Genomic DNA, 115,343 nt, shown 5'->3' with positions numbered 1-115,343 from the left:
TGGCCGAAACTGCTGTATTGCTTTTCCGGCATATAAGGAAGAATAAAACGCTGTGCGCCCTGGCCAATCACCGTTGTGACATTTTTTACGCCGGGGAGGGTCAGCAGTAGTTGCTCAAGCTCTGCCACCCTTGTTTCGGTAGCACGGACATCACTGCCCTCCGGCATCCAGAAATCCACAAAGAACATCGGCGTGTTGGATGGCGGGAAAAAGACATTTTTCACCGAACCAAACCCCATCATCGCCAGCACCAGCGCCAGAACCGTCAAGCTGATGGTGATGGGGCGGTGGACCAGAGAGAACCCGAGCAACTGTTTATACAGGGTGAACAGCGCTCCCTGGTAAGGATCTATGGATTCACCCGCCGCCTGTCGGGCAGCCAGCTCGTCCTTCTTGAACAGAATGTTGCAGAAGAAAGGGGTCAGGGTGATGGCTGTGATCCAGCTCAGGAGCAGGGAGATCAACAGCACCTGGAACAACGACAGACAGAATTCACCGGTGGCATCATCAGAAAGGCCGATAGGTGCGAATGCCATAATGGCAATGACGGTGGCACCCAGCAAGGGCCACTGGTTCTGGCTGACAACCTGTTTGGCGGCCTGCAACCGGGTGAGTCCCCGTTGAATACCGACCTGAATCCCTTCTGTGACGACAATGGCGTTATCCACCAGCATCCCCAGGGCAATGATCAGGGCACCCAGGGAAATCAGCTGGAGCTCAATGCCGATCACCTTCATAACAATGAACGTTCCGAGGATGGTCAACAGCAGAACAGCGCCCATCAACAGGCCTGCACGTACGCCCATGGCCAGCAGCAGTACGACAATAACAATGGCAATGGATTCCAGCAGGTTGATCAGGAAACCATTGACGGATTCCGAAACCGTTGCCGGTTGGTCGTATACTTTGGTGAGCTCAATGCCAACCGGTTGCCCGGACTGAAGCTCATCAATGCGCTGACGAATAGCGTCGCCTATATCCACCACGTTAACACCGGAAGCGAAGGAAATACCCAGTGACAGAGCCTGGCGGCCATTGGAGGAATAGAGTGTGTCCGGTGTTTCATCGAAGTCTCGACGAACGGTGGCGATATCGCCGAGTCGAACCAGCTGTGTGCTCCCCGGCGGGCTGATGATCAGCTGTTCCAGTTCATGAATGTCATTGAACTCACCGGTGGGATGAATGCGTATGGAACGCCCTTCAACCAGCATATTACCGGCATTGGAGACCACATTCTGATTCTGGATCAGGGCGAATATCCAGGCTGGATCGATACCCAGGTTAGCCAGTTTGGCCTGGGACATCTCAACCACCACCTGCTCCTGACGGGCACCGGCGATGGAGACTTTCTTGACCCCTTCAACCAGCACCAGCTCACGTTTCAGGTAATCGGCGTAGTTTTCCAGGTCCCTGGAGGTATAACCTTCTCCGGTAATGTTGAACAGCATGCCATAGACATCGCTGTAGTCGTCCACCACAACCGAGGCGTAGACGCCGGGCGGCAGACTACTCTGGGTGTCATTGACCTTACGGCGCATTTCATCCCAGATCTGGGGCAGTTGATCTTTGTCGTATTGTTCTTTCATCTCCACCATAATCTGGGAACGGCCATTGCTGCTGATGGAGTCGATATGTTTGACATACTCCATCTGCTGAATGGCTTCTTCCAATGGCAGTGTCACTTCTTCTTCCACCTGTTCCGGGGAAGCTCCCGGATAGTGGGTAATGACCATGGCCTGTTTGATGGTGAACTCAGGGAACTCCAGCTGACCCAGCCCAAAAAACGACATTGCACCACCCACCAGCAGGATAACCACAAACATCCAGCTGATCACCCGGTGGGATATGGAATATTCGGCAATATTCATGGCTTATAGTCCCCGTTCCTTGTGCAGCGGTTTGACGGTCATGCCATCGTATAGCTGACTGAGACCTGCGGTAACGATCTGGTCACCGGTATTGAGGCCTGACAGAACCTGAATTCCCGCTTCGGTAATACGTCCTGTGGTCACTTCGACAGGGGCAACCTGACTGGTATCCTGATCAAAACGCCAGACCACCGTCTTATTGTCAGTGTCAGTTTTGGATACGGCTGAAATGGGGACCAGAACGTATCCTGGTTGCCCCCGGGTATCGATGACCCGGGCCAGGTCAATAATGACCGTGGCGGTCATACCGGGAAGAATGTTCATATTGGTGGGTGCCATCCGGGTGAAAATGACTTCATAACTCTGGGTACCCGGAGTTACCCGTGTCGCATGTTCTTTATAGTTGACCGGAAACTCCTTGCCAGGAGCCCCCGGGAAGGTAGCGATGGGCTGATAGCCATTGTTGACCGCATTGGCATTGACATGGGAAACGATACTTTCAGGTACCTGGATGCTGATATCGAGCCGGTCACTGCTTTGCAGGATAAGGACCGGCTGCTGGGCCTGAACCTGCTGGTGCGCTTCGGCCAGAGTCTGGGCAACCCGGCCACTGAAAGGTGCTGTCAGTGTCGTATACGCCAGTTTGTCCCGGCTTAATTTCAGCGCTGCTTCTGCAGATTTCAGTCTGGCACTGGCCGTATCGTAGCTCGATTGTGAAATCACTCTCTTTTCTAACAGGGAGCTGGCGCGTTCAAACTCGGCCTTGGCAAGTTCATAATTCGCCTGACGATCCTGAAGCTCATTGCGGATATCCCGGTCATCCAGATAAGCCAGCACCTGTCCTTCAGTAATATCATCGCCCTGTTTGACCTCGATCTTGTCGATCTGTCCGGGTATACGAAAGGATATTTCGGCTTCTTCGGTGGCTGTTACCTTGCCTGGAAAATAACGTAACTGCTGCTGCTGGGGATCTTTTACCTGAAAGAGTTTTACTGGGCGGATGACTTCTTTATGACCGGTTTGCTCCTGATCGCAACCGGTCAGCAGGGTGAACGTCATTAACACCATCACGGCGATGGATGATCGGGATGAAGGGGTGAGATGCATTCTGAGGTAGCTCCAAAACAGTTGGGTAGAAGTATCTGGTAGACATGCTTGATGTGTACCGCGTTCCTGGAATCGATAAATTCTGGCTGGTTAACTACTTATACAGGTAGCAACAACCTGCTCAGCCTGAAGCTTGCAGTTGTCAATCATGGATGGTGAAAACGGTGCTCTCCATCCCCAGCCCTGCAGGTATTTGGCCAGGTTGGAAGTAAGCAGGCTGAAGCCTTTGTCTTTCTGCACGGAGGGTTGTTTCAGGCCAAACCCGGACATGCTGATCTGGAACAGACCTTCGCCCAGACTCCAGATGCCCATCAAAATATCAGCCAGTGCACTCTCGCGATTCTGGTCAGTGATTGCCGGGTTGTCCGCCATTAACTCAATAATCTGTGCTTTAACCATCTGGCTCATCTTATGGTAGATGTCGTCCAGTGCCTGTGCCCGTCCTGTTGATGCCCGTTGCCAGATATCCGGGGTCATTGCCAGTTGTCGTAGAAAGTAGTGATGGGGCTGTCTGGCATAAGACAACCAGATGGCAATATTAAGCGTCAGCAGACGTTCCATGGCGGGTACCGGGCTGTTGAGCACTTTATGGAATACCGTCGCCATCGTGCTGGAGATAGTGATGGCGCAACCCAGCAACAGATCTTCCTTGCTGGAGAAGTGTGAATATACGGTTCCCATTGAAAACTGGGCTTGTTTGGCAACTTCAGACATTTTCAGGTCCATAAAGCCCTTTTCCTTAAGAATGGTCAGGGTGGACTGAATAATAGTTATCTCTCTCTGTGTCCGTTTGTCGGTTGCTGGCATGGAAAATACACCGTGGTGGAGAGCAGGAGTTAAAAAGCAGGGTTATATGAATACAAGTCGAATTATATTCGAATTTTGTTTTGAATAAAATAAGTACACCGTTATCCACACTCCTGGCAAATCAGGTGCTCTTTGCCCGGTGCTTCAGTTGCACTGAATAAGCATAGAGCTGACATTAATAAAGAAGAAACGTGGTCGAAAACAATACATTACAGGCTTTTTACAGGCGGGCGGGCTTGCCCAGCTACTGGTCCCCCAATTAAACTGCCTGCTGTCTAATTGCTGTTTTTCCGGAGGTATGGATGCTCCTGGTCGTTCTTTTTGCATGCCTGATTGTCGCTGTTACTGCTTTTCTATCCCTTCTTGAATCATCATTGGTGGCGGTGGATGAGTTAAGGCTGGTCACGATCCTGTACAAAAGGCCCGACAATAAAAAGGCTATCCAGCAAGTCTTTCAGAAAAAGCGAGAGCACCTGTCAGCGATCGTTTTGTTAAGCACGCTGATCAGTATTTCTGGCAGTACTTTCCTTGGAGCGCTGGCTGCCAGGGAATTTAACGATCTCTGGATGGTTATTTTTACGGCACTGCTCGCTTATTTTATGCTGGTATTTGCCAAGGTTCTGCCCAAGCTGCTGGCAGTGCAGATTGCTGATAGGGTCGTTGCCAGATATTCACCCTTTATCCATCTTATGTATTCAGTGACCAGACCTGTCTTGCTGTTAGCCCTGGTCTGGACCCGTCTTTTACCCAAGCCCGTTGAAGAAGACAGAAGCAGTGATGAACTCCGGAGTATTATCAAGCATTACAATAAGCGTGGAGTGATTGGTAAACGTCAGCGAAAACTGGCCGATGCTGTACTAACTTCCCATCAGCGCCAGCTGACTGAGCTTGTTGAGCGCTCAATACCCGCTGTCTGTCTGTTATCCGAGGCAACCGTCGCTTCTGTCGAAACGACGATTCGCTCGTATCCCTGTAAGCGTTATGTGGTCCTGAACGATGGCAAGCCGACAGGTATTGTTCTCTATCGGCATATCGCCCGTTGTCTGGTTAATGAAGAGGCAGATATCTCAGTGGGAGAGCTTATGAGAAAAACCATTAATCTGGCACCGGAAACCTCATTGCATGAGGCAATGACAGCGCTTCAGGAGGCCAGGGCATCCATTATCCTGCTTTTGGGAGAGACGGTAGAGCAGACCCGGATTGTCACCGCGAAAAAGTTGTACCAGGCTTTATTGCGCTGACTTCACATCAGGCGACAGATATTGTTAACTGGTCTGGTCTTTATCACCGTTGAGCATGGTCAGCAGGCAGGTTGGGGTCAGCCCTTTTTGGGTGGATTGCCAGAGCGCAAAACAGGCATCTTTACCGCCACTCCAGGAGGTGCAGAAATTGCTTTTAGAGGTTACAGGCATAGTAGTATCAGGAGCCTCCTATGGTCTTACCACACTGATATTCTTTCTTCGGGAGTATGCATCCTGATGCTGGAAATAGTGAGGAAGTGTCATTTTCACCAGTTCAGAAAACCATTCAAACTCTACGCAGGGTGTATTACAGGAATCGATATTGCCTATTTTATCCATAAAAAATGAGTAGTCATAGTCAGGGCAGCTTCTTTTGATGTTCAGGAAAATACCGTGGCGGGTCATCACTTCAAGCAATTCCCGGGCAAATATTTTTTCAAAATACCCATAGCGGTAAAAAGTCTTTGGGGTGTGGCGCGTTCGATGGTTATCTGTGCGCCCGTCGGCTCCTGGCAGTGTCCAGTTATCCTGGTAGCCATAGACAGTCATTTTTGCACGCCAACAACAAAATTCCGGGTCCCTGGTGGTGGGTTCTGATTTAAAAAAGACTTTCGTCAGGTTGAACAGTACTTTTTTAGCGATTCCCTCCATTATGACGGCGGCATCAGGAATAAAGTTTGGTTCCCAGTACTGGGCATGACCACGGAGATGCTCCGGCAGCTGGTGTAGCTGGACGTCACCCAGACGGCAGTTAACGCCGCCCATGTCACGGTAGATAAAATCAATAGCGGGTAAATCGTTGTGATCCATGGTCAGCTTCAACAATACGTTCTGGCCATGGAACTCAAGATAGAAGCGCTGCCTGTAAATGTGATCAACCATTTCTTCCGCAATGGGCCTGAGTAATGCACCGGTAATAAACTGAGTAGGTGTTGTTTGACTTTGTTCAATCAGGGCATTGAGCAAAGGCCAGTTGTTTATGCCAAACAGTGCATATAGTGGAATAATGTAGTGGCCTTGAGTCGTGAATAATTCCGGAACAGGTCTATGGATCATACCGGCACCGGATAGCTGTACGGCTTCTTCTTTCGGGTCAATCAGGTGGGCATCAGGAACGAAAGACAAATTTTCTTCCAGACACGTAAACTTCTCTGTTTGTTTATTTTTTAATACCGACGAATTCGCTACGCTGGCTGCACACTCTTTTTGATAAAGCAACCTGCGAACCCCCCCTATTTCCTCATTCAGGCTGACTTTGACCATGGCAAATTCTGTTGTGCCGCCAGCGGGCAAGGCGATCAACAAGGTTCTGAATGAGCTCAATGCTAAAGCGGGAACATCAACCTGTGTATGCTGATATTTTGATATCAGGGGGGCAAACAGTGTTGCGGATTTTGGATGTACCAGATACAGGATTTGGTCCTGACCTTCGACCGTGCGCGTGATTGAACAATGGCCTTGGCGGAGCTGAAACAGTTTTCCTTCAGAACAGGGAATCCAGTAGCCTTTCATCATAAACGGCTGGAAAGTGCCAGGGTGATATTGATCATCGCTGGCTTCATACCCATGATGAAACCCGGCAACGATCTGTTGATTTTCATTAACAACGTGCCGGCTCTCTTCTGCCATCGCCAACCGGGTTTTTTCGGCGTATATATACGCCAGGAAGGTATCTGGCAGTGCTTTGAAAGTATCCCAGAGTGGACTTCTATCCATTTTTTCCCGGCAGGATTGGATTTCAGTCTGAAAAAACTGATCAACAAGAGATAAGCAGTTCCGTTCGGATAACGCACTATTGCCGGGGAGTGAACGATTTTCCGTCTCTGTCAGCGCAGTGTAAACATAGGGGGTACCTGTTGCGGCCGCTATCATCTTTCTATCCTATGATGTTTCCACTCTGTATCCAGTCTGAGCCATTCTGCTTTCTGGCTGAAAACCAAATCTACGGTCAGCTTCCAATTGATTGGTCTCCTGCGTGCCGACGGTTGCAGGCGGGCGACGTGGCTGCATGATTTTATCACTGCCTTGTGAAGCTTCCCGGTGGATATATAAGCCATCGTTCTCATTCGGACCTTTAGCGTCGATGAATTGCTCTTTAACCAGATAGCCAACAAGGTGCCTGGGCAGATCCTGCTGAAAGAGTGCGTATTGCCAGCGATTGAGTGCATTACCCCTTACCCGGTATTGTCGATCAATCTGATCTCGGTATGTCTCATTATCAGCACCTGATGATTGATCAGCCCCAAAACCGAGCAAGTGCATCAGTTGATAAATGTCATCATCATTTCTCTCGTGATTAAGACGCCAGAACTCATCGGATACAAAACGATAAACATGTTGGTAAAGCGAAACGGGGGTGTAGTGGGAGTGCAAAAGATGGCTAATGGTTTGCTGGCTTTCAGGCGTGAGGTTTTCATAGGCATCAGCCTGAGCCGACCCGGAGACGATGGACAGCCCTGTAAAGTGATTGACTTGTTCCTGACAGCGAGCCGCCATGGAGGATTCACTACTGTGTCCGATGGCACTGGCAAGAGATGCTGTAACGCTGTCTTGCAAAAATTGCTGAATACAATCCTTTATGTGGCTGTTACTGCCAGAAATCAACGGAAGTAACAGCGATTGTATCCGGCCTGAAAAACCTTCGTTGCAGCCTTCTAAATCATTGCCAGCTATAGCGACAAGATTATTCAAGGCATGGCTGATTGAGTTGTCTGTCAGGTTATAAACTTCTGCATAGAATAACTGGCTGACAAACATTTCAAAATACTCAACAGACTCGTCAACCATCCCGCGACCGCTGTAGCCATGATCCCTCATGCCTGAATAGCGATTAAGCCGCTGGATAAAGTTTCTTTCCAATGCGGCTAACGCCCCATCAATACCGGGGTTGCTGGCTTTGTATTGCTGATACGCATGGCAATCCCGGAGTGTCTGGCACAGAGCCTGGATATTCCTGTGCAGCTGCCTCCCCGCGTACATGACATCCCTCTCGCTATCGCCATAGATGGCGAAGAGTTGCTCCTCGTCAATGACCGGTTGATCCGCCGGTTTCCTGAAATAGCACACTGCGTGATGCCGTAAAAGGTCATGACAAAGTTTCAGCGATTTCTCCTCAATCCCTGAAATGTGTTGGATATTCGTCAAGTGGTTTTGAATTGAAAGTAATGCGGGATGGCTGTTGGTGCCTTTTATTTGTTGGTAAATCTCATAGAGTAAAGCGGATTTATAACTTTTTATGGAGTCCAGTTCGCTTATTCCCAGTTCCTTCAATACGTCAATGGCAGTGCGCAGGCTTTTGGTACTTGTCACCTCTTTCAGCAATTGTTGAAGCTTTAATAATTTATTGAGGTGCGGACAAATGAGACGTAACTGTGCAACATTCAGATTGGTGCTGTAGGTTCCGCGCAGAAACTGCTTGGGTTCTCCGTTAGCACCATACATCGCAAGTTCTGCGTAAATTGATTCAAACTTGTCCTTCAGGAAGTCCCTGTCATCATGATTCTCAAGATTAATGGAAAGGGTATTGAACAGCAGACAGGGTTGCGCCTGTGGTAAAGGGCTAATCAAACGTTGACACGCTGTCGTCATACGTATTGGATTTCTGAGAATTTCGGCCATTGATTTTTTTCCGATGCTGACAAAATGATCAGCGCTATCCTCTGAAATCCTGTCATCCACCCCCAGCAAATCACCCACAATACATAAAAAGTCGTCATACCATTTGTTTAATTCTTCCAGGTGCTCACTTAGTTTGATCATTTGATCTTTAGTTAATGAAAATCCGGTTTCTCCATCATAATTTGCTTCCATATCATGCAGTAGGTTCTGGCTGAAGAGCAGGTCGAAAAAGCTATAGCCAAGTGCATGATTGCCATCGGGGATTTTGATCAGGAAATGCCCCTCGGTTTCATAGGGAGTCTGTTGGTAGCCAATGTCTACCGTATACATCTCCCTGAACTCCGGTTGTACTTCAGCAAGTTCTATTAGATGAGAGAGCCTGGCCCTGACGCTATCGCCCAGGTGCTTATCACTTTTGCACTCCCGATAGGTGTCTGCCAGAGTGCTTGCGGCTAACTGATCGACTTCGTGTTGGTCCCAATGAAGCCAGTGACTGATCAGCTTTCTTTTCTCAATGGCAGCTTTTTTCTCCGCCAGTTGATCAGCATGGTTGGCAATGGCTGTTTCAATACTATTGGCATCCCCGCCATGTTCATGGAAAAAATTCCGAAGGTACTCCAGATGCCCGGCAATTTGCTGTCGCAATGGTTGAAGCTGCCTGAATGCTGATGCGTCTTCAAGAAGGGTAATAACTTTGGCCTGGATCTTTAAATCAAAACATTGAGTGAGATGTTCAATGCTTTGATGTGACCAGGTTCCTGACAGGTTTGATGTGCTGATAATTTGCTGAATAATATGACCATAATCAATATCAGGGGTTGTCTCATGGGGGGGCTGTGGTATATCCATGGCTACTGCCAATGGTTGATCAGTTTGGGAGGATGATTCGGATGGTTGCGCCCCTGCTGCGGATGTAATTTGAGGAATTGTAGGGGTAAAGGTCATTGGATGAATAGGGGGCATGGATACAACCTGATAAACGCAGAAACTGAATATATTGACCCGGGAGTTGATAGAAAGTTCACGCGAATGCCGATTTTTTCTACAAGGAGAAACACTTGTTTCGATGAGAGTCTTTTCATATCGGGACGAAGATTTATCTGTGATTATTTTGTATCATCCTTAACTTGCTCTTCAATAATACCCGGTCATGGATTGAGTTGTTCTTATTGGAATGAAGAGCAAAGCCAGAGTATTGAGCTCAGCCTTCTTCGGTCAAAAAGTAGCTCAGGCTCTTACAATTGAAAAAAATAAAAATAATAAAAGGGCTGTTTAGATGAAGCTGACAAGATTGAGTATATTTTTGCTAGCCATTATAACTTCAAGCTGGTCCGGCGCTGCTGAAGCAATTTCTTTTTCCAAATGGTACTGCATATTTTTCTATTGTGGATCAGAGCCAGAACCATTACCAGAACAAGTGCCAGAGCCAGAGTATGACTTTGTTGTTGTAGGTGCGGGTTCAGGTGGAGGAACTGTGGCATCACGACTTGCACATCTGGGGCATTCAGTATTACTCATCGATGTGGGTGGCGATCCTGCTGACAATAATCCAACCTATACTATTCCTGCTGCACATCCTTTTGCCAGTGAAAAGCCAGGAAAAGTTGGTCCTATTATGTAGAGCACTACAGTGACCCTGCGAAGGCTGCACGCAACACTAATGCGATGTGTCGTATCAATGATAATCCTGAGAGGCGCGTCAGCTGTATTGTTCAAGGCAATGGCAACTGTGATTGTCCCGACGGAACTTCTCGAGAAGGCATTTTCTATCCTCGAGGCACCGGGATAGGTGGCTCCTCAACTAACAACGCCATGATAAATGTGCTGCCAAAAAATTCAGACTGGGATTCGTTAGCTGAATTGACGGGGGATTACTCCTGGTCGGCCAGCTATATAAACAGTACCTATCTGCCTATTCTTAATGATTGGGCCTCTATTGAAAAATATGAAGCGGACTGGCTGGTTAACGATATACATGGTCAATATGTTCAAGAGATGGTTGAGTCTGCAGTATCAGTTGTGAACCCTCCCAATTTTGACAGTAATAAATCCATTGTTGAAAACCTGAATGACAATAACCTTTTAGATGCATCGCTGGCTAACGAGGAAGAGGGCATGTGGGTGTTGCCTGTGGCTCAAAAAGATGGCTTCCGGGCGAGTGTTCGTGAGCGAATCCTGGCAAGCGCCTGTTTGGCGGATCCCTTAAACCCGGACGGGTTGTCGGATAGTCAGCGCGAAAACAGGTGTAAAAATGATGGTCTCTGGGACTATGACAATGATAGTCCGTTGCTGGTTATTCAGTACAATTCTCTGGTGACAGAGGTGCTGTTTGATAGTCAGGACAGTAAACAGGCGACGGGGGTTGAGTATGTAGTGGCTGAAGGCGCGTACACCGCAGACCAGACTCATCAGGATGCTTCAGGCCAGACTCGTAATCAAGCCTATGCGGCCAAAGAGGTGATTCTGGCAGCCGGTGCGTACAATACACCGCAACTGCTGATGTTGTCCGGTATTGGTGATCCTGAAGTATTTAATCGTGCTGATATCAATATTCCCCTGCGTCATGCATTACCGGGTGTAGGAAGAAATCTTCAGGATCGGTATGAAGTAGGCATGGTATATGAAGCCCCAACCAGGCTGGGGTGGTTTGAGCGTTGTTTGTCCTTCTTTAATAACCTTCTTGGTCAAGGCTGTGTAGCGTATTTGAAGGGTGCAGCCACGCTGAATGCACAGAGTGAGAAATCGGTGTTGTCAACCAATCTGAGCTTTGCGTCAATACTGACAAAGTCTTCACCGGATAAGCCTGAGGAGGACCTGCATATCTTTGGCCTGGTGAATCAGTTTACTGGTTATTTTGATGGCTACAGTGCGGTGGGGCTTCAACCACAACGATTCACCTGGGTGGTATTGAAGGGCCATAATGAAAATCGTGGTGGAATTGTGACGCTGAAGACGGATAGCCCTTTTGACCGGCCTTCAATTAATTACCATTACTTTGAAGATGGTAATGAGAACACACTGAAGCTGGGTGGAAATCCGAATTCTGGTGAGACTGATCTGGAAGGTGTTCTCAAGGGCGTAAAGTTGGTGCGTGATATTGTTCAGAATGCAGAAACCACTTATGGAACGCAATACCAGGAAGTTTGGCCGGGGAGATCGTTGCAATCAGATGAGGAACTCAAACAGGCAATCAGAGATGGTGCCTGGGCTCATCATGCGTTCAGTACTGTGGCCATCGGCAGAGCTGATGATACTTTTTCGGTGCTGGATAGTGACTTTCGTGTACGGGGCATTGAAAACTTACGGGTTGTGGATGCATCAGTATTCCCTAGACATGTGGGGACTTTTCCGATACTTGCCATTTACCTGATGGCTGAAAAAGCTGCTCATGATATTGATCGGGTAAACTAGGAGGCTATTTCAAAGTTATATTTTTCAGGTCCATTAGACACCCTCCCTATCCTTTAACACAGGCAGGGTGTCAACCTCATTCGATCAAAGACTGTCATTCAGGGATGAGTCCGGCAGTGTTATAATGCCGCCCATTTCAGGTCATCCCAAATAGTTGAACTCTCTTATGTCTCAAACTGTAGAAGCCGATGTGGTGGTGATTGGTGGTGGTATCGCCGGTCTCTGGTTATTTCGCACCTTGAATACCCTGGGCTATCGAACCCTGTTGCTGGAGCAGAATGCTCTGGGCGGTGGTCAGACCATAAAATCCCAGGGCATTGTTCATGGCGGTACAAAATACACGTTAACTGGTCAGTTAACCAATGCTTCCCAGGCCATTGCCGGTATGCCGGAGCGCTGGCGTAATGCCCTGGCTGGCAAGGGTGGGGAGGTGGATCCGGATCTCCGTTCGGCCCGCATATTGTCTGAATACCACTATCTCTGGTCGCCAGGTGATATTGGCTCACGAATGACCTCTTTCTTTGCCAGCAAAGCGCTTCGTGGACGGGTTGATGCACTGACCAGTGAGCAGTTTCCAGCCATTTTCAAACATGATGGTTTTCGCGGAAAGGTATATCAGCTCAATGAAATCGTTCTGGATATTGCCACCGTTACCCGGGCCCTGGTCAGTGGCCTGGAAGATAAAACGCTGAAAGTAGACTGGAGCGAGCAGGGTAATGCCCGGTTGTTAACCAATGCCAACGGTGAGATTGATGCTGTTGCCTTGGCGGATAGCGATGGTCAGACCACCCTGTTGCAAGCCAAACGGTTTGTGCTGGCCGCGGGTGAAGGCGCTGAGGCGCTATTGAATACCTGGGGTGTCAGTCATCCAAAAATGCAGGTACGTCCCTTGCAGATGGTCATGGTTCGTCATTCCCATCCTGAACCTATCTACGCCCATTGTCTTGGCACAACACCACTGCCGAGAATGACCATTACCAGCCATCCGGATGCCGATGGCAAGTGGGTCTGGTATCTCGGCGGAGGCATTGCGGAAGATGGTGTCAAACAGTCTGCTGAAGAATTGATTGCTACGGCGAAAAAAGAGCTGAAAGTGCTGTTGCCCTGGGTAGACCTGAGTCTGGCTGAGTGGGACACCTTGCGGGTCAATCGTGCCGAGCCAAAACAGAGCCGCCTGCTTCGTCCGGATGCGGCTTTCTGTCAGCCGGTGGCCAACGGTATTGTCACCTGGCCGACGAAATTGGCACTGGCTCCTAATCTCTCTGATGAAGTGGTTCGTTTGCTGCAGGAGGATAATATTCGTCCAGCGACGGATGACAGTTTCGTTATGCCGGAAGGATTTTCCCGGCCGGAGATCTGTCCAAACTTCTGGCAGGGGCATTTTGTGCAAGGGAAGACATTATGAGTCAGTGTCTTGTTAACAAGCAGATCGCCGGTACTGATCTTGAAGTGTCGCCGCTGGGTTTCGGCACCGTTAAGTTTGGCCGGGATCAGGGCGTAAAGTACCCGGAACAGTTTACGATTCCTGATGACCGTGAAATGCTGGATCTGCTTACCCTGGCCCATACCCTGGGCATGAACCTGCTGGATACGGCTCCGGCCTATGGCACCAGCGAGGAACGCCTTGGACAGTTGTTTGCCAAACATAAAGGGCTGCGTGAACAGTGGGTCATCTGCAGTAAGGTTGGTGAAGAGTTTGTCACTGTTGAAAATGGTCGGGGAGAGTCTTATTTTGATTTTTCGGAGCAGCATATCCGCTTCAGTGTGGAGCGAAGCCTGCAGCGCCTGAATACCGATGTGATTGAATTGCTGCTGGTGCATTCCAATGGTGATGATGTCAATATCATTGAGCAGACAGGTTGCCTGGAAGTGCTGGCTGATCTGAAAAAAGAGGGGAAAATCCTCGCTTCGGGTATGTCCACCAAAACGGTTGCCGGTGGCATCCTGGCGCTGGAACATTCCGACGTTGCCATGGTGACCTATAACCTGAACGAACAGGGCGAAAAGCCGGTGTTGGACTATGCGCTGGAACATGGCAAAGGCATCTTTATCAAGAAGGCCCTGGCCAGTGGTCATGCCTGCCTGTCAGGACAGGACCCCGTTCTGGAAAGTATGAAACTGGTGTTTTCACACCCGGCGGTTTCTTCAGCTATTGTTGGCACCATCAATCCTGCCCATTTGCGACAGAATGTGGAGGCGTATCTGAAAGCCAGCGGGATTTAAGCTGGTTTGGGGGCTTCTAACTATCTAGCTTCTAACTATCTATAGGTGAGGCTCCCATGCATAAAGGATATGGTTTAAATAATTTTCTTTTATGATTTTTTGAAATAAAAAACAAACAAAAATTTGACGAATCCACTTTTTGGTTATTTACTGAAATAATAAGCTGTAATTTAATTTCGAAAATTTGTATCTACGCTGTAAAAATTAATCGGATGACAAGGATCGTCGTCTTATGGAAACAGCTGAGCAGGTACTCATCATTGAAGACGCGGAGCAGCGTCGGCATGACTTCAGCACTATTTTGCAGTTTATGGGCTATCACACAGTGGCTATCGGTGCAGCCTACTGGGAAGATGCTGTTAGTGCTTATCCCCCGGAAAACTTCAGTGCCTTATTTCTAGGTGATTTTTTACAGGCAGAAAGCTCCCTGCAGGGAATGCTTTCCCGAGTCCAGGGCTGGTGTGGTGGCGTTCCGGTTATCCGGATTGCGGAGTCACTGCCAGACAATCTGTCGTTAGCACTGGCCAGGCAAATCATTGCACGGGTTGACTGGCCATGTAGCAAGCCGCAACTTTTATCCAGTTTGCATTATGGTCAGGTCTACCGTGAGCAGTGGCGTCAGGCACACCAGACTGGCTACAACCAGCAGGTACAACTGTTCCGTGGGCTGGTTGGCAAGAGCGAGCGTATTCGTAAAGTTCGGGCCGCCATGGCCCAGGTGGCGGATCGGGACGTCAATGTTTTGATCACCGGTGAGTCCGGCACCGGCAAAGAAGTGGTTGCCCGCAATCTTCATGAGCATTCCTATCGCAGAAGTGCGCCATTTGTTCCGGTCAATTGCGGTGCTATCCCCACTGATCTGTTAGAAAGTGAGCTCTTTGGCCATGAAAAGGGGGCTTTCACTGGTGCTGTGACCAGTCGCAAGGGGCGGTTTGAGATGGCCCAGGGCGGAACACTGTTTCTTGACGAAATAGGCGATATGCCTCTGCACATGCAGGTCAAGTTGCTCAGGGTTTTGCAGGAGAGGACCTTCGAACGGGTTGGTGGAACAGAGCCTATTGAGGTGGATGTTCGAATTATTGCTGCAACCCATAAGAATCTTGAAAGTATGATCACTGAGGGAAGCTTCAGAGAAGATCTTTATTACCGTTTGAATGTATTTCCCATTGAGATGCCCTCGCTGAAAGAGCGGCCTGAAGATATTCCGCTGATGATTAATGAGCTGACCCACAATATGGAGAAGCAGGCCAGGGGATCAATTCGACTCAGTTCAGCGGCAATATTATCGCTTTGTCGGCATGACTGGCCGGGTAACGTCCGGGAAATGGCCAATCTTCTGGAGCGCCTGGCGATTATGTATCCCTATGGGGTTATCGGGGTTCAGGATCTGCCAGAAAGTTTCTGTCATTTCGATTTGATCAGTCAGGAAGATGATGGTGTGGCGGATTTATTTCCGGACAGTATCCAGCCTGCCGGTGCTGCTACTTCGGAAGACCTTGCAGTACTGCCGGTAGGAGGGTTGAACCTTAAGGAATATCTGACCCGACTGGAAAAGAGTTTGATTCAGCAGGCGCTGAGTGACTGCAATAGTGTTGTTGCCAGGGCAGCAGACAAGTTGCAGATACGGCGAACGACCCTGGTGGAAAAAATGCGCAAGTATGGTTTGCAGAGATATGAGGATTCTGTGAAAAACTGATATTCAGTGATGCAGAAAAAATGACTACATTTTTGTAGCCATTTTTTTTGCTAACAGATTCATTCTCAGATTTACTGCGTTAATCAATGCGTTCCGGTTTTTGTTTCTGTATTGTTCTGTTGTGCTTCGACTCCCTTCTTCTTGCTGATCCACTGTTCGATAATTGTTGCTGATTGGTTTGCAGGTAATCCTTTATTTGCATATTTAATGAATGCGCTAATCGACATCATGTCACGATCTGGTTTTTTTCTTCCCTGTTTTGTCGGTCAAATGCTGCCATTTTTGCGTCACTATAAAGTGACACTGTCAAATAACTATCTTTTTGGATAGTTCAAAAAAGTGTTCAAGATATTTTCAAAGCAACCGAAAATTAATCTATGTCAAAAAAATAGCGAAATGAAATCGGTGTTGTTTTAGAAAGTTGTGAAAAAACAGGTGGTTGTGTTTTTTTATTTTTCTTTATGTATTTTTTTGGGGTTTGGTAGCTGTTTTTATTTTTCAAATTAAAGTTGGCATGTTCATTGATATGTATATTGTGTCGTTTTTCTATATGCATTTTCTGAGCAATTGAAAAATTAAAGTGAGAACGATGGCGCAAGTAAAGAAAAGAGTGATTGCGGTTTCAGGATGTAAAGGAGGTGTCGGTAAAACCGTAGTTGCAGTAAACCTTGCCCTGGCGATGGCAAAGCTGGGTCAGCGTGTCGTTTTGATGGATGGTAATCTTTCTGTACCAGATGTTGAGTTCACCCTCGGGATGAATGAAGAAGGTTTAAAAGAACAATTGTCGTCTGATTTTATTTTTTCATCACCTGCTGAAGGTGGGTTCGTTACTGAGAGCTCGGGCCATCAGCAGAAAGGACTGTTGGATGGTCCATCGGGTGTAAGGGTATTTACACCGGCTGCTCAGGGAGACTGGAAAGACAGTATTCAAATTATTCAGGCAGTAGAGTTGATTCAGGACATGGATGATCTTGCGTCAGATCTGGATACTTTGATTATTGATACGGCTCCGGGCCTGGCCCCGGATAATGTAACTCTCATTCAGGCGGCAACAGAGGTGGTCGTTGTCGTCAGTCAGGAAGACGTGTCTGTTATTGATGCTGTTCGACAGATAAGGCTTCTGTACCGGGTTTTCAATGTTCACCAGTTTTATATTGTTGTTAATCAGGTGAGCAGCAGAAGAGGCGGTGCTAAACAGTTTGAGAAATTACAGGAGTATCTGAAAGACGACAAACAGATAGTTTTAAGCTTTCTGGGTGCAATTCCACATGATAAGGCTGTAAGTGAAGCGGTATTACAGCAGTCGGCACTGTTGACTGTCAGTAACGATTGTCGGGCTGCAAGAGCGTTTCACAGAATTGGACATCAGCTAGCAAAATTACCGGTGCCTGAGCCAAAAGGTCGTATAGAATTCTTTTTGCCTGGTAGGATCAAGGAGAGGATCTAATCATGACAGAGACAGCACAGGACGTGCAAACCAAGTCGGCACAAAAAACGACACTGAACATGGAAGAGATGGTGATAAAACATCGCTCATTGGTAAAAAGAATTGCCAATCATCTCGCCGCAAGAATGCCCGCCAGTGTTCAGATTGATGATCTGGTCCAGTCAGGAATGATTGGGTTGCTTGAAGCAGCTTCAAAATATGATGCATCCAAAGGTGCCAGTTTTGAAACGTTTGCCGGTATTCGAATTCGTGGCGCAATGCTGGATGAAATTCGAAAAGGGGACTGGGGACCAAGATCAGTATATCGCAACAGTCGTCGTATTACTGAAGCGGTTCAGGTTGTTGAAGCGAAACTGGGAAGAGATGCTCGGGATTCTGAAGTCGCCAAAGAACTTGATGTGAAAATTGATGAGTATTACACCATTCTGAGTGATTTAAGAGGGTGTCGTCTTTTTAGTTATGAAGAGTTATTTGACAGTGAAGAATCAAGAATGCAGGCTCGCTCAGGAGACAGGGGGCCCTCAGCAGATATTCAGGAAGAAAAATTTAAAACAGCACTGATTGAAGCTATTGATAAACTGCCTGAAAGAGAAAAGCTGGTATTGATGCTTTATTACGATGAAGAGATGAATCTGAAAGAGATCGGTAAAGTGTTAGGGGTCAGTGAATCAAGAGTCAGCCAAATTCATTCTCAGGCTGCACTGCGTTTAAGGTCACGGTTGCAAAACTGGCTGAGTTAACGTCTCAGCCACACCGTTTTTACAGGGCAGTGACAAAATATGGTCAAGCGTCGGGAATCGGGGCGTTTTCTTTTTTGATTTTGACAGCGTTCAGTTGAGTTGATCTATTTTCAGAAATATATGCCGGTTATATGCTGCATAGCTTTGAACATTTTATTTTTAGTTTCTTATTGTTCCAAGTGAGTGGGTCTTAGCTCCATATACTTCTTTTATTAAGTTGTTTAATAACGGACCTGCATAATATGAAATGGATTTCTATCTCGGCCGCCATTCTGTTGTCGGCACTCTCCTTTACTCTTCCGGCTCAGGAAGAAGCACCAGAAGAAATTAATGGTGTGATTACCATCAATACCCACCAGGCAAAACGCCTTCATGATATTGGCGCACTCTTTATCGATGTGCGTCCCTATCAACAGTGGCAATATGGACACGTAGACGGATCTCACAGTCTTGATCTAAGGGGTGGGTTTCGTCAGCTGCTGGTGCCGGGGGTTCTGGAAAAAGAGACTCCTATCGTGATCTACGGAAACAGCACATACCATATGAGAGGGGCTATTGGCAGTTATCTGGCCGCATTATGGGGTTATGAACGGGTGTTCTTCCTCAGGGACGGTTACTATTCCTGGTTAGCCTTGGATTATCCGGTGACATTGAAGTCTGATGTTGTGGGTGAGTCCTACACCACAGGGGTTATGGCGCAGTAACAACGCCTTGATCCTTGCAAATACTTTCCTTCTGTACCCGTTTCCAAATGCCTTTTATCTTCACTTTCTCTATTGGGAGTGAAGATCGGTATGCCCTGAGCCCTTCCAAGGCTTCTTCAATACTGTTAATGAACACTATTTACCTCCGCAGTCAGTAAAATTTCCTGATATAATCGCCAACCAACGCTATATAGGGACATCTTGGAAAGCAGGGCTTTTCATTGCTCATGGCTGTGCTGCTTTGCGAATCAGGGTCTCGGCGATACACGCTTTTGGATTCAGGAGTTCGCTTTGCTTAATGTGGTTCAGTTGAGCTGTGAGCGGGACGACAGGCTGCTGTTCAGTAACCTGTCCTTTCAGCTTGGTAGTGGAGAAATACTCCAGATTGAGGGGCGAAACGGTGCTGGTAAAACATCGCTGCTTCGCATCATTGCTGGCTTTTCATCCAGTTTGAGTGGCGATATTTTCTGGAACGACCAGCCTTTATCGACAGTGTATGCTGATTTTCGTCTTGACTGTTTTTTTCTTGGCCACAAACCAGGACTGAAACTGGATCTGACGCCTCTTGAAAACCTTGTCTGGCGAGCCAGGCTGGCCAATACCATCATCAATCGGGAAGTATTGCTCGCTGCCCTTGATCGGGTCCAGCTTGCCGGTTATGAAGATATTCCCTGTAGCCATCTATCCGCTGGGCAGTTAAGGCGGGTGGCGTTTGCCGGGTTGATTGCCAGCCCGGCACGGCTCTGGATTCTCGATGAACCATTCACCGCGATTGATATTGAAGGTGTTTCCTGGCTGGAGAGACTTTTTGATGAGCACACCCATCAGGGAGGTATGGTGCTGGTTACCAGCCATCAACCATTGAATGATCGTCAGGGAAATCTGCGTAAGTTGAATGTGGAGCACTTTGGCGAAGAAAGGAGTGCTGATGGTGAGAGGGGGCAAGATGTCCAGGGTTGACCAGCCATCCATGCGGGGGTTCTCAGCCTGCCTGGCCCTGATTCGCCGGGACCTGACGCTCACGTTCCGGTCACCCGGTCAGGCCATTAATCCCATGGCGTTCTTTCTGATGGTGGCTACTTTGTTTCCCCTTGGGATTGCGCCGGATCGGGAGGTGTTGTCAGAACTGGCAGCAGGCATTATCTGGATTGGTGCTCTGCTGGCTGTTTTGCTGTCGCTGGACTCATTGTTTAAAAGCGACCAGGACGACGGGGCTTTGGACCAATTACTGATGTCGCCACACCCGCTGCCCTTACTGGTATTGGCCAAGGTGTTCAGTCACTGGTTAACCAGCGGTTTTTGTTTAACACTAATGGCACCATTGCTGGCCATTATGTTGCATCTGCCATCAGAAGCTTTTTCTCCTCTTATGATGACGCTGTTATTGGGAACACCAGTACTCAGTCTGGCAGGAGCCATCGGTGCTGCCTTAACGGTAAAAGTACAACGCGGAGGCGTGTTGCTGACCCTGCTTTCGTTACCGCTTTACATACCGGTACTGATTTTTGCCACAGGGGCCGTTAGTGCTGCAATGCAAAACATGCCGTATACAGGTCATATTCTCTGGTTGTCTGTGTTCCTGATACTTGGGATATGTCTGGCACCACTGGCGATTGCCGGGGCATTAAGGGTAATTAATGAGTAATGAATATGTTTCAGTATACGGTAAAGAGACGTGTCTTTATTCAGGCAATTTCTTGAAAAGTGAAGAGATTTCCAGCACTCTCTGCCTGCAGAGAATCCCTGCAAAATCAGGCCGCATTGGTGGCGGCCTCAGTAAGTAGAACAAGAGTATGAACTGGACGTTTTTTCATAAGTTGGGTTCTCCCAAGTGGTTTTATGATATCAGCGGTAAGTGGTTGCCCTGGCTTCAGGTGTCCTCCCTGGTGCTGATATTGGTGGCGCTGGTCTGGGGGCTGGCGTTTACCCCTCCGGATTACCTGCAGGGCAACAGTTACCGCATCATCTTTATTCATGTGCCTGCTTCGTTTCTTGCCCAGTCGATCTATATGATGATGGCAACCGCCGCTGCTGTAACCCTGATCTGGCGAATCAAGCTGGCGGATATGGCGTTGAAAGTCATGGCACCTGTCGGGGCTTCTTTCTGCATACTCTCTCTGGTTACCGGTGCCATCTGGGGACAACCGACCTGGGGGACCTGGTGGGTATGGGATGCCCGCCTGACCTCCATGCTGATTCTGCTCTTTCTCTATATCGGTATTATTGCCCTGCGCGGTGCCATCCACACCACAGAGGCCGCCGCAAAAGCCTGCGCCATTCTCAGCCTGGTGGGGGTGGTCAACATCCCGATCATCAAGTTTTCGGTGGATTGGTGGAATACCCTTCATCAGGGTGCCACATTGAAACTGACTGAAAAACCTTCCATGGCCCCGGAAATGCTGTGGCCCCTGTTATTGGCCATTCTCGGATTTTATCTGTTTTTTACGATGGTCACGGTGCTTCGTCTACGTATAGAAATTATCAGTCGTGAAAGAAAGACCCGCTGGGTAAAAGAGCTGGTGAGTTGATGTCTATGTATTTTGACAGTTGGAGCGGTTTTCTGGTCATGGAGGGGCACGGTCTCTACGTCTGGAGTGCCTATACGATGGCTTTGGCCGTGATTGGTTACAATCTGATTGCACCGTTTATGGCAAGGCGGCGGATACTCGCACAGTTAGCTGCACAAGTGAGAAGACAAGAGCGATTGGTGCAAAGAAAAGTGATCGTGAATGAGGTCACTACCGACAGAGGTGATAACAATGACAATCGCTCTGCCAACCCCGAAAACACACAACTAAAACATCGCCCCGGGCGACAGGAAGAAGGCTCTGAGTCTGTAGAGAGGAGTGCTCAATGAATGCAGTTCGCAAACAGAGATTAATACTCGTATTACTGCTGCTGGCAGGCGTTGGGGTGGCAGTGGCTCTGATGTTGTTTGCGCTGCGCGAGAACATTAATCACTACTTTTCACCCGCTCAGATGGCTGCCGGTGAAGCTCCGGTCGGTCAGCGGATGCGCGGTGGTGGCCTGGTTGTTCCGGGTTCCGTTGAGCGTGATATCAAAAGCCTGAAAGTCAGTTTTCGCATCACGGATGGAGCCGGAGAGGTAACGGTGCACTATGAAGGTATTCTGCCCGACCTGTTTGTTGAAGGCTCTGGTGTAGTTGCCCTGGGAACGCTTGGCGATGACGGTGTTTTCGCGGCGACGGAAGTCCTGGCCAAGCATGATGAAAACTATATGCCGCCGGAAGTGCAGAAAGCCATTGATGAGGCGCATCCCGGTTATACAAAGCCGACAGTACAAACCACTGCTCAAAGTGAGCTGAGGAGTCTGCAAGATGGTAGCTGAAGCTGGCCTGCTGGCTCTGATTATTGCTTTGTGCCTGAGTCTGTTACTCAGCATTTTTCCGCTGGTGGGCAGTTACACCGGTAATCTCCGGTTGATGAATCAGGCCCGTTCCCTGTCCTGGGGACTGTTTGCCTTTGTTGGCTTTTCGTTCTTGTGTCTGGTCTGGGCATTTGTTACCGACGACTTTTCGGTGGATTATGTCGCCAAGCATTCAAACAGCCTGTTGCCGGTACAGTATAAAGTCAGTGCCACCTGGGGAGGGCACGAAGGGTCGCTGCTGATGTGGGTGCTGATTCTGGTTGGCTGGATGGCGATGGTGGCTGTCAAGAGCGACCGCCTGCCCCCTGAGTTGTCCGCCCGGGTGCTCTCGGTCATGGGGATGATTACCGTTGGCTTTTTGCTGTTTACCTTGCTGACGTCCAACCCGTTTAACCGGATTCTGCCTTTTCCCCCGGAAGATGGTGCTGACCTGAACCCTCTGCTGCAAGACTTTGGCCTTATCGTTCACCCTCCCATGCTGTACATGGGTTACGTGGGTTTTGCCGTTGCCTTTGCCTTTGCCATTGCCGCTCTGCTGGGTGGCCAGCTTGATACCGCCTGGGCCCGATGGGCAAGACCATGGACAACCGTGGCCTGGGTGTTCCTGACCCTGGGGATTTCCCTGGGGAGCTGGTGGGCCTATTACGAGCTTGGCTGGGGTGGGTGGTGGTTCTGGGATCCGGTGGAAAATGCTTCTCTGATGCCCTGGCTGGTGGGAACGGCACTGATGCACTCCCTGGCAGTGACAGAAAAACGCGGTCTGTTTAAAAGCTGGACGTTACTGCTGGCCATTTTTACCTTCTCATTAAGTTTGCTGGGCACGTTCCTGGTTCGCTCCGGTGTGCTCACCTCGGTCCACGCCTTTGCCAATGATCCGGAACGAGGCGTTTTTATCCTCTTTTACCTGATGATTGTCGTCGGTGCATCGTTGACGCTGTTTGCCCTCAGGGCACCTGAGGTACGCAGTCGTATCAGCTTTTCCATGGCCTCCAGGGAAACGCTGCTGCTGGTCAATAATATTTTGCTGACCGCCAGTGCCGCCACCGTGCTGCTTGGAACATTATTCCCGCTGCTGCTGGAATCCCTCGATATGGGCATGATTTCCGTAGGGCCTCCTTACTTCAATTTTGTCTTTGTGCCAATGGCCATGTTGCTGGCCTTTGCACTGGGGTTTGGGGTTCTGCTCAACTGGAAGAACGGTTCCGTGAAATGGCTGGTCAGTCAGACCCGATGGATTTTTCTGGTATCCATTCTGGGTGGTTTAGGGTTCAGCCTGTTCTATGGTAACGCTTTGGCAAAGGGCTTCCTGGTCAGTGAAGTGCTGGCTATGGCCCTGGTGCTGTGGATCGTGCTGACCATGGGCCGGGATATTCTGAATAAAACCCGAAACACCCGGGCAAAAGCCGGGCTGGTTGATGCGCTAAAACGGTTGAAACCAGCGTATTACGGAATGCATCTGGCGCATCTGGGGCTGGCAGTCACCATTGTTGGTGTGGCCATCACCAGTGGCTACAGCAGCCAGCGTGATTTGCGCATGGCTCCCGGTGACCGGGTAACGCTTGGTGGGTATCAGTTCCGTTTTGATGGTGTCAGTTTACAGCCCGGCCCTAACTTCACCTCTAACTATGGATCTGTCACAGTCTACAAAAATGGTCGTCAAATAGCGGTGTTGCATCCTGAGAAGCGAGTCTATACCGCACAGCAAATGCCTATGAGCGAGGCTTCTATCGACCCCGGATTAACCCGCGATATTTACGTTGCCCTGGGTGAACCATTGGGGGATGACGGCAGCTGGGCATTGCGACTTCATATCAAGCCCTTTGTCCGCTGGATCTGGCTGGGTTCCCTGTTTATGGGACTGGGTGGTGTGCTGGCGATCTCAGACCCGCGCTACAGAATGAAAGTTCGTCAGAAAGTGAATGCATTGAGACCACTGGGTAATGAGGGAGTAGCCAGCGCATGAAGCGGCGATTGCAACTGTTTTTGCCGCTGGCGATCTTTCTCGGGCTTTGCCTTATGTTTTATGTGGCACTGTTCCGGGAGAACCCGGGCGAGCTGCCATCTGCCCTGCTGGATCAGCCTTTGCCAACATTCGAGCTGCCAACGGTGAAAAATCCAGACAAAAAAGTGACCAGAGGGAGCCTGCTGGGAGAAGTTGCCCTGATCAATGTCTGGGCTACCTGGTGTCCTGCCTGTCGTGTTGAGCATCCCTATCTGGTGGATCTGGCCAATAAAGGCGTACCAATTTACGGTGTGAACTACAAGGATGATCAGCCTGAAGCCAGAAAGTGGTTGAAGACGCTGCACGACCCTTATCGTTTCAGTATCAATGATAAGAGTGGTTCACTGGGCATTGATCTGGGTGTTTACGGGGCACCGGAAACCTATTTGATCGATCATCAGGGCGTTATTCGTTATAAACATGTTGGCATTGTTGATGCCAATGTCTGGAAGAATGACCTTGAGCCCAGGTTCAGGCACTTGCAAAAACAAGTGCTCCAGGCACAGGCAAATAACCGTGAAGGGGAGGCCAAATGATACAGCGCATAACCTCCCGATTGATCGTTCTGCTATTGACCGTACTGTTTATGGGAACGGCTTATGGTGTGATCGACTCCTATGAGTTTTCGACACCGGAACAGGAGCAGCGTTTTTTCGAGCTGACCAATGAGCTGCGTTGTCCAAAGTGTCAAAACCAGTCCATAGGCGATTCTAATGCGCCCATTGCCCAGGATCTTCGGCGGGAAGTGCATCGACTGTTAAATGAAGGCGCAGATAACCAGACAGTTATCGATTTTATGCTGGCCCGCTACGGAGACTTCGTGCTTTACAAACCCCGTATTGCCGGTGTGAATCTGGTGCTCTGGCTTGGGCCTTTGCTTCTGCTGTTGGCGGGTTTGATAGTACTTATTGTGGTGGTTCGCAAGCATAAGGCAACGGCTTCGGAATCGGTACCAGCGGCTCCCGATGAACATAATGTAGATAAAGAGTTACTGGACAAAAAGCTGAACAGATTCCTGACAGACTATTTGACCACACACTCATCAGAAGATAATAAAACGGACGGTAAAGAGTAATGATGGAGTTCTGGTTGGTAGCCGCATTGCTGATTGCCATTGCCGTACTGGTTTCGGTCTGGCCATTGGTAAAGCCAGTCGTTTCAGCACCGGGTGAGGATGAGTCTGAAGAGTCTGCAAACGTTGCCAGTTTCCGTGACCAGATGGCAGATCTGGACTGGCAGCTGCAACAGGGACTGGTGTCAGCAGGAGAAGCGGAAAGGTTGAAACTGGAGTTAAGGCAGAAACTGGCGGATGAGTTGGGTGATGGGCAGCCAGCAAGCCCGTACTCTCTGTTGAAGAAGCCGGGGTTTGCACTGCTGATCGCTCTGATAGTACCTGTGTCCACCGTACTCCTCTATTTTAAGCTGGGTGCCACCACTGAGATTGCTGTGGTCAACTCCATGAACAATGGCAACCTCAATGGCGAGCAGGTGGAAACGGTACTTAAAGAGTGGGTGGCCAAGCGGCCGGAGAATAATCAGGCGCTGTTCATGCTGGGCAGCCATTACCTGAGAACAGGCAAGCTGGAGGAAGCAGTTAAAACCTACCGGCACCTTGCCGGTATCAGTAATGGCCATCCCCAGGTAACTGCGGAACTGGCGCAGGTGCTGTTTTTAAGCAGCAACAATGTGGTAACACCTGAAATTCGCGAACTCTATCTGCAGACACTGCTGAAAGATAGCCAGAATACCACGGCATTGGGATTGAAGGGGATTGATGCCTTTACCAGAGGCAACTATCAGGACGCCATTGCCGCCTGGCAGCTGGCGTTGACCCATGAAGTGGATCCTGCAGCCCGGCAGTCATTGAGTGCGGGTATTAATCAGGCGCGTTCAATGCTCGGTGATACCGTGGTTGCCCTTCGGGTCATGATCGATCTGGCCCCTGAGCTGGGTGAGTTGCCAGATGATGCGCGGGTGGTGGTCTTTGCCCGGCCAGCCGGTGATGCCAAACAGCCTCCGCTGGTGGCTGTGCCTCTGAGTGTTGGAGATCTCCCCAGGGAAGTCTTGCTTGATGATAACAGCGCCATGATGATGGGTGGACAGCTGCTGTCATCCATCGAGAGTCTTGATATCACCGCACGGATCAGCCTCACTGGCAATGTAATGTCCCCTGATTATCAGGTGCAGGCAAAAGGGGTGAAAACCACAGCAACTGAGCCTGTCAGGCTGACATTTACGCCAGCGGGTTAAGCATTTGAACTAAAGAACCACAAAACAGTCTGCAATTATCAAAAATACTGGAAGTCGCCTTTTTCATTTCGGAAAGGGCGACTTTTCTATTGACTGTGTTAATGTGTAAGATCTGGATTGAAAGAAGTAGCAACTCTTTCAAACAAACGATTCGCTATGACAAGGAACCGGAGCCCAAAGCAACATGCTATGAATGGTGGTTTTGCCGGAGCATAAAGCCCCATAGCGTGAACTATTGGTCAGTATTCAGGCTCATACGTATACCGAGCCGGGCCCCGACAGTGAAGAGCTAAAGGAAACGATGCGTTTAAAGTCCATCAAACTGGCCGGATTCAAATCGTTTGTGGATCCCACAACGGTGCACTTTCCCTCCAATATGTGTGGGGTGGTAGGCCCCAACGGTTGTGGCAAATCGAATATTATTGATGCGGTTCGCTGGGTCATGGGGGAATCGTCCGCCAAGCATTTGCGTGGCGAGTCCATGACCGACGTTATCTTTAAAGGGTCCAACAGCCGCAAGCCTGCCAATCAGGCGTCTGTGGAGCTGATCTTTGATAATAACGAAGGGCGGGTCACCGGAGAGTTTGCCGCTTACCGGGAAATCTCGGTCAAGCGAACGGTTAACTCCGATGCCAAGAACACCTATTTTCTCAACGGCAGTAAGTGTCGCCGTAAAGATATTATGGATATCTTCCTTGGCACCGGTCTTGGACCCAGAAGTTACGCCATTATCAGTCAGGGCATTATCTCCAATCTGATTGAATCCAAACCGGAAGAGCTTCGGGTATTTATCGAAGAAGCGGCCGGTATCTCCCGCTACAAGGAGCGCCGTCGTGAGACGGAAAACCGCATCCGCCGAACCAATGAAAACCTTGAACGACTGACCGACCTGCGAGAAGAGCTGGGGCGTCAGCTTGGCCATCTGCAACGGCAGGCTCAGGCGGCGGAAAAGTACAAAGAGTACAAAGCCGAGGAACGGCTGAAAAAGGCTCAGCTGCAAGCCTTGAAATGGCAGACCATCAATACCGGAGCCCAGTCCCAGGAACAGGCCATTCGTGAATTCGAGGTTCAGCTGGAAGCGGCGATCAGCCAACAGCGTGCAGCGGATGCCGCCATGGAAGATGATCGCGTTCAGCAGATGGAGCTGAGTGACCGTTTTCATGAAGCACAATCCAGCTATTACGGTACGGGCAATGAAGTCACCCGAATTGAACAGACCCTGCAGCACCGGGAAGAACGTTCCAAAGAGTTGAGTCGCGACCTTGAACAGGTGGAGCACAGCTGGGAAGAGGCCCGTGAACAGCTGGCGGATGATCAGCAACAACTGGAGTCTTTCCAGGAAGAACTGATCGAGCTGGAGCCGGAGCTGGCCATGCTGCAGGATCAGGAGGCGGACTCTGGTGATGTCCTGACCCGGGCAGAAGAGGCCATGCAGCGGTGGCAGCAGGAGTGGGATCATTTCAATCAGCGATCCCATGAACCAAAACGAACCGCTGAAGTTGAGCAGTCCCGCATCCATCATGCCGAGCAGGTGATGGGGCGTTTGCAGGAGCGAGAAGGTCGCCTGAAAGAAGAGTCCGCCGCGCTTGGGGGAACTGAAGACCAGGAGGAGATGACGCTTCTGTCGGAAAAACTGACCGAACTGGAGTTGACCGCAGAAACCGTTGAACTGCGCATCGAAGAGTGTGTTGACGCAGTTGAGCAACAGCGTGATCAGGTACAGAACCTGACGGCGGAGCTGGAAAGCAACCGGGATGAACTCAGCATGGTGCGAGGGCGTCATGCTTCTCTGGAGGCTTTGCACCAGGCATCACTGCATCAGGATACGGGCACCATTGAGTGGCTTGAGCAGCACCAGCTCCATAACCACACCCGTCTGATGGATAAGCTTCAGGTCGATGCTGGCTGGGAACGTTCGGTTGAAACCGTTCTGGGCGATAGCCTCCAGGCCGTGTGCCTGGATAGCCTTGATCCTGTCGCTGATGCGCTGGGTGCGTTAGAGCAGGGATCGCTGGTGCTGCTGGAGGCTGGTGCAGGCCAGCAACATACCCCTTCATTAAGTGAGTTGCCACTGCTGGCCGACAAAGTGATCAGCGGTCAGGAAGCTCTGCCCCTATTGGCTGGAATCTATGCCGCAGATTCACTGGAAACGGCCCTTTCCCTGCGGGCAAAACTCCAGGCTGGCGAATCGATCATTACACCGGATGGCATTTGGCTCTCTTCCGGCTGGCTGCGGGTTAACCGGGGTGTCGATAATAATGCCGGTGTGCTGGAACGCCAGAAAGAGATGGACGCCCTGGGTGATAAGCTCACGACGCTGGAAGAAAGCAGCCTGCTATTGAAAGAACAGCTGGAAGGCGCAAGGGCAAAACTCGAACAGCATGAGACTCAGCGAGAGCAGCTGCAAAAGCAGCTGTCCGAGCTCAACCGGAACCAGGGTGAGGTGCGGGCGGATCTTGGTGCCCGAAAGGTCCGGTTAGAACAGTTTTCCGAGCGCCGTCGACGCCTTGAGCAGGAGCTGCAGGAAGTCAGGGAGCAGTATGGGCTGGAACAGGAGGTGATCGGCGAGTCCCGCATGCGTCTGCAGGAAGCTCTGGACCACATGGAAGAAGACATTGGTCGTCGGGAAGCGATGCAGGAGCAGCGTGAGAAGCTTCAGGCCCGTCTCGAAGAGGTACGTCATCAGGCCCGTTTTGATCAAGAGCGGGCCCATCAACTTGCCCTTCGCCAGCAATCCATCAATACCCAGATAGGCTCTCTGAAAGCAGCCATTGAGCGTTTAAGCCAGCAGTCTACCAAGCTCCGGGAACGGCGGGAATTTCTCCGGGAGTCCATGTCTGAATCCAACTCACCAGAGGGGGATCTGCGGGAGCAACTGGAGGAGATGCTGGCCAGACGTCTTGAGCAGGAAGAGACGATGCAGCAGGCCCGGATTGCGCTTGAAGAAGTGGAGCAGCGGATTCGAGCTGGTGAGAAGGTTCGCCACATTGCTGAGCAGCAGGCGCAGAAAATTCGCGAACAGTTGGAAAAGTTGAGGATGGACTGGCAGGGTATGCAGGTTCGTCGAACGACACTGGCTGAACAGCTGAAAGAGGACCAGTTTGATCTGGCAACGGTACTTGAGAACCTTCCGGATGACGCATCTGAGCAGCAGTGGGAGCAGGAGCTGGAACGGATCGCTGCACGCATTGAGCGTTTGGGCGCGATTAACCTGGCGGCCATTGAGGAGTACGAAACCCAGTCAGAGCGCAAACAGTATCTGGATGCCCAGAACGATGATCTGGAGTCAGCCCTGAACACCCTGGAGAATGCCATTCGCAAGATTGACAAGGAGACCCGTCAACGGTTCAAAATGACGTTCGACAAGGTCAATACCGGTCTTCAGGAGTTGTTCCCCCGGGTATTCGGCGGTGGGCAGGCCTATCTGGCCTTAACCGGAGAAGACCTGCTGGATACCGGAGTGGCTATAATGGCTCAGCCCCCCGGCAAGAAAAACAGTACGATCCACCTGCTTTCCGGTGGTGAAAAGGCGCTGACGGCGATTGCCCTGGTATTTGCCATCTTCCAGTTGAATCCGTCGCCTTTCTGTATGCTGGATGAGGTGGACGCCCCTCTGGACGATGCCAACGTAGGACGGTATGCCAAAATGGTCTCTGAGATGAGTGATAAAGTGCAGTTTGTTTACATCACTCACAACAAAATCGCCATGCAGGCTGCCAGTCAGCTGGTGGGTGTCACCATGCATGAGCCGGGTGTATCCAGACCGGTATCGGTGGATATTGAGCAGGCGGCGGCGATGGCTGAGTTGTAACTATCCGGTATGCTTAAGAGTTGGATAAATAAACTATGACATTGACATTACGCAGTTTATAAAGCACGTAAAGTAAACGTTCATGGCTTAATTTGTTATTTTTTTATTGTAATATTGCAACGTTGGTCGATTGCAGCAGTAATTAATGCAGATGTGATAAATGACGATGGCCTGTTTTTCATTGTCGTCAAGTGTTATCACAGGGAGGCAGACTGCAATTCGGGCGTTGTTTCAAGGTCTACAGGGCAGCAAGGACATGAGTTTGCGAGATTGGCTGATACTCATAGGAATACTGGTAATCGCCGGCGTATTGGCCGACGGTTATCGCAGGATGCGATTGGCCAGAAAAAGGTCATCGGAAATCAGCTTTGGTCTGGAGGAAGTCAAAGGCTATGACGATGATTTTTCCAGTGAACTGCCTAATGGCGGTGCCCGGCCCAGTGCGCATAAAGAAAGCACTCTGAAAGAGAGCTTTCTGAAAGAAGGGTTTGCCAAAAAAGAGCCTGCCAGACCCCGTGTTGAGCCCGGGTTTTCGGGGGGCGACTATTTCGATGGCTACCCGGAAGAGGGTATTGAAGAACCGCCCGTGTACCCTGAATCCTTGAGACAGCGCCATCGTAACCCTGAAGAAGCTGAACGGCATACAGAGCAAAGCGACGCCGGGGAAAAAGCGAGAGTTCAAAGAGCGCTTGATCTGGATGAGCCTGTTCCGGTGCTGATGAATCTGGACGAGTCACAGCAACCCTCAAGAAGTAAACGCCCGTCGTCTGCTGAGGATCATTTACATGGAGGTCTTTCACGGGCAGCAGGCGCTGACCGGTCTGTTCGCTCCCGTGAAACGTCCAGATTGGATGCTGAGCCGGAGGAGTTCGTAGGTCAGCCAAGAGCGGCAACCAGTCAGGGCAAGGCACCGATTCAGGAACGTGACGTTTCGGCCAGAGAGAGCTCCAACCCACAGAAAGAACTCAACCTGGGGGGGCGTGAGAAGGCAGAGAAACTACAAGAGCGCCCGCCCGCCAGTGAAGTGATTGTGATCAATGTGCTGGCCAAAGGCGGCGGTGTTTTTGCCGGTGACCAGCTGATGCAGTCCATGCTGGCATCCGGCATGCGTTTTGGTGATATGTCGATCTTCCATCGATATACCAATGCCGATGATACCGGAAAAATTCTGTTCAGCATGGCCAACGGCGTAAAGCCGGGTACCTTTACCATTGATAATCTGGAAGCCACTGAAACACCGGCTTTGAGCCTGTTTATGAGTCTGCCGGGGCCGGAAAAACCCATGCAGGCCTTTGCCCTGATGGAAGAGACGGCCCGTCGTCTTGCCCTTGATCTGGGCGGTGAGCTGAAAGATGAACAGTTCAGCGTGATGACTCAGCAGACCCTTGAACACTGTCGTCAGCGTATTCGTGAATATGAGCGCAAGCAGCTGGCGAAACAGCCGGCGCATTGATATTCCAGCTGGCCTGGCCATTGCTATCTAATGTTTTCTTCAGCGGGTTCTCAGGCAGAGAACCCGCTGGCCTTTGATAATTCCATGAGCATGACTTCTTCAGATATCCCATCGGTTCCTTCCCTTGAGCTTGCAGAGCAAGAGATACTTCAGCTGCGTCAGCAAATCAGCGAGCACAACCATCGTTACTATGTCCTGGATGAGCCGGAAATTCCCGACAGTGAATACGATAAGCTGTTTATCCGCCTGAAATCCCTTGAAGCTGCATACCCACAGCTGATAACTGAAGATTCTCCCACCCGGCGGGTTGGCGGCACGCCTCTGAAAGCGTTTGGTCAGGTTCGCCATGAACTGGCCATGCTCTCTCTGGACAATGCTTTTGACGAAGAAGACCAGGCGGACTTTAATCGCCGGGTTAAAGAGCGGCTGGGCACCACTGAAGACATTGAATATGCCTGCGAACCCAAGCTGGATGGTATCGCTGTCAGCCTGTTATACGAAGATGGTCTTTTGGTCAGGGCAGCTACCCGTGGCGATGGCACTACCGGGGAAGATATTACCCAGAACATTCGTACGATTGAATCAATCCCACTCAAGTTGATGGGCGATGGCTGGCCTCGACGCCTTGAAGTCCGGGGCGAAGTGTATATGCCAAAGGCTGGTTTTGAACAGTTAAACCGGCGGGCCAGTGCCAAAGGTGAGAAGACCTTTGTTAACCCGAGAAATGCAGCGGCTGGCAGTTTGCGCCAGCTGGATTCGCGGATAACGGCTAAACGACCATTGACGATCTATTGCTACAGTGTTGGCGTTGTCGATGGCGGAGTACTGCCAGACACGCACAGTGAGATACTTGCCTGTCTGAAAAAATGGGGGATGCGAGTCAGCCCCGAACTGCAGGTGGTCAAAGGTGTTCAGGCCTGTGAAGACTACTATCAAGCCATGGCTGAAAAACGTCAGGGGCTGCCTTATGAGATTGACGGTATTGTTTATAAAGTGAATGCCATTGCCCGGCAGCAGGCTCTGGGGTTTGTTGCCCGGGCACCGCGCTGGGCCATCGCCCGTAAATTTCCGGCACAGGAAGCGATCACGACTCTTAAGGATGTGGAGTTTCAGGTTGGCAGAACCGGTGCTATCACTCCGGTTGCCCGTTTGCAGCCGGTGTTTGTGGGAGGGGTGACGGTCAGTAATGCGACCTTGCACAACATGGATGAAATTGCACGGCTGGATATCAAAATAGGCGACAGTGTCGTTATCCTCCGGGCAGGTGATGTTATTCCCAAGGTGAACCGGGTTATCCACTCCATGCGTCCTGATGATGTTCGGGATATCATCTTTCCGGATCGCTGCCCGGTATGCGACTCTGAGCTGGAACGTGAAGAAGCCATCCTGCGCTGCTCTGGCGGACTGTTCTGTTCAGCCCAGCGCAAAGAGGCTATTAAGCACTTTGCCTCCCGCAAGGCAATGGATATTGATGGTCTTGGGGATAAACTGGTTGAGCAGCTGGTCGATCGTCAATTGATCGCAACGGTGGCAGACCTGTTCAGTCTTAATGCCCTGGAGATTTCCGGCCTTGAACGTATGGGGAAAAAGTCGGCTGAGAACTTGATTAATGCCCTTGATCAGTCCAGAAAAACCACGCTTCCCCGTTTTATCTACTCACTGGGCATTCGCGAAGTGGGTGAGGCAACCGCACAGGGGCTGGCAGGTCACTACCGCGATTTGCATAAATTGATGGCCGCTTCGGTGGAAGACTTGCAAACCGTGGATGATGTTGGCCCTGTGGTTGCTGGTCATATTGAGAAGTTTTTCCGTCAGGAACACAACCGCGAAGTGATTGATGCACTTCTGGCGAAAGGTGTTGCATGGGAAACGGAATCGCCGGTTGTAGAAGGGGGCGATCAACCCCTTGCAGGTGAAACCTGGGTGTTAACCGGCACGTTAAACACAATGACCCGCGACGAAGCTAAGGCCATCCTGCAAAAACTGGGAGCCAGGGTGACTGGCTCAGTTTCAGCAAAAACATCAGCCTTGCTGGCCGGTGACAAGGCCGGTTCAAAACTGGCCAAGGCAGAGAAGCTGGGAGTGCGTGTCGTCACTGAGGATGACTTTATGCAGATGAGGCAGGCCTGGGGTGAGTAGTGCCTGAGGCAAATTGATTCGAGCTGAACCACAGAGATTATAAACACTCCTGGAAATCTGAGCTGATGAAGCAAGCTAAAGGTTCTCTTTTCTCAGTGCTCCTGGTGGTCTCTGTGGTTGAACATTGGAGGATGGCGGCTGAATGTCAAACCTGAGTCGAAAGCTGTTTATTTTGATCCTGTCTGCCGTGCTGGCAGGCTGTGCCAGTAAGGCACCACCCGAGAAGCCCCACAACCTTTGCAGTGTCTTCAAGGAAAAACGCGGCTGGTATAAAGATGCAAAAAAAGCCAATCAGCGCTGGGGCACCCCTATCCAGATCATGATGGCCATTATGTATCAGGAATCATCTTACCGGCACGATGCCCAGCCGCCACGGCCATGGTTCCTTTTCATTCCATTACCCCGTAACTCTTCCGCTTATGGCTACCCGCAGGCGCAGGATGGCACCTGGGAGCAATATGTCAGCGAAGCCGGAGGTTTCTTTGCCAGCCGCGAAGACTTTGGCGACGCGATTGACTTTATTGGCTGGTATACCCACAAGTCCCGCAAGCTGAATGGCACTTCACTGTGGGCCGCCGATCAGCAGTACCTGAATTACCATGAAGGCTGGAACGGTTACCGCAAGGGAACCCATAAGAAAAAGAAATGGTTGTTAAGCACCGCCAGCAAAGTAAGGCGCAGGGCCGGTAACTATGGTGAGCAGTTGCGCCGCTGTAGCCTGTAATGGATATAGTGTGCATCATTTCGATGAGTTTGATGGGTTCCTTCTATCAATGACGCCCAAATTCCGTTCGTCCTGAGGCTCTATGTTTCTTGTCAACATAATTTTCAGCAATTGTCAGTAGAAATTTTAGAGCCTTGTTGAAACTTTAAACAAAACGAAACCACTGCCAAACACCCTTCGTCCGTGCATCCTGAGCGGAGCCGAAGGACGCTCAGGGTGAACGGGGATTATACACCTCAAACTCATTGAAATGGTGTGCCAGGCTTTGGCATCCTGCGTCGCCCTGCCTTTCACACCCATGTGGTCGTTCGAGATTCGGGGCAGCTTATGAAATATCCGGGCTGACGTTAACTGATCATTGGTCAGGGGTATTGAATCGTTGGATTGTCCGTTCACCGTGGGTTGATTGATTTATTGAATTATATTTTTGGAACCTTTCAAGCTTTATTTTGTCTGTTCAAGAGAACAGGTATTCAATAAAGGTAATACTTATGATTCCTTCTTCTTCCTTACCAGCCCCTTCGACACCGGATCTACCGGAAATTTCCCAGGAGACCAATGCTGTTACCCCTGAAAATGTTGGCACAGCTAAAACCGTTGGCCTTGATAACCCAGAGAACCATGGTGCTGCAGCTAAACCGTTAGCAGCATATGCCATTGAGTCTTCTGATGATGAGTCTGAAGGTGGTGGGAATGGCATTCTAAAGCTGGAAACTGGTGATTATGAATGGGTTACCATCAACAGGAATATTCAAGCTGTAGACATGGATGGTAGTTTATGCCTTGTTCATGTTCCTGATGATGGAAGGGGTTATGTAGCCTGGCATATGGAACCTCCCGATGTGACCTTTTTACTGAACCCCACTCGGCGAGCCATGGCTGCGATATTTTTTCCAGAAGAAATCCGTGCTGCTGAAAATCATGCTGGCTATTGGCAGGAAGAAGTGCAGAGAAAGCCCGGAACCACCTATTTATGTGGTCCTGTTGCTGATGGGTCGGCACAGAATTTTTTTAATGTTGATCCAGCTAATGTCCTCAGAACTGAAGAAGGCCCTGTCTCAGTTACATTTGACATTGCCACTCGAAGTTTTCATACAAATTAGCACGGCCGACATAGCCAGCCATGAGATTTTTCAGACAGATAGACGTCGTTGACAACGGGTAGGACACACTCTGTATCAAGTAAACGACAACGTTTCACATATTGCCCGCCCGGGTAACTTTGTCTGGGGGATCTGTCCAGAAGAGTGGTTCTATTTTCCTGGACAGCCTTCTGGAAAAAGGATGATCAGGAGTCCTGCTCGCTCAGCATTTGCCTGGCAACGTCTTTGTGCAGAATATTCGGTGTCTGGCTTTCCTGATCAAATACGATCACCATGTCGCCGGATTTCAAGCGGGATAATACCTGCGCCACTCGCTTTGCAAGGGCGTCGTCATAGCCATTATCCGTCCCTTCGCGGCTGACAAACTCTTCAATCAGACTTTTAAGTGTTTCCGGCTCATGACTTTATTGGCTGGTATACCCACAAGTCACGCAAGCTGAATAGCACTTCACTGTAGGCCGCTGATCAGCAGTACCTGAATAACAATGATGGCTGGAACGGTTATCGCAAGGGCACCCATAAGAAAAAGAAATGGTTGCTGAGCACTTCCAGCACAGTAAAGCCAGAGCCAGTGACTATGGCGAGCAGTTGCATCGCTGTAACCTGTAATGGGTATAGAGAGCTGACGTTAACTGATCATTGGTCAGGGGCAATGAATCGTCGGATTGCACGCTCACCGGGGGCGGAAATATTGCACTGAAGCTTCGGAACCTTTCCAGCTTTAACTTGTCTGATCAAAAGAACAGATTTTCAAACAATGGTAATGCTTATGATTTCCGCTGCTTACTTGCCACCCCCTTCGACATCGGAACGTTCCCAAGAGGCCAATAATGTTGTTACCCCTAAAAATAATGACACCGCTAAAACTGTTGGTCTTGATAATCCAGAGACTTCAGGAGCTTCAGCCAAACCCTTAGGATCCTATTCCATTCAGCCTTCTGGTACAGAGTCTAAAGGCCATGATAATAGCATGGAAAAATTGGGAGTGGGGGATTTTAAATGGATTCCTGTGAGCAGGAATGTTCAAGTTGAAGAGCTGGATTGTTTATTCCTTGTTCATGCTCCTGATAAAGGTGAGCATTATGCAGCATGGTATATGAAGCCTAGAGATTTTACCTTTTTAGTTGCCCCCAGTCCGCATAAAATGTTTATGACTCTATCGTTTTTTCCAGAACGAATTCATGATGCTGAAACAAATGCTAAAAATTGGAAGAAAGAAGTGCAGCAATATCCTGGAACGACCTATTTATTTGGTCCTGGTGCTGATGAGTCGGCACAGGAACTTTTTAATGCGGATCCAGTTAATGCCGCCAAAACTGAAAAAGGCCCTGTCTCAGTTACATTTGACTTTGCTACTCGAAGTTTTCATACAAATTATCACGACCGGCATAGCCAGTCATGAGATTTTGTAGACAGATAAACATTGCTGACAATTGATAGAACACACCCTGTAGCAAGTAAACGACAACGTTTCACGCTTTACCTATTGCCTGCCCAAGCGGCCTTGTATGTGCGACCCTGCCCAGAATAATGGTTCTGTTTTTCCGGGCAGCTTTCTGGAAACAGGATGATCACACGTCCTGCTCACTCAGGATTTGCCTGGCAACGTCCTTGTGCAGAATATTCGGTGTCTGGCTTTCCTGGTCAAATACGATCACCATGTCGCCGGATTTCAAGCGGGATAATACCTGCGCTACTCGCTTTGCAAGCGCGTCGTCATAGCCATTATCCGTCCCTTCACGGCTGACAAACTCTTCGATCAGACTGTTAAGCGTCTCGGGCTCAATCATGTCATAGGGAATAATCATTACCTATTACCTTCCACTGTTTTCACGTCAAGCTTCAGAGGTTCCAGCTCTTTAACCAGAAAGTGCTGGTTGGTGTACTCCCAGACCACATTCAGGTCCCATAGTGCGGTGCCATGGCGTCGTCCGGAGGATTCCCTCAGGTAGGCGGGTCTCGGGTCCTGGCCAAGTACCTGTTCGATCAGCAGAATCAGCTGCCTGCCGGTTCGCTGTTGATAACGCAGGCATTGGTGCATGGCCTGATCGGTGAACTTCACTTCTGCCATCGCCATTGGCAGGGGCGCAAAGCCACCCTTGGCATCAGGCAGTGCGTCGGCATAGGGCAGGTAAGGTTTGATATCGATAACGGGAGTACCATCAAGAAGGTCCACCGCCCCCAGCTTCAAGGTCAGCTTGCCATTGCCGGACTCAATGCCGCGCAGTTCAACCACGGACATACCCATAGGGTTTGGCCGGTGTGTGGAACGGGTAGCAAATACCCCCATGCGCTGTCGACCTCCCAGTCTTGGTGGGCGAATGGTTGGACGCCAGCCCTCATCCATGGTTTTGTGGAAGATAAAATGTACCCAGATATGTGAAAACCCATCCAGACCTCGTACCAGGTTTTCCTGGTTGTACGGGGGAAAAAGCTCCAGTGTGGCTTCAGCGGCGGTGACAATGCCGGGCTGACGGGGGATTCCAAATTTCTGGCGGTAGCAGGAGTGGATAACACCTATCTGTGCAAACTGAAATGAGTGGTTGGTGATCTCTTTCACGGTGAGTCTGACAAGTTGTTGGGCTGGATATAATGACCGCAGGTGCTGTTATAAGCAATTAGGCTTTGTGACCACAGAGGCACATCAAGAATAGATTATTTCTTTGTGTCTCTGTGGTGAAAGTTTTTAATCCATTGACTGCATTTGTGCAACGGCTCTGGCTATTCGTGTCACGCCTTCTTCCAGAACAGATCGGCTGCAACCAAAGTTCAGCCTCAGGTAGTTTTCATCGCCAAATTGCTTTCCGGGGGACAGGCCAACACCGGCCTTTGCAAAGAACTGGTGAGGATCTTCCAGCCCCAGTCCGCTGACATCAATCCAGGCCAGATAGGTTGCCTGCAGTGGTTCCATGGCAAGACCGGGAATGTTATTGATGGCTTCCAGCAGGTAGTCGTGGTTACCACGGAGGTAATCCAGCAATGACTGACGCCAGGGTTCACCATGACGATAGGCCGCTTTCGCGGCAGTGTAGCCAATCAGGGCGCTGTCCACTGACGGCACAATACCGGTGCGGACCTGGTTGAACTGATGACGTAACTGATGATTGGGAATAATCGCGAAGGCACAGCCGAAGCCGGCCAGATTGAAGGTTTTCGACGGTGACATAAGTGTCACTGATTTGTCTCGGGCAAATTCGCTGATGGCCGCATAGGGAATATGTTCCGCACGGCGATCAAGAATCAGGTCGCAATGCACTTCATCGGAGCAGACCACAAGGCCATGTTTTTTACAGAGTTGTTCAAGCTTCTCCAGTTCTGCCCGGGTAAATACCCGACCGTTCGGGTTTTGCGGGTTGCAGAGCATCAGTAGTTTGCAGCTGGGGGTGATTTTCTGCTCCAGGCTGTGGAGATCAAGCACCCATTGGCCGTTTTGTTTAATCCATTCCACACCGATTAGCTCACGTCCGGCCAGTTTGGGTGCCACAAGAAAGGGATAGTAGACAGGAACGGGGGAAATAACGCCTTCGCTTTTGTCGGCATAGGCACGAACACAAACATTCAGGGCAGAAACCAGGCCCGGCATCCAGACAATCCATTCTGGCTCAATATCCCAGTGGTAGAGATGGCGACAGCGCTCAACGACAAGTTTTTCCAGTTCGCTGTCTGGCTCGGTGTAACCAAAAACCCCATGGTCGATGCGCTGGTGCAGTGCTTCGATGATTTCAGGCGCTGACTGGAAATCCATATCCGCTACCCACATGGGGAGAACGTCAGGGCTGAAGCGCTCCCATTTAAGGCTGGAGGTGTTGGTTCGATCCACCACTTTGTCGAAATCGATGTTCATTGCGCTATCCAGTGTTTGTTTTCCAGTGTTTATTTTCTGGGTATCTTATCAATATTCAGTTTTTTAATTGGCTTTTGGAATAAAATTTGGAACAAACGCCTAAAACTTTTGTCTACTGCTTAGTCATATAAAAAATAACATAGTAGAGTCAGGATGATATTGTTATCAATGACTTTGCCGGGATTTCCAGAATGCTCGACCGGTAATTCTTGATAGGGCAATTTCAGACAAGGCCCTTTAATCAACAGGGCCTTGCAGCTGCCAATGATGGCCCGAATCAGTTTATCAATGATGTGTTGTAGTAATGTTCAATAGCCTCACGATCTCCCCGAAAGATCACTTTACCTTCCTTCTGCTCCAGCTGATAGTCATACATGGGGTCGTAATAATTGCTGAGCAGATCACCGATCAAAGGGCTGTAGCCTGCTATTCCCCCGCCCGATCTATGTTGCGCGATGGCGTTTTCCAGAATATTGGTTAACTGCTGATAGCGTTCTCCACCCAGTCGGCGGCGAATACGGTGAAGGCTACCAGAGAGGCCTTCGACAAATTGCTCAAAACCCTGTGGTTCACCATAAGCGGCAATAAACTCGGCAAGATTGTCGGTCACATACTCCTTAAGACCAATCCTGACCCGCTCTTCCATGGTCTCTTCGAGCAAAATTAACGGGGATTGCTGCATTTTGTCCCGCATCGTCTGGGGCAGGCTGCAGCGGCCAATCAGCTTGCTTTCATCTTCCAGCAGTACCGGCATTCCGGGGTACCTGTGACGGTGCTTCAGTAACGCGATGGACAGGCGATTTTCAAAATCGATCTGGCCCGGCTGTCCACCGTATCGGCGGCCAAAGCTGGAGCCTCTGTGGTTGGCGAGGCCTTCCAGGTCAATGCTGTAAGGCAGTTGTTGCATCAGCCAGGTTTTGCCGGTACCGGTTTTGCCACTGAGGATAATGAATGGAATTTCAGCAATGGAGCGTTCCAGTTCATCGATCAGAAAACGTCTCAGGGCTTTATAGCCACCTTTGATTAGTGGATAAGGGTAGCCAGATTCCTTCAGCCACTGCTGGGTAATATGGGAGCGTTGTCCTCCACGAAAGCAGAACAGGTACCCTTTTGGCTGTTGCCTGATAAGTGATTGCCAGGCTTCGAGTCGCTGAGCCCGAATATCATCAGTAGCCAGTCTGTAGCCCAGGTTAACAGCCGCCTCAGGTCCTTCTTCTTTATAACAGGTACCAATCAGTTCCCGTTGGTGGTCATCCAGAATGGGGATATTGATCGCTAAAGGGAAGCTGCCCTTGGCGAACTCCACCGGGGCACGAACATCCATCAACGGAATGTCCTGAAGAAAAATAGACAGGAAGTCTTCAGTGTTGGCTCTTTCTTGATTTGCGGATGTCGTCATTGAGGGCTGCTGTGGCTGATCAAAACTGCATAGTTTCGTATCCGTAGCAGTGATTTGGCAAGTGTGAGCAGGTGCAGGAGTAACCGTAACTACCGTTACTAAAAACCTACGATAATCATAGATTACTCGACACTGTTATTAGCCCCTACTGGAACGTCACCACAGCGCTTGAGCGAAAGCTAGATAGGAAACCCGGTGATCAGGTAACCTTGTTCCAGCTGGTATTTCAGCGCATCTTCCGAACTGCTGCCCTGTAACCAGTCGACATTTGCAAGCTCAATGGTATTGGTCCAGTGGTGGGCGCTGGTACTGGCAAGGTTCAGGTTGGTGCTGCTGCCGTTGGTGTTCAGCGCCATGTAATCATAAGGCTGGGCGCTGGCTTCTGCAGGCAGGAAGCCTGAGATATCGATAACATCTTCTGCACTGTGAAAGTTGAATACCCGGTCATAAGCGGGTGCAGCTTCACTGCCAGCGTCTTCTTTCCGCCAGTAGAGCCTGTCTATTGCATGGCTGGTTCGGCTCAGCTCCAGAATATCGTTGCCAGACCCGCCTCTCAGTTTGCTGCCCTCATTGTTGGCATACAGGTGATCATCTCCGGCACCGGCATTTACAATGCCATCGCCCTTTAATTCAGCGGCTGGTGGTGCATACAGGGTATCTTTTCCCTGGTGACCAAACTGATGGGAGACAATCAGGTGACCCTGTTCAACCAGCGAGCTTAAACGTTCTGCAGTATCCATGGTGTTTCCCCCTGGCAACAGCGTTTCCAGCGGTATGGTATCCAGGGTAATCACCTCGGATAGTGCAGTGATCCGCGCTTTCCCATCCATTTCATCAATGGTGACCTGGTTCGCCAGATCACTACCGGACCACACCTCGTCAAGGTTCAGCAGCTGGCTCAAATCAATAACGTCCACGCCGGGCTCGAAGTCCCGGATAGCGGTTGTGCCTGTATCGCCAGCCTCAAAGAGGAACGTATCACGGCGACCATCGCCTGAGCCTGAGTACGCTCCCCCCCAAACTGTATTGTTTCCTGACCCGGGAAGTATCTGGTTTCCACCGTTACCCCCGGCAATGAGATCATCTCCATTACCAGCGGAGATCTTCGGCGTTGTGCCATCGGAAATGATAATATCGCTGTTTGGGGTGCCGCTGATGTCTTTACTTTTTTCAACCACCACAATGTTCAGGGCAATGACATCACTACTCTGGTTATTCCCATCACCAACATCGGAGATGGCCTCAACATTCAGGGTATAACTTCCGGTTTGATGATCTTTAAGGTACAGGTTTGGCAGCGCACTGCTGACCAGTGCAATACCTGCTGGGCTGGAGGAAGGAGTGCCGGTTGGTGTTCCGGCATGGTTAACCAGCGATGCACTGCCTGGCAGTCCCTGAACAAGGGTGTAGAGCTCCGTGCCGACCAGGTTGCTGACCGTCTCAGCCGGATTGATCACTGAAGCCCGGATAAAAACAGGCGCTGGTGTTTCTACGGTGGTAATGATGCTTTTGCGATCAATCAGCAGTGAGGGCTTATCGGACTTTGGCGCAATGGTAATAGTGCTGCCCATCACGACTTCAGGGCCATAGGCCGTTGTCAGTCCATCGGTTTTATCAACAGACCGGACGGCTAACGACATCTGCAGTGTTCCATGACCATCGCCCGGATTAAATTCCAGCACGGGTAATGTGGCATCCGCTGTTGCGATGGTTGCGGTATAACCGCCTGAGCCATTGGCTGAGAATACGGCTGTCGTTTGGCCAGCAATGGTAAGGCTGGGTTTGATGGCCTCTGGCTCAGGAGGCATCAGCGTGGGGGTGCTGCCCGGTAAAATCGTCAATGTGGCCTGAAGTTCTTCCGGATGGTCATGTTTGTCTGAATGGCTGTCTGTGGTTTTGGCATTCAGACGAAAGACGATGGGAGTGTTTTCATCCCCCGTCATTGCCCCGGGAATGTGATCCAGTGTGATGGGGTCACCCACAGGTTGTACCGTAATCTGAAATGCCTGCTCGTCACTGCAAACCGTACTCAGGCTCTGTTCGTGGCTGTGACTTTTCAGGGTCAGTTGCACGACACCGCTGAAGTCTTTCACCGGCCTCAGGAACAGTGGCTGTACATGGCCGTTGTTATCCATTAAGTGTGCTGGAATCTGCCACTTCCCGCTCCCGTTAAAGGGCAGGGGGTTGCCGAAACTGTCCTTGACCACCTTGCCATCAGGCAGGCCAGAGAGCACAACAGAGATGACTTCAGAGCCATCATTATCGTTCAGGGCAGCAATCAGCCCTTTAATAGGGATATCTGAGTCTTCATGGCCTTCCTGATTGGGTGCAGTAAGGGTGGCACAGTGATTGACCGGTTTGACCATCAGCTCAATCACTCTGCTAAATACTTTGCTGTCGGTATCTCCGGTTCCCGGAGCAGTATCCAGTACTTCTACAGCAATCGGCATGGTGTAGGTTCCCGCCGGCAGTCCCGGTCCGGGAGTGAAGGTGAAGCTTGCTATCCGCTGCTTAAACTGCGTTTCTGTTTCGGATATTTGTCGAGCTACTGAGTTGTCCGGTTGCAGCCCATCACCATGGATAACGATATGGTCCGGTGGTTTAAAGACAACTTTTTCGATGGTTTCCGAACCATCAATATCGGTGGTTCTTAACTGCAGGTGCATGGGTTCGGGGTGATCCGTATCCTTCCACTCATCGGCCTCCGCTGCCGGTTCTGTCCAGGCTTTCAAGTCAGATACCGAATCTTCCGGTGGTTCATCCTGTGAGTTTCCCACCACCGGCAGAACCTTGAATGGGATCTTGAAGTCCGTTTTGCTGGTCTGGTCGGAATCAGTATTTCTCTTCAATATGTGATAGTCGATACTGTCCTCTCCGGAAAAGTCCCTGGGTGGGTGAAATTGAAGGTTTCCGACGTCTTCCGGCCTGGTGATGTACTCGGTGACCTCACCATCGTTATTCCAGCACACCGTTGTGAAACCTTTAAGGCTCCACCCGTGAAGATCCGCCACCGTTATACGGAATGTGGCTTCTTCCTTTGCAGAGGTGTGAGTCTGGTCGAGGTTGATGCAATGGTCTGGAATGGTGACGTAGTAATCCTCTTTACCCGCTACCGGTTCTGAGCAGACAAACAGGTTCTCCGGAGGTATCGGTTGACCCGGGTCTCCGGTATTCCCTTCGACAATGACCTGCACCCGGTCATGGAGCGCTTCCTCTTTGACAATGACCTGCATCCGGGCATAGCGCGCTTCCTCATCCCCAACGTCTTCAACAATGACTTTCGTATGGATAAAGTACGTGCCCTTCTCGGTAAAATGGACCGAGACACCATCAAGTTCACCACTTTGAATCAGCCATTTATCGTTATCAAAGATCAGATCCTGTCCTCCAGAGGTTTGCAGATGCCAGCCTCCTGTCATCTTGTTTCCGGCAGGGTCATAAACCTCGATTTCATATTGAGGTCGCTTGTCGTCTTTTATCCGCTCACTGCCATCTTTATCGGTGGCAACAAGTTGTAATGCCCTCAATGGAACATCATTTCCTGTAAAAGGCCCGGGGTTATCATGAACGACTTTGGTGTTTTCATCAGGGTTGAACGGTGTGGCTGGAGGCTGTTCACCATCAACTTCGCCCTGCCAGTCAATATGCCCACTGACGGTTACCTCTTTTTTCGCCGTTAAACCATTTTGCTGATCCGAGATTTCCACGGTAAAGCTGAAGTCGGTGCTCTGACGGGTGGGAGTTGGGTAATCATGATCAATCGTTCCATCTGAATGGATCGGTACAATGCGGATATCGCCTGCAGCAAGCATCTTTTTCAGTGCATCCAGACCGCCCAGGTGATCAACCAGGGACCCGCACTGGTTGGCCAGCAATGTGCCTTTTACCATCAGTTGGAAACCATCGGGCAAATTGAATCCGGTGATATCGCTAATGGCTTCGCTGCCATCACGGTCGCCCGGGGTGAACCCGGTAAGGGCCAGTGGTGCTCCACCCGAAAGAAATTTACCGGCTCTGTCCAGTTCAACTTCTTTACCCCGGATGGGGGCGATGGCTTGATCCCGGGTATCCACCACCGGGGCAAAGATAGCTCGCAGCTGGTAGTCAAAAATGGCATGGGCTCCGTCCAGTTCTGTCACCAGAACCTTCATGGGTACCAGTGCCTCACCAGCATAGTCCGGGGGTGGTTTCAACCGGTATTTGCCGGAGCTAAGATCAGCTGGCGTTATTTGGAAAAACGGTTTGCCATTAACGATATAAGCGATGGGCGGCTGTCGCCCATGGTTATCTTCCAGACGAAACCGGCTGTCTTCCAGCGTAGCGACTGAGTTCAGGCTTTCGGAGCCATCAACATCCGATGAGTGAAGATCAAACGTCAGTGGAAGTCTTTGGTCTTCTTGGCCACGGCCTGTCAACTCATTGGCTTTATACGGATTCACGGTCCAGGTATCATTCGGGGTCACTTCCGGTGAATCTGGAACCCCTTTGATGCTTATTTGCATAAACCGGTCCGGTGATATGGCTTCTTCTTTGCCAGCCACCGGTGTGAGCCCATCCTGAGTAGACTCACGACTGATGGCGTTTATCTGCAAACGAACATCGTCAAAGTTTGCCGAACTTCGATCTTTTCCCGGTTGATAATAGAGATGGTCAATATCCGGACCAGTGACTTCAAAATGATTCGTTGGGCCGTGTTTTATTTCTGTCCAGGCGCTTCCCTGCTGAATCCACAGACGGCCTGTAGCTTCTCCGGGCTTAACCAATGGTGTGACTGTCAGGAAGAGGCTTTCAGACCCGTCCGTATCCACCAGGGCTGCCTTGATGTGGCTGCCAATGGCAATGCGCTCATCTTCATTTCCCGTTATCTTAACGGTGTCAGGGTCCGCACCCGCAGGCATAACCACCAGTGTGGGAGGGTCTGCCACAGGTTGAACATTGACAGTGATTGTTGCCGGTGATCGTGCGGTTTCAACCGCAAAATAACCTTGTTCGGTTGCGATGGCATCCACCTTTATTTCCAGTCTGCCACTCCAATGTTCATCAGACTGAACAATCAGCTGCCCAAACTGCTCTGTCGTAAGCGTGGTCCCGGCATTAATTTCCCGTCCATGACACAACAGTTTCATGCTACCTGGTAATTGCGTTATCGCGTATGAGAGGGCTTCTGATCCATCCTTATCCATAAGCCCGGCTTTTATGCTGTTGCCAAGGGGAATGTATTGATTCTCTTCGCCGGTGACCACGGGTATCGGTTTGGGCCAGATGGGGGGATCAGCTATGCCTTTAATATGAATAACCAACGGAGTACTCAGGCTTTGAACCGGCCCCGGATTGTTGCTGATGGTGGCATTCAGGTTGAGCGTGACCTGGTGGTTGTGGAGGGTAAAGTCCGACGCATCGGCTGGGGGCAGATAGCCAAGATTGTCAGCGCTCAGGATGACGCTGCCGGAGACCATGCTCCGGCTCATGGCGGCAACGGGGATCTGTACGGTGTCTCCGGTGGCGCTGAGGGGATTGCCATTCCAGGTCAGCATGCCTCCCTGAAGATCGCTGGTGCTGAACGACAGGCTGGTCAGGGTTTCCTCCCGGTCCGGGTCACCAAGATCAATGGAAAAGGAGAGGGTGACAGGGGTGTTCGTGTCTTCAGGGCCTTCGGTAGTGATAACGCTGGTGAACGTTGCAGGCTGGTCAGCAATAGTGATCTGGAAAGGTGCCCTGCTGTGATCACCATCGCCATCCATAATGGAGTTAACCATCTTCAGAGTGAAGTTCTGTCCCGCACTGTGATCAAAATGAGGATTGGCAGGGAGTTGCCATTCGCCATCGCTCCGGACGGTCAGTATGCCTGCATCCGTGGTAATGGCAGTTGTGCCGGTTGGGCTGACTGGATGGACCATATTCTGGTAGCTGATGGCGGTGAGACTGGCATTATCGGCATCGGCATTCAGAGTGTCGTTGTTAAGCAGGTTGCCTTTGAAGGTCTGGCCTTCTGCCCCAATGGGCTGGTTATTTCTCCGGTAATAGTCGCCGTTGGCCACCGGTACGGTATCCATCACGGTATAGAGAAAATTCGTGGGTGTGGTGTTCAGGCTGTTGTCACTGTCACTCATCAATACCGGTATGGTCAGGGTGATCGACTCGTTCTGGCTGAAAGACGACATTGGGTGATCAAGGTTGTCCAGCTGTTCAAATTGCAGGGTGGCAGAGGTCGGTTGTGGATCACTCACGGAAAACCGGAAAACCGGCAGATGGTCATTGTCCCGGCTGATGGTCAGTACTGAGTGGTCCGGACCAGACACGGCAATACCGGACAGTGGATTACCATCGGAGCTTAACCCGGCCACCTCCTGCTCAATGGTGGATCGATCAAACACGGGGACGGGACGGTCGGAACCCGGGGTATAGTTGAGGGTGCCGGTCACGGAAGTATCGTTGCCTTTGTTAATATCCGTGGTCGCCGGTGGCTGGGTGATCTTGCCGGGAGTTGGGTATTCACCGTCCCGCAGTGACAGGGTCAGGACGTCACTGGTTTTAGAACCATCGGCATCTATAGCTTGCAGGGTGTAGCTGACGGGCAGCGACGGGGTATTCAGGCCGGTCGGCGTCAGGTGATCAAGGTGGTGATACCAGGCGATGCCAATGGTGGCGGTTACTGAGGTGCCTGAGGGCACATAAATCACCTTTCCATCAGGCTGTATCGTGGTCAGACTGAAAATTTGATCCTTTTGTTTGCCATCATGAATGGACCAGGCTTCCCAGGTTTCAGGGTAGCGGACTCCTGCCGTGGGTCCGAAGTACCGAATGGGCAGGCCATCTGCTGTCAACCGGTTGCCCAGGTCATCAAGGGCAAAGCCGCTGTTGTCGACGACAGGGGGCAGAAACCAGACTTTGGTTACGGCATCGGTATCGGCACGGATGTCGACGTTGATCCGCTCGCTGGCCGGTGTCCTTTGATACAGGGGCTCGGTCATTTCCAGGTCATTTATCGCCAGCTTCAGTTCAAGATTGCTACTGACATCATTGATCTGAACCGGAATCTGTTTTTCCGTGGTATCACCGTCTGAATCCGTAATGGCCACCGCGATGGATAAGGGCCAGCTGCCCTTATCCTGATCCATGGGATGGTAGAGTTTTACTGTGTAGTGCAGTGAGGCCGACAGTGCGGGGAGTGGGTGATCATCCAGCATCACGGTGAGTACCGGGGATTCCGGCTGGGCAGGCCAGTGCAGGGAAAGGGTTTGCCCCTGAACGCTCCAGTTCAGTGGCTGGTTGCTGGCGAACAGTCCATCCAGTCCGGGCTGGCTGGCTGAAAAGTGCCAGCTCTCTGGCACGATATGGTCGGATTTCGGGGTGGCTTTAATCGTCCCGGTGGCGGTAACCGGCAGGTTTACTTCATCGATGTTGATCTTTGAGGGATTGCTTAATACCGGGAATACACCGTCAACAAAGGTCGCCGTAACCGTACTCTCGGTAACTGCCGGTGTGCCGTCAATATCGTCAAAGGTAAGGGGCAGGGAAAGGATAATCCGCTCGCCATCCACCATGACTGAATTATTGCCGACGGTACCGGCCAGGTGATCCAGTGGACGAGCCAGCTCACCATTAACCCTGACCATTAGATTTTTGTTATTTTTGTTAATAGCCGACAGTGTCAGAGTGAGGATGTCCATGTTTTGGCCATTCTCGATAACACTGCCCCGAAGCTGGTTACCGGCTACTGTGAAGCTGACCGGGGTGCCCAGTGAAGTCAGGATACCGTTCAGGTTGTCAGGATCTGCAGTGAATTTCAGGCTTTGGGGGGCGATGGCATCAGAGCCATCGCCATGCAGGGTGGCAATAGGGCCAGCGTAATACTTGGGATAACGGGGAGACGTGGTCAGGTTGTTTTCGGTAAAGGTCAGGTTGATCTGCTCATTTCCCGTGGCGGCCGGGCCATCTTTAATTCTGACAGAAACAGCCGCATGAGCGGTATCGCCACTGCTGTCGGTGACAGTGTAGGTAAACTCCTGAGGCAGGGGTTGCTGGCCAGGATGATACAGAGAGTCCAGGGCAGTGTAGGTGTAATTGCCATCCGGTTTAACGGTGAGCGTGCCGTACAGGGTTTCAATACGGGTGCCGGATTGAAAATCGAACACCTGCCCGGTTTTTGTTGTGGTGTTTTTATCCAGATAAAACCGGTCAAGGGAGACCCTGGTGATGGTGAGAGTCTCAAGACATTGCACATCATTGTCCAGCAGATTACCGGTCACCGTTTGACCTTCAGTGACCTCGATATGATCATCCCTCAGGGTAACGCCACCATCAATCACCGACAGCGTTACGGTATGGCTGATGGTATTGAGGTCATGATCGCTGGCGGTGAGTACCAGGGGCATTATCGCCGGCTCAGGTTCTGTGACATCCAGGTTGGCCAGCTGTTGTACCACCAGGTTGGCAGACAGGTTGCCGGAGGTGTCGGTGCTGATACTGTCCAGTTGAATGCTGAGTACCGGTTTGCTGGTCAGAGTCGATAGCACCAGGCTCTGGTTTCCCGGACCGGGATGCAGGTTATCAAGATCAAGACTGTCTCCATCACTCGTGGGCAGCCGACTGGCCAGGGCGTTGTTCAGCTGCCTTGAGGTGGCATTAATATCAAACTGCAACTGATCCGGTGGCAGGGGGTCGGAACCTTTCAGGACGGTAATCTGGCCGCTGTCCGAAATGGGGCCGGGCTGGTCACACTCCTGGTCGATGGGCATGGTGCTGACCGTATCGGTCGAAAAACTCAGTGCTGTACCATCCAGTACCGTAAAACTGATGGTGGCACTGTCGCTGTCCCCATCCGTGTCAGTAACGGTAAAGGTAAACGTCTCTGTCAGTGTACTGTCGGTGGTATGAAACTGGTCAGGTGTTGCATTATATTTCCAGGTACCATCGGGATTGACAGACAGGGTGCCGTATTGACCGGGGAATGGGTAAAAATCCGCTATGTCACCGCTGAGGTTATGGCCACTGGTTAACGGAGTGCCATTGATGGCCGTGAGCAGACCACCATCGCTTCCGGCTTGTACAGGGGTAAATAATTTGCCGTTATGCGCACTCCACATTGCTGTAGTGCCTTCCTGCACAAGAACTGGCGTATGATCCACCAGGGTTGGCACATCATCCGTGATGGTGACTCTCAATCCTGCCTTGGAGTAATGGGTTCTTTGATAGGTTGGTGAGTAAAGGCTTTTCTGATAGGGCAGGATAAAGCCGAGTTCGTCATTGCCACCCGGGTGAAAAAAGGGACGGTCAACCTGTAAAGTGGCCAGGCCTGTGCCTGAGTCCGGCAGGGTAAACGTGAGGGCTGTCTGGGTTGATGTCCCATCATGGTAGACGGCAGTCAACGTTTTGTGGCCGGTGATCTGCCAGCTGACCGGAAAGCTGGAGCCGTTGTCAATAATGCTGATATTGTCGGGTAGATCGGTAAGGTAACCGGGCTCGATAGAGAGTACTGTGCCGCTGGCTGAAATGGGATCTATGTCCTTGCTAGCTCCCAGATCAACGCTTTCCTGAATGTTGATGTCCGAAGGGTTACCGAGGGGCATCAGATGATCGGTGGCGATGGTGCAGGTACAGTCTGCAACGGATGCCAGAACCTGGTAATTGCTTCCTCCGGTAATAGGCTCCATAAAAGGGGGATGGCTCCAGTGGTTATCCTCTACCGGAACCTTGCTCGGGACTTCGGCCGTTACCCTGTTTTGAAATAAGCCGGGGCCAAAAAAAACAGTAACCGGCTGTCCATTGTCAATACCTGTGGTCTCACCGGTTATGGGTGTATTAAAGGAATAGATGCCGTAGGTGTCGATATCGTTGATCCAGATACCTGCTTCGGTATCAATGGACAGTAGCAACTCAGCAGTGGCGGTATTACCGGCCATATCGGTAATTTGCGCTGTCACTGTATGGGAACCATCAGACAATGGATGGGTAATTTGTGCAGACCAGGTTTCGTTACTGGCAACCGGAATGCCACTCTTCAGTGGCTGGCCATCAGCGAACAGTGTTATCGTACCGTTGACTTCACCGGTGCCGGTCATCACCGGTGTGTTTTCACTGGTGGGATTGTCGTGCGTATCGGCTGCCTTGCCGTAACAGGAGTCACTCTGAGGAGCTAGCTCAAGGGTGATTTCGGTGACGGTATCCAGCAGAAACGTCGTGCTGTCTCTGGCAATATTACCAGCCAGATCGCTGGTTTCTGCTGTTATGGTAATAGGGCCATTGAATAACCCGCTCCCGGTAAGATCCGGTGCTTCAATTTGCCAGCTGCTGCCATGGCTGTTCACCGTTGTTTTCAGCTGCAATTGATGGCCGACCTTATCCGTCAGGGTCAAGGTAACCGGGCGCAGGGGTTCGACATTCACCACCCGGCCAGCGATGGTCAGCGCCCGGGACTCCCGGTCGTTGACGATATTATCCGGGGTGATTGGTGTATCAATGGTAATCAGTGCCAGGCTATCCATAGTGGTCTGGTCACTGTCGCCCTCATGCAACGTTTCCGTGATCTCCGGCAGATGATCCGGCCCCGTTCCAATGCCTGCATAGGGTGTGATTGTCGGCGTATACAGGGGAATGATGGTGGGAGTCATCAGTCCTTCATCAGCGGTCTTTTCGTTTGCGTCCCTTCTGTTATCGCCAGCCAACGTGATTGATGGCGTGTCTGACAACAGATAATCATTGGCGTTGTTTAGCTCACTGACGGATAAAGCACCGGCTGCTATAGGATGAATCAGGATATCTGCGTTGCCTTCAAGCTCAATCAGCTCGCCAGCAGTCAGCGGTTCTCCTTCTGCCAGCAACTGACGACGTTGGCCTGACAACAGCTTCCAGGCATGGCCGACAACGCTAATGATCCTGCCATCATTACGCAGCAAAACGAGTTTATTCATGGTGTGGCACCATTACCAGGAGCCCAGTCCGGCGGAAGCGTCAGTTTCAGCGACTCAAGCAGTCGGCCGGTAATATGAAGCAGCCGGTAGAAGGCATCGAGCTGTGCAGCCCATGCCCGGTTCCATGCCAGTTCTGCTTCAAGGCTTTCATTCTCTGCGTTCAATACATCCAGTAACGACCGTTCTCCAAAAGCAAATTGTCTCCGGTAGGCAGATACCATATCCTGGCTGTAGGCGACGTGTTTCTGTAATTGCGGAATTTGTCTGTTCAGCTGAGTATGGGCTTCCCATGCGAGACGGGCTTCTTGCTGGGTATCCAGCAATGCCTGGTGGTATATATCTTTCGCTTCATTCCAGCGGCTGAGGGATGCCTTGATACGCCCGGAATCAGCACCACCATTAAACAGGTTGTAGCGGGCATGGAACATCAGGCTGTAATCATCATCACGCCCGATCACGCCATTCGTGTTGTAGTGCCATGACCGGGTTGCCTCAAAGGAGATTTCCGGGTAGAAGCGTCCCTTGCTGGCCATGTACTCACTCTCTGCAGCGTTATTGTCCTGAAGCGCTGATTTGAGTAATGGATAGTTTTTGCCAGCCAGTAGTACTGCCTGCTTCATAGTATCTGGCAGTCGTTCAAAATCAGGCACAGGTTCGTGAAGAGTGCTGGTTGGGACTCCCACCAGCCGGGCAAACTGGCAACGGGCATCCTGCAAATTGTTGTCAGCAGCAATGGTATTGGACTGAGCCCTCGCCAGTCGGCCACTGACAAGACTGAGGTCTGCAGTGCTCTGCACACCGGACTCAGAACGTTTGAAAATGTTGTAGTAGATATCCTGGTGAATCTTCAGGTTTTGCTCGGACATGGCCAATGCCCTTTCCATCATGATCACAGTCAGATAGGTCTGAGTGACTTTGAGTGCCATCTCGGAAGCGGTGGTTATCAGTCGGTACTGTGCAGAGCGTGTGCTGGCTTCAGATCTATTACTGTCGTGTATTGTGGAAAAACCGGCAAAAAGCACCTGGCGAAGCGCAATGGAAGACTCATACCTATGAAGTCGGTCATCACTGTCAGGCCCACCGGCACGGGTTGCCGGGTTGGAGGTCCATTCATAGCCGGAGCCTCCCTGTACATGCAATGTTGGCAGGAATCCTGATTTGGCAATGCTTTGCTCATGAACGCGGGTCTGCACTTTTTGCATGGCCAGATGCAGCTCCGGGCTCGTCATCAGTGCAGTAGAGACGGCTTCTGCCAAACTTTGCCCACTTGCTGACGGGATGTTAGCAGCAACCATCAGCACAGGCAGCCAGAAGCGAAGATGATGAATACCGGCAGGACGCTTCATACTCATAACCGTGTTGAAAATGTTCCGGGGATGATCTTTCCCGTATCGGGGGCAGTGAGGTTCAGGCAAACAAGGTGAGCTACCTAACAACTGACAAGAACCAAGGATAAAAACTCTGAGTAAGAATAGATGATTTTTTTTTGTGCCTGGCTGAGAATGGCGGGGGAGGCATTTCTACCCTAGGCTCTGTTTTGCATAATGCTGAACCTGTCTCTGGATGGAGTTGCAATGGCGCAAAGCCCTTTACTGACCAGCTTGATCTGGATTGCCAGGTTTCATGGGATCAGGGTCATTGCAGAAAGTGTACTGACGGGGTTGCCCGTTCAACCAGATAAGTTTCCAGAAGAATATCTGGAGCGGGCTGCCGTGAATGCAGGGCTTACGTTGTTTACCAGGTCGCTGGTATCCCATGGATCACTGGAAGAAAACTGTCCACCTTCGTGCCTTCCCTGTATTGTCTGGTTGGCACAGTCACCCATCGTTGTGGTGCAGATTACCAAAGAGTATGTTGAGTTCCGTCAACCGAAACTTGGGATGACCGCTGAGCGTCTGCATCCTGACGACTTTCTCCAGAGTATTGATAACCGCATTGTTTTTTTCAGTCGCGCCAGGTTTGAGGATGATCGTGATCCGGACTATCCACCGGACTGGCGAGATCACTGGTTCTGGGGTTCGTTACTGGAATGTCGTCGTATTTATCGGGAAGTGTTGTTAGCGTCTCTGCTGATCAATGTTTTTGCCCTTGCGGTGCCACTGTTTGTTCGTCTGATCTATGACCGGGTGATTCCCGGTATGGCACTGACCACGCTGAATACACTGACCATCGGTGTGGTGGTTGTTATCTCTTTCGAATTGATCTGCCGACAGCTGCGCACCCGGTTTATTGATATAGCTGCGAAAAAATCCGACCTGCTGATGTCCAGTCAGCTGTTTGCCAAAATTATGGGAATCCGAATGTCGCTTATTCCTGCGGCCACAGGCTCATTTGCACGGCAAATTCAGGACTTTGAGGCTATTCGGGAGTTTATCACCTCCACTACGCTAACAGCCATGGTCGACTTACCATTTGCCATCCTGTTTCTGTTGGTTATCGGGCTTATGGGTGGTCAGCTGGTGTGGATTCCCCTGCTGGTTATTGTTGTTATGTCGTTTGTCAGTGCAGCAGTTCAACCCCGGCTCCGTCAGAGTATCGAAGAGAGCGAACGACTTTCGGCACGAAAGCATGGGGATCTTGTGGAAAGTATTAACGGCCTTGAAAGCTTGCGGCTTGCCGGTGCACAGAGTCGTTTTCAGCAACGCTGGGAGCAGGCAACCGGGCATATGGCAACCTGGGGGCTTAAAACCCGGGCAATGACCGGCAATGTTACTGCGCTGGCAACCTGGCTGCAGCAATTGGCAACAGTTGCAATTGTTTATTTCGGCGTGATCTTCATCAGCTCTGGCACAATGAATATGGGCGCATTGATAGCCGTTATGATGCTTTCTGGCAGGGCGATAACGCCTTTTATGCAACTGGCCCTGTTGGGTACACGATATTACCAGGCTCGCAGTGCTTTTATGGTGATAAACCAGTTGATGCGAGCACCTGACGAGCAGAGTACGCAAATGGCCCATCGCCGGGTTAAAAAATTTCATGGGAATCTCAAGTTAAAACAGTTGTCGTTTTCTTACCCTGACAGTGTTATTCCTGCGCTTTCTAATGTATCCGTGTCCATCAACAGTGGTGAGAAAGTGGCTGTAGTAGGGCGCTCTGGCTCGGGCAAATCAACGCTTGCCCGTATTCTGGCGGCACTCTATCAACCCGACCATGGACAGGTATTTCTGGACAGTATTGCCCAGGGGGATATTCATCCGGCAACCCTGAGGGCGAAAATAGGCTTTCTGGCCCAGGATCCCTGGCTATTTCATGGTTCAGTGATGGATAACATCACAATGGGGGCTTCCAGTTTCTCCGGGGAAGATCTGCTGACCACTGCGAGAGACTGTGGTGTAACACTCTTCACCGGCGACTCTTTGGCTGCCCTGGAATACCCCGTGGGCGAAGGTGGACGACAACTCTCTGGTGGTCAACGGCGAGCCGTTGCATTGGCTCGTGCCATGCTGTCCAAACCGGATATCCTGATTCTTGATGAGCCCTCTGCTCATATGGATAGCCTGATGGATGCCCGGGTTCAGAAGACACTCAAGAGCTTACCGAACAATGTAACTCTGATTATCATCACCCATAGAAGCAGCCTGTTGTCTGTTGTTGATCGTGTCATTATGTTGGACGGCGGCAAACTGGTATCTGATCAGCCTGTCTATATCAGAGAACCGCAGGCATGAAAGCAAAATCATGGTCGGAATGGTTGCAGTTAACCGCCAGTAACCGGCAGCAGGCTCAGCTGATGGACATTACCGTTACTTCACGCTGGTTTATCTGGCTGATGGTTTTCTTTGTTGCTTCATTAATTGCCTGGAGTTGGCTGGCTATGATGGATGAGACCGTCACAGGCCATGGGCGAGTTATTCCTTCCAGTCGAGTTCAGGAGGTTCAGAGTCTGGATGGTGGAACCCTGAAATCTGTCCATGTCAGGGAAGGTGAGTTTGTCCATGCCGGGGATTTGCTCTTGCAGATTGATGAAACGCGCTATCAATCTTCCTTTCGGGTGAATGAATCTGAGCTGGAAAGCCTGCAGGGCTCTGTGGCCAGGCTGGAATCAGAATTAGCGGCACTGGCTGGGATGCTAAGTGGTTTATGGTCTGATGAACAACGTGACATCAACTTCCCGGAACACTTTCAAAAACATTTTCCTGAACAGGCACTGCAACAAAAAGCACTGATGAATGAACGAATGGCGGCACTGAACAGTCAGGTTACTATTCTCGACCAGCAAGTGATTCAGAAGCAGCATGAACTGAATGAGCTAAAGGAAAAAGTAAAAACGCTGACCAGAAGCTTGCAGCTTGCCAATGAGGAGTTATTACTGAAGAAACCGCTCACGGATGATGGCGTTATTACCCGCGTAGAGATTATTAACCTTGAGCGAAGGGCAAATGAACTTCAGGGGGATCTGACCAATGCCCGGTTGATGGTTGCTCGTCTTGAGTCTGCATTGGAGGAGGCCATCGGGCGTCGTAATGATCTGGTGATTCGTTACCGGGCAGACTTACAAAAAGAGCTGCAGGATACACGGGATCGTTCCGGCAAACTACTGGAGGGGCAGGCAGGCCTGGAAGATCGGGTTCGCAAGGCGGCGTTGTATGCACCAGTGGATGGGTTAGTCAAAACGGTAAAGGTACATACAGAAGGCAGTGTTATTCAACCAGGAAGCACTGTCGTTGAGATTGTACCGGCAGAAGACCCTCTTATTTTTGAAGCCCGCATTCAACCGGCGGATATTGCCTTCCTGCAGTCAGGGCAAATGGCTCTGATTAAGTTAACGGCTTATGAATTTGCCACATTCGGAAGTTTGAAAGGAACTGTGGATACGATCAGTGTTGACACGCTGGAGGATGAAAAAGGGCTGCCGTATTACCGGGTTCGAATAGTGCTGTCGGGTGATAATAGCTCCTTGCTGTTGATTCCTGGCATGACAGGGGTAACCGATATTGTGACGGGGAACAAAAGTGTGCTTGAGTATTTTATAAGGCCTTTGCTGAGAAGTTTTGGAATATAGAACAGAGATCAGTTCAGTCACTAACAAGAACGTTAGTTTTACTGACTTTTTTATCTTCAGATACAAAAAGGAACTAAACCCGTCTTTGGGACTCAAACTGTAATCAGTTCATGATTCAGGAGATGTAATCGGATGGAACCCTCTAATAATCACCCCGTTGACAGCTACTCTGCTGGCCCACAAACCCTGCCGGAAGATAGTCATGAGACATTGGGCGTCAATATCGTGGGTGGTGCCAGTAATTCTGGTGCAATGGATGATTCCGGAACTCTGCATGACAGGCAGGTTAAGGCTTTACCGCCTGCTGATAAAATTCAGAGTGTTATTACTCCCCCTGATCATGACATTGGCAACTTACGTACAGCGCTGATTAATCAGGCTATCGGTTTTTTATCCATTGTCAGTAAAGATATATCCGGTTTGCCGGCGGTAACGGGCGTATTTGTCAGGGCGTTTCGCCAGCCCATGGTTTCAGAAATGCAGTCTTCAGTAGCTCAGGTGCCAGCTCTCAGGGGTGAAGACTTTCTCAGTAGCTGGCAGATGGATGTCGTGGTAAGCCCCGGGCAATGCAAGGATTTAACCAGGTTAATGGGGCGTTTTTTGCATAAAGAGAAAAAAGAAGACGCTCGTGTTTCTTCTTTTTCTGAAACAGGGGTACTTCAGGAAGAGAAGTTTCATTATCTGTTCAATGGCGAAGAGTTCTTTTCAATCAGGTTATTAACGCTTGACGCCCCCGTAAACCTGAATATTGGAGATCACACCTATCAACCCTCTGAGGGAAAGCCTGTAACACTCAGAATATCCACTGAAGCCTGGGGCGCATGGCTGAATCAACAGTTTGCTGGTTTGGTTAATAATCCCTGTGCGTACAATATTATTGAGACCGAATTCCAATCCCAGGCAATAACCGATGAGGAAGCCTGGTGCCTTTGTCCTGCAATTCAGCAATGGATCTACTCACAACAGCCGGTTTATCTGCATCCAGAGGTTTACTATACCTATTGCACAGCCAATATGGCCCAACCCGTTTATCCGCCATTAGCAATTGCCTGGCAACCCGAATACTGTTCTGGTACTCCCCATGTTCCAACAGTGTCTTTTTCGCAACCATTTGAGATAAACGTACCAGGTGATCTTGAGGCCTCGGCTATAACATCGGTAATGCAGCCCGGTGAGCAGGGAGTAGTTGAAGATCAGCCTGGTGATTCGACACCGTCTTCTCCAGGTGAAACCGTAACACCTGTCGCACTTCGATCAGGTCCTGCACATTTGGTGTTGAACAACGGTAGCAGTCTAATAAAAGATACCGATGCCATTCAGGACCTTGGCTTTTCCCTGATTGCAGACATACTGTCATCCTTTGAATCGGCGGGAACCGGAATTGCACACCAGGGCTCGAAAGTTGAACAGTCTGAAGCAAATAATGAAAGCAACGGTGACAGCAAAAGCAGGGGAAGAAGGCAACGACGGGGAGTTAATGCGCCTGAACGAACAAAAAATGCCCGGAAAAAAGGCAGTGCAAAGGGGCTGCGTGCCAGAGGAAGTGATCGTTATGGATTTGCCGCAGCGATTCAGGCTTTAACCAAAGTCACTAACGTTGTCGCTGACGAACAGAGGGCACGGTTGGAGAAGTTGTCTATACCTGATGGGGTGATTAGCGGGTTAAACAACCTTATCAGTACTGAGAAAAGCGCTGAATTAGTGCGCCACCCTTTCAGGCGCAGTCCTTTCCTTGGCAGAGCCCAATGCTACTACGTCAAACAACCTGAAGAGGGCTTTAACTACAGCTATGAAGGGCTGGCTGGCATTATTGAAAAGATAGTTCATGAATTAGGTGACTCCCTGAAACAGAGTGAGTGTTCTGTGGCGAGCCAAAATGAAGTCAGGGCGATTATTGCGGCATTAATGCTTAAATATCTGGTCTATATGCCCAAAGAAAAAAATCAAATGAGTGCACTTCTGTTCAAATTAACAGACATGATTGAGCATGACAGCAGAATCATTGCACGCTATGAAGCGGGTAGCGGTTCACCGATCCTGAAGTTGTTGCCGCAGACTTGTCTGGTGGTATTGACCTCAGTTGAATTGGAAAAAATAGCCCTTCCGGTAACCCTTCAGCAGCGGTTAGTCAGTACTCTTGCCACCATTATGTCTGCCTCTAATCATCATGGCTGCTACGATATTTCTGCATCAATTATTAGCTCGCTTCACCGACTACCACTTGATTTGCCCCTGCCAGGCTTGAATTGGCAGGAAGTTAATAACCTGGCAATACAGATACAGGAAACCTTTGGTTATTTGCACCAATTGATGGATTTTCCGGGGGCTTTGCGGGTAAACCGTCTCACAGTTGCCCGGGCAGTGATGGATTTGAGGGATGGATTACATGCACTCCAGAAAAAAGGTGAAGATAGCCGGAGCCTATCGTGGTTCTCACCGGCACCCGGGAAGCAAGACCGCATCGCCATGGCTGTTCGTTCCGCTGAGAAAATATTGGGCGACGATGAGCTGGCATTCAAGAAGGCATGTCGTGAGTTAGTCCTTGCTAAACGTAAGGCGCAGGAGGATATACGCAGCAAGCAACTTGAAGCGCGGATGAGAATGCAGCAAAAAGAGAGCCATCCGCCAGAAAAGCCTGGCCGGGACATTGAGCAAGCAGAGGAACAAAATGAGGAGCAAAATGAGAAACAGCGTTATTGTCTGGTGACCGCGCCCATCAGGGAGACGGCAGTCGATGCTATCAAGTTGGAACTCAGTCCATGGGAACAGGCATTGGCCGTTGCCGTATCGCTGTATAAAGATGGCCAGCTTGCTGAGGCTGAAGCCAGCAGGGCGTCTGCACTGAAAGCCTGTAAAGATAAGATTGATCGGGCCTGTGTATGGGCAGACTGTGGCAATGCTTTGCTGGAACCGTATCACGAGTTGCTTGCCCGGGTGGTCACGGTCACAGCAAAAGTCACTCCGGTTAAACATCTACTGGATCTTATTGCACAACATATTCCCGATGACGTGGTGAAAAAATCTGGCGATGCAAAAAACTGGCTGTCAGAAAACGAATATAAAATACCAAAAGAAGCGTCACTTTTATCATTAGCCATGAGCTTGCCATCACAAGATGAGATGAATTCATTACTTAAGGCACTCAGGTCGACTGTGGAGATGTATGAAAAGGCGGTAGAGTTGATGAATGATTGCTCTGTCTTGCAGTTGCGGGATACGGGGGATTTTATCTTGCATATTATGGAGAGTGATCTGAATAGCCTTTTTGATCAGCAGGATGACTTGCTCTCCATCAGAAGGGTGGTTGCCAGGGTCATGACTGCCCGCTCTGAACTTATGAAGAAACTCGGCTTTTATGGTCCTCGCTCCGGGTCCAGTGCCAGCACAGAAGCAGCCATCACTTATCAGAAGAGCGTTTATACTCAGCTGCGTGAGCGCCTGAGCAGGGAAGCAGCACAATTTGATGTTAATGAAGCGGATTTGACGAAATGGGGCAACTTAATGGAACGTATCGGTCAGTTGAGAATAAAGTCTTCTGAAGTGTAAATGCGTTTTAAAGATCTTTTATTGACATATTCGTGTATTCACTACGATGATATAACGTTAGACCTGCAATTTTCTCCCCCGGTTTTATCAACCAACAGTTCCTGATGAACGTTGAGAAAATTCATGCAATCCCTGGTATGGATTGCCACTGGTTTTTGGCTCTCAGCCCTGCGTATGGGTTGGCACGAGCAATAGAACAAGCAGCCTCCGGTACCGGTTGCCACTGTATAGTGATTACAATGTAAGGACTCCTTCATGCCTGTTATTACGCTTCCCGATGGCAGCAAACGTGAGTTTGCTGATGCAGTATCCGTAATGGAAGTCGCCCAGGACATCGGTCCGGGGCTGGCCAAGGCGACCCTCGCCGGCCGCGTCAATGGTGAACTGGTGGATGCCAGCGCCAAAATTGCCGAAGATTCTGATTTATCCATCATTACCACCCGTGATCAAGAGGGTGTGGATGTTATTCGTCACTCTACCGCGCACCTGCTGGCTATGGCCGTGCAGGACCTGTTTCCTGGTGCCCAGGTGACCATTGGGCCAGTGATTGAAAACGGCTTCTACTACGACTTCTCCTACGAGCGCGCTTTCAATATGGATGATTTGTCCAAAATTGAAAAACGCATGGAAGAGCTGGCCAAACAGGATCTCTCTATCGAGCGTGTGGTGATGAGCCGTGAAGAAGCCATCAGCGCCTTTAAAGCCATGGGCGAAGAGTACAAGGTTGAGATTATCAACGACCTGCCCGCCAGCGAAGAGATCTCTGTCTACCGCCAGGGTGAGTGGATGGACCTCTGCCGTGGCCCACACGTGCCTTCCACCGGTAAGTTGAAAGCGTTCAAACTGATGCGGGTGGCCGGTGCCTACTGGCGCGGTGATTCCAATAATGAAATGCTGACCCGCGTCTACGGTACTGCCTGGGAAGACAAGAAAGCCCTGAAGGCCTACCTGCACCGTCTGGAAGAAGCGGAAAAACGCGACCACCGCAAACTGGCCAAGAAGCTGGACCTGTTCCACATGCAGGAAGAAGCACCGGGAATGGTGTTCTGGCACCCTAACGGCTGGGTGATCTACCAGGAACTGGAACAGTACATGCGCAACAAACAGCGCCTGGCCGGTTATGAAGAGATCAAAACCCCCCAGCTGGTGGACCGCAGCCTGTGGGAGAAGTCCGGTCACTGGGATAAATACGCCGATGGCATGTTTACCACCAGCTCTGAAAACAAGGACATGGCCATTAAGCCCATGAACTGTCCCTGCCACGTGCAGGTCTTTAACCAGGGCCTGAAGAGCTACCGTGACCTGCCGCTGCGACTGGCTGAATTTGGTTCCTGCCACCGTAACGAACCTTCCGGTTCCCTGCACGGCCTGATGCGGGTGCGTGGCTTTGTCCAGGACGATGCCCATATTTTTGCCACGGAAGACCAGATTCAGTCAGAAGTCTGTGAGTTCATCGACTTCCTGCACAGTGTTTACGACGACTTCGGTTTTGCCCGTGAAAACCTGATTTACAAGCTGTCTACCCGCCCTGAAAAGCGCGTAGGTTCCGACGAAATCTGGGATAAAGCCGAAAAAGCCCTGGCTGAAGCCCTGGATGCCCAGCAGCTGCCATGGGATGAACTGCCCGGTGAAGGTGCTTTCTACGGACCGAAGATCGAATTTTCCCTGAAAGACTGTATTGGCCGGGTGTGGCAATGTGGCACCATTCAGGTGGATTTCTCCATGCCGGGTCGACTGGGTGCGGAATATGTGGACGAACACGGAGAGCGCAAAACGCCGGTTATGCTGCACCGCGCAACCCTGGGATCCTTCGAGCGCTTTATCGGTATTCTGATCGAGCATTATGAAGGTGCCATGCCGGTTTGGTTGGCTCCCATGCAGGCTGCTATCCTCAATATCACTGATCGTCAGGCCGATTACGCCAGAAAATTGGAAAAAAACCTCTCGGAACAGGGCATCAGGGCAAAAGCGGACTTGAGAAACGAGAAAATCGGCTTTAAAATCCGCGAGCATACTTTAATGAAGGTTCCTTATCTGCTGGTGATCGGTGATAAGGAAATGGAAGACAATACCGTGGCGGTCCGTACCCGCACCGGTGAGGATCTGGGCGTAATGTCCATCGAAGCGTTCCAGGAACGCCTGCAGGCAGATGTCCTCAAGCGTGGTCGCACTGCCTGAGGCTGTGCCGCTTTCCGATGCACTTCGAGAAAACTGTCCCGGGTTGCCTGATGGTCTGGCAACTCTTTAGTCCAAGAGGCTTTGCGGGACTTACTATGTTGCTTACACAGGAGATACAACCATCAGACGCAACAGCTTCCGTGATCGTCGCCCAGTAAAGGCTCCGATTAATGAAAATATCCGTGCAAAAGAGGTCCGCCTCATTGGGGCCGACGGAGAACAGGTCGGTGTAGTTGATATACAAGATGCGTTAAGCATGGCTGTGGAAGCGGGGCTGGATCTGGTTGAGATCAATGCGACCAGTGAGCCACCGGTCTGTAAGATCCTGGATTATGGTAAGCACCAGTACGAATCGAAAAAGCAGAAGGCTGCGGCCAAGAAAAAGCAGACTTTGATCCAGGTGAAAGAAATCAAGTTTCGCCCGGGTACCGAAGAAGGGGATTATCAGGTAAAACTGCGCAACCTGGTACGTTTCCTTACTGAGGGCAACAAGGCGAAGGTCTCCCTTCGTTTTCGTGGTCGTGAGATGGCTCACCAGGAGCTGGGCATGGAACTGATGAAACGGGTTGAAAAAGACCTGGAAGAAATCGGAACCGTTGAACAGCATCCGAAAATGGAAGGCCGTCAACTGATCATGGTGATTGCCCCTAAAAAGAAGAAGTAATTAAAAAAACGGCGTTTGGGTTTGGTGTCCGTTGAGGGTATCGGGTCTGGCCGTTTTTTTTAGTGCTTCGTGCCGGTTGAGGGCTTCGGCTTTTGGCGGCAGTATTTTTAATTGTCCCGACGCTGGTTTCGCAGATCAGTGGTCGCGAATGCGGAGTGTTTTTCATGCCAAAGATGAAAACCAACAGTGGAGCCGCGAAGCGTTTCAAGAAAACCGCTTCCGGTTACAAGCGTAAAGGTGCCTTCAAGAGTCACATCCTGACCAAGATGACCACCAAGCGTAAGCGTCAGCTGCGTGGTACCTCACTGGTATCTCCGGCCGATCAGGGTCTCGTTAAGCGTATGCTGCGCGACTAATCGCTTTTTTGATCATTTTACAGGAGAGATAATTCATGGCACGTGTTAAGCGTGGCGTCATTGCGCGCCGTCGTCACAAGAAAGTTCTGAAGCAGGCTAAAGGTTATTACGGTGCACGTTCACGTGTATTCCGCGTAGCCAAGCAGGCAGTTACCAAAGCTGGTCAGTATGCTTACCGCGACCGTCGTCAGCGTAAGCGTCAGTTCCGCGCTCTGTGGATTGCCCGTATCAATGCCGGCGCTCGCATGAATGGCCTGTCTTACAGCCGTTTCATCGCAGGTATGAAGAAAGCGGCTATCGAAATCGACCGTAAGGTTCTGGCTGATCTGGCCGTTCACGACAAGGCGATTTTTGGCCAGCTGGTGGAAAAGGCGAAAGCTGCTCTGGCTTAAGTTTTTATACCGGTTTGTATGAGGGAGACCTGCTTTTGTGGGTCTCCTTTTTTTGTTTGTGATTCATTCAGACTCATTTCCTGTTGGCAGAGAATGAGGCCAGCATTTTTTCCCGAATTTTGCTAAAGTTACCTCTGGTTTTTAAGGTCGCTGATAAGAAGGACCTTGCTCCACCGTCGGATATGGATTCCGAAGTCATCTTTGGTAAGGACGCAAACAACGAAAAAGAAGCAAAGTATGTCAGCATTTTATCAAGAAACCGTGTTAACCGTGAAGCATTGGAATGATACTTTGTTCAGCTTCACCACCACCCGTGACTCATCGCTCAAATTTCATAATGGTCATTTTGTCATGCTGGGCCTTGAAGTGGATGGGAAGCCGTTGATGCGGGCATACAGTATCGCCAGTGCCAACTATGAGGAGCACCTGGAGTTCCTCAGTATCAAGGTGCCTGATGGGCCTCTGACTTCCAGACTTCAGCATTTACAGCCGGGGGATTCCGTGCTGGTCAGTCGCAAGCCGGTGGGCACCCTGGTGGTGGGTGATTTGAAGCCGGCCCAGAATCTGTTCCTGTTTGCCACCGGTACAGGTCTTGCGCCGTTTATGAGCATTATCAAAGACCCTGAAACCTATGAGCGGTTTGAGAAGGTCATACTTGTTCATGGTGTTCGTTACGTCAGTGAACTGGCTTATCATGACTACCTGCTGGATGAATTGCCTCACCATGAATACCTGGGAGAAGAGATTCGTCAGAAGCTGGTCTACTACCCAACCGTTACCCGTGAGCTGTTCAGAAATACCGGTCGACTGACAGATCTGATTACCAGTGGTCGGTTGTGCAATGACCTGGACCTGCCACCACTGAACCCACAAACCGATAAAGCCATGATCTGTGGCAGTCAGGCCATGCTCAATGATACCTGTGATATTCTCGATAACCTCGGCTTTACTGCATCGGCGCATACCGGAGATGTGGCTGATTATGTGATTGAGAGGGCTTTCGTTGAGAAATAATTGTCTGATAGTCATTTTGTCCGGTTAAAAATCCGATTGAGTCTGAAAGTGCCTGTCCTTAATGGTAAGGGCCTGTTGACGTTTCGTTGCGTGCTCAGCGGGACGCGCAGTCTGGCTCAGAAAGGCGTCATCTGCGCGAAAGACTTGTGCAGAGCGTAGTTATTCTACGCCAAGCAAGTCTGACAAAGCAGATGGCGCCTTTCTGAGCCACCCTTCGGGCGTATCAGGGTGCCCCTATGACTTCGTTGCAGCATTTTGAAAGGCAACCAGCCTTCCTCCAATGCTGCGCCTCGTCATAGGAGCGCCCTGATACGCTGAGCACGCAACGAAACGTCAACAGGCCCTGAAATAGCGGTTATCCAGACGGCTATTTTAAAAACCAAAGGATAGGCAGTAATCACACTGCCGCATTTCCCATCCGCTGTTTCCTGCCAATAAATTTCACATTACTTACAACAAGCTGTTATATCTATAGAGCTTAATTACAGAACTACACTAAGAGGGTCTAACTCGAACAAAGAACCGTCATATGGATCCCCAAATTTCACCTGAATGCACTTACGCTGCCTCCGGTTCACATGAACCCCTGCTACCTGAACAACAGTCTGACGATAAAACGACCACTGCATTCTATCCGAAGCGGGCATTGAAGCGGAGTAATGAAGAATGTTGCGTAAGAAAAACAAGCAGCCTGCTCAATCTAAAAGAGATAAAAGATACTCTTCATGCAAGACTTTGCCAGCGCTCAACCAGTAACCAAATGGTATGTGGGGTACGAATACCGTCATCACGACCTCAGCAGAAAGATATATCCCCCCTTCCTGTAGATATATCTATTGAACCAGTAACGCTTAATGATCAGCCCGGAACAACAGGGAAATCCCAAATAACCAAAGACAAAAAATCACAGCCTGAAAAGGAACTGGAAATCGGCAGCCTGAAAATAATAAATAGCCTTGAGGCAATCATAAAAGGAGAAGGCGTATGGGAAAAATTTACACATTCATTGATCAGATGCTGCGCTGACCTGGGTCAAGGGGAAGAAGATGAAGAGTGGCTTAATTATATGAGTGTGAAAATTCAGGCGATTGATGAAAACCCCCAAAAATACTGGAATTATTGCCCCAGAGCATTGCGCTCCATTATCCAGGAGATAATCTACACAACGTTAAAGACACTTCATCGCTATAAAGGATCAATGCCAGACGTAAATCCTGAGCATCTGGAAAGTTTGAATAATGGGATACAGCAGATGTTAAAGAAATATTACCAAAGGTTTGGTGAAGAATCGTTCTTTCAGATTTTAGATCCTGGCACATACATGAAAAGAACCTTGACTCATCCTTCGCAATACAGCGCCATACCTTGGTATCACTATGATGTTATTCCCAAAGCCCTGACCAGGCTACTCGCTCCAACCTCAGCAACGTTAGCATACCTTCCTGTTTTATGGTCACTGAAAAACGAAGTAAAGGCGATAGAAACAGTCCTTGGCTTTGATGCACAAGCCATACAGGAAATGGCCGGGAGAAAAGAACAACAACGGCTTCTTAAGTTGTTCACTCATCGTCCGCTGGGCGCACTCCTCTCGTCAGTCAACTCTATGGAAGGATTTTCAAACTTTGGTAACACCTGCTTTGCCGCCGTTTCGATCTGGCAAATTCTGGTTTCACGCTATATTTCTTTACTTGCAGCTCCCTTACATCCACAGGCGGCTGAGGGTGCCCGCGATACTGCGCTAGATCAAAATGAAGGGTATATATCCCCGGGTCCGGGAAAAAAAGCAATTCCACTGAAAAAACTCACTCCTGAATTATGCCTGACATTGATCAAAAAGGCATCAGACATAAAAGTAAAAAAACAGCTGTTAACTAATGCGCTCAGAAAGTGTCTGGTCACTTTGGAAAACCAGCATTTAAAAAAACAGTACTCGAAAATGCAAAAAACCTATGAGCTGTTGTTAACGTTATGCTCTGCTTGTGCTTCTGATAATATTTTCATGGGCTTTGAAAATTTCCATGAAAATTATGCAGAGTATATAACTACCCGACTCCTGCTGCAGGCAGAAAACAAAAAAAACACAGAGAGTTTGTTCTCTCAAGAACTTGACCAGAATAATGAACTACCGGTTTTACCCCTGAACAAATTACCACCCCAGGATTCAGCTGAGTTTTTAGCACCACTATTAAAATTGGTTATCCCCGCAGAGCAGCTGAAAAAATGTGCATTCAGGGTTTTAACTGAACGGCAGATTATGAGGGACTCCGATATATTAATGATCACTGATGACCCACGGACAACTCCCGTGAACACCTCCGGAGTCTCTCAGATAGAAGATATAGTTCAACCTGACACGTTGATTTATTCCGTCTCGGTTTCTCCTGAGCAGGCTGAAAGAGATGATTGCTCCATTCAAATGCTTCTGGATGATGCGCTTTCCCTGAAAGGTATACCTGACAATGAGCACCAGAAAATAACCATAAATTGTAATAATTTCAGACATGCAATCAATAACCTCCCGGCCGCTCTGTCCAGGGCAAAAGAGACGGGCTCAGGAGACCTCCTGTGGGATGTTCTTCAAGAGCGGCAGGTACTATTGGTGGAAGATGTTCCGGAGGTGATCACGGTTCAGCTAAAGATGCTCTCCGATCCATGTGACCGGGCAAAATTTGCGGAAAAATTAGCCCATGATGTCACTCAGGATTTTCAGTTAACCTGCAGAAAGGCCAGCCCTGACGACTCTCTTCCGCCAGAAGACGTTATCCAAAGCTACAGGATTGTGGCCAAAGTGTTTTATGTTGAGGACAGAGATGTAAGAACACGTCACTACCGGTGTTTGATAAATGGCAGGGACCGATTACCAGAGAATGATGAACAACCGGTGATTGATAAAGTTGTTATGGATGATCAAAGGGTATTCGTCGCACCGCAAAATGAGGAAGACTTATATCAGCTCGGTATTCTCTGTATGTTTACCGCTGAAAAAATCCGCTGTGGCTAAGTAGTTAACCAAATGAAAGCATGTGCCAGCTGCACAACTGGTACTTACATTCCTATAACGATGTCGCAGAACTGGATAAACGTAAAGAGCGAAAGGTTTTAAAACTGGGGGGACAAAGTCGTACAAGCTTTCTGACAGGTCAAAAAAAACACATAATCTCATTTTCAACTATTCTTAAGCATCATTAAGAACAATGACTAAGTATTTTAATCAGGCTAAGTTCCGGGTGATGAATGGACTGGATATAAATGGAACTTTATTGCTTACCTCACTGTTCTTAATGTAGACGACAGTATCAATCCGGAATAGCTTGTCAACAACATTAAAATCTAACTGCTTGTATTGAGGATGTAGATTATGTCAGTTTCATATCACTCGATATGTCAAGCCGATAAACACAATTGTACAGTTTGTCTGAGCACTGTTATACCTTACAGTTTGCCTGTTGAACCAAAAAACATTCACTCCTGGCAAGAAAAAGACGTGTTTATCTTAGCTAAATGCAAACACCTGATGCACATGGATTGTTTTCAGAATTGGCAAGAGCACTGCAAGGATCTGTCAAAACGTGACCCGAGCCTTCCGTTAGTAACTTGTTGTCCTACCTGTAAAACGGAAGTTAGGAAGGAGCCGGAGAACAGGATGGTCTATAGTCTTCTTTGCTTGGACCACTACTGTGATAAAGCCGAAACTCAGGATCCAAAACCTTCGTTTCTGGAAACACCTGTGCAAATAACCCCCCAGAGTTTGGATGCCGTGAGGCCTTCTATGGACAAGGCGTTAAGTGCAAACAACTTTTCCGCAATGTGGCAACTGAAAAGCCGATACGGGATCACACTCAGTGCAGCTCAATTAAAAGAGCTTTTGTGGCAATCACTACCACCATCTTTCCATTGGTATGTAGCACCCTCTGCCCATAATAAAATTCGAATGGCGCTGGATTTAATGACCCATGATGATGCCTCTAAATGGGTTGTTTGTGATTTTCTGAAGGAAGTGTTACAGAAAAAAGGCCAGTCGGAGACGACGGTCAACCTGCTGGTAGGCTCAAAAATGCTTAGTGAAAATGCACTAAAAGAGACTCTGAATTACTTTATTTCAAGAGGCAGATTTCATGATGCAAAAGCCATTAAAGAACAATATAGTGTCTCTATTAATAGTTCGAAATTGGAGGACGAACTGGTTAAAGCTTATGAATCAGGAAAAAGTACCTGCGATCTGGAACGTATCTTGAGCCTATACGATAAAGATAACGAGTATTGCATAGTGACCCTGCGTGAAATTTTAAAAACCGTTGCGACGCAGCCGCAGGATTACTCTCCGGAGCTTCTTGGTCAGAATCGTAGCAATTTTTTTGACAATTATATGAAGTTTATCAACGCGCTGCTGAGCCATGGTGTCAAGGAACAAATGGCTGTTGATGCCGCAATGGCAAAAGCCGTCAGTACTCTTGCTCACAAAGGCTTGAAATGGGCTTACGAATTGAAGACCAGCTACCAGGCAAAGATGGATCCTGCGAAGCTCAGAGTGGCGATGGATAAGGCAGTAGATCTGAACAAACTTTTCCTGCTTGAACTGATAACCCCTTTGTTTGCCAATGGTAAAGATGCCGAGGAGGCGATTATCGGGTCTCTGGAAAGGCTGGCAAGCAAACCCGATCAGTATTTTGGTGATTATCGTGATGCAAAAGAAACCTTGAAAAAACAACTGGAAAAGTTCGATTGTTGGAGTCTGAAAGCTGTCAACACACTCATTAAAAGAGCTGTTGAGAACAATGATTTTTACTGGGCTGAGGAGCTGAACAGAAAATATAATGCCTATCTGGACCCTGAGACACTTAAAAATCATATTCTGAAAGAGGCCGAATATGTAAAAAGAAGAGGACACACCCAACCTGATTATCTTGCCGATTTGATCGCCCCCTTAAAATTAATCGAGCATGATAATCCCGGTTTGCCCAATGCCATTCAAGCGGCTGTTGACCAAATATGTACAATGGAGAGTTTTCCCTTGCAGCAACGTGTCGTCAATGAGCTGATAAAATTCTCGGACAACCTCCCGGGTTAAATTTTGATATGTAATGGTTTAAAAATGGCAGGAATCATGAGCTGTTCCTGCCATATTTAAGTCCCATCTAATAGAAAACTAATATTTATTTTGAGGGAAGTACCATATTTACAGTCTACCTTTGAGGCTTGTGAATACATTATCTGATAACTTTTCTACCGAGAAGCTGTGTGCTTTCATAATTCTGCAATCTGTGTGCACTGTTCAACTTCAGGGATAAGGCTTATGAAAAACAAAACCGAACGTTTGAAAAAGCTAAATCCAAAGTCGGAGATAAACCCCAACCATCCTATAGAGTACTGGCTTCTAAACTGAGGATGTAGATTATGTCAGTTTCATACCTCTCGATATGTCATGCCAGAAAACATGAGTGCTCAGTATGTCTGAACTCCATTACTGATTACCAGCATGCTGATGAAGTACCCAGTCATTCCTGGCGACATAAATATGTATTTATCTTATCGGGATGTAAGCACCTGATGCACAGGGAATGTTCTGATAACTGGGACAGACACTGCCGGGATCTGTCTGATCGAGACCCGAGCCTGCCGTCCGTTCCTACTTGTCCTGCCTGTAAAACGGTAATATCTGATGGTAATCTGGCGAAAAACAAGCTGAATTCTGACTTGCCTCTGGATTGTGAAAAAGCCGAAACCGAGGACCCACAACCATCATTCCTGGAAACACCTGTGAATACTGCCCCCCTGACCCTGGATGCCGTGAGGGTGCTTATGGACGAGGCGGTAAGAAGAAATAACTTTCCTGCAATGTGGCAACTGAAAAGCCGATATGGAATCACACTCAGTGCCGCTCAATTTAAGGACGTTTTATGGCAGATACTGCCACAAACTTTCCATGCGTTTGTAATACCCTCTGCTGAAAATAAAATTCGGATGGCGCTGGATTTAATGACCCATGATGATGCCTCTGAAAGGCTGGTTTCTGATTTTTTGCAGGAAGTATTGAAGAAAAAAGGCTGTCCGGGGGATGTGGTCAACCGACTGGCTGAATCAAAAATACTCAGTGAAAACGTGCAGAAAGAGGCGTTTGACTTCTTTGTTTCAATAGGCAGGTTCGATTATGCACAAGCCATGAAAGAGCAATATGGCATCTCTCTTAATGGTGTGCAATTAAAGGAACAACTGTTTAAAACTTATGAGGCCAAAAAAAACTATCAGTTGCAGCGTATCTTGAGTTTATACGATAAAGATAACAAGTCTTGCCAAGAGATCCTGCGTGAAGTTTTAAAAACCGTTGCGATGCAGCCACAGGATTACTCTCCGAAGCTTTTTGATCGGAGCTATGGCAATTTTTTTGACAATTATATGAGATTTATCAACACGCTGCTGAGTCACGGTGTCAGGGATCAAACTGCCGTCAATGCCGCAATGACGAAAGCCGTCAGTACCCTAGGTTCTCAGGGTTTAGAGTGGGCAGGCCAGTTGAAGACCAATTACCAGGCAACGATAGATTCCGGGAAGCTCGAAGTGGTGATAGACAGAGCACTTGATGAACGCCAGTTTTTTCTGCTTGAACTGATCTTCCCTTTGTTTGCCAGTGATGACTCTGACACGGCGAATAGCAGGCTTCTGGAAAAGCTGGCAAGCAAGCTTGATCCGCGTTTTTACTACATTTATCGTATGGCCAAAAACGCCTGTAAACAACGGCTGGCAAGCAGCGGTTGTACGAGCCAAAAGGCTATCGATACACTCCTGAAAAAAGCGATTGAGAACAAAGATATTCCCTGGGCAAGTGAGCTGAACAGCAAATATAATGCTTATCTGGACATTAAGATGTTTCACTATCACATTTTGGATCAGGTCGATGCTGTAAAAAGGTGTAAACACACCGATCCTTCTTTTCTTGATGATTTGATCACTTCCTTACGCTTTGTCAAAACCGATAATCCCGGTTTGCCCGGTACCATTGAAAGGATGGTTGAACGTATTGGCAAGATGGAGAAATTTCCGTTGCAGCAAAATGTTGTCGATATGCTGAGGAGCTTTTTAGAAGACATTCAAACTTCATTGATGGTAAACAATTAAAACACGGTATTTGTCACTGCTTCAAAGGCACGTTTGGTTTACTATTGAAGGGATCAAGAACTGATGGGAAATCAGGCTGACCTTGCCCGGTTGATGACCCTTGAGCAGGGCAAACCCCTGGCTGAATCAATGGCTGAGGCTTTGGAATATGGCACGGTGGGCATCAATGAAGGCATTATTTCCACAGAGCTGGCACCTTTCGGTGGAGTTAAACAGTCTGGGTTTGGTCGGGAAGGTGGACAGGAAGGTCTGGAAGAGTACCTGGAAACCAAGTGCCTCTGTTTTGGGGGGATTAATTAATATCCGGGTTAAGAAATGAAACTAAACCATAATTTTTTTGTCAGTACTTTATTTAAACGATAAAGTACGGATCCGCCCTATGAATGGAATTGAATCTCCATTGCCCCCTTTTTATCCTCCTCCCGGCTTTAATCTGGAAAACGTCAAAAATGGTGGTTTTTTTTCCTGGGCATTCTGGAACACTCTCTATGCCATTGCTACCCCGGTCAAGACAACGTTTTATGTGGGCTCATTAGCATGGAATAAATTATCCAAAAAGCCTGTTTCCAGTCGTAACGTCAAGCCAGAGAGAGTAGATCTTCAGGTAAATCCAGGTCCGGCCAGGCAGGACCAAATCCAGACAAGGCAGGTTAGAGACGTATCTAATAGGAAGCTGCGCTCTCAACAACCATTGCAAAAAAAGAAAATCGAGCAAGCTGGTCTTGATCACCAGCTTGAGCCTCCTTTGAAAAAACGTCGTATCCACACAGCTGATCCTGACCAGCAAAACCGCCTGGCGATCATTCAAAATGCCGTGGCCAGGCTGGATACGCCTTTAAGGTCCAATTTTAAGAAAAAGATGGATCGGCTTCAAAAGGAGCTGTCACGCGTTGAAAATTCTGAATCCTCGCGGCCGGTCTTGCAAGAAGTTGTCAGAAGCCTGATTCATGATTGTGTCTATCCTGGCAATCTATCGGTGTTGCAAGTACTGGCTGATGAGGGTGTGGGTGTGGTGAAAGAGCTCGGGTTCTATAAATTCGACCCAAGGGTTCCTCCATTGTTACTGAGGCAGGTGCTGGACAACAGTGACGATGAGGCTGTGATGGCGTTTCTGGACATAAATGCCGTAAGAATGATGTACATGGCTGATTCTACCAGTACGCAAACGGTGGAAAAATATTTAACTCACGCTGAGATCAAGGAGGCCGTTCACAGTTTTAACAACAACCCGGAATTCTATAATAGCTATTTTCCATTAAGCAAAAATCCCAATCTGCTATTTTCCCAATGTGCTGCACACTATCTGATAACCGGAATTTTTGCGGTGTTGGGTAACACATTGAGCGACTCCCGGACTGAACAGGATATCAGTCAATCCATCATAACGGATCTCAACTCAGAACGTTTTATAGCAAATCTTTATCAGCTTGAGGTTAACGCTTCACGATATCAACCGCTGATCAAAGAAGAATTGCACCACATGGACGCCGCACAGCGAGAACGATTATTTTTGTGCACCTTTATTCTGGGTCAGAAGCAGATGTTCGGTCTGCTGAAGGAGACGTTGGCAGACTCCTGGCAGGCCATTCTCAATCAGAGATTTAATCAGGGAGCAAACATACTGCACGTTCTGGCTACAGCACTGCCTGACTATTGTGAAGGAGTACACTTTACCTTTCTCAACCGTTATGTGGTCGCCTATGATGACCTGTTCCAGTTGCTGCCCGCCAGAGATCTGGCGAATATGAAGGACGACAGTGGTGCTACTCCCTTGATGCGATTGTATCATCACCACCCGTATCAGGTATCTGACTTACCACTGATCTCACCGGACCAGAACCTTGTCAGAAGTCGGCGCAATAGCCTGCTAAAGCTAACCTCCGGGGAGAGCCTTATTGACTGCATACAAAGCCTGATTGCATTTGGTCACCCAATGAGTGTCGCCTGGTTCAGTGAGTATCTGTACCTTTTTAAGCACCTCTACTACCAACGACCATCCCTGACATTCACTCCGACAGCCTTTCCCATTGGTTCGCCTTTGCCCGAGAGATGCGAGAAGGCAAATTTCCACCACACTCTGGAATCAACGAACGATTTTTTTCAGCGTGTTATCAGCTTTTTGGCAAGTAACACCGATATTTTTTGGAATTTGCAAGCTGAGCTGGAATTAACAATGCTTGTACAGGACTCAGAGCTACCGATTGAATATCTTGCTCAAGTGATCAGAGTTATGATACCGGACATGCAGTACTGTCTCCTTGAGTATCTGACCAGAACACGGGCCGACAGGAAGTCAATGTTTATTAAACGGGGCAGTGCCGATACACCTGAGGAGTCTTACTATCCCTGGCATCTCATTGGTCTTGCACTCGGGGCTGACAGTATCCCAGCGCCCAGGGTGGCTTGCAGCGTCGGCTTTTTGCGTGTAGTTGAAAATTTTGCTGCCAGGCATACGGAAAAAAACATTCCCAGGCTTCCTGAACCCTGGGAAAAACCGTTCTTTGCCAATAGCCACATAACGGTTTACGGGCGCAGCCTGGCTTTTCCCTGTGCAGCAACGCCAAACGGTTATCGGCGTTATAAGTTCCTGAAACAGTTGCCCGGTGGCAGAGAGCCCTGGGGAGATTTTATTCGAGAGCAACCACACCTTGAGTTTTTTCGCCGGCATAAAGCGGAGCTGGGACTGGAAAGTGCACTGCTTAAACCCATGGGAATCTTTCGCCTGACCGATGCCCTGAGTAAGTTGCAGCGGGCCGGTGTTCCTGAGTCAACCCTGGCAATGATTGCGTTTGAACCCGACAACTCCGCTTTTCTCCAGGTATTTGATGACGAAGAAAACAGCGCGCTCTATCACCATTATCCCTACGAGACTGAAGGTGTTGCTGGCCTCGGTGTTGAGGCATCACTCGCTGGGCTCGGACTGTTTGCCAGAGATGCCGGCCGCCTGTGGCGGCAAAACTTGCAGGCACCGGATGCATTATCCATGTTTCATGACACGGTTGAAGGCAGAGCCTGGTCACCGACCCCTTTTTTTAGCAAGCAGCGCTGTCCCGGCAACATGGGCGAGTGGCATCAGGATTATCCAAATATCGCACCAGCCCCCGTAGGAATGAGAGACTGGGCTGATATACGTTCCTTTAATGAACACACCATCGACCTCTTCGTTACCAGGTGTCACGTTGATGTAACCAGTGCCGAGAGTCAGCAACTGCTCAGAATCTCTGAACTCGGGAAAACTTTTTACGGGCTGGCGATCAACTGGCTGAGAGTTCGCCACGACACTGGCCAACTGGATTACACCAATTCAGAGCAGATGAATCAGTTGGCCGGGGAGTTGGTTGCAATTGCCGCAGACTTGTTCGGCACCGCTTTTGGCATGCAACCGGAAGCAATGAAGGAGATAATTCACCAGAAACTACCGGCAGAAACACTGAGAAGGGCAGCACTTGAGTGTGGTTACTGGTGTGACCCTGACGTCCGCTATGTGCAGGACATCAGGAAAAAGCGCTTCCCCAGGTCAGTCTACCCCGATTATACGCATAAAGACTTTATCAAGATGAACCTGACGCCGACTCCCAACAACCTTACCCGTAAGGGTATATGGCGTTCATCAGGAGCGAAATCGCCAAACCTTGGTGCGAACAGCGCGCCCCTCCCTCTGGTTCATCTGGATTCTTTATTCTGGTTTGCCATACTGACAGGTTGGCGATATCACTAGTAATCTTTAACCGTTGGTCAGGTTCTATTTTGCCCTAATAAACTAATCACTGTTCCATAGCCATAAACAGCTTTTTCTATATTGGCACCCCTGGAAATCAGTTTCTCGACAAACGAAAAGTATGTTGAATCGGCTTTTGGTAGCATGGCAATATGGCATAAAGCGGTCATGCCCAGTGAGTCCTGAGCATTAACGTCGAGTTGAGGACAATTTAATAAAGATTCAATGACTGGTTTGTAGGGGTTGCAATAATCACCGGATTCATTCTCATCAAGATATTTGCTGTAGCAATCAATGGCTATTTGAAGGGGTGTTTTATTTTCCAGACCAAGCGCATTGACATCTTGCTTTTTTATTAAAAAGTCGATAATCCATTGACTTCTTTGTTTAATGGAATAAATCAGTGGTGTTTCTCCACTAATACGCAGTTCATTGATATTGAAGTCTGCACGATTCGTCAATGCTTCCAGTAGTGCTTGTTCATTGTATTTGATAAGTGTCTTTAACAGGTTTTCTTTCAGGCTAATGCTTTGAAGTGTTTCTAACCTTAATTGTATCTTTTTACGAAGCTGGCATCGCTGTGCAACTCCTGGGATTTCATGTTTGCTTTCATTTAGCCTGGAAATTAATGTAATTAACCGGTAAACAGACATACCAAAAACCTCATTTTTTAGAAGTGAGAGTTTCGGTGTATTATTTAAGCTCCACACATCATATATCACCATGGCAAGTCGTGGTCCTTTGCTTAAGATACATGAGAAGAGTTCACAATGTCTGATACTTTTGTCGGGGTGAAAATATTTCGATAATATATTCAATATGTGGGTTGAATTGTAAACATCCAAATCATGATCCATTTTTAATAAACCGGTTAACAGAAATCTGAATGCTATTTTTTCATTATGAGTTATATCACGTCTATCATTGTGCCTGGCAATAATGGATTCCATGAACTTCCCGATATCTGATAATGTTTTGAAGGGGCCTGTATCCCAGAGGGACATTTGTATATCTATTGAATGAATTTTGTTAATGTTTTTACAGAACTCCAGGGCATGGCTATTTAGTTTCTCAAGAAAGTAATCGGTTTGAGCCAGAATTGGCAATACATGGATCAGTTCAATATTCCTCTGATTAATGGGAATGCTGTGATTATCTTCACTGAAGCGGGTAGGGCTTTGCTGGTAAATTTTCAGCATTTCATGTTTTAAATTAGGCGGCAGTGCGTTTCCGGTGCTTTCCTGAAAAACAACATTATGATCAGTGCTAAACAGGTAATTGGTAATATGATTACTTTGCGGGATATTCATGACTGCTTCCTTACCGTGAAGCCTGTGTTTATAGAACTGAAAAAGGGCGCTAAATGTTCAATAACGGAGTTCCACCATTTCATTGCTCACTGTTGCGGGCAGGGCGATGGATTATCTACTGCCCCGCTTTCAGCAAGGAGTTTTGCACAAGCGGTGTAGCCGTAATTGGTAGCCAGGGTGAGAGCCGTCGAGCCTGTGTTATTTTGCTCATTGATCTGTATACCTGGAGCAGCCAGTAACATCTTGACGATCTCTGTGTTGCCACTGTTGGCAGCCTGATGCAGAGCAGTCCAGCCTTTGTTGGTCTTCGCATTGACCTCGATGCCGTCAGCATCCAGTAACAACCTGACAATCTCTGTGTCACCTCGATAGACAGCTAAGTGGAGAGCCGTCCAGCCATCGTTTTTCTTCTCATTGACCTTGATGCCGTCAGCTGCCAGTACCATTTTGATGATGTCTACACTGGCGAATCCAACAGCCAGGTGGAGAGCCGTCCAGCCTTTGTTATTCTTCTCATTGATCCCGCTGTCGTTAGCAGCCAGTAACACCTTGACGGTTTCTGCACTGGCGTATCTGATAGCCTGGTGCAGAGGCGTCCAGCCATCGTTAGTCTTCTCATTGACCTTGATGCCGTCAGCTTCCAGTAACCTCCTGACGACTTCTGTTTCATCGTCGTAGACCGCTAAATGGAGAGCCGTCCAGCCTTCGTCATCCTTCTCATTGATCCTGATGCCGCCAGCAGCCAGTAACATCTTGACGTTCTCTGCATTGCCGTATGCGGCAGCTACGTGGAGAGCCGTCCAGTTTCCGTCATCCTTCTCATTGACATTGATGCCGTCAGCTTCCAGTAACGCCTTGATGGTTTCTGGACTGGCGAATTTGGCGGCAAAATGTAGAGCCGTCCAGCCAATGCAATTCCGCAGATTGACTTTGATGCCGTCAGCGGCCAGTAATGCCTTGACGGTTTTTGTGTGGCCACTCCAGGCAGCAAAGTGGAGAGCCGTTTCGCCGGAAGTATTCTCAACATTGACCTGGATCCCGGGAATGTCCAGTAATGCCTTGACGGTCTCTGTGTGGCCGCAGCAGGCAGCGATGCGAAGAGCCGTATGGTCATGGTAATCAGTGGCATTAACATCCACTCCCCTGGTTTCAATCAGCGTTTTAAGGCCTTTGGTATAGCCCCTGGCAGCGGCGCAATGCAGTGGTTTTATGTCTGCTTCATCGGTGGTATTGAGGTAACTGATGATGATCCTGCGAATGAAACTTGTCATAGGATTCTCTTTGTTATCAGTGCTCCATAAGGTATTAAGACCCGTTCCTTTTCTCATCAGAATGCACTGTATCTCTACATTTTTCGTCAGGACAGCAATATACAAGGCTCCGTAAAGATCTTTCGCGCCCTTGCTAATCAATAGTTCAAGGCATTGCGTTTTCCCCCATCTGGAGGCTTCGCGCAATGCGCCGTCAAGGTCGTTTGCTCCCATGTTGATCAAGGTGGTAAGGCACTGGGTTTTTCCTTGCTCGGCGGCTTCGCTCAGGGCACCGTTAAGGTCGTTTGCTCCCATGTTGATCAGGGGCTCAAGGCACTGCGTTTGCCCCTGCCCAGCGGCTTCATTCAAGGCGTTATCAAGGGCACGCTGGCTGGGTTGGGTGCTGTTCAGGTATTCAAGGAGTTCGGCATTGCCCTCCCGGACAGCGGTGTGCAGTACGTTATCGATATTCACGCCGGCCCCGGTCAGCAGCATTTGCAAGTCAATGGTCTGGCGCTGCCGGGTAGTGGTATTTTGCAGAGGTGTCTCACCATCGTGACCAACGGCATTGACATCAGCATGGCAGTCGACCAGGACCCGGACGCAATCTGTATGGCCGTAATTGATGGCGACAGCTATCGGGTGTTCAGGATGACCGGTGAGTGCTGAACGGTAAGTCCGGTTTGCCAAAGTCTCATCTTCGGCCAGCAGTATTTTCAGCGTTTCCAGATTCCCGGTACGACAGGCATTAAGCATCGGGGATTCACAATAGGGCGATTCGTCGCCAGGGACTTGGCTACCGTCCAGAGGAACCAATGGCAGCGCCGGTTGCATGCATTGACTGCATTGGCGTTCATCAAGCCTTTTTACTTTCTGCTGATCACTGTCCAGCCATTGGGTGATGCATTCCAGGTGGAAAACGTGAGACTCCGGGCAAGAGGCTTTGACCAGTAAATGTCCGCCATATTGTCCTCCGATATTGCTGTCGTCGCCTATACAGTTCGAGCAATTAAAGGAAAAATCTGTGGTGTTGCCGCTGACGCTGTGCATGGCTGAAGCTTACTGTGTGATAAGGGTTGTGGTTAGGACAAACATCGGTAGAGAAAATTCCTTAAAACAGTATTTTGAACGAGGCGTTTTTGATTAAGCTGTTTTAGCCGTTTAATGAATGATCCCGAATTTTATGGCTCATAGTAGATGGCAGAACGGTGGATTAATTGCCCCATTTTCAACAAGAAGTTCCTTACTGGCGGTGTGACCAAACCTTGTAGCCAGGCTCAGGGCCGTATCGCCATTTTTATCCATCTCGTTGACCCGGATGCCGAAAGCGGTCATTAACGCTTCGATGGACTTTGGACAGCCGTATCTGGCAGCGAGGTGGAGAGCTGTCCAGCCATTGGTATTTGTTGCATTGACGTGGATACTCGGAGCCAGCAGTAACGCTTTGATGGACTCTGGATGATTGTATCTGGCCGCGAGGTGGAGAGCCGTCCAGCCATCGTGATCTTTCTCATTAATCTGGATAACGTCAGCTGCCAGTAACGCCATGACGGTCTCTGTTTGGCCATTCCAGGCCGCCATGTGGAGAGCCGTCCAGCCATCGTGATCTTTCCGATTAACCTTGATATCGCGAGCCGCCAGTAACGCCTTGACAGTCTCGGTGTGGCCTCGGCGGGCCGCTAAATGAAGAGCCGTCCAGCCATCTTTATTCCTGGCATTGGTATTGATGCCGTAAGCGGCCAGCAAGATGTTAACGATCTCTGTGTTGCCATTGCGGGCAGCCAGGTGAAGAGCCGTATAGCCGAGGCTATCAGTGCTATTGATATTCACTCCCCTGGTTTCAAGCAGCTTTTCCACGCATTTGCAATGCCCGTTGGCAACGGTGATATGCAACGGCGTTTGACCTTCTGCATCGGTGTCATTGATGTGTGTCGGGTCGCTCAGGAGATTGAAAAATTCCCAGGAACCTTGTCTGGCAGCAGTGTGCAGTACGGTAGCAATATTTGCTCCTTGTTGGGTCAGAACAACCTGGCCCGCGATGTTTTCCGTCAGAACAGCAATGTACAGTGCACCGTTAAGGTCGTTTGCTCCCTCTGTGATCAGAATATCAATGCACTGTGTATGCCCCCGCTCGGCGGCAGCGTAAAGGGCACCGTTAAGGTCGTTCGCTCCCGCAAAGATCAGGATGAAAAGGCACAGCGCCTGCCCCCGTTCGGCAGCATCGCGCAGGGCGGTATTAAGGGCTGGTTGGCTGGGGTGGGTGCTGATCAGGTATCGAAGGAGTCGAACATTGCCCTCCCGGACAGCGGTGCGAAGTACGTTATTGATATTCGCACCGGCCCTGATCAGCATGTCGACGACCTCGGAGCGGCCCTTCCGGATGGCGATACGCAGGGGCGTCTCACCATTGTGACCAGCGGCATTGACATCGGCACCGGCCCTGATCAACATGTCGACAACCTCGGAGCAGCTCTTCCGGATGGCGATACACAGGGGCGTCTCAGCATCGTGACCAGCGGCATTGACATCGGCACCGCAGTCGATCAGAGCCCGGGCACAATGATAATGGCCGTAATTGATGGCGACAACTAACAGGTGTTCAGAATGACCGGTGAGCACCGAACGGTAAGTCCGGTTTGCCAGGGTCTCGTCTTCGCGCAGCAACATCTTCAGTGTTGCCAGCTCTCCGGTACGGCAGGCATTAAACATTACGGACTCACAATAAGCTGATTCGTTGTCAATGACGTTACTCCTGTCCAAAAGAAGCAGTGGCAGTGCCGGTTGCATGCATTGACTGCATTGGCGTTGATCAAGTCTTTTTATCTTCTGCTGATTACTTTCAAGCCATTCGGTGATGCACTTCAGGTGGAAAACGTGGGATGCCGGGCAAGAGGTTTTGACCAGTGAATTCCCACCAGTTTGGCCTCCGATATAGCCGTCGTAGAAACAAATAGGACAATTAAATGCGAAACCTGCCGCGTTCATTGCTTTGCCTGCTTTATGACTCAATTGTGGGTAGGACAAAAATCAGCAGAGAAAATTCCATAAAACAAAACCTGGAATAAGACGATTGTTGTTCAAATCCCTAAGTCAGGCACAAGCCTGCCCGTTTTGCACCGGGCAAAGAAGGTTGTTCACCAGAATTCAAGGGATGGCAACCACAAAAATCTGGCAGCCATTAAAAGCCCTGATTCATTAAGGCGTCGAGAATAGACTGCCCTATGCGGTAATTGCTCCTATCCCAAAGTGAGTGGAATTGCGCCCCGGTTTTGTTCAATGCTTCGGTTGGTCAGTAACAGGAATACTGTTGGATTTTTTGCTGACAGGCTCTTCTGATCCAGAGAGTATAATTTTAAGATCTTTACAATGTTTATCGTTATAATCGTTTTGGCAGAGCGTATTAATGGCTGCGCCAAGAAGAAATCCAGCACCGCTATAAACGACTACAGAATGCCCCAGGAAACAACCCGCAGCACAGCCCAGTAAACATCCCGTGTCGCTGTAATCAGTATTTCTTATCGACCAGGGTTTACTGCATTCTGTTTGTGTGAAATTTGTCGTCTGCATATTACTTATCCCAATACTCTTGCGAACCGTAAAAATAGATGAAACATTCACTAAATCCGTTTTGCAGGTCTTCAGATACATTGAGGTTAGTACAGAGTGTTTCTGGTTACCGTGTAATGAAGGCGCTTCAGTGATGAAAAGTCCGGGGATATAGTCTGAGCCAGAGCCAGTGCCACGACCTTGCTTTTCCCGAGTGGAATATTTTCTTTCCGATCTGGAATTAAGGAAAGTTGCTATTATCTCTTTTTAGTATTTTAGATACCGCCTGATAAGCGTTCTTATCAGGCGGTATAGACTCCTGCCTCGGAAATATTTCCTAACTCAACAGGTTTATTTGCCAATTAGTCAGGTTTGTTTCTCAACTTAATTGGCTATCGGACAGTTGTCTGATCAAGCCGCAAGGTTAGCTGCAACAAATTCCCAGTTCACCAGGGCCCAGAAGCCTTTCAGGTAGTCTGGGCGCACGTTACGGTAGTCGATGTAGTAAGCGTGCTCCCACAGGTCGCAGGTCAGCAGAGGCTTCTGGTCGCCAGTGATTGGTGTACCGGCGTTGCTGGTGTTGACGATTTCCAGGGAACCGTCGGTGTTTTTTACCAGCCAGGTCCAAGAGGAACCAAAGTTGTTAACGGCCATGTCAGAGAATTTGGCAACAAACTCATCATAAGAGCCAAAAGCTTTGTCGATAGCTGCTGCCAGTTCACCAGAAGGCTTGTCGCCACCATTGGGGCTCAGGCAGTTCCAGTAGAAGGTGTGGTTCCATACCTGGGCAGCGTTGTTGAAGATGCCGCCTTCAGACGTCTTGATGATCTCTTCCAGGCTCTTGTTTTCCAGCTCGGTGCCTTCAACCAGACCGTTCAGTTTGACCACGTAAGTGTGGTGATGTTTGCCGTAATGGTAATCCAGAGTTTCCTTGGAGATATGTGGTTCAAGGGCATTGCGCTCGTAGGGCAGCTCAGGCAGTTGAAAAGCCATTTGTGTTCTCCCGCTGTGGTTGGAATAGTATTGGTTTCGTTCAGAGACCTGATTTTTCGCAAAGCGATAGTAGCACCGTGGCTACTACGAATCCATGTGGGATGTATCTTGAGGTTTGCCGCAGAAATTTCAAGTCCAACTCACTCCTTTACGTTGAATAAAAAGGTTGGGGGCAGGATTTCTTTCTTTTACAATAGTTCCTCATTTGTTCAGAACAACCAGGAGCCGGGAACACCGTTTCGTCCGAGTCTAATAAATACACAAATTGATCGGTGTTTTTGATGGAAAGCAGTGAGTATGCAAGAGGATAACAAGATTTATCAGTCAAACCAGGACTTATCCATAACCGCTGACCAGCGTCCTTCCAGGCACCGTTCCACAGGCTTCGGGCCAAAAAGTTTCAGTAAATCCGCAGCCAACGGTAAAAGCAGCGGTGCGGGCTATCTGGTCTCGGGTGTTCTGTTTGTGCTTCTGGCTGGTGTTACTGCTGGCGGTTACTGGCAGGTGACTGAGTTGCAGAAGGCCCTGAAGGAGACCCGGCAGGAGCTTCAGGCAACCCGGGATCAACTGGGGCTGGTGACCGGGCAGGTTTCTCAAACCGGTGAGTCCATTAACCAGAGTGACTCCATCTTCCGCTCAGAACTTAAAGAAGTGAACTCTGAAATTCGCAAGCTCTGGGATGTTGCTAACAAAAGAAACCGTCAGTGGATTAATGAGAATAAAGATAAGATTGACCAGGGGGCGAAGAAAGTAGACCTTGCTGTCAAACAGTTTGATGCGGCTAAAAAGTCCTCCGAGCAGGCGGTCTCAAAGCTGAATGAGCTGGACCAGGTCATTAAGGCTGTGACCACTGAGCAGCTGGTTGCCAATTCGGATATGGTTAGCCGTGTTGAAGCACTGAAAGCTGAAATTGATGGCTTAAAGAGCACTTTATCTGCACAGCAGAGTGTCGAGCAGCAAATAAAAGCCTCTGCGCAAACCCAGGATGAACTCAGTAAAAAGCTGGGCGCTTTCCAGAGCCAGGTCTCCCTGCGGTTGCAACAGCTGGAAAACACCCTGCGGGATCTTGGAAATCCGAAAGAGAAGGGGCTGACAATTCAGTAGTGGTTAGCTACTTAATGCCCTGGAAAGAAAAAGGCGGTGAGCATGGACAGTTTTGGTTTATTTGTCAGGCTGCCAACCACCGCAGGACTGCATGGATGCAGGTACCAGGGCAATCTATTTTCAGACTAGTCAAAAAAATGTACTGAATGGATTTTTAAAAGGTTGTTGTTTGAGAATTTAAAAAAAACTGTTCAATCTGTTCGGTTTTATTGATAACTGTTCTGAGTTTTCATTTAAAGACTAAATAAGCCCTTCTATTCTGCTAGCCTGAAATTAAATAAGTGTAATCATGGATTAATCAGACTCCAGCAACCGGATCTGATGATGTTTTTCAACTGATTGCCTGCTGATAGTTAAGGACAACAAACAGTCAGGACAGGTTATGAGTAATGTCAATGGGCCAAGAGGAACCAGCTTTTCAACACTGCCAGAACTCCTCCGGGGTGATCATCAGGAAACTGATAAGGATAAAGGTGATATAAGCGCTAAACCCCCTAGATATATCCAGTCTGACTTGAGACGTCCAGATCATTCAAGCACACCATTTCGTGCCAGAAGTATTCGCTCGGTTCCTGTTCTTGATATAAAAATCAGGGGATTGCTAAAGTCTGATCATTTTCGGGATGTGGAAAAAGCATTAAACAGTGGTGGTGATATAAAGGCTGACGGTCGAAATCTACAGTTAGATCGGGATGAAGTTAAGAACATATTAATAGATATTCAAACCAAGTCAGCAAAAAAAGAAGTCGATCTGGATGCTGATTTCTCAGTAAAGCTGAAAAACCACCTGAATGATCTTAAAAGAGTGGATCTAAGCAGCCCAAAAGAGCTTGCACAAATCATTGTTTCATCAATGGATGATATCCGGGATTGGCATTTTAACGCAGGCTACGACAAAACGTTAATCACAGGCAAACAACTGATTGATTCTGAAGGAAAGCTTAGAGATATACTCAGCAATTACAGTGTTGGAAATCCGGGTGTAACAAAGCAAGAAATTATAGCTCCAGCCAGGGGTGAAGTATCAGGTGATGAGTCGCACCCTGAGACTCCTGCTTCAGCGGATGGCCAGACAGCATCAGCTGAGCGCAGCGGCACCGTGACCAGACCGGATGGTGAGAAAACATCGGCCGTAATCAGTGACGATGCCTTGATCGCGACAAATGGGCATGAAGTGCCTGTGGTGACCAATAAGGCCAAAGATGAAGGTGGGGAATCAGGTTATAGGTCTGACGTTACTTCTTCTGTATCTCCAGTTGATAAAAGAACTGAAACCAGTTCAACGTCTTCAGCGCGGCGAGCGTCCACAACAGGCACTCAAACCTTACCGGTTTCTGATTCACCCGGGCCGATCTCTGAAGAGACTGGAAAAAGTCCGGATGTGAATGAAACCAGGAAATCAGTTGATAGTTCTAGTGTTGCTTCTCTTTTGCCCTCAACTGGCCAGGGAGCTGAAACCAGTCCTACGTCCATAGCGCGGCGTTCGTCCACTACTGGCACTCAGACCTTACCGGTTGCTGAGTCAGACGGGCCGATGCCTGAAGGTACGGGGAAAAGTCCGGTTGTGAATGAAACCGGGAAATCAGGTGATGGTTCTGACGTTGCTTCTCTCTTATCTCCCGTTGACCAGGGAACTGCAACCAGTCCAACCTCCGAAGCGCGGCGTACGTCCACTACAGGCACTCAGACTTTACCGGTTCCTGATCGCTCACCCGGGGCGATCTCTAAAGGGACTGGAACCAGTCCGGTTGGGGATAAAGCTGAAAAATCAGACGAAGGTTCTGACGTTGCCTCTCTTTTATCTCCAGTTGACCAGGAAATTAAAACCAGTCCAGCGTCCGAAGCACCGGGGGCGTTCATTACAGGCAGTCAGACCACATCGGTTCCTGATTCGCTCAAGCCAATGCCTGAAGGGACTGAAACAAGTCTGGTTGGGGATGAAGCCAAGAAATCAGGTGATGGTTCTGACGTTGCTTCTCTTTCATCTTCAGTTGACCAGGGGACTGGAACCAATCCAATATCCTTAGCGCGGCGTGCGTCCACTTCAGGCACTCAGACCTTCCCGGTTCCTGATGGCTTACCAGGGGCAATACGTGAAGGGACTGAAAACAGTCCGGTTGTGGATGAAGCTAAAGGACAAGGTGATGATACTGATGCTGCTTCTCCAGCATCTTTAGTTAATCAAGGAACTGAAACCAGTCCAGAAACACTCGGGGCGTCCAGTACAGGCAGTCAGACCACATCGGTTCCTGATTCGCTCAAGCCAATGCCTGAAGGGACTGAAACAAGTCTGGTTGGGGATGAAGCCAAGAAATCAGGTGATGGTTCTGACGTTGCTTCTCTTTCATCTTCAGTTGACCAGGGGACTGGAACCAATCCAACATCCTTAGCGCGGCGTGCGTCCACTTCAGGCACTCAGACCTTCCCGGTTCCTGATGATTTACCAGGGGCAATACGTGAAGGGACTGAAAACAGTCCGGTTGTGGATGAAGCTAAAGGACAAGGTGATGATAATGATGCTGCTTCTCCAGCATCTTTACTTAATCAAGGAACTGAAACCAGTTCAGAAACACTCGGGGCGTCCAGTACAGGCAGTCAGACCTCATCGGTTACTGATTCACCCAGGTCGATGCCTGAAGAGACTGTAAAAAGTCTGGTTGGGGATAAAGCTGGAAAATCAGATGAAGGTTCTGACGTTGCCTCTCTTTTATCTCCAGTTGACCAGGGAATTAAAACCAGTCCAGCGTCCGAAGCACCGGGGGCGTTCATTACAGGCAGTCAGACCTCATCGGTTCCTGATTCGCTCAAGCTGATGCCTGAAGGGACTGAAACAAGTCCGGTTGGGGATGAAGCCAAGAAATCAGGTGATGGTACTGACGTTGCTTCTCTTTCATCTTCAGTTGACCAGGGGACTGGAACCAATCCAACATCCCTAGCGCGGCGTGCGTCCACTACAGGCACTCAGACCTTACCGGTTCCTGATGGCTCACCCGGGCCAATGCCTGAAGGGACTGGAAACCGTACAGTTGAGGATGAAGCTAAAGGGCCAGATGATGGTTCTGACACTACTCCTCCAGCATCTTCAGTTGATCAAGGAACTGAAACCAGTCCAGAAACACTCGGGGCGTTCAGTACAGGCAGTCAGACCTCATCGGTTTCTGAGTCAATCAGGCCCATGCCTGAAGAGATTGAAGCCGGACAGGGTGAAGTTGGCGAGTCAGGTGATGGTTTGCGCTCTGTTACGCCTCTTTCCTCTCCAGTTGACACAGGAACTGTGACGGGTCCAACGACCGGGGCAAAAGGAGAAGACGACGAAAACAGTCCTACCCAACAGTTTGCTGATGCCTCAACCAATGCGATACCCGATACCACCAGTCGTGGAACCGGCACAACACCCGTAGCGAAAGTAGAAGACGACGAAGACAGTACACCTCGACAGCTTGCTGATGCCCCTATCAATGGGATACCCGAGACCAACAGTCGTGAAACCAGTCCGGAGCTTGCAGCTTCAGAGATGACCGCTACCGGTAGTCAGAGCTCACCGACTACTGATGACTCAATCAGTAAGATGCCTGAAGAGGTGGGAGTCAGGCAAAGCCCGGTTGGGGGTGAAGCTGAGGAATCAGTGGGTGGGTCGCGCCCTGTTACTCCTCCTTCCTCGCCAGTGGACACAGAAACCGGAACCGGCCCAATACCCGTAGCGAAAGGGGAAGACGACGAAAACACTCCACCGAGTCAGTTTGTTGATGCCTCAACCAATGCGAAACCCGAAACCACCAGTCGCGGAACCAGTCCGATTTCCAGGGAAGTTGATGTCTCAACCAGACAGACCCCTGAGGGTGCTGAAGACAACAAAGATACAGTCAGGAATGAAGCTGAAAAATCAGGTCTTACTCCTCCTCCATCTGCAGTTGACAAAGGGGTTGAAACCAGTCCGAAGCTTGCAGCTTCAGAGATGACCGCTACCGTTAGTCAGACCTCACCGGCTACTGATGACTCAATCAGTAAGATGCCTGAAGAGATGGGCGTCAGACAAAGTCCGGTTGGGGGTGAAGCTGAGGAATCAGTGGGTGGGTCTCGCCCTGTTACCCCTCCTTCCTCGCCAGTGGACACAGAAACTGGAACCGACCTAATACCCGAAGCGAAAGGGGAAGACGACGAAAACAGTCCACCCCGACAGTTTGCTGATGCCTCAACCAATGCGAAAACCGAGACTGCCAGTCGTGAAACCAGTCCGATGCCGGAGACTATTGACGACAAAAGTAGTCTAATGGCAGCGGCCTCAGGAGTGAACGGTGATAACACACCAGCACCCGTATCATCAGAGCATACTGACAGAAATGATCAAGCAGTTACTGTAGATCCAACCAGTAACACTTCTAAGGTGACTGAAGAAAGCAACAGTCGAGCACCAGCAGACCGTCCAGAGGCGACTTCTCCAACTGCACCGGATCTGGAGCCCGAGGAATTGGAGCAGTATTTAAACACTGTTCCCGTTAACCAGGAAGCGGTTCAACTTTCCGGGGTTCATCAGAACACGGTTGCCCTGCAACAAGCGGTAAACAGTATGGCCGCTAAAGTAGAGCAGTTTAATAACTGGAAGGATGCAGAGATATCAAAGAAAGAGATTACCTGGCTGGAGGGAGCGGATAGAAAGCTTGAGCCAAGTAATACCCGTTTGCGAAATGCGATTGCCGGGCAAATTCAAACCTTGGGGAAAGATATAGATCAGACCGTTAAGGATTTTAATCATAAATATGGCAATCGCCCTAAAGAGTGTAAAGTACTTGAAGATAGAGCGAGCAGTATCAAAGAAAGTCTGCAGCAGCAAAAAGACAGTATTGATCAATCAAACCGGGCAATAACGGGACCAGCAGTCCAAAAGTGGCTTGCAGATCTGGATAAGACCAGCACTAACTATCCCAAAACTGCTGACTATATGGAGAAGGTGTTACCAGACCTGGCCAGTGTATTTGCATCTAATAATGGAGAAGCGTGCAGTTACCTGGCGGGTCAAACCATTGATCGGGTGTCCAGGGAGTTAGTCAGAAGATGTAACGCAGAGGTTGCTAAAGTTCCCGGTGGTGAGGAGCGTCATTTGCAGCTGCAGAAGCTTTATATGCAGTATGCCCAGAGATTACAGCAGCTCGACCCACAGAGAATTCCCGCCCGTGTTCATCAGGGAAAATTGAGTATCAGAGGTGAGCAATTTGCCTCAGAAGCTATCCGGCAACAGGAGGCAGAACTGGGTAAGGTATTTGGTGACCCGCAAACCGACGCTGAGGTTTCAGGTCCAAGTACGTCAGCCGGTGAAAAACAGGCCGCCAGGCTGATAGAGGATGCCCGCATCAGGCCCAGGTTACTGGCGCTGTTGAACAGCCTGAAGCCAGCGCAGGAAGGCATTACCAATACCGCCGTGGAAAAGGCAGAGGACCTGGATGCTGCATTGACAAAAGGGTTGCTGGATATTCGCGATCAATTCAACCTGCATCCTATGCCGGGTAAGTTCGCTGTTCTGGAAGCCTGTCAGAGTGATCTGAAAAAGCCCAATTCCAAACTGGCTGCTGAGTCAGTTAATCAGCACAACGGTAAATTAACTGCAAAAGATGGTCAGCCCAGATATAAAAAACTGGAAGAACGTTGTGATGGTTTACTGAAAAAGCTGGACAATGCCAGGGATTTTCCGGAAACAACCGGCCAGAAACTGGCGTTTATGGAGGCATTTCACCAGAAAAGCATCTTCGATTATGAAGCCTTAAAAGATGGTGCAGCGACCACGGAAGGATCTTTTACGGTCACCAGGCTTGGCAGAGGTAAAGGCCCTCTGAGTGAGTTTTTTGCTGGCGTACCCAATGCCAACTATCGAAAAGCGGATGAAGGGGCAGAAAGTATAGCGATCGATGGCGGCAAACCGGAAGGCATTATCTTTGAAAAAAACCGGGCTGGTGACTGGCATGGCATGCTGGGTACCAAACATTATACATTACACCCCCGCTTTCTCTACGAGTACCCGAAAAGCAATATTCCCTTTGCCGACAACTGGTTGCCAGTGAGAGCAGATGATGGCAAGCCAGCCATTCTGGTTTTGCAGACTACGGCACAGGAGCCCCGGTATTTCCTGTATGAGCCGGATGGCAAAGGAGAGTTAAAGCCCAAATCTATAGATGCTACCAGTGACGATGAATTGGTCGATGCCGAGTTTTTGCTGCGGGCAGCAAAAGGCCCTGGTCAGGCCTTCTTCAATAACAAGCCAGATGAGGTTGACAAGGCCAAAGCCAGTGCGCTCAGAGGTGGCGTACAGTCGGTCCGCGACAAGTGGAATAAAACAAAGAATGCGCAGAAAAAGCTGGCTTCGTTATATCACCAAACCCGCATTGACGTGGAAAAACGATCCAGTGATGGAGCTCTACAGGAATTGATTGGTACCCAGGATCAAAGCGAGCTTCTGGCGGGGCGGAAGGTAAGGAAGAGTCAATACACCGATCTTCAGAACAAAAAAGAAAATGAAAAGAAGGTAGGGACTCATCTGGAAAATGCCAGCTTGAAATCAGCGGATCAGCGCTATCAAAACCTCTCGCCAGATACCAGTTTTGATCAGGTTGGCAAAGGCTATTATGAGCAGTGCCGGAAGAAATTTGGCAGTAATGAGCTGATTGAACTTGGTGAGAAAAACCTCAAGGTGTTCAAAGCGGGGGCTTTTCATAACATGTCGGTATTTGCCGGTTGTGAAATTAAACCGGATGCACCGGAATGGTCAGACGGCTCAATCCATGAGGTTGCATCGAATTTTGACAAGGTGGTCAAAGTGAATCGGGACCGGCAGCTGCGGTTGAGCGAGGGCGTCGACTATCTGACCAGAAAGCTGGGTACTGCTATTAGAGATAAAAATAAAGATAAAGAGCTGGATTTTTACCGGGATGATGAACTGGTCGATTTTGCGATTAATCAGTTTAAGAACGGGCATCTGCCAGAGTCGGTCGGGGTAAATCGCGGCACATTCTGTGATGACCTGGTACAACTGATGCTGGTGAAGAATGAGCGCGATTTCTGTCGTAGCATGGGGCAGCGTATGGACGCTCTGAAAGAAAAACTGGCGGTGGTCAGGAGTGAGCGCTTTGACAGCCAGCAGATGCCTGATGATGAGTTTAAAGGCACCTGCCAGGCATTGAATCTGGATATGGCGCTACTGGCTGGTGCACAGAAAGAAGCCAGTGAACGAATCGAGTCTCATTACCGTCGTGGTCTGGATGAACAAAGCCGGGCCATGATTTCATTTGAGCAAGGCGGGCTGGTCCTGCGTGGCGATCAGCCAAAGATGGCTGAAAAAGCATTTAAATTTGTGCAGAAAATGGAGAAAGGCAGGACGTCAAAAGGTAATACATTGGTGTTCCAGCTGGGTACCGGTTACGGTAAAAGTAAAACAATTATTCCCCTGGTTGCCGATCAGGCCTGCAGGAAAGATCATCCTGTTCGGATCATTGCGCCAGCCAATAACCAGGCTGAACTGGACCACTCCCTGACAGGTTATTTTGCTGATTCCGGCGTAACCTACCGCAGGCTGGATCTGTTTAAAGATTTTGTGCCCAAGTCCGGCGCTCCCGAGAAATGGTGGTCACCGGCGGTGTTGGAGGATATTAAAGCGCAGGTGAGTGCGAAAGCCCCGCTGGGTATCTCCACCAAGGATGTCCTGCTATTAATGACGCTCAGGGACCGACTGAAAACCATTGATGCGGCAGACTACCAGGCGCACTGTAAAGAAACCCCGGCTACGCTGAAAAAAGAGATTCGCTTATTAGACGACATTTTGGATGCATTGCAATACGACGGGCTGAAGGTTGTTGATGAGTATGACCGGTTATCCACACCAAGCAGTAGTGATGAGTTTAAGGAGCAGGCCGCAGATACGAGCCGCGCGCAAAGCGTGCTCGGGACGAAACCGATAAATGAACGCGAAGTGGCCGAATTGCTGGCAGCCTTTTTGAGCGGCAGTAAGAATAAAGTCTGTCTGTCAGCCACCATGGGAACCGGTTTTACCATGGCAGGGTTGACGAAATCGGCCACCGTTCAAGAGGCAGCGAAAAAATGCGAATCGAACGCCATGACAACCCAAGCCAGACTCTTCAACTGGCTATCGAAAACCACGCCTGTCTTGTCCGGTGATACATCCGACCCGGAGAATAGAATTAACGTCCTCAAGCAGGTGATGGAGCGTTCCGGTAAGGATAAACAGATCATTCTGTTTGATGGTAACCATAATGGTGAAGACCGGTTCATGCACGTAAAGAAGGATTATGACTATCTGAAAGAAGCACGAGGTGGCAAGGCTCGGGGGCTTTTGTACTACAACGATCAGAAACAGCTCTGTTTGTACCATCCGAAACAGGAAAAATACCAGCAATCAGACGCCGTGGTTTCACCGGAATTGGAGGCGTTGATACGAAAGAACCCTGAGGATTACGACGTTCGCCTTGACAAGACGCAGGGTACCGGAACGGATTGTCCTCAAAGTGCGACCAGTGTCGGTATCCACCTTGGCTTGCTTGAAGATGACAACAGGCGCGGCAATATAATGGCCCAGGAGTTTGGTCGATTCTCTCGCAAGTCGAGCCCTTTAAATATAAAAGGGGGGCAGGAATTCTTTATGGTGCTTAATACGAAATTCTTGCCACCCAATGGCAGCGTGAGCCACGAGTACCGTGAGAAGCAGAAAGAACTGACCAATGCCTGTGAGCGAGCCGATAAGCGCGCTCAGGAAGCGATGGCGAAACTGCTGGGCGAGTTAGACAATAAGGTGAGTCCTGAGCAGTTACGAGTGATCCATGCCAAACTGCATGTTTCGCCTCCGGATGAGGACGGCCAATATGACACTAACCTTGAACGTGATCTGGGAACCTTTCTCAAATCCTGGGAGTGCAATGTCTTTCCCCATTCAGTGAAAACCGCTCTGGCGGATTTCAAAAGAGCCCAGTGGTATGGGGAGAATCAGTCTCAGGAAACCATAGCTACCATGATGGCACTTCGTGAAGATTCATCGTTTGTAAAAGCCTGTGAGACAAGCTTTGAGCGAGGGAGTAAGCGCGCAGATGTTGATGAGATTTTATCCAATGCTCATACCTGGCGCGGTGACAGGGCCAAAAAGGTACTTGGTAAGGTTGAGCTTGGCCAGGTCATCACTCCGGTGGGAAGTGCGGGTGAATATAACCATCAAGTGTATGTTAAGGAATTTGAAGGTCAGTTGAGAAGCAAAGTTCATAAAGAGTTACAGAAAATAGAAAGGGAGAGCTTTAATAACTTTAATAAAGACGAATCCCTTGAGGCCGTTGCCAAAAGCGAGCACATGGATGATGAAATTAAAGAATGTATTGCTAAATTACAGGCAAGGGGAATCAGGCCAGATTCTCAGACAGTGATACATAACATTCCACAGGAACTCAAAGAACATTGCGGCCAATTGTGGGCAAAGGCTGATCATTTATATTCAGAAATTGATAGTCTTTGCAATAAAGGTAAGCCCATTGAAAATAAGCGGAATAAAGATATCGGACTTGTGGCCACTTCAGGATGGGATAGAGTCGCCGCAGCCAAACAAGAGCTGGATGATAAGCTCCGGGCAGTGCAAGAACGTGGAGATTTAGCCACACTCACAGAGTTTTGCCGGGAGCAGGGCAGTGCCGTAGAAGTATTTTATCATGAACTGGCCAAGGCATTATCTGCTGTTACATTTGCCTCGGATAAGAATAATAATAATAATTTCGGAAAGTTGTGTGGATATCTGGGAGAAGTAATGCCGGGGCTTAAAAAACAATTCAGAACCGTAAATGATAGAAAAGGTTATCTCTATCCAGCGAAAAAAGGTCCACATCCTACCGCAATCATGTTGACTCAAAAGTCCGGATTACCAACCAAAGAATGGGACTGGCATGTCACTGTTGAAAAATTAGATGATCGATTAAAGAACCAGCTTGTTGCTCTTGACGATATGAGAAAAGAAGATAATGCCAAACAAATGGCCAGGGCAGAGTTAAGCATAAAAGGAGGTGTTCAATTGACGAATTGTCTGGGACGGATTCAGGACGAGCTGTTGGCCGCTAATAAAAGATATAGAAAAACACTGGTAAAAGATGCTGCGCGTACCCAGGATGCAATCGATAGAAGAAAAACAATCAAGTTGTAATGATGATTTCATATGGTTAGCTACTTAACTGTTGTTGGAAACGTTTGAATAGATTCGAGTTGCTCTATTTGAGTTCAATATTACAAGTATTCAGATGATGGTGTCTGGTTTTTATATTTAAACAAACAAGGCGTGATATATGTCGTTAACACCCAGTGGCAAGGAACGCCGCTCGATTAAGCGTCATCAGTTGCAGGATTATCTGAAAATTTATAACCGCAACACCATGCGAGTTATGGGGAGTATCGGGAACATCAGTTGTAATGGCTTAATGCTGATCAGCTCTGTCCCTGTGTTGATTGGCGCTGTTTATAATATGCGTATTATTCTTCCCGATGATGAGATGGGGGAGCGGTATCTGGATTTTGATTCACGATGCCACTGGTGCAAGCCTGATGTTGGGCCGGAATATTTTGACTCTGGCTACAGTATTGTCAATGCGGGTCATGATATTATCGATCTGGTTGAAACATTGAAAAGTTATTTTACCTTTGACGAAGTCACAGACTGACGTTTACAGGTAGAATCTTACGTTACCGATCGATTGCTGTCCCAGGTCGTCATGTCTGCTGATTACGTTGTCCCTGCCCAAGTTATAACGGTTGCAACCGAAGTCAAAAAAAGCCGATTTATTACCTGCATTTCTCCGGCCCACTCTCGCCAGGAAGCCCAGGCTTTTGTCGAAGAAAAGCGTATCGAATACCCGGATGCCACGCATCACTGTTCAGCCTTCGTTGCAGGAGCACCGGATGGCGGTGCTGTGGTTGGGTTTGACGACGATGGCGAGCCTTCTGGTACTGCAGGCCGCCCGATGTTGAATGTACTTCAACATAAGCGTATTGGTGATGTTGTGGCTGTGGTGGTGCGTTACTTTGGTGGCGTGAAACTGGGAGCTGGTGGGCTGGTCAGGGCTTACAGTGCGTCTGTTCAGCAGGCCTGTGAACAATTGCCGCTTGAGCAGCGGGTTGCACTAAGAGCGGGTGTACTTCTCTGTGACTATGCCCATGAGCAGATGGTTCGTCACCACCTTGGCCAGTTTCAAGCGAGTCTTGAACAGTGTGACTATGGTCAGTCAGTCAGGATGATGATCTCAATGCCAGAAACGGGAAGAGAGCATCTTGCCCGACATTTGTACGATGTCAGCCGGGGCCAGATTATTATTCAGTGGCAGGATGATGTCTGAATCTTTCTGTTTCATTGTCTTCTCTCCTCTTCCCTTCTCAAACTTGATATCGGCCACGTTATTGTTGAGCGAGAGTGTTTTTGTATTGGTAAACACCAGTACACTTTACCTGATCTTGCTACACTGAGTATCTGCTGTAATATTCCGCCTTACGGTTACCCAACCTTTCTTAAACGTGTATCGAATTTTATGTCTGAACTTAAACGAGCTATCAGCAACGACACGGTCGACAGCCTGAAAAGCAAGTATCTGACCTATTTTGGCGTTAAATCGAAAAAAAACCTCAAAACCGAGCTGGTTAACTCAATCGCAGAAGGTCTGACAGACCAGACGATCCTGAAAACATACCTGGGGAAACTGTCAGAACTTGAGATGGCCTTATTGCAGGAGTCGCTGTTCAATTATGGCGGATTGATTGATCGGGGCCGCTTCAAACTGAAATACGGCGACTTTCCGAATAAACCACAAAGTAGCATTTGGTACTACCGACAGGAACCATCAGACGCTGTCATGGTCTTTTTCTTCACTGTGGGTTCTGACTGGTACAACATTCGAAAAATGCCCGAGCCGGTCATGGCTTCCCTAAAGCAGTTGGTTGCAAAACCTGAACCGGACACGCTGACAACCGTCGTCTTGCCAGAGCCTCTGCCCAACCATCATATTCTGTTTGAACGGGAACGGCTGGCCCTGAGTGAGCTGCATTCAATACAGTTGTTATTGCAGGATAAGCAAATCAAGGTCAGTGAGAAAACAGGGGTTGCCTCAGGGGCGACGCTGAAAAAAGTGTCTTCCGCCGTACATGAATACTATGGCGACGACCCGTGTGATGATGCAAAAGGTTGCGAGTCGATGCTGGCTTACGGCTGGCTGAGACTACTGGGCAACAGCAAATTTACCAAACAGTCAGGCACCACACTGATTCCTGCCAAAAAGACAGATCGCAACCCGGCTGACACCATCAGGGAAATGTGGGCTCAATGGTTGAATAATAAGAAAGAAGACGAATTTCGTCGTATTGATCGCATCAAGGGACAAACCGGTAAAGGGAAGCGCTATTTCACCGATGTCCTGAAAAGAAGAGAGGTCATTACTGCTTACCTGAAGGGCTGTGAAGTCAATGCCTGGATTGCCTTTGCCGACTTTGCCAATTTTATGTTCATCACCGGTGCTGACCTGGAAGTGACAACAGCATTGCACCATCTCTATATCTACAATCCGGGTGACGGATGTCTCGATGGCAGGAGTTGGGACTATCTTGAAGTCCGTTATTTGCGCTGTTTCCTGCTGGAGTATGCGGCAACCCTGGGGCTGGTGGATGTGGTAATGGCTCCCCCTGATCACGATGAGAGCTTTGATGATCAATACGGCGATATGGAGTGCCTCAGCCGCTACGACGGTCTGCGATATTTCCGCCTGACACCTTTGGGTCAGTACGCACTGGGTCTGACTGACCATTATAAGGCAGACCATAAGGAGTCAACTGAAACACCGCTGACCATTCAACGACAAGGACGCATTGCTTTTGACCGTGAGCCGACGCCCTGGGAACAGCGCTTCCTGTCACTGTACGCTGATCATCATAAGGATCATATCTGGAAGCTGTCCCGTAAAAGGATGATGGAAACGCTGCAAATTGGCGGTAGTGTCGATGAATTAAAGGCCTTCCTTCAGGCTCGGGATGATCAGCCCTTTTTACCGGAAGATTGTGAGAGTATCCTCAAGCAGGCGGCGGCCAATGTCGGGGGCGTGGAGATAAAAGAAGAAGCGCTGATCGTGAACTGCAAAACTCAGGACATTGTCGAGTTTATTATCAACGATAAAGTGCTGTCCAAGTGGTGTCAGCGGTTGGGTAAGCAGCAGATCGTGATTCCCAAAAGTAAAGAGAAGAAGTTTAAAGAGAGCCTGAACTCTGTTGGGATCGGTTGTGTCTGATTTTATGAATAATGATGAAAGGGGCTAATATGCAGTCATTTTATTTCCATGACTACGAAACTTTCGGTATCGATCCTGCCCTTGACTGGCCAGCCCAGTTTGCGGGTATCCGGACGGACGCAGAGTTGAATGAGGTGGGAGAGCCGCTGAATATTTTCTGTAAATTGCCGGAAGACCATCTGCCGAACCCTATGGCCTGTCTGGTAACCGGCTTGACACCACAAAAGGTGAACGAGCAGGGGACAGTGGAGCCGGACTTTATTCGTCGTATTCATACGGAGTTTATGGTGCCAGGCACTTGTGCTCTGGGCTATAACACTATTCGCTTTGATGATGAGGTAACCCGGAACATCCTCTACCGGAATTTTTATGACCCTTATGCTCGGGAGTGGCAGAATGGCAACAGTCGCTGGGATTTGATCGATCTGGTCCGATTGACTGCGGCTTTGCGGCCAGAAGGCATTGAATGGCCGTTGCGTGAAGATGGTTGCAAAAGCTTCAGGCTGGAGGAGATTACTGCGGCGAATGGTCTGGATCACGGTGCAGCTCATGATGCCCTGAGTGATGTCCGTGCCACTATTGCGCTGGCAAGGTTGATTCGCCAACGGCAGCCCAGGGTGTTCCAGTTCTATCTGTCCCATCGTGGTAAACGTGAAGTGGCCGGGTTATTAAATCTGGTCAGCCAGCAGATGGTGGTACATGTCTCCGGTATGTTTGGAGCACGGCGCAATAACCTGGCTGTGGTGCTGCCGTTGATTGATCATCCGGTAAACCGTAATGGTATTGTCGTTTATGATCTGTCGGTGGATCCGGCACCTTTGTTGAATTTGTCGGTGGATGAAATACGACGAAGGCTGTTTACACCCGTTGATCAATTAGGTGATGGGGAAGCTCGAATTCCGTTAAAGACCATTCATATTAATAAATGCCCGGCGGTTGCTCCCCTGAATGTTCTCAGGACCGAAGACCAGGATCGTCTTGAATTGGACCTTGCCAGGTGTGAAGCGCACCGGAGCCAGTTGCTGGCGGACAACGGGCTGGCGGCAAAACTCAGGGCGGTGTTTTCAGAATCACCAGCGATAAGGCACACGGATCCTGATCAGATGATTTATTCGGGTGGTTTCTTCTCACCGGCAGACAAAAACGAAATGAGCCGGATTGTTTCATCCAACCCTGCGCAGTTACCTGAACTTGGCCTCTCGTTTTCCGATAAGCGGCTGGAAGAGATGCTGTTTCGTTATCGTGGCCGACACTATTTTGAAACCATGGATAAAGAAGACCGGGGGCTTTGGAAGCAATATTGCCGTGATCGATTGTCTGGGGAGTTACATCCGGACAATAAACAACTATTAACGCTTGATCATTTCTGGAACGAATTGAGAGAGGCACAGGCGGTGGCTGGGGAAGATTTGGAAAAACAGCATATACTGGCACAATTGTCTGATTATGTGCAGGGGCGTGAGAACACTCTGGCCAATCAGGACTTTTATTAATCCGCTATCAAGTGCGTAACCGGTTAAAGACTGTTTACGAAAGTGCCCATCCCAATAAAGCAGCCTGCAAGCACATAGGGTTTTATGTGCTTAAGCTTATTGGAATGACTGTTTGACGACCAGGTTCAGCTGTTCTGCCAGTCGGCCGTAGATGGTGGGTTTTTCAATGTAATCGACAGCGCCCGCTTTAATGGCTGCAACAGCGCTGGATACATCATTATGATGTCCAAGGATGATAACCGGAACCTGGTGGTCGCTACTGGCCAGGTCCTGCATCAGGTTCAGGGCCTGACCATCAGGCTGGTCATTGGCTGCAATGATACAGGATGGCTGGTCGGCCTTAAGTGCATTTAACAGTTCAAAATGCGAACTGAAGCAGATAAGCTCCATGGATTTTTCATGGCACAGGCTGCGAATAGTCTCGGCAGTGCCGGAATCCTGTTCCAATAAGTAGACTGAGCAGTGGGTTGCGAGGTTCATAAAGGCAGCCTGGCGGTAATAAGTAACCTGTCGTTTGCAAGGCGTGTTGCAATGAAACAGCTGTAAGCAAAAAAGCTGCTGCTTATCGATAACATGCGGCAGGATTGGCATGCATGGCGTATGCAGGCTGTTTCGCCGTTAACAGCAGCTCAAGAAGCAACCTTTAAAATATGAAATACCCTCTGATTCAAATTTAACCGAACTTGTTTAGAAAGTATTTCACCGTCTCTTCTTGCCATTGTCTAATGGTACGACTTCAGTTTAGGTTTAGCTGGCTTAATCCTGAATGGAGGGATGTACTTGACGTGATTCGGCGAGTACCTAAGTGTATGACTGTTCGTTCGTTCAATTATTATATTATTCGTTTAGATCATTTTTTTTAGAATTAAACGGAAATTATAATGGGTCGTTATTTGGTCAATCCCGTAATAGCTTCGGGGTAATTCCATTATAGAAGTAAACGACTTGCTTTTCATTCCATTAGCCATGGTATCGAAACTTTATACAGGTGTTTCAAGCTGGCTGGTTAACCAATCCGGGAAAGCGGGTGTAGCTTATGCAGAAGTGGCTCCGCAACCTCATAGAGTGAGGTATACGGAGCAGGCCGGTGCAGGTTAGATTTTGAAGTTAAATTCGCCGTCCAGATGTTCTTTTACCTGCATGACCTGACGCACCAGGTGAGCAAGGGATTTGGTACCCATCTTTTCCATAACGCGGGAGCGATGGATTTCCACCGTGCGCTGACTCAGGTTGATATCCGCAGCGATGACCTTGTTGGCTTTACCCTCAACCACATGGTGCAGTACTTCACGCTCACGATCAGTCAGGGTTGACAGCCTGCGGAGAATTTCCTTGTGCTCCAGCAGTTCTCTTCTCTGCTGCGTATCCAGTTTCAGGGCATCGTTGATCAGGTCCAGTAGTTCCTGGTCGCGGAAAGGTTTCTGGATAAAGTTCATTGCGCCATCTTTGATGGCCTGAACCGCCATAGGCACATCACCATGACCCGTGATGAAGATGATGGGCAGAATGCAGTGCATCTCGTTGAGCTTGCTCTGCAGCTCAAGTCCGCTCATGCCGGGCATGCGGATGTCCAGCACAATACAGCCAGGCCGGTTTTCATCGTAAACTTCAAGGAACTCAGCAGGTGAAGAGAAGGCTTCGACAGTCTGACCTACTGACCTCATCAACATTTTCAGCGAGTCACGCACAGCCTCGTCATCATCGATGATAAATACGGTTGGTTCTTGCTTCATGTCCTGTTGCTGCATAATGACTCCACTGTGAGAAGTTTGCCGTATAATTCGGTGTTTTTGCCATCAGGCTGGAAAGAAGTGATGCGGGAAAGCCATAATTAACGCTCTTTGAGCATCAACTGCGTTAACCGGAAGGTTGGCCGGAAGTCACACAGGTTGAAAAAGATTGCTTAAAAGTTGTGGAATTCGCTCTGTGTTTTAGCGTCTCTCGGCAAAGAGTTTAGCAGAGTGTGATGCTGTTGCTTTATCAGGGCAAATAAAAAACAACTCCGGCTTACACTGGAACTCTTTTTGAAGATCAGTCGTTATTTTCGCAGTTTATGCAGAGTAATACTTCCCGCAGGTATCAATTTCTTCTGGTTTCGTACCAGTATTTCCGTTGACTGCGTAAATTTACAGGTTATGTAACGCAAACAAACATCAATCTGAGTAAGGCGCATTATATTAGATGATATTTCCTGTATTGTTATCAGGGATAATACTGCTTGGGTTGTGGATTTGTGCGTAGGTGGAGTGTTTGTGGTGGAGGGTATTGAAGCAAAAGGCCTGTACTTCTACAGGCTCTGAAGTCAGTGTTAAATCATCAGTGAGCTGACTGGCTCAGATTCAGCGGCGCAATCATGTTTTCCGGTTTCAGGATCTCTTTTAGCTGATCTTCGGTCAGCAGGCCTTCTTCCAGCACCAGGTCAACTACACGACGGCCGCTCTTCAGGGCAGTCTTGGCGATGCGGCTGGAGTTTTCGTAGCCCAGGTATGGGTTCAGTGCGGTAACCAGACCAACACTGTTGTCTACGTAGCTTTGGCACACGTCACGGTTGGCGGTAATGCCCTTGATGCACTTCTCGGTCAGCATGTTCATGCCGGCAGACAACTGCTGGATAGACTCAAGAATCTTATAAACCAATACTGGCTCAGCGTAGTTCAGCTGCAGCTGTGCAGCCTCAGAAGCCAGGGTTACAACCATGTCGTTACCAATAACGTGGAACGCGATCTGGTTCATGGCTTCCGGAATAACCGGGTTCACTTTGCCAGGCATGATCGACGAACCAGGCTGCATCTCTGGCAGGTTGATCTCGTTAAAGCCACACAGCGGGCCACTGGAGAGCAGACGCAGGTCATTGCTGATTTTGGACAGCTTAACCGCCAGACGTTTCAGGGCGCTGGAGAAAATAACGAATGCGCCCATATCGGACGTGGCTTCCACCAGGTCGCCAGCCAGAATCATTTCCTGGCCAGAGATTTCACTCAGGTATTTGATGGCCAGCGGCGCATAACGGCTGTCAGCCGTGATGCCGGTACCGATCGCCGTACCACCCAGGTTCACTTCACGCAGCAGCGCGGCCATTTCACCGATACGCTGAATGTCTTCACCGATGGTGGTGCTGAAGGCACGGAATTCCTGACCCAGGGTCATAGGAACGGCGTCCTGCAACTGGGTACGGCCCATCTTCAGAATGTCGTTGAACTCGTTGGCTTTGACGTCCAGGGCATTTTTCAGGGTCTTGATGGCAACCAGCAGTGACTTGTGCTTGAGCACCATGGCCAGACGCATCGCTGTCGGGTATACGTCGTTGGTAGACTGTGCCATGTTGACGTGGGTGTTCGGGTGCAGGTACTGGTATTCACCACGACGATGTCCCATAAGCTCCAGGGCACGGTTACAGATGACTTCGTTGGCGTTCATGTTGGTGGAAGTACCCGCACCGCCCTGAATCATGTCAACAACAAACTGATCGTGCAGACGGCCTTCGATGATCTCATCACAGGCATCAGCAATGGCTTCTGCTTTCTGCTGGTCCAGCATGCCCAGATCACGGTTCGCCAGTGCACAGGCTTTCTTGACCATAGCCAGGGCCCGTGGCAGGTTGGCATAGTGGTTCAGCTGAACACCGCTGATCTGGAAGTTTTCAATGGCACGCTGGGTCTGGATGCCATAGTAAACATTTTCCGGAACCGGAGCTTCACCGAGCAGATCGTGTTCAATTCGGTATTGGGTAAGGTCTGTCATTTTCTTGGCCTGGGATAGCGCCATACTTGCGCACTGGAGGAAAATCATTAGCCTGCATCGGATAAGCCTGTTTTGCTTGGTAAAAGCAGGCTGGCTGGGTTTAGTCTGTGCCTCTCCATAACTATCAGCAATAAGTGGTACTACCTAACTGAATAAAAGTTATCAAAAAAATAAAAGATGAATGATCTGTATCAATTTTGATCAGTTTTTATATCTATGCTTGTGACTGGCAATGAGGACAGGTATGCCACACTAAGAGCCTCCAACGCTGAGTGTGGTTTAACATTCAGATTATCGGTAAAGAGTTACCCGACGGTAGTATTGTTCTCTATTTTCCTTAGGGCCTTTGCACTCGGGTTTATAGCAGGGGTCAAATGTCGTCTTGGCCCCGAAGCACAGGGAGGCCTTTTTTGCCATTTCGCTTCTTCCTGTTTCCTCCTGAATAAATCGAAAGATATGACCAAGACCACTTCCTGCGCGACAACGGATATTGTGTCTCATAGACTGTTGCAATTCTTTATCGCCGCCAAAGTTATTGATGTTATCAAGCCAGTCAGTTAGCGATGCAATACGGTCGTTAACTCGCTGCTTACTGTCTACTATCTCAGGTTGTTTAACCGTATGTTGCAGGCATAGGATCATCATCTGCTTTGCTAAATTCAGGGCATCCAGCCGCTCTTGTTGAGTTGATCTCAGACCACCGCTATGCGGATCTTCAGTGCAATGAAGAAGCGTCCATGTTGCTTCTTCGAGCAGGCGTTCGAACTGTAACATGAACATGAATTTCTGGTTTTTCAGAATGTCATAACATCTGACTTCCTCTTCAAGATTGTTGAAAATTCTACAGGTATGAATATGGCGAAGCAGCTTATTGATGACAGGATTCCGGTTTTCAGGCTTCATTGCTTCAAAAGGGTTGAGTTTTTTTCCCTTCCAGCCAATAACTGAAAATTCTTTAACCGCATCGTTATTACCAGAAGTGGTATCCTGGTGATATTGATATTTATTGATGAGCGCTTCTGTCAGTGACATCACTGAAGACAGATCGGTTAATAGCGCTTGCTTCGTCTCTATGGCAGATGTTGCTGAAGGTTTGGCTTCAATTAGCTCAACCCTGTCGTTTTTCCCAGGAGGAACGGTTTGCAATGCATTATTACTTGATGGTGTTATTTGGCTTTCTTCTGCCAGGAATATAAGTTGATTAACCTTTGCATTGCATTGCAACCATAAAGACCGCTCTGCTTCATGGAGTCTGGATTCTGATTTCTCTAATAAGGATTTGATGGTTGCCAGTTTTTCAAGATCAGGTGATTGGCAGTGCTCAAGGTAAAACCGGGCCAGTTCAAAATGCATCGTATCATCGTTACTGGCAGCATCAACTAATAACCGTTCAGACTTTTCCGGGTCAAGCTGATGGTTAAGGGCAATCATAGCCTTCAGCCAAATAACCATGGGGTTTTGACTATCTGAAGCAACAACTTCTGTGATGTTGCCGTCAAGGTAAGCAATCAGAGCATCGGAAACATCTGATGCAGTAATTTTTTTTATCTGTTGCCTTACTTGCTCTTCATCTCCAAAGTCAACCAGACCATAAAAGTTTACAAGGTTTTTTATCAATAAAAATATGTTTTCTGTGGTTGGAGCTATTTCAATAAGATCAGTAAGAACCTCCATGCTTTTACTGGAAGGAATATTAACTCCGGCAGGATTTAGTGATTTCAGGTGAATGACCAGCGATTGTTCTCTCAAACCAATAAATGCCGGGGTTCGGGCAATGTCAGAGTTCTCAAAGCTATCACAAAGTGATGCGATAACCGTCGTTAGTCTGGCTCTTGTTTCTCCCGAAACAGATTGATTAATGGACAGCTTGTAAAGTTTACCCAATGTTTTTGCCAGAAGAACATAAGGCACAAGATCGGGATCGGCTAATTGTCTGTCGATTATTATCTGAAACAACTGAAGGGTTGCTTCAGCAATTACAGGCAGTTTGCTATCAGATGGCTGCTCAATAGCGTCTGTTTTCAGCATGCAGCGCATGCTTGCCTGAAACCAGTGATGAAAGTTTTCCTTGTCTGTTTTTGTCAGGAACTCCTTGCTTTTTCTTTGTAATGTACCTGATAAATCAAGCGCTATTGATTTAAGCACTTTTAATTGAGTAACAGGCGTTTGTTCTTTAATCTGCTGGAGTTGCTGGTTTATGCCGGGTTTTCCCGGATGCAGTTCACTTTTGTTTATAACTGTTTGAATGCCATCGGTAATATCTGTATAAGATACTGTGGTCCCAATAATTTTATCCAGCTCATCTTTTCGTCCCTCCTGAACCAGTTTTTGTATTTTTTTTAATCCTTGCATCTCAGCAATATGCTGTCGTTGGTATTCTCTCGGAAGGTGAGCGGTTTCTGATTGCCACTGATTTTTAAGAACCCGGTCAGGAATATGCTGCATAGAGGAGGCCCCCCTGTCATATAGAGCTTTTGCAACTTTCTCTCTTTCTGAGAGGCTGCGGGCAGAAGTGCTCTTGGAGGCTTTTTTGGGTCGATGAATCTCTCGATGCTTATGCCGTGAACGAGGTCCTGGTTGAGAGGTGGGAGTCTCAGTGTGAGAACCAATTGAAGAACCTTGAGTTGCTGAAGCCGACTGATTGGCATCCATCTCTGTCACCTTTCCGAGCTATTCTGAGTTCAGATTAGACTCGGATTTGGTCTTATAGTTCTAACATTTGCCGACTTCAGGTAGTTTATTTTGTCCGTTTTGCGTGGCGCTCGCGGTTTTCCAGTTTTTCCCGCTCACTTTTTCTGATCATCACATACAGTGCTCCAGAGCCGCCATGGACTTTCAGTGCGCTGTGAAACGCCAGCACCGCTTCCATCTGGGGTAGCCAGTTGTACAGGTAACTTTTCAGCAGGGCAGGTGGACTGCTTTTCTCACCGCGCCCGTGGGCTATCAAGACGGTACGCAGCTCGTGTTCCCGGCAATCATTGATAAACTGGAAAACCTGCTCCCGGGCTTCCCGGGCGGTTTTGTGGTGCAGGTCAAGGCGTGCCTCAATATCATATTTGCCCAGGCGGAGTTTTTTGAACACGCCTTCCTGTACGCCATCCCGCTTCCAGACCAGAAAGTCATGGGGTTTGACCATCTTCGGGTTGAGCAGGGAGAGAAAATTCGGGTCGGTAAAGGTGTCTTCCGCAGCGGCCTTGCGAATCTCCTGGCCCGGTGTGACCCGCTGAACTCTCCGGGTATCTGCGGTTGCTTTCTGTTTTAACGGGTTGACGCCTTTCATCTCTTTCAGGAAAGCAGAGATGTCATCATTGTCAGAAGAGTTGCCTGATGAATTGTTTGCTGAGTTGCTCATAGCCGGATAACTGACCAAGTGAAACTGTTAATGGCTGAAACAGTGCGACCAGTCTTTCCAGACCGGTTCGAGCCCTTTGGCACGAATGGCATCCGCCACTGCTTCTGGACGTCGGTTGTCGTCAATGGTGAACTGTTCCAGATCTTCATTGCCCAGGATATTGTCATCGGCATAGCCACCGGGGTGGGTGCTGGAATAGGCGCTCATGGTGGTGATGCCCAGGGGCAGGACATTATCCCGGAACGTTGCCGATTCACGGGTGGATAAGGAGAGCTCGGCTTCCGGTTTGAACAGACGGTAAGCGCAGATCAGCTGAACCAGCTGTCGGTCAGAGATCACCGATACCGGCTGAAAATCACCTTCACAGGGGCGCAACCGGGGGAAGGAAATGGAGTAACGGGTGCGCCAGTAGGTCTTTTCCAGGTAATCCAGGTGAGCCGCCACCATGGCTGAGTCGGTTCGCCAGTCTTCCAGACCAATCAAGGCACCAACGCCGATTTTATCAATGCCCGCCCGTCCCAGTCGGTCAGCGGTTTCAAGGCGGTAGTTGAAATTCATTTTGCTGCCCCGGAGATGGTATTGCTCATAGGCAGGCCGGTGATAGGTTTCCTGGTAAACCAGCACTGCATCAAGGCCAGCTGCCATCAGGGATTGGTAATCTTCCTGATCCAGAGGCTGGACCTCAATACTGATATGGGCAAAGTGTGGCCGCAGCCGCTCAATCACCGATTTGATATAGCTGACACCCACTGTCCCGGGGGCTTCGCCAGTCACCAGCAGGATGTGATCGAAGCCCATCTTTTTGATCGTTGCCACTTCCCGGTCCAGCTCGTCCATCTTCAGGGTTTTTCGGCGAATTTTGTTACCGAGACTGAAACCGCAGTAAGTGCAGATATTGGTGCACTTGTTGGAGAGATAGAGGGGAATAAAGAGCTGCAAAGTATTGCCGAACCGTTGTCGGGTCAGCTGCCTGCTTTTTTGCGCCATGGCTTCCAGGTAGGGCTCTGCCGCAGGGGATATCAGTGCCAGAAACTGCTGATGGTTCAGTCTGGTGCTGTGCAGGGCGTTCTCTACATCCGCAGCGGTCTGGCTGTGGATGGTCATTTTCAGTTCATCCCACTGAAGCTGATTAAAGTGGTCAAGAAAGGTCATCAGGTCCTCTCCTAAAGTTCATCCAGAAAGGCCGTTAACGGGCTGCTGGCCTGGGCCTGCAAAGAGCGCCCCCCAAGACCGGCCTGGTAAGCCCTGCGTCCGGCGATAACGGCCTCTTTAAAGGCGATGGCCATTTGTACCGGATCACGGGCCACGGCGATGGCGGAATTAACCAGCACGGCATCAGCCCCCATCTCCATGGCCTGGGCCGCATCGGAAGGGCTGCCTATGCCCGCATCAATCACCACCGGTACCGAGCTTTGTTCAATAATGATCTGGATAAACTCTTTGGTCTTCAGACCCAGGTTACTGCCAATGGGGGAACCCAGGGGCATAACGGCGGCAACACCCACTTCCTCCAGGCGTTTGCAGAGAACCGGATCTGCATGGATATAAGGCATGACGGCAAAACCCATGGCACTTAATGTTTCGCAGGCTTTCAGGGTTTCAATGGGGTCTGGCAGAAGGTATTTGGGGTCTGGATGAATTTCGACTTTGACGAAATGGGTGCCGAGGGCTTCTCTGGCCAGCTGGGCTGCGTAAATGGCTTCATCCGCAGTGCGGGCACCTGAGGTGTTTGGCAGCAGGTTCAGGTTGTGCTCCAGCTGTCGGTCGAGAAGAGGCCCGAGGATATTGTCCTGCTGCTCATTCAGGTCAACCCGCTTCAACGCCATAGTGACCAGCTCACTGCCGGAGGCAATGATGGCATCGGTCATCAATTGGCTGTTACTGAACTTTCCGGTTCCGGTAAACAGTCGTGAAGAAAAGGTTTTATCCGCAATTTCCAGCATGCCAGCCTTACGTTATTTAGTGCGCTTCGGTTTATGTTTGTCTAGCCACCCGCCGTTGCTTTTATCAGCGTAATGTTATCCCCGTCACTCAGCAGATAAGATGCCCACCGGGAGCGGCTGATGATTTTACTATTGACCGCAAGGGCTATGCCTTTTTCCAGGTGGTTCAGTTGCTGTAACAGGGCCTCAACGCTGACAGGGGGCTCCACTGCCATCGGCTGATTGTTTACCGTGATCTGCATGGTCAATTGGGTGCCAGTCCTTTTAAGTTGGCAAGATTCTAAAGAATCCGGGGGGTGTTTGACAAATGATCTGCACAGCCGGGTTGAGGCACAAAGACAAATACTCTCCATTATTGGCGGTGACAACTCTACCCAAGGCAAGGTTCAGCCGTTAGAATTGACCGTTTATTTTCTGTAGCTCATCTGTTTTGGAAACCCCATGGAGAATCTGGATAACACGCTTGATACGCTGGTGGCCAGCGCACTCAGTGCCGTTGAAGCCGTTGCTGACGCCTCAGGTCTGGACGAGATCCGCGTTCAGTTCCTTGGTAAGAAAGGCGAGCTGACCTCTTTGCTCAAGGCCCTTGGCCAGCTCTCCCCTGAGGAGCGACCAAAAGCAGGTGGGCTGATTAACAAGGGTAAGCAGCAGGTTCAGGACGCGATCAACCATAAGAAAGCGTTGCTGGATCAACAGGCCCTGGATGCCCGACTGGCCAGTGAGGCCATTGATGTATCCCTGGCCGGGCGTGGTCAGGTGCCGGGTACTGTTCACCCGATTACCCGTACCATGGAACGGATTACCGACTATTTCGGTCGCATCGGCTTTACCGTGGAGCAAGGGCCGGAAATCGAAGATGATTACCACAACTTCGAAGCCCTGAATATTCCCGGTCACCATCCGGCCCGTGCCATGCACGACACGTTCTATTTTGACGACACTACCGTACTGAGAACCCACACCTCACCGGTTCAGGTTCGCACCATGGAGCGCTTCGTCAAAAATAACGAGAACCCGCCCATTGCCATTGTCTGCCCGGGTAAGGTGTATCGCTGCGACTCTGACCAGACCCACAGCCCGATGTTCCACCAGGTGGAAGGTCTGTACGTTGCCGAGAAAGTCAGCTTTGCGGACCTGAAAAGTGTTCTGATTGATTTCCTGAGAATCTTTTTTGAGCGGGATGACCTGCAGGTTCGTTTCCGTCCATCCTACTTCCCGTTCACTGAGCCTTCTGCCGAGGTGGATATTGAGTGGGGCCGTAACGACGATGGCTCGATCAAATGGCTGGAAGTCCTGGGCTGCGGCATGGTGCATCCGGACGTGTTCCGCTACTCCGGGATCGATCCTGAAAAGTACACCGGTTTTGCCTTTGGTATGGGGGTTGAGCGTTTTGCCATGCTGCGTTATGGCGTCAATGACCTGCGCCAGTTCTTTGAGAACGACTTGCGCTTCCTGGATCAGTTCCGTTGAGGACGGCGTCATTTTCAAACGTTTAAGAACGGTTTTAGCAGGATTGAGTAAATAGCATGAAATTCAGTGAAAAGTGGTTGCGGCAGTGGGTCAATATTGAGGTCGATACCCAGGCGCTGGTGGATAAAATCACCATGGCCGGTCTGGAGGTTGACGAGGTTGAAGCGGTTGCCGGTGAGTTTACCGGTGTCGTTATTGGTGAAATTGTTGCCTGTGAGCAGCACCCGGACGCCGATAAGCTGCGGGTGACTCAGGTCAGTACCGGCAGTGAGTCTTGCCAGGTGGTGTGTGGTGCCCCTAATGCCCGGGTGGGGATCAAGGTTCCCTTTGCCACCGTGGGTGCCGTATTGCCCGGCAACTTCAAAATCAAAAAAGCCAGATTGCGCGGTGTTGAATCCTTCGGCATGCTCTGTGCCGAAGAAGAGCTCGGCATGGCTGAGTCTTCCGATGGTTTGCTGGAGCTGCCTGCGGATGCCCCGGTTGGCCAGAATATTCGTGAATACCTCTCTCTGGACGACAAGATCATCGATGTGGATCTGACGCCTAATCGTGGTGACTGTCTGAGCATCGCCGGTCTGGCCCGTGAAGTCAGCGCAAACTTTCTGGCGGATGTGACAGAAGAGCAGATAGCCGAAGTGGCACCCGCCATTGACGATACCTTCCCGATTCATATTGATGCTCCACAGGGCTGCCCGCGCTATGTTGGCCGGGTTATTCGTAACGTGGACGTTTCCCGTTCTGCGCCATTGTGGCTCACTGAGCATCTGCGTCGCTCCGGTGTTCGTTCCATTGACCCGGTGGTGGATGTTACCAACTACGTTATGCTGGAACTGGGTCAGCCTATGCACGGTTTTGACCTGGATACGCTCTCTGGCAGCATTCATGTGCGCATGGCGGAGGCTGGCGAGAAGCTGACCCTGCTGGATGGTCAGGAAGTCACACTGAACGACAACACACTGGTCATTGCTGATGAGCAGAAGGCTCTGGCGATTGCCGGGGTGATGGGGGGAGAAGGTTCCGGCGTCAGTGACCAGACCCGTCATATCTTCCTGGAAAGCGCATTCTTTGATCCGATTACCATTGCCGGTAAGGCCCGTTCCTATGGCTTGCACACGGACTCTTCCCACCGCTTTGAACGGGGTGTGGATTTCCAGCTGCAGAACAACGCGGTTGAACGTGCCACGGCCCTGATCGTCGAGATTTGTGGCGGTGAACCGGGTCCGGTAACGGAAGTGGCCAGCGAAGCCCACCTGCCTGCTCTGCGTGAAGTGACACTGCGTTCTGAAAAAGTGACGTCACTGCTGGGTATGGCCATCGAAAACCGTCATATCGAAGCATTACTGTCGCGCCTGGGTCTGGGCTTAACGCTTGTTGAAGAGACCGATGACCAGGCATGCTGGACGGTGTCTGTCCCCAGCTGGCGCTTTGATATTGCCATCGAAGAAGATCTGGTGGAAGAGCTTGGCCGAATTTACGGCTACAACAATCTGCCTGAGAGCACGCCGACAGCGCTGTTAAAGATGAAGCAGGTGGACGAGTCCCGGGTTCAGGAATCAGACATTCGTCGTGTACTGACGGCCCGTGGTTATCAGGAGGCGGTGTGCTTCAGCTTTATCGCTCCGGAACTGCACCGGCTGTTTGATCCTCAGCGTGAGCCTGTTGCCCTGTCCAACCCGATTGCCAGCGACCTGTCCGTGATGCGCACAACGTTGCTGCCGGGACTGGTTAAAACTGCTGGCTACAACCTGAATCGTCAGCAAAGCCGGGTTCGTCTGTTTGAAACAGGTCTGACCTTTATCAGGGAAAAGGGTAAAGACGGCGATGAACTTAAACAGGAGCCAATGCTGGCTGCCCTGATGACTGGCAGTCGTCACCCGGAAAGCTGGCAGGGTAAGGCTGAAGCCGTTGACTTCTTTGACCTGAAAGGCGATTTCGAAGCGGTCTTTGCCCTGGGTCAGGCCGGTAATGAGTTTGTGTTCCGCAAGGGCGAGCATGCTGCCATGCATCCTGGCCAGTGTGCCGAAATTGTTCGTGATGGCAAAGTGATTGGTCATATGGGGGCCCTGCACCCATCGCTGGCAAAGACGATGGATATGCCCGCTGCGGTTTACCTGGTTGAGCTCAGCCTGAAAGCGGTGACTGAAGGCCAAGTTACCCGTTTTGCAGCCCTGTCGAAGTATCCTGAAGTTCGCCGTGACCTGGCACTGGTGGTTAATGCCGCCACTGCTGCTGGCGATATTGAACGGGTAATTGCCAGTGAAGCCGGTGAACTGTTGCGCCGGGTCAATACTTTTGATGTTTATGCCGGTCAGGGTATTGAAGCAGGGTTCAAGAGCCTGGCCATGGGCTTGACCTTACAGCATCCTTCCCGCACTCTAAAGGATGACGAGGTTAATGAGCTGGTTGACCGTGTTGTTGCCCGCTTGAAACAGGACTTCGATGCCAGCCTGCGTCAGTAAACGCCAGTCAATGGCCTCAGAGTGAATAATAAGATCATGGTAATAGCCTGTTATCTTTCTTTCAGAAAACCCGATACAGCTATTACCATGGGAAAAACAAAAAAGGGGATTGGTTCATGGGAGCCCTGACGAAAGCCGATATGGCCGAGCGACTGAATGAAGAGCTTGGCCTTAACAAACGCGAAGCCAAAGAGATGGTCGAGCTGTTTTTTGAGGAAATTCGCCAGTCTCTCGAAAAAAACCAATCGGTGAAACTGTCCGGCTTTGGTAACTTTGATTTGCGCGATAAACGTCAAAGACCAGGCCGGAACCCAAAAACGGGAGAGGAAATCCCGATCACCCCACGACGTGTGGTGACCTTCAAACCCGGTCAGAAACTCAAGGCGAGAGTGGAAACCTATGCAGGACATGGAACTCAGGACGAGTGATCTGCCAGCTATCCCTGGCAAACGCTACTTTACCATTGGCGAAGTCAGTGAGCTCTGTTTGGTTAAGTCTCATGTGCTGCGCTATTGGGAGCAGGAATTTCCCCAACTGTCACCGGTTCGTCGAGGTAATCGGCGCTATTACCGCCATGAGGACGTACAGCTGGTTCGACAGATCCGCAGTCTTTTATACGATCAGCGCTTTACCATCGATGGAGCCCGCACGCAGCTGAAGCGACATGCGGTTAAGCGACAAACGTTTGATTATCGTACTGAAATAGCGCAGGCAATATCGGAATTAGAAGCAGTTGTTGATATTTTGTCCTGAGCTAAATGATTTGGAACAGGCAATCACTTCATCCGAAGAAGTAGCTGAGTGGTGGTTTTTCCCAGGGCGGAATCCAGGATACTGGATCAATGAGAAAGGTGATGTCTTGCAAGTAATATTTTTCCCAGAGACTATCACAGCCATGATAACGTTTTTGCTTTAAGAGCCTGGGATTGTCTTTCAATTTCTGGATGTTATCCAATCCAAGTTTCAGCGCAATAAGTTCTTCGGGTGTGTTGCCATTTCTATCTTTATTATCACGTGTTGTTGTCGGTAATCTCTCCGGGAAATCGTGGTAACGGTAGCCATGTTTTCTTGCCAAAGCGCAATTTATATTGTCGGTTGTTTCCATTTGCTCCCGTTGCAGATATTCGAAAACTTCATGATCATCCTGCTCCACAGCACAATGAAGCAAAGTTTTCTGGTCTTCTGATTTGTGAAATAAATACGCTCGGTAATGTTCACTCCCCATGAAATGACTGCAAAGCTCACGTACTACTTTAAGACTGCTGTGACTTGCCGCCAGACTAAACAGGCTATTGCGTTTGTCGTTCGTGGTATTTGCCAGTTTACCCAATTTTCTGAGTGCTTCCATAAGGGTGAGTGCCCCTTCATTCCAGCCGGTCAAAAGGGCAAAGTGCAAGGCCGTGTCGTGGTTCATGGCAATTGGCAGGATATTTCTAATCTCGCCAGGGTCCTCCAGTCGTGCAGCATTAGCAGCGATAGCCGCAGTGACAGAGATAGTAGTAGTGATAGTAATGGAATCGGGAGTAGAAGACGTAGTGGTAGTAGAACAAGACGCCGTGTGTTGATCAATGCGACTCCGGCAGACATCATTCTTGAGAGCGAGCTGTAAGAGCTTCATATCACCTGCGAGACAGGCAATGTGCAATGGGGTTAAATCACAAGGGAGATCCCAGTCGTTTAATCCACCTTCAGCACTTTTTAATAGTCCAGCTGCCAGCTGAGCTGTTTCGACCAACATTTTAATGTCTGTCAACTCCGTAAAGGCCTTGGCAACCTCACCGCAGGAAGGCCCGTTTGTTGGTGTGGCCTTCACTCCTTCGAGTTGCGTTTCCTTGGCTGCTGAAGACTGAAAAGACAGATTAGTTTGGGAAGTATTGACATCCATAACAAAGTGACCTCGAACATGTGTCTGCGTAATTTGAATACACGACCGGCACAAAGTTCCTCACTACAATCAAAAATTTCCCATCACTTATTTACCAGGGGTGAAGAGTAGAACGTGGAGATGTTCTGTGATAAACCGGAAAGCCATGGCAATCGATTCTGCCTGGTCAGAAATTACTTCGGAACAGGCAGTGACTGATCACTTCATACGAGGTTGCATGATCTAAACGGCGAAATCCAGGATATAGGCTGCATTAAACCAGTAATGTCTTGCAAGTAGTAATTTAGCCAGGGGTTTTTATTGTCACTAAAACGTACTTCCTCTACAAGTTTGGGATTGTCATGAAATTGCTGGATATAACGCAGACCAGCTTTCATTGCGGCAAGTTTCTCGGGTGTATTACCATTTCTATCTTTATCAGCACGCGTTGTTCTCGGGAGCATCCGGAGCTGGTTGTCCTGATCATTCGCCGAACCTGCGATCATTTCTCTGGTTGCGGACATTTGCTGATCTTGCAGATAGTTGAAAACTTCCGGACCATTCTGGTCTACTGCACAATGAAGCAAGGTTCTCTGGTGTTCTGATTTGTGAAACAGATACTCCCGATAATTTTCACTCGCCTTGAAAGAATCGCAAAGCCCACGAACAACTTCAAGACTGCTGTGACTTGCCGCCAGACTGAGCAGGCTTTCGCCTCTGTCGTTAATCGTGTTTTTCAGTTTATCCTGAACATCAAGCTCTTCGATAAGCGCTAATGCTCCTTTGTCCCAGCCGGTCAGCAGGGCAAAATGCAAAGCCGTGTCGTGGTTCGTGGCAATTGGCCGTTGATCACCAACTTCGTTATTGCCCTCTGGTGATGCAGTTGCTGCATTGGCACTAGTTTCATTTGCAGTAGCATCAACATCAGTATCAGCAGATGTTTGCTGATCAATGTGCTCCTGGCAAAAATCATCCAGCATTGCGAGTTTTAACAGTTCCATATCACCAGCAAGACAGGCAATATGCAACGGGGTTAAATTACAGGGAAACTCCCAGTCGTTTAATTTACCGTCAGGATCTTTTAATTGTCTGGCAACCGCCTTGGCTTTTTCGACCAGCGTTTCTGTGTCTCTCAACTTCGGGAAGACGTTAGCCATCTCACTGCAGGATGGCTCTTTTGCTGGTATGGCTTCCACTCCTTCGTGTTGCTTCTCCTGAACTGGTGAAGCTGGAACTTGCCGTATGATTTGAGAACCAGTGACATTCATAACAAAGTGACCTCGGACATGAGCCTGCGTTGTTTGAACACCTGATCGATACAAAGTTCCTGACCAAAACCGAAAAAAAACTTTTCATCACCCATTCACCGGGGTTGAAGCGTCGAACCTGAAGTCAGCCTTCCAGCGATCAATGGCCACAATGGCATTGGCCGGATCTGAAATGGGAGATTTTGTTATGCAGTCCCAACAGTTTCAAGACCTTCTTAATGCATATCACAGCCCTTGTAGGAACTCTTCCATCCAGTCATCGTTGTTGACCAGTTCTGACTCTGTCGCCAATGAATCCAGTGTCGCCCATGAATCCAAATCCCATTCCACTATTTCATCAAGCCCAAGTGGGTCTCTTCTCCTTTTCTTGCTGGCTTCATTCCATTCTTTC

General features: G+C 49.4%; 74 protein-coding genes and 2 pseudogenes (1 of these 76 running past the window's edge). 48 read left to right on the top strand and 28 right to left on the bottom strand.

All coding sequences use genetic code 11. From position 1 onward, the window contains the following. From ACO6UY_RS04190 to ACO6UY_RS04180, 3 genes are all read right to left on the bottom strand, one after another. Positions 1 to 1,868, bottom strand: the 5' portion of a protein-coding gene (locus ACO6UY_RS04190) for an efflux RND transporter permease subunit (RefSeq protein WP_422450470.1). 1,222 nt of this gene lie to the left of the window's left edge; 1,868 of the gene's 3,090 nt are visible here — the first part of the coding sequence; its start codon is at positions 1,866 to 1,868; its stop codon lies off the left edge, out of view. Between the two features lie 3 nt (positions 1,869 to 1,871). Next, a complete protein-coding gene (locus tag ACO6UY_RS04185; protein ID WP_422450471.1) occupies positions 1,872 to 2,975 on the bottom strand; it encodes an efflux RND transporter periplasmic adaptor subunit in 1,104 nt (367 codons plus the stop codon). A gap of 90 nt (positions 2,976 to 3,065) precedes the next feature. Then, positions 3,066 to 3,782: a TetR/AcrR family transcriptional regulator gene (locus ACO6UY_RS04180; protein ID WP_422450472.1), complete on the bottom strand. Its 717-nt coding sequence runs from the start codon at positions 3,780 to 3,782 to the stop codon at positions 3,066 to 3,068. A 302-nt stretch (positions 3,783 to 4,084) separates the two neighbouring features. Here ACO6UY_RS04180 and ACO6UY_RS04175 point away from each other — a divergent pair, with 302 nt between their 5' ends. Beyond that, positions 4,085 to 5,023 carry a CNNM domain-containing protein gene (locus ACO6UY_RS04175; protein WP_422450473.1) on the top strand — a complete coding sequence of 313 codons (939 nt, stop codon included), beginning with the start codon at positions 4,085 to 4,087 and terminating at the stop codon, positions 5,021 to 5,023. A gap of 24 nt (positions 5,024 to 5,047) precedes the next feature. On the opposite strand, the gene ACO6UY_RS04170 is transcribed toward ACO6UY_RS04175, so the two are convergent. The 3 genes from ACO6UY_RS04170 to ACO6UY_RS04160 all read right to left on the bottom strand — a co-directional run bounded on the left by ACO6UY_RS04170 (position 5,048) and on the right by ACO6UY_RS04160 (position 9,604). Further along, positions 5,048 to 5,194, bottom strand: coding sequence for a hypothetical protein (locus ACO6UY_RS04170; RefSeq protein ID WP_422450474.1), 147 nt, complete (start codon positions 5,192 to 5,194; stop codon positions 5,048 to 5,050). 18 nt (positions 5,195 to 5,212) lie between these two features. Continuing rightward, the gene (locus ACO6UY_RS04165) at positions 5,213 to 6,739 is read right to left on the bottom strand and encodes an IucA/IucC family protein (RefSeq protein ID WP_422489157.1); all 1,527 of its coding nucleotides are present in this window, start codon (positions 6,737 to 6,739) and stop codon (positions 5,213 to 5,215) included. Positions 6,740 to 6,904: 165 nt separating this feature from the next. Then, positions 6,905 to 9,604: a hypothetical protein gene (locus ACO6UY_RS04160; RefSeq protein WP_422489155.1), complete on the bottom strand. Its 2,700-nt coding sequence runs from the start codon at positions 9,602 to 9,604 to the stop codon at positions 6,905 to 6,907. A 313-nt stretch (positions 9,605 to 9,917) separates the two neighbouring features. Here ACO6UY_RS04160 and ACO6UY_RS04155 point away from each other — a divergent pair, with 313 nt between their 5' ends. The 22 genes from ACO6UY_RS04155 (at position 9,918) to ACO6UY_RS04050 (ending at position 35,731) form a co-directional block, all read left to right on the top strand. Then, positions 9,918 to 10,262: a hypothetical protein gene (locus ACO6UY_RS04155; RefSeq protein ID WP_422460049.1), complete on the top strand. Its 345-nt coding sequence runs from the start codon at positions 9,918 to 9,920 to the stop codon at positions 10,260 to 10,262. Between the two features lie 191 nt (positions 10,263 to 10,453). Beyond that, positions 10,454 to 12,052, top strand: a complete 1,599-nt coding sequence (locus ACO6UY_RS04150) for a GMC family oxidoreductase (RefSeq protein WP_422489153.1) — start codon at positions 10,454 to 10,456, stop codon at positions 12,050 to 12,052. Positions 12,053 to 12,218: 166 nt separating this feature from the next. After that, positions 12,219 to 13,457: an NAD(P)/FAD-dependent oxidoreductase gene (locus ACO6UY_RS04145; protein WP_422450477.1), complete on the top strand. Its 1,239-nt coding sequence runs from the start codon at positions 12,219 to 12,221 to the stop codon at positions 13,455 to 13,457. Next, positions 13,454 to 14,275 carry an aldo/keto reductase gene (locus tag ACO6UY_RS04140; protein WP_422450478.1) on the top strand — a complete coding sequence of 274 codons (822 nt, stop codon included), beginning with the start codon at positions 13,454 to 13,456 and terminating at the stop codon, positions 14,273 to 14,275. The genes ACO6UY_RS04145 and ACO6UY_RS04140 overlap by 4 nt, the downstream gene beginning before the upstream one ends. A gap of 232 nt (positions 14,276 to 14,507) precedes the next feature. Then, the gene (locus ACO6UY_RS04135; RefSeq protein ID WP_422450479.1) at positions 14,508 to 15,971 is read left to right on the top strand and encodes a sigma-54 dependent transcriptional regulator; all 1,464 of its coding nucleotides are present in this window, start codon (positions 14,508 to 14,510) and stop codon (positions 15,969 to 15,971) included. Between the two features lie 589 nt (positions 15,972 to 16,560). Beyond that, the gene (locus tag ACO6UY_RS04130) at positions 16,561 to 17,418 is read left to right on the top strand and encodes a P-loop NTPase (RefSeq protein ID WP_422450480.1); all 858 of its coding nucleotides are present in this window, start codon (positions 16,561 to 16,563) and stop codon (positions 17,416 to 17,418) included. 59 nt (positions 17,419 to 17,477) lie between these two features. Continuing rightward, on the top strand, positions 17,478 to 18,158 hold the full coding sequence (locus ACO6UY_RS04125; protein ID WP_420810348.1) for an RNA polymerase sigma factor FliA: 681 nt from the start codon (positions 17,478 to 17,480) through the stop codon (positions 18,156 to 18,158). Between the two features lie 242 nt (positions 18,159 to 18,400). Next, on the top strand, positions 18,401 to 18,862 hold the full coding sequence (locus ACO6UY_RS04120) for a rhodanese-like domain-containing protein (RefSeq protein WP_422450481.1): 462 nt from the start codon (positions 18,401 to 18,403) through the stop codon (positions 18,860 to 18,862). Between the two features lie 300 nt (positions 18,863 to 19,162). Beyond that, positions 19,163 to 19,822 carry a cytochrome c biogenesis heme-transporting ATPase CcmA gene (gene ccmA / locus ACO6UY_RS04115; RefSeq protein ID WP_422450566.1) on the top strand — a complete coding sequence of 220 codons (660 nt, stop codon included), beginning with the start codon at positions 19,163 to 19,165 and terminating at the stop codon, positions 19,820 to 19,822. Next, positions 19,791 to 20,507 carry a heme exporter protein CcmB gene (gene ccmB, locus ACO6UY_RS04110; protein ID WP_420810347.1) on the top strand — a complete coding sequence of 239 codons (717 nt, stop codon included), beginning with the start codon at positions 19,791 to 19,793 and terminating at the stop codon, positions 20,505 to 20,507. The genes ccmA and ccmB overlap by 32 nt, the downstream gene beginning before the upstream one ends. A gap of 148 nt (positions 20,508 to 20,655) precedes the next feature. Beyond that, entirely contained in the window at positions 20,656 to 21,390 is a 735-nt protein-coding gene (locus ACO6UY_RS04105) for a heme ABC transporter permease (protein WP_269675175.1), read from the top strand. Further along, positions 21,390 to 21,719, top strand: a complete 330-nt coding sequence (gene ccmD / locus ACO6UY_RS04100) for a heme exporter protein CcmD (RefSeq protein WP_422489151.1) — start codon at positions 21,390 to 21,392, stop codon at positions 21,717 to 21,719. The genes ACO6UY_RS04105 and ccmD overlap by 1 nt, the downstream gene beginning before the upstream one ends. Then, positions 21,716 to 22,210 carry a cytochrome c maturation protein CcmE gene (ccmE, locus tag ACO6UY_RS04095; protein WP_422489149.1) on the top strand — a complete coding sequence of 165 codons (495 nt, stop codon included), beginning with the start codon at positions 21,716 to 21,718 and terminating at the stop codon, positions 22,208 to 22,210. The genes ccmD and ccmE overlap by 4 nt, the downstream gene beginning before the upstream one ends. After that, positions 22,200 to 24,212, top strand: a complete 2,013-nt coding sequence (locus tag ACO6UY_RS04090; protein WP_422489148.1) for a heme lyase CcmF/NrfE family subunit — start codon at positions 22,200 to 22,202, stop codon at positions 24,210 to 24,212. Before ccmE ends, ACO6UY_RS04090 begins: the two co-directional genes overlap by 11 nt. Further along, complete coding sequence (locus ACO6UY_RS04085) at positions 24,209 to 24,787, top strand: DsbE family thiol:disulfide interchange protein (RefSeq protein WP_422489146.1); 579 nt, start codon at positions 24,209 to 24,211, stop codon at positions 24,785 to 24,787. The genes ACO6UY_RS04090 and ACO6UY_RS04085 overlap by 4 nt, the downstream gene beginning before the upstream one ends. Next, the gene (locus ACO6UY_RS04080; RefSeq protein WP_422489144.1) at positions 24,784 to 25,326 is read left to right on the top strand and encodes a cytochrome c-type biogenesis protein; all 543 of its coding nucleotides are present in this window, start codon (positions 24,784 to 24,786) and stop codon (positions 25,324 to 25,326) included. Before ACO6UY_RS04085 ends, ACO6UY_RS04080 begins: the two co-directional genes overlap by 4 nt. Further along, the gene (ccmI, locus tag ACO6UY_RS04075) at positions 25,326 to 26,501 is read left to right on the top strand and encodes a c-type cytochrome biogenesis protein CcmI (protein WP_422489142.1); all 1,176 of its coding nucleotides are present in this window, start codon (positions 25,326 to 25,328) and stop codon (positions 26,499 to 26,501) included. The genes ACO6UY_RS04080 and ccmI overlap by 1 nt, the downstream gene beginning before the upstream one ends. Before the next feature lie 301 nt (positions 26,502 to 26,802). After that, positions 26,803 to 30,312 carry a chromosome segregation protein SMC gene (smc, locus tag ACO6UY_RS04070; protein ID WP_422489187.1) on the top strand — a complete coding sequence of 1,170 codons (3,510 nt, stop codon included), beginning with the start codon at positions 26,803 to 26,805 and terminating at the stop codon, positions 30,310 to 30,312. A 256-nt stretch (positions 30,313 to 30,568) separates the two neighbouring features. Next, positions 30,569 to 31,765: a cell division protein ZipA gene (zipA, locus tag ACO6UY_RS04065; protein WP_422489140.1), complete on the top strand. Its 1,197-nt coding sequence runs from the start codon at positions 30,569 to 30,571 to the stop codon at positions 31,763 to 31,765. A gap of 84 nt (positions 31,766 to 31,849) precedes the next feature. Further along, a complete protein-coding gene (gene ligA, locus ACO6UY_RS04060) occupies positions 31,850 to 33,904 on the top strand; it encodes an NAD-dependent DNA ligase LigA (RefSeq protein WP_422489186.1) in 2,055 nt (684 codons plus the stop codon). 142 nt (positions 33,905 to 34,046) lie between these two features. Next, positions 34,047 to 34,628: a hypothetical protein gene (locus tag ACO6UY_RS04055; protein ID WP_422450492.1), complete on the top strand. Its 582-nt coding sequence runs from the start codon at positions 34,047 to 34,049 to the stop codon at positions 34,626 to 34,628. A gap of 491 nt (positions 34,629 to 35,119) precedes the next feature. Continuing rightward, complete coding sequence (locus tag ACO6UY_RS04050) at positions 35,120 to 35,731, top strand: hypothetical protein (protein ID WP_422489138.1); 612 nt, start codon at positions 35,120 to 35,122, stop codon at positions 35,729 to 35,731. 185 nt (positions 35,732 to 35,916) lie between these two features. Here the strand turns inward: ACO6UY_RS04050 and ACO6UY_RS04045 are convergent. Further along, positions 35,917 to 36,117 (bottom strand): annotated as a pseudogene (locus ACO6UY_RS04045) (YheU family protein); the annotation flags it as partial. An 89-nt stretch (positions 36,118 to 36,206) separates the two neighbouring features. Between ACO6UY_RS04045 and ACO6UY_RS04040 the strand changes: the two are divergent. After that, positions 36,207 to 36,431, top strand: coding sequence for a hypothetical protein (locus tag ACO6UY_RS04040; protein WP_422489184.1), 225 nt, complete (start codon positions 36,207 to 36,209; stop codon positions 36,429 to 36,431). A gap of 69 nt (positions 36,432 to 36,500) precedes the next feature. Continuing rightward, positions 36,501 to 37,133: a hypothetical protein gene (locus ACO6UY_RS04035; RefSeq protein WP_422489137.1), complete on the top strand. Its 633-nt coding sequence runs from the start codon at positions 36,501 to 36,503 to the stop codon at positions 37,131 to 37,133. Between the two features lie 169 nt (positions 37,134 to 37,302). Here the strand turns inward: ACO6UY_RS04035 and ACO6UY_RS04030 are convergent, their stop codons facing one another. From ACO6UY_RS04030 to ACO6UY_RS04005, 6 genes are all read right to left on the bottom strand, one after another. Continuing rightward, positions 37,303 to 37,539 (bottom strand): YheU family protein, encoded by a 237-nt coding sequence (locus tag ACO6UY_RS04030; protein ID WP_422465739.1) that lies wholly within the window; start codon positions 37,537 to 37,539, stop codon positions 37,303 to 37,305. After that, complete coding sequence (gene tsaA, locus ACO6UY_RS04025) at positions 37,539 to 38,291, bottom strand: tRNA (N6-threonylcarbamoyladenosine(37)-N6)-methyltransferase TrmO (protein ID WP_422450495.1); 753 nt, start codon at positions 38,289 to 38,291, stop codon at positions 37,539 to 37,541. The genes ACO6UY_RS04030 and tsaA overlap by 1 nt, the downstream gene beginning before the upstream one ends. A 126-nt stretch (positions 38,292 to 38,417) precedes the next feature. Then, the gene (locus ACO6UY_RS04020; protein ID WP_422489136.1) at positions 38,418 to 39,575 is read right to left on the bottom strand and encodes a MalY/PatB family protein; all 1,158 of its coding nucleotides are present in this window, start codon (positions 39,573 to 39,575) and stop codon (positions 38,418 to 38,420) included. Positions 39,576 to 39,852: 277 nt separating this feature from the next. Next, positions 39,853 to 40,974, bottom strand: coding sequence for a tRNA 2-selenouridine(34) synthase MnmH (mnmH, locus tag ACO6UY_RS04015; protein ID WP_422489134.1), 1,122 nt, complete (start codon positions 40,972 to 40,974; stop codon positions 39,853 to 39,855). 179 nt (positions 40,975 to 41,153) lie between these two features. Further along, positions 41,154 to 51,884: an Ig-like domain-containing protein gene (locus tag ACO6UY_RS04010; protein WP_422489132.1), complete on the bottom strand. Its 10,731-nt coding sequence runs from the start codon at positions 51,882 to 51,884 to the stop codon at positions 41,154 to 41,156. Continuing rightward, on the bottom strand, positions 51,881 to 53,230 hold the full coding sequence (locus ACO6UY_RS04005) for a TolC family outer membrane protein (RefSeq protein ID WP_422465746.1): 1,350 nt from the start codon (positions 53,228 to 53,230) through the stop codon (positions 51,881 to 51,883). The genes ACO6UY_RS04010 and ACO6UY_RS04005 overlap by 4 nt, the downstream gene beginning before the upstream one ends. 228 nt (positions 53,231 to 53,458) lie before the next feature. Between ACO6UY_RS04005 and ACO6UY_RS04000 the strand changes: the two genes are divergently transcribed. The 13 genes and pseudogenes from ACO6UY_RS04000 (at position 53,459) to ACO6UY_RS03940 (ending at position 75,870) form a co-directional block, all read left to right on the top strand. Beyond that, entirely contained in the window at positions 53,459 to 55,555 is a 2,097-nt protein-coding gene (locus ACO6UY_RS04000; RefSeq protein WP_422489131.1) for a type I secretion system permease/ATPase, read from the top strand. Further along, positions 55,552 to 56,889: an HlyD family type I secretion periplasmic adaptor subunit gene (locus ACO6UY_RS03995; RefSeq protein ID WP_422450501.1), complete on the top strand. Its 1,338-nt coding sequence runs from the start codon at positions 55,552 to 55,554 to the stop codon at positions 56,887 to 56,889. Before ACO6UY_RS04000 ends, ACO6UY_RS03995 begins: the two co-directional genes overlap by 4 nt. A gap of 132 nt (positions 56,890 to 57,021) precedes the next feature. Beyond that, the gene (locus tag ACO6UY_RS03990; protein ID WP_422489129.1) at positions 57,022 to 60,435 is read left to right on the top strand and encodes a hypothetical protein; all 3,414 of its coding nucleotides are present in this window, start codon (positions 57,022 to 57,024) and stop codon (positions 60,433 to 60,435) included. 255 nt (positions 60,436 to 60,690) lie between these two features. Continuing rightward, positions 60,691 to 62,613 carry a threonine--tRNA ligase gene (thrS, locus tag ACO6UY_RS03985; RefSeq protein ID WP_422450503.1) on the top strand — a complete coding sequence of 641 codons (1,923 nt, stop codon included), beginning with the start codon at positions 60,691 to 60,693 and terminating at the stop codon, positions 62,611 to 62,613. A gap of 121 nt (positions 62,614 to 62,734) precedes the next feature. Continuing rightward, positions 62,735 to 63,277, top strand: coding sequence for a translation initiation factor IF-3 (gene infC, locus ACO6UY_RS03980; protein WP_257284275.1), 543 nt, complete (start codon positions 62,735 to 62,737; stop codon positions 63,275 to 63,277). A gap of 164 nt (positions 63,278 to 63,441) precedes the next feature. After that, complete coding sequence (gene rpmI / locus ACO6UY_RS03975) at positions 63,442 to 63,633, top strand: 50S ribosomal protein L35 (RefSeq protein ID WP_066018013.1); 192 nt, start codon at positions 63,442 to 63,444, stop codon at positions 63,631 to 63,633. Positions 63,634 to 63,668: 35 nt separating this feature from the next. Next, complete coding sequence (gene rplT / locus ACO6UY_RS03970; protein ID WP_066018014.1) at positions 63,669 to 64,025, top strand: 50S ribosomal protein L20; 357 nt, start codon at positions 63,669 to 63,671, stop codon at positions 64,023 to 64,025. A 237-nt stretch (positions 64,026 to 64,262) separates the two neighbouring features. Continuing rightward, entirely contained in the window at positions 64,263 to 65,039 is a 777-nt protein-coding gene (locus ACO6UY_RS03965) for a ferredoxin--NADP reductase (protein ID WP_422450504.1), read from the top strand. Positions 65,040 to 66,111: 1,072 nt separating this feature from the next. Further along, a complete protein-coding gene (locus ACO6UY_RS03960; protein ID WP_422489127.1) occupies positions 66,112 to 68,040 on the top strand; it encodes a hypothetical protein in 1,929 nt (642 codons plus the stop codon). A gap of 642 nt (positions 68,041 to 68,682) precedes the next feature. Next, entirely contained in the window at positions 68,683 to 70,107 is a 1,425-nt protein-coding gene (locus ACO6UY_RS03955) for a hypothetical protein (RefSeq protein ID WP_422450506.1), read from the top strand. Between the two features lie 731 nt (positions 70,108 to 70,838). Beyond that, the gene (locus ACO6UY_RS03950) at positions 70,839 to 72,152 is read left to right on the top strand and encodes a hypothetical protein (RefSeq protein ID WP_422489125.1); all 1,314 of its coding nucleotides are present in this window, start codon (positions 70,839 to 70,841) and stop codon (positions 72,150 to 72,152) included. A 129-nt stretch (positions 72,153 to 72,281) separates the two neighbouring features. After that, positions 72,282 to 72,452, top strand: a pseudogene (locus tag ACO6UY_RS03945) (aldehyde dehydrogenase family protein); the annotation flags it as partial. Positions 72,453 to 72,531: 79 nt separating this feature from the next. Further along, a complete protein-coding gene (locus ACO6UY_RS03940; protein WP_422489123.1) occupies positions 72,532 to 75,870 on the top strand; it encodes a hypothetical protein in 3,339 nt (1,112 codons plus the stop codon). A 17-nt stretch (positions 75,871 to 75,887) separates the two neighbouring features. Here ACO6UY_RS03940 and ACO6UY_RS03935 read toward each other — a convergent pair whose 3' ends face one another. The 5 genes from ACO6UY_RS03935 to sodB all read right to left on the bottom strand — a co-directional run bounded on the left by ACO6UY_RS03935 (position 75,888) and on the right by sodB (position 82,969). Next, positions 75,888 to 77,180: a hypothetical protein gene (locus tag ACO6UY_RS03935; protein WP_422450509.1), complete on the bottom strand. Its 1,293-nt coding sequence runs from the start codon at positions 77,178 to 77,180 to the stop codon at positions 75,888 to 75,890. Between the two features lie 86 nt (positions 77,181 to 77,266). Beyond that, positions 77,267 to 79,480, bottom strand: a complete 2,214-nt coding sequence (locus tag ACO6UY_RS03930) for an ankyrin repeat domain-containing protein (protein WP_422450510.1) — start codon at positions 79,478 to 79,480, stop codon at positions 77,267 to 77,269. 138 nt (positions 79,481 to 79,618) lie between these two features. Next, complete coding sequence (locus ACO6UY_RS03925; RefSeq protein WP_422450511.1) at positions 79,619 to 81,415, bottom strand: ankyrin repeat domain-containing protein; 1,797 nt, start codon at positions 81,413 to 81,415, stop codon at positions 79,619 to 79,621. Positions 81,416 to 81,703: 288 nt separating this feature from the next. Then, positions 81,704 to 82,078 (bottom strand): hypothetical protein, encoded by a 375-nt coding sequence (locus tag ACO6UY_RS03920; RefSeq protein WP_422489121.1) that lies wholly within the window; start codon positions 82,076 to 82,078, stop codon positions 81,704 to 81,706. Between the two features lie 309 nt (positions 82,079 to 82,387). Beyond that, positions 82,388 to 82,969 carry a superoxide dismutase [Fe] gene (gene sodB / locus ACO6UY_RS03915; protein ID WP_422489120.1) on the bottom strand — a complete coding sequence of 194 codons (582 nt, stop codon included), beginning with the start codon at positions 82,967 to 82,969 and terminating at the stop codon, positions 82,388 to 82,390. A 297-nt stretch (positions 82,970 to 83,266) separates the two neighbouring features. Here sodB and ACO6UY_RS03910 point away from each other — a divergent pair, with 297 nt between their 5' ends. From ACO6UY_RS03910 to sbcB, 6 genes are all read left to right on the top strand, one after another. After that, positions 83,267 to 84,073, top strand: coding sequence for a hypothetical protein (locus ACO6UY_RS03910; RefSeq protein WP_422468745.1), 807 nt, complete (start codon positions 83,267 to 83,269; stop codon positions 84,071 to 84,073). Between the two features lie 382 nt (positions 84,074 to 84,455). Next, positions 84,456 to 94,247 (top strand): hypothetical protein, encoded by a 9,792-nt coding sequence (locus tag ACO6UY_RS03905; RefSeq protein ID WP_422489118.1) that lies wholly within the window; start codon positions 84,456 to 84,458, stop codon positions 94,245 to 94,247. 139 nt (positions 94,248 to 94,386) lie between these two features. Further along, positions 94,387 to 94,758, top strand: coding sequence for a PilZ domain-containing protein (locus tag ACO6UY_RS03900; protein WP_101747812.1), 372 nt, complete (start codon positions 94,387 to 94,389; stop codon positions 94,756 to 94,758). 51 nt (positions 94,759 to 94,809) lie between these two features. Next, a complete protein-coding gene (locus ACO6UY_RS03895; RefSeq protein ID WP_422450515.1) occupies positions 94,810 to 95,430 on the top strand; it encodes a YigZ family protein in 621 nt (206 codons plus the stop codon). A 189-nt stretch (positions 95,431 to 95,619) separates the two neighbouring features. Further along, a complete protein-coding gene (locus ACO6UY_RS03890) occupies positions 95,620 to 97,362 on the top strand; it encodes a hypothetical protein (RefSeq protein WP_422489117.1) in 1,743 nt (580 codons plus the stop codon). 29 nt (positions 97,363 to 97,391) lie between these two features. Then, the gene (gene sbcB, locus ACO6UY_RS03885) at positions 97,392 to 98,855 is read left to right on the top strand and encodes an exodeoxyribonuclease I (protein WP_422489115.1); all 1,464 of its coding nucleotides are present in this window, start codon (positions 97,392 to 97,394) and stop codon (positions 98,853 to 98,855) included. A gap of 96 nt (positions 98,856 to 98,951) precedes the next feature. Here sbcB and ACO6UY_RS03880 read toward each other — a convergent pair whose 3' ends face one another. The 8 genes from ACO6UY_RS03880 to thiS all read right to left on the bottom strand — a co-directional run bounded on the left by ACO6UY_RS03880 (position 98,952) and on the right by thiS (position 108,133). Then, positions 98,952 to 99,335: a response regulator gene (locus ACO6UY_RS03880; RefSeq protein WP_269675130.1), complete on the bottom strand. Its 384-nt coding sequence runs from the start codon at positions 99,333 to 99,335 to the stop codon at positions 98,952 to 98,954. 614 nt (positions 99,336 to 99,949) lie between these two features. Next, entirely contained in the window at positions 99,950 to 100,603 is a 654-nt protein-coding gene (locus ACO6UY_RS03875; RefSeq protein WP_101747807.1) for a response regulator transcription factor, read from the bottom strand. A 568-nt stretch (positions 100,604 to 101,171) separates the two neighbouring features. Next, entirely contained in the window at positions 101,172 to 102,596 is a 1,425-nt protein-coding gene (gene aspA, locus ACO6UY_RS03870; RefSeq protein WP_422467089.1) for an aspartate ammonia-lyase, read from the bottom strand. A gap of 291 nt (positions 102,597 to 102,887) precedes the next feature. Beyond that, positions 102,888 to 105,248, bottom strand: coding sequence for a hypothetical protein (locus tag ACO6UY_RS03865; RefSeq protein ID WP_422489113.1), 2,361 nt, complete (start codon positions 105,246 to 105,248; stop codon positions 102,888 to 102,890). An 85-nt stretch (positions 105,249 to 105,333) separates the two neighbouring features. Continuing rightward, complete coding sequence (gene smrA / locus ACO6UY_RS03860) at positions 105,334 to 105,948, bottom strand: DNA endonuclease SmrA (protein WP_422463059.1); 615 nt, start codon at positions 105,946 to 105,948, stop codon at positions 105,334 to 105,336. Positions 105,949 to 105,975: 27 nt separating this feature from the next. After that, complete coding sequence (gene thiH / locus ACO6UY_RS03855; RefSeq protein WP_422489111.1) at positions 105,976 to 107,100, bottom strand: 2-iminoacetate synthase ThiH; 1,125 nt, start codon at positions 107,098 to 107,100, stop codon at positions 105,976 to 105,978. A gap of 11 nt (positions 107,101 to 107,111) precedes the next feature. Next, positions 107,112 to 107,891 (bottom strand): thiazole synthase, encoded by a 780-nt coding sequence (locus tag ACO6UY_RS03850; RefSeq protein ID WP_422489109.1) that lies wholly within the window; start codon positions 107,889 to 107,891, stop codon positions 107,112 to 107,114. Between the two features lie 41 nt (positions 107,892 to 107,932). Next, positions 107,933 to 108,133 (bottom strand): sulfur carrier protein ThiS, encoded by a 201-nt coding sequence (gene thiS / locus ACO6UY_RS03845; RefSeq protein ID WP_422463057.1) that lies wholly within the window; start codon positions 108,131 to 108,133, stop codon positions 107,933 to 107,935. A gap of 199 nt (positions 108,134 to 108,332) precedes the next feature. Here thiS and pheS point away from each other — a divergent pair, with 199 nt between their 5' ends. The 4 genes from pheS to ACO6UY_RS03825 all read left to right on the top strand — a co-directional run bounded on the left by pheS (position 108,333) and on the right by ACO6UY_RS03825 (position 112,573). Next, positions 108,333 to 109,361: a phenylalanine--tRNA ligase subunit alpha gene (gene pheS, locus ACO6UY_RS03840; RefSeq protein WP_422463055.1), complete on the top strand. Its 1,029-nt coding sequence runs from the start codon at positions 108,333 to 108,335 to the stop codon at positions 109,359 to 109,361. A 56-nt stretch (positions 109,362 to 109,417) separates the two neighbouring features. Next, a complete protein-coding gene (gene pheT, locus ACO6UY_RS03835) occupies positions 109,418 to 111,820 on the top strand; it encodes a phenylalanine--tRNA ligase subunit beta (protein WP_422463053.1) in 2,403 nt (800 codons plus the stop codon). A gap of 116 nt (positions 111,821 to 111,936) precedes the next feature. Then, on the top strand, positions 111,937 to 112,248 hold the full coding sequence (gene ihfA, locus ACO6UY_RS03830; RefSeq protein ID WP_101747798.1) for an integration host factor subunit alpha: 312 nt from the start codon (positions 111,937 to 111,939) through the stop codon (positions 112,246 to 112,248). Further along, on the top strand, positions 112,229 to 112,573 hold the full coding sequence (locus tag ACO6UY_RS03825; protein ID WP_422450527.1) for a MerR family transcriptional regulator: 345 nt from the start codon (positions 112,229 to 112,231) through the stop codon (positions 112,571 to 112,573). Before ihfA ends, ACO6UY_RS03825 begins: the two co-directional genes overlap by 20 nt. Before the next feature lie 28 nt (positions 112,574 to 112,601). Here the strand turns inward: ACO6UY_RS03825 and ACO6UY_RS03820 are convergent, their stop codons facing one another. Together ACO6UY_RS03820 and ACO6UY_RS03815 are read right to left on the bottom strand one after the other, a co-directional pair. Then, positions 112,602 to 113,705 (bottom strand): hypothetical protein, encoded by a 1,104-nt coding sequence (locus tag ACO6UY_RS03820; RefSeq protein WP_422463051.1) that lies wholly within the window; start codon positions 113,703 to 113,705, stop codon positions 112,602 to 112,604. A 203-nt stretch (positions 113,706 to 113,908) separates the two neighbouring features. Next, positions 113,909 to 114,952, bottom strand: a complete 1,044-nt coding sequence (locus tag ACO6UY_RS03815) for a hypothetical protein (RefSeq protein ID WP_422489107.1) — start codon at positions 114,950 to 114,952, stop codon at positions 113,909 to 113,911. Positions 114,953 to 115,343: the final 391 nt, after the last annotated feature.

Source organism: Endozoicomonas sp. ALE010 (assembly GCF_049310165.1).
Lineage (GTDB): Bacteria > Pseudomonadota > Gammaproteobacteria > Pseudomonadales > Endozoicomonadaceae > Endozoicomonas.
This window is presented reverse-complemented; position numbering and strand designations above follow the sequence as displayed.

What these genes read in the sequence shown, in the direction of transcription:
- ACO6UY_RS04105 (WP_269675175.1), top strand. Translation starts at nt 20,656, where the DNA reads ATGAACTGGACGTTTTTTCATAAGTTGGGTTCTCCCAAGTGGTTTTAT.
- ACO6UY_RS04135 (WP_422450479.1), top strand. Translation starts at nt 14,508, where the DNA reads ATGGAAACAGCTGAGCAGGTACTCATCATTGAAGACGCGGAGCAGCGT.
- ligA (WP_422489186.1), top strand. Translation starts at nt 31,850, where the DNA reads ATGAGCATGACTTCTTCAGATATCCCATCGGTTCCTTCCCTTGAGCTT.
- ACO6UY_RS04150 (WP_422489153.1), top strand. Translation starts at nt 10,454, where the DNA reads ATGATAAATGTGCTGCCAAAAAATTCAGACTGGGATTCGTTAGCTGAA.
- ACO6UY_RS03865 (WP_422489113.1), bottom strand. Translation starts at nt 105,248, where the DNA reads ATGGATGCCAATCAGTCGGCTTCAGCAACTCAAGGTTCTTCAATTGGT.
- ACO6UY_RS04035 (WP_422489137.1), top strand. Translation starts at nt 36,501, where the DNA reads ATGATTTCCGCTGCTTACTTGCCACCCCCTTCGACATCGGAACGTTCC.
- ACO6UY_RS03900 (WP_101747812.1), top strand. Translation starts at nt 94,387, where the DNA reads ATGTCGTTAACACCCAGTGGCAAGGAACGCCGCTCGATTAAGCGTCAT.
- ACO6UY_RS04085 (WP_422489146.1), top strand. Translation starts at nt 24,209, where the DNA reads ATGAAGCGGCGATTGCAACTGTTTTTGCCGCTGGCGATCTTTCTCGGG.
- ccmI (WP_422489142.1), top strand. Translation starts at nt 25,326, where the DNA reads ATGATGGAGTTCTGGTTGGTAGCCGCATTGCTGATTGCCATTGCCGTA.
- ccmD (WP_422489151.1), top strand. Translation starts at nt 21,390, where the DNA reads ATGTCTATGTATTTTGACAGTTGGAGCGGTTTTCTGGTCATGGAGGGG.
- ACO6UY_RS04185 (WP_422450471.1), bottom strand. Translation starts at nt 2,975, where the DNA reads ATGCATCTCACCCCTTCATCCCGATCATCCATCGCCGTGATGGTGTTA.
- aspA (WP_422467089.1), bottom strand. Translation starts at nt 102,596, where the DNA reads ATGACAGACCTTACCCAATACCGAATTGAACACGATCTGCTCGGTGAA.
- ACO6UY_RS03950 (WP_422489125.1), top strand. Translation starts at nt 70,839, where the DNA reads ATGGACGAGGCGGTAAGAAGAAATAACTTTCCTGCAATGTGGCAACTG.
- ACO6UY_RS03920 (WP_422489121.1), bottom strand. Translation starts at nt 82,078, where the DNA reads ATGTATCTGAAGACCTGCAAAACGGATTTAGTGAATGTTTCATCTATT.
- ACO6UY_RS04180 (WP_422450472.1), bottom strand. Translation starts at nt 3,782, where the DNA reads ATGCCAGCAACCGACAAACGGACACAGAGAGAGATAACTATTATTCAG.
- ACO6UY_RS04050 (WP_422489138.1), top strand. Translation starts at nt 35,120, where the DNA reads ATGATTCCTTCTTCTTCCTTACCAGCCCCTTCGACACCGGATCTACCG.
- ACO6UY_RS04000 (WP_422489131.1), top strand. Translation starts at nt 53,459, where the DNA reads ATGGCGCAAAGCCCTTTACTGACCAGCTTGATCTGGATTGCCAGGTTT.
- ACO6UY_RS03825 (WP_422450527.1), top strand. Translation starts at nt 112,229, where the DNA reads ATGGAACTCAGGACGAGTGATCTGCCAGCTATCCCTGGCAAACGCTAC.
- ACO6UY_RS04170 (WP_422450474.1), bottom strand. Translation starts at nt 5,194, where the DNA reads ATGCCTGTAACCTCTAAAAGCAATTTCTGCACCTCCTGGAGTGGCGGT.
- ACO6UY_RS03820 (WP_422463051.1), bottom strand. Translation starts at nt 113,705, where the DNA reads ATGGATGTCAATACTTCCCAAACTAATCTGTCTTTTCAGTCTTCAGCA.
- ACO6UY_RS04020 (WP_422489136.1), bottom strand. Translation starts at nt 39,575, where the DNA reads ATGAACATCGATTTCGACAAAGTGGTGGATCGAACCAACACCTCCAGC.
- thiS (WP_422463057.1), bottom strand. Translation starts at nt 108,133, where the DNA reads ATGCAGATCACGGTAAACAATCAGCCGATGGCAGTGGAGCCCCCTGTC.
- ACO6UY_RS03890 (WP_422489117.1), top strand. Translation starts at nt 95,620, where the DNA reads ATGTCTGAACTTAAACGAGCTATCAGCAACGACACGGTCGACAGCCTG.
- ACO6UY_RS03965 (WP_422450504.1), top strand. Translation starts at nt 64,263, where the DNA reads ATGTCAGCATTTTATCAAGAAACCGTGTTAACCGTGAAGCATTGGAAT.
- ACO6UY_RS03995 (WP_422450501.1), top strand. Translation starts at nt 55,552, where the DNA reads ATGAAAGCAAAATCATGGTCGGAATGGTTGCAGTTAACCGCCAGTAAC.
- ihfA (WP_101747798.1), top strand. Translation starts at nt 111,937, where the DNA reads ATGGGAGCCCTGACGAAAGCCGATATGGCCGAGCGACTGAATGAAGAG.
- ACO6UY_RS04175 (WP_422450473.1), top strand. Translation starts at nt 4,085, where the DNA reads ATGCTCCTGGTCGTTCTTTTTGCATGCCTGATTGTCGCTGTTACTGCT.
- ACO6UY_RS04005 (WP_422465746.1), bottom strand. Translation starts at nt 53,230, where the DNA reads ATGAAGCGTCCTGCCGGTATTCATCATCTTCGCTTCTGGCTGCCTGTG.
- ACO6UY_RS03955 (WP_422450506.1), top strand. Translation starts at nt 68,683, where the DNA reads ATGGTCTATAGTCTTCTTTGCTTGGACCACTACTGTGATAAAGCCGAA.
- rpmI (WP_066018013.1), top strand. Translation starts at nt 63,442, where the DNA reads ATGCCAAAGATGAAAACCAACAGTGGAGCCGCGAAGCGTTTCAAGAAA.
- ACO6UY_RS03925 (WP_422450511.1), bottom strand. Translation starts at nt 81,415, where the DNA reads ATGAACGCGGCAGGTTTCGCATTTAATTGTCCTATTTGTTTCTACGAC.
- mnmH (WP_422489134.1), bottom strand. Translation starts at nt 40,974, where the DNA reads ATGACGACATCCGCAAATCAAGAAAGAGCCAACACTGAAGACTTCCTG.
- ACO6UY_RS04160 (WP_422489155.1), bottom strand. Translation starts at nt 9,604, where the DNA reads ATGCCCCCTATTCATCCAATGACCTTTACCCCTACAATTCCTCAAATT.
- ACO6UY_RS04130 (WP_422450480.1), top strand. Translation starts at nt 16,561, where the DNA reads ATGGCGCAAGTAAAGAAAAGAGTGATTGCGGTTTCAGGATGTAAAGGA.
- ACO6UY_RS04030 (WP_422465739.1), bottom strand. Translation starts at nt 37,539, where the DNA reads ATGATTATTCCCTATGACATGATTGAGCCCGAGACGCTTAACAGTCTG.
- ACO6UY_RS04120 (WP_422450481.1), top strand. Translation starts at nt 18,401, where the DNA reads ATGAAATGGATTTCTATCTCGGCCGCCATTCTGTTGTCGGCACTCTCC.
- sodB (WP_422489120.1), bottom strand. Translation starts at nt 82,969, where the DNA reads ATGGCTTTTCAACTGCCTGAGCTGCCCTACGAGCGCAATGCCCTTGAA.
- ACO6UY_RS04010 (WP_422489132.1), bottom strand. Translation starts at nt 51,884, where the DNA reads ATGAATAAACTCGTTTTGCTGCGTAATGATGGCAGGATCATTAGCGTT.
- ACO6UY_RS04140 (WP_422450478.1), top strand. Translation starts at nt 13,454, where the DNA reads ATGAGTCAGTGTCTTGTTAACAAGCAGATCGCCGGTACTGATCTTGAA.
- pheT (WP_422463053.1), top strand. Translation starts at nt 109,418, where the DNA reads ATGAAATTCAGTGAAAAGTGGTTGCGGCAGTGGGTCAATATTGAGGTC.
- ccmB (WP_420810347.1), top strand. Translation starts at nt 19,791, where the DNA reads ATGGTGAGAGGGGGCAAGATGTCCAGGGTTGACCAGCCATCCATGCGG.
- thiH (WP_422489111.1), bottom strand. Translation starts at nt 107,100, where the DNA reads ATGACCTTTCTTGACCACTTTAATCAGCTTCAGTGGGATGAACTGAAA.
- ACO6UY_RS03930 (WP_422450510.1), bottom strand. Translation starts at nt 79,480, where the DNA reads ATGCACAGCGTCAGCGGCAACACCACAGATTTTTCCTTTAATTGCTCG.
- ACO6UY_RS03935 (WP_422450509.1), bottom strand. Translation starts at nt 77,180, where the DNA reads ATGAATATCCCGCAAAGTAATCATATTACCAATTACCTGTTTAGCACT.
- ACO6UY_RS03880 (WP_269675130.1), bottom strand. Translation starts at nt 99,335, where the DNA reads ATGAACCTCGCAACCCACTGCTCAGTCTACTTATTGGAACAGGATTCC.
- ACO6UY_RS03940 (WP_422489123.1), top strand. Translation starts at nt 72,532, where the DNA reads ATGAATGGAATTGAATCTCCATTGCCCCCTTTTTATCCTCCTCCCGGC.
- zipA (WP_422489140.1), top strand. Translation starts at nt 30,569, where the DNA reads ATGAGTTTGCGAGATTGGCTGATACTCATAGGAATACTGGTAATCGCC.
- ACO6UY_RS03875 (WP_101747807.1), bottom strand. Translation starts at nt 100,603, where the DNA reads ATGCAGCAACAGGACATGAAGCAAGAACCAACCGTATTTATCATCGAT.
- smrA (WP_422463059.1), bottom strand. Translation starts at nt 105,948, where the DNA reads ATGAGCAACTCAGCAAACAATTCATCAGGCAACTCTTCTGACAATGAT.
- ACO6UY_RS03850 (WP_422489109.1), bottom strand. Translation starts at nt 107,891, where the DNA reads ATGCTGGAAATTGCGGATAAAACCTTTTCTTCACGACTGTTTACCGGA.
- ACO6UY_RS04165 (WP_422489157.1), bottom strand. Translation starts at nt 6,739, where the DNA reads ATGGATAGAAGTCCACTCTGGGATACTTTCAAAGCACTGCCAGATACC.
- ACO6UY_RS04055 (WP_422450492.1), top strand. Translation starts at nt 34,047, where the DNA reads ATGTCAAACCTGAGTCGAAAGCTGTTTATTTTGATCCTGTCTGCCGTG.
- ACO6UY_RS03910 (WP_422468745.1), top strand. Translation starts at nt 83,267, where the DNA reads ATGCAAGAGGATAACAAGATTTATCAGTCAAACCAGGACTTATCCATA.
- rplT (WP_066018014.1), top strand. Translation starts at nt 63,669, where the DNA reads ATGGCACGTGTTAAGCGTGGCGTCATTGCGCGCCGTCGTCACAAGAAA.
- ACO6UY_RS03990 (WP_422489129.1), top strand. Translation starts at nt 57,022, where the DNA reads ATGGAACCCTCTAATAATCACCCCGTTGACAGCTACTCTGCTGGCCCA.
- ACO6UY_RS03815 (WP_422489107.1), bottom strand. Translation starts at nt 114,952, where the DNA reads ATGAATGTCACTGGTTCTCAAATCATACGGCAAGTTCCAGCTTCACCA.
- ACO6UY_RS04125 (WP_420810348.1), top strand. Translation starts at nt 17,478, where the DNA reads ATGGAAGAGATGGTGATAAAACATCGCTCATTGGTAAAAAGAATTGCC.
- smc (WP_422489187.1), top strand. Translation starts at nt 26,803, where the DNA reads ATGCGTTTAAAGTCCATCAAACTGGCCGGATTCAAATCGTTTGTGGAT.
- ACO6UY_RS04155 (WP_422460049.1), top strand. Translation starts at nt 9,918, where the DNA reads ATGAAGCTGACAAGATTGAGTATATTTTTGCTAGCCATTATAACTTCA.
- ACO6UY_RS03905 (WP_422489118.1), top strand. Translation starts at nt 84,456, where the DNA reads ATGAGTAATGTCAATGGGCCAAGAGGAACCAGCTTTTCAACACTGCCA.
- ACO6UY_RS03895 (WP_422450515.1), top strand. Translation starts at nt 94,810, where the DNA reads ATGTCTGCTGATTACGTTGTCCCTGCCCAAGTTATAACGGTTGCAACC.
- ACO6UY_RS04080 (WP_422489144.1), top strand. Translation starts at nt 24,784, where the DNA reads ATGATACAGCGCATAACCTCCCGATTGATCGTTCTGCTATTGACCGTA.
- pheS (WP_422463055.1), top strand. Translation starts at nt 108,333, where the DNA reads ATGGAGAATCTGGATAACACGCTTGATACGCTGGTGGCCAGCGCACTC.
- ccmE (WP_422489149.1), top strand. Translation starts at nt 21,716, where the DNA reads ATGAATGCAGTTCGCAAACAGAGATTAATACTCGTATTACTGCTGCTG.
- thrS (WP_422450503.1), top strand. Translation starts at nt 60,691, where the DNA reads ATGCCTGTTATTACGCTTCCCGATGGCAGCAAACGTGAGTTTGCTGAT.
- sbcB (WP_422489115.1), top strand. Translation starts at nt 97,392, where the DNA reads ATGCAGTCATTTTATTTCCATGACTACGAAACTTTCGGTATCGATCCT.
- ACO6UY_RS04145 (WP_422450477.1), top strand. Translation starts at nt 12,219, where the DNA reads ATGTCTCAAACTGTAGAAGCCGATGTGGTGGTGATTGGTGGTGGTATC.
- ACO6UY_RS04090 (WP_422489148.1), top strand. Translation starts at nt 22,200, where the DNA reads ATGGTAGCTGAAGCTGGCCTGCTGGCTCTGATTATTGCTTTGTGCCTG.